We start from the raw sequence: 110,648 nt of genomic DNA, 5'->3' as shown, positions 1-110,648 counted from the left end.
GTGCCCTGCGCGGACCTGCTCGCGGACTGGCCCGACCCGACGTGGGGGCTGGTGGTGGACGCGGGCACCCCGCGCGCCCTCGCCCTCGGCGCGGCGTCGCTGGCCGCCCTGCTGGCGGCGAACCCGCCCACCGGCTGACCGTCGCCGCGCGCTACCTGCCGCGCCGCACGGTCCGTACGCCGAACGCGATCGCGCCGACGACGAGCACGACGCCCAGGAGCTGGAGGCCCGGCGAGTCGTCGGCCTCCCCGAGCACGACGCCGGCGACGCCGAGCGCGACGGCGACGAGGACGAGCAGGTACTTCAGGTACTTCATGACGTCCCCCTGGTGGCGGCCGGGCCGGTCGCGGAGCTGCCGGCGGGCGGTTCGTGGTCGTTGGCGCGCGGCGCGCCGTGCGGGCTCACTCCTCGACCCATTCGAGGAGGTCGCCGGGCTGGCAGTCGAGCACCCGGCACATGGCCTCCAGGGTGCTGAACCGGACGGCCTTGGCCCGGCCGTTCTTGAGCACCGCCACGTTCGCGGGCGTGAGCCCGACGCGCTCGGCGAACTCGCCGACGCTCATCTTGCGTTTGGCCAGCTCGACGTCGATGCGTACGACGATGGGCATCAGATCACCGCCTCCATGTCGGTCCGCAGCGTCGTGGCCTGCCGCAGCAGCGCGCGCATCACCACCATCAGCAGACCCAGCACGGCGACGCCCACCAGCAGCAGGAACAGCAGCAGCGGCAGCCCCGGGTCCGTGGCGTTGAAGCCGACGTAGAGGAAGACGCCCAGCAGCACGACCCAGGCGGCGACGATCGCCCACACGATCGCGTCCACCCACGCCAGCGCGGCGTCGCTGAAGATGCGGTCGTGCTTGACCAGGGTGAGCAGCTTCCAGGTGCAGACGACCACCACCTGCACGCACAGCACCCAGAACACCGCGACGGCGGTCATCGGCCACCTGAGGTAGGCGAGGTCCGGGGACTCCTGCGCCATGTGTGCGAACTGCCCGGGCAGCGAGAAGGTCTGGAGCATGACCAGGATCCCGAACAGCACCACGAGGAAGACTCGGAGCGGCGCTACCGCTCGATGCTCGTTCAACATACATCGACTATCACTTGCAACCTATCGAAAGTCAATCGGTTCGCCGTACGCCCGCCGCGCCGGGGCGCGACCGGTCGGGCCGCCGGCGCGCACCGCGCCCGGCGACGGCGGTGCGGGTCACCGGCGAGGGGGTGGCAAACGGCCGGCGGGCTGGGCAGCATAGGGCTCATGGACTACGAGTACGCGCCGCTGCGGCTGCCGCCGAACGTCGACCGGTTGACCGCCGCGGCGCAGTTGGCGATCCAGGCGGAGTTCTCCGGATGGGAGCTGGCGCGGGTGCGGCTCTACCGCGACGGCACGCGACAGGTGGTGCTGCGCCGCCGCCGGGTCAACCAGCCGCAGCCGGGGCTGTCGTACTGAGCCCGGCACGCGCAAGGCCCGGGGCCGACCGATCGGTCGGCCCCGGGCCTTCACCGCCGCGTCGGCGGGCCGTCAGCGCCTAGTGGGCGTGGTCGTGCTCCTCGTCGAGCTCCATGAACGGGTGCTCGTCGAGCCGGCCGACCAGCCGGTCGTCGGCGGCCGGCTGGAACGGGCCAGCCGGGTCGTCGTCGTCGAAGGACTCCAGGTCGACCGGGGTGCCGACCTCGCTGACCATGACCACGCCGTCGAGCGGCTCCAGCTCCGGCACGTCCAGCGCGCCGAGCGAGCCGTCGCCGCTCTGCAGCAGCTCCAGCACCGCCTCGCCGACGCCCTCCACGGGCTCCGGCTCGTCCTCGGCCGGGGTGCCCTCCCGCCGGGCCGCCTCGGCGACGCGGATCAGCGCCGAGACGCTCGGCACCCGGTAGTCGCGCCGCTGGCGCACCGAGATGACCCGCGGATGCGGGTCGGTGGGCTCCACGCCCTCCACGTCGCCGAAGCGCTGGTCGGCCTCCTCCGGGTCGATCGACTCGACGTCCCACGGGGTGACCTCGCCGAAGGCGTCCAGGAGTTGCTCGTCGTACGCGAAGGACGCGTTGTTCAGCGCGACGTACGCCTGCCAGACGTCGTCGTCGTCGATGCGGCCCTGCGCGGCACGGACGGCGGCCAGGTGGTGGCGGGCCGCATCGATCACGCGCTCGAGGGCGGCGTCCAGCTCACCGTGCTGGTCGGTCATGTGGGTCAGTCCCTTCACGATCAGAGGTTCCCGCCGGAACACCGGGTTCCTGGCGGGGGCTAGCAGGTGCGGAGGAACCGGTCGAGAACCCGCACGCCGAACTGTAGTCCGTCCACCGGAACCCGCTCGTCGATGCCGTGGAACAACGCGGAGAAGTTCAGGTCGGCGGGCAGCCGCAGCGGTGCGAAGCCGAAGCAGCGGATGCCGAGCTGCGAGAACGCCTTGGCGTCGGTGCCGCCGGAGAGCATGTACGGCACCGGCCGCGCCCCCGGGTCCTCCGCGCGCAGCGCGGCCGACATCGCGTCGACCAGGTCGCCGTCGAACGTCGTCTCGAGCGCCGGCTGGCGCTGCACGTACTCGATGACGATGTCCGGACCGACCAGCTCGCGCAGCTGCCGCTCCAGCAGCTCCGACTGCCCCGGCAGGCTGCGGCAGTCGATGGTGGCGGTGGCCCGGCCGGGAATGACGTTGTCCTTGTACCCGGCGGCGAGCCGCGTCGGGTTGGCGGTGTTGCGGATCGTCGCGCCGATGATGTTGGCGATCGGCCCGAGCTTGGCGATCGCGGTCTCCGGGTCCTCCGGGTCCAGCTCGATGCCGAGCAGGTCGGAGACCTCCTCCAGGAACGCCCGCACGGTGTCGGTGACCACCACCGGGAACCGGTGCCGGCCGACGCGGGCCACCGCCTCGGCGAGCGCGGTGACCGCGTTGTCGTCGTGGACCATCGAGCCGTGCCCGGGCCGGCCCTTCGCGTGCAGGCGCAGCCAGTCGATGCCCTTCTCGGCGGTCTCGATCAGGTAGAGCCGCTGGCTGTCGTTCACCGAGTACGAGAAACCGCCGACCTCGCCGATGGCCTCGGTGCAGCCGTCGAGCAGATCCCGGTGGCGCTCGACGAGGAAGTGCGCCCCGTAGTCGCTGCCCGCCTCCTCGTCGGCCGTGTACGCGAGGACGATGTCGCGGGGCGGGCGGACCCCGGTGCGCTGCCAGTGCCGCACCACGGCCAGCACCATCGCGTCGAAGTCCTTCATGTCGATGGCGCCCCTGCCCCACAGGTAGCCGTCGCGCAGCTCGCCCGAGAACGGGTGCACCGACCACTCGTCGGCGTCGGCGGGCACGACGTCGAGGTGGCCGTGCACGAGCAGCGCCCCGCGGCTCGGATCGGTGCCCGGGATGCGGGCGACGAGGTTGGCCCGGCCGGGCGCCGACTCGTGGATGACGGGCTCGACGCCCACCTCGGCGAGCTTCTCCGCCACGTACTCGGCGGCGAGGCGTTCCCCGGCGCTGGTGTCGTTGTCCCCGGTGTTGGTGGTGTCGATCCGCAGGAGGTCGCGGCAGAGGTCGACGACCTCGTCGGTGGGGTCGGGTCGGGCGGAGGCGGCGTCGCTCGTCATCGCTTCTTCATACCAGCCCGCCGGCCCGGTGCGGTCGTCCCGCCCCGCCGGCGCCGCCCGCCTCGGCACCGGGTGGGCCGGGCCGGCCGCGTACCCGCCGGGGTGCGGAAGCCGTCGGTGACCGGGCGCGGTTTCGCCGCCGGCGGGGCCGGGTACCGCCGCTCGCGACCGCTCCCCACCACATGCTTCGCCCGCCACCAGAGGAGGGCACCATGACCGTTCCCCTGCCACCGCTGCCGCCGACCGGAGAGGACAAGGACTTCCGTCCGGGCGGGCGCAGCATCGCCGACATCCTCGACGCCGAACACCGCCAGCTGCGGGAGTTGCTGCGGCGGCTCACCGCCGAAGGCCCGGAGCCCGCCCCGGGGCGCGGCCTGGAGGTGCTCACCGCGGCGCTGTCCCGGCACCTCTCAGCCGAGGAGCAGTACCTGCTGCCCGCCGTGCGCGCCGCCCTGCCCGATGCGGCCGGCCGCATCGACCGGGCCATCGCCGACGACCGCGCCCTGCTGACCGCCCTGCGGGGGCTCGCCGACGACGGGCTCGGCGACGTCGCCGCACGGGTGCACCGCCACGTCGAGGAGGCGGGCGCGCTGGTCGCGGCGCTGCGCGAGGTGGCCAGCGCCGAGGAGCTGATCCGGCTGGGCAACCGGCTGGAGATCGCCGAGGAGGCGGCCCCCACCCGCCCGCACCCGGGCACGCCGGCGACCCCGCCGTGGAACCGGGTCGTCGAGCCCGCGGTGGGGGTCGTCGACAAGGTCCGCGACGCCGTCACCGGCCGGCCCACCTACCTGGCCGACCTGACCGGGCCACCGCCGGCCTGAGCCGGCGGGGCCGCGTCGGACAGATCGGAGACCGTTGATCTGTCCAGGCCCTTCCGTCGGCCGCTACGGGGTCATACCGTCACGGTATGAATCTGGAGCTGCGACACCTGAGGGTGATCTGCGCGATCGCGGAGACGGGGAGCGTGACCAAGGCGGCATCGACGCTCGGCCTGGCCCAGCCGGCACTCACCGCCCAGCTCCAGCGCATCGAGCGGACCCTGGGCGGGCCGCTGTTCGAGCGGGACCGCCGCGGCGCCCGACCGACCGCCCTCGGCGAGCTGGTGCTCGCCCGGGCCCGGGTGCTGCTGCCGGCGATGAAGGGCCTGCAGGACGAGGCGGCGCGGCTGGCCGGCGCGGGGGACGCCCCGCGCCGGTACCGCTTCGGCGGGGTGAACAGCCCCATCCTCGGCCGCCTGGTGCACCGGCTCGCCGCCGAGCCCCCGCCCGCGCAGATCACCACCCACGCCTCCTGGTCGGCCGAGGAGCTGGCCCAGCTGGTCGCCGGCGGTCGGCTGGACTTCGCGCTGATCGGGGTGTGCGGCGACGCCGCCCCGCCGGCCGAGTTCGGGTTGAGCTGGCGCGAGGTGGCGGTCGACCCGGTGCTGGTGCTGCTGCCCGAGCAGCACCCGCTGGCAGGGCGGGCGGAGGTGAACCTGGTCGACCTGAGCCGCGAGCAGTGGGTCGCCGCGCCCGGCGACGGCTGCTTCGGCGACTGCTTCGCCGCCGCCTGCGCCCGCGCCGGCTTCACCCCGCGCAAGGTGTACGAGACCGACGTGCGCTGCTGCATCGACATGGTGGACTCGGGCGAGGCCATCGCGCTCTGCCAGGCCACCTTCCGCCCGGTCGCCGGGCTGGTGACCCGGATGCTGGCCGGGACGCCGCTGCGCTGGCGGCTGATGCTGGGCTGGCACCCGGACTCCCCCGCCGCCCGCGACGCCGAGCTGGTGCTGGAGCACGCGCTGGCCGCGTACACCGATTCCCTGGCGGCCCACCCGGAGTACCTGGCCTGGCTGATGCGCAACCCCGCGTACGGGGCACGGGGGCTGACGGCTGCCGGGGCCGACGGGGTGCGAACGGCGTGACGCCGGGTATCAGGCGGGCATGACCGATCTCTACCCCGCCGCCGACGACCGGGAGATCCTCCGGCAGGCCGCCGCCGCGCACACCGCCGCCGCCCGCGACGTGGAGGCGTTCCTGCGTCGCCTGCCGGAGGTGCCCGACCCGGCGGACGTCACGGAGTACGCCAACCTGCTGACCCGCGAGCAGCAGACGCGCGCCGACCGCGAGGCGGCGGCGGACGCCGCAGGCCTGACGATCGGAAGCCTGGAGAGCGACCAGGGTTGACCACGCCGGGCCGGCGACACCCCGGTGTCGCCGGCCCGGCGTTCGGCGAGGCGCCGTACGCCCCCGTCGCCGTTGCCCGAGGAGCGTCGTGCGCCCCGGTCAGCGCTCGACGAGGACGTCGTGGCCCAGGTCGAGCAGGGCGTGGCGCCACTCGTCGTCGGCGTTGCCGCGTGGCGGCTTCTCGTCCAGCAGGGACTGGATCTCGTCGATCGCGTCCCGCATCACCCGGATGTCCTCCGGGGTGAGGTCGACCTTGCGTTTGCTCAGCACCCGCAGGATCCGCCGGCCCAGCCCGGGCAGGTCGAGGTCCGGGTCGGGCCCGAACGACTCCTCCCCGGAGCCGCGGGTCAGCAGCCACTGCCGCAACTGTTCCGACGGGACGTTCACCTGGGCGTGGAAGTCGTCCCAGAGCACCTCCACCTCGGGTTCGAGCCGCTGCTCGCGTACCATCAGCCCTCCTCTCGACGGCGGCGGTCGGACTCCGCCGGCTCCGGGTCGTCGCCCTGCTGGCCCACGCCCTCCGGCGGTACCCGCACCCGGGCGGGGTTCGCGGTCGGCGGGGCCAGGATCGGATCGGTGCGCTCGCTCTCGTCCCGGGTCTCCTCGGGTTCGGTCATGTCCGTCCTCCGGTCAGCGGGGATGGGACGTCGTGGCCGGGGTGTAGCCGCGCTCGCCGGCCGCCACGTCGAAGGCGAGCCGCCCGTCACGGGCGTCCACGGTGACCTTCTGGCTCGGTGAGACGGCCGACTCCAGCAGCATCCGGGAGAGCTGGTTGTCCACCTCCCGCTGGATGACCCGGCGCAGCGGCCGGGCACCGAACTCCGGCTGGTAGCCGTGCTCGGCGATCCAGTCGATGGCGGGGGTGGTGAAGTGGACCTGGATGTCCTGCGCGTGCAGCCGGCGGCGGGTCTCCTCCAGCAGCAGGCCGGTGATCTGGCGCAGCTGCTCGGCCTCCAGCCGACGGAAGATGATCACCTCGTCGATGCGGTTGAGGAACTCCGGCCGGAAGTTCTCCTGGAGCCGGCGCATCAGCCGCTCGCGCAGCTCGTCGCGCTCCTGGTCGCCGCCCTCGGCGCCGGTGCCGAACCCGACGGCGCGCTGGGCGCCGGTGATCAGCTCCGAACCCAGGTTGCTCGTCATGATCAGCACGGTGTTCTTGAAGTTGACCGTGCGGCCCTGGCTGTCGGTGAGCCGCCCCTCGTCGAGCACCTGGAGCAGGATGTTGAACACGTCGGCGTGGGCCTTCTCGATCTCGTCGAGCAGCACCACCGCGTACGGGCGGCGACGGACGGCCTCGGTGAGCTGGCCGGCCTCCTCGTAGCCGACGTACCCGGGCGGGGCGCCGACGAGCCGGCTGACCGTGTGCCGCTCCTGGAACTCGCTCATGTCCACCCGGACCATCCGGTCGGCCTCGCCGAACAGCGCCTCCGCCAGGGCCCGCGCCAACTCGGTCTTGCCGACGCCCGTGGGCCCGAGGAAGAGGAAGCTGCCCATCGGGCGGTTCGGGTCGGCCAGCCCGGTACGCGAGCGGCGCACCGCCTCGGCGACCGCGGTGACCGCGTCCTCCTGGCCGACGACCTTCTCGTGCAGGTGGCCCTCCAGGCGCAGCAACCGGTCGCGTTCCTCCTCGGTGAGCTGGCTGATCGGGATGCCGGTGGCCCGGGAGACCACCTCGGCGATCTCCTGCGGCCCGACGGCCGGCACCTGCGACGAACCGCCCTCGTCGCCACGGGCCAGGCGGATCTGCTCCTCCAGCTCGGCGAGCCGGTCGCGCAGCGCGGACGCCTTCTCGTACTGCTCGTCGGCGACGGCCTGCTCCTTGTCGCGGCGTACCTCGTCGAGCTGCGTCTCCAGCTCCCGCACGTCGGAGGCGGGGGTACGGGTGCGCAGCCGCACCCGCGCGCCGGCCTGGTCGATCAGGTCGATCGCCTTGTCGGGCAGGAACCGGTCGGTGACGTACCGGTCGGACAGCTCGGCCGCGGCGATCAGCGCCTCGTCGGTGAAGCGCACCTGGTGGTGGGCCTCGTAGCGGTCGCGCAGCCCGCGCAGGATGGCCACGGTGTCGTCGACGGTGGGCTCTGGCACGAACACCGGCTGGAACCGGCGGGCCAGCGCCGCGTCCTTCTCGATGCTCTTGCGGTACTCGTCCAGCGTGGTCGCGCCGATCACCCGCAGCTCGCCGCGGGCGAGCGCCGGCTTGAGCATGTTCGAGGCGTCCATGCCGCCCTCGCTGCCCGCCCCGCCCGCGCCGACCAGGGTGTGGATCTCGTCCAGGAAGACGATCAGCTCCTCGCGGTGCGCCCGGATCTCGTCGATGACCTTCTTCAGCCGCTCCTCGAAGTCACCCCGGTACCGGGTTCCGGCCACCAACCCGGCCAGGTCGAGTTGGATCACCCGCTTGCCGAGCAGCGTCTGCGGTACGTCGCCGTCGCAGATCCGCTCCGCCAGGCCCTCCACGATCGCCGTCTTGCCGACGCCGGCCTCGCCGATCAGCACCGGGTTGTTCTTGGTCCGCCTCGACAGGATCTCGACGGCCTGCTCGATCTCCTCGGCCCGGCCGATCACCGGGTCGATCTGGTCGTTGCGGGCCAGGTCGGTGAGGTCCTGGCCGTACTGGTCCAGGGTGGGGGTGCCACGGTCGGGCCGGGGCCCGTTCGCCGGGCCGCGCTCGGCGCTGGCGGCCTGCAACGACTCGGGCTGGATCCGCCCGGCGGCGAGCATCCGGCCCGCCGGGGACTCGGGGTTGAGCGGCAGCGCCATCAGGATGTGCTCGGGGCCGATGTAGTTGGCGCCCATCGCCCGGGACAGCTGGTGGGCGTCGAGCAACGCCCGCTTGGCCGCCGGGGTGAGCGACAGGTTGGGCGGCACCTCGCCCTTGGGCGCGCCGTCGCCGCGCCCGCCGAGGGCGTTGAGCAGCGTGTCCGGGTCGGCGCCGGCGCGGCGGACGAGGTCGCGCAGCGGTTCGCGTTGCAGCGCGGCCCAGAGCAGGTGGTCGGTGTCGAGGTCGGTGCTCTGCCGCTGCGCGGCCCGCCGGGCCGCGTCGGCCAGCATCTCCCGGGCGTCGGCGGTCATCAGCCGGGTGATGTCGACCCGGTGCGCGGGTCGGCGTCCCCCCTCGCCCCGGCCGAAGTACCGGGCCAGGAACTCGTCCCAGGGGTCGGAGCCGAAGTCACCGGGTCCCATCATGTCTGTCCTCCGCAGTCGGGCGCGACGGTCGCCAGGGGCTACCCGGCGTCCGTCGCGACAAACGCCGCCGCCGTGCGGGCGGACCGGGGCGCCCCGCCGACGCTCGCGGCAGGTCAGGGGCACCTTGCGCGGTCGCGGGGCGGGCGGGTGGCAGGCTGACGGCATGGACGCGACGACGCCGCTGCTGATCGTGGACGCCGCCAACGTGGTGGGATCCCGCCCGGACGGCTGGTGGCGCGACCGCGCGGGCGCGACCGCCCGGCTGCGCGACTCGCTGGCCCCGGTCGCCGACGCCGGCCTGCCCCCGCAGCTGCCGCCCCCGGTGGAGGTGGTGCTGGTGGTGGAGGGCCGGGCGCGGGACGTGCCGGGCACCGCCGGGGTCCGGGTGGTCGCCGCGCCCGGCTCCGGCGACGACGCCGTCGTCGACCTGGTCGCCGCCGCGCCGCAGCGCCGGCGGCTGGTCGTCACCGCCGACCGTGAGCTGCGCGAACGCGTCACCGCGCAGGGCGCCGAGGTGTACGGGCCACGCTGGCTGCGCGACGGCACCACCCTGTCCGGCGGGTCCCGCTGATCGGACTGTCGGCGCTTCCGGTCGACAACCGGTCAGCGGGGCAGGAACACTGACAGGGCGGATGTTCTCTCACCGTGAGGGATAGGCTCTAATGGAGGCCTCCCCGCCCCCAGGAGGTTTCGCCGTGGCGAGCGTCGCCGAGCTCAAGGCAGCCATCGATGTCGCGCTGCAACAGATCGGCGACGGCCAGAGCGCCGTGCAGGCGGCCGGCGAGAAGCTGGCCGAGGCGCAGCAGACCCTGGCCGGCGCGCTGGAGGGCAGCGGGCACGAGACGGTCGAGGCGGCCCAGTCGTCGCTGACCCAGGCCAGCCAGGAGCTGGAGGAGTGCCTCGCCGCGACACTCGTCGCCGTCGAGCAGGCGCAACTCTACGTCGCGACGCTCTGAGGTCCGGCCGTGTCCATCGTCGAGGACGTCGGCGCACAGGTCCGCGCCGCCGCCGATGACCTGCCGCTGGCCCAGCTGGCCCTGGCGCTGGAGAAGTTCGGGCTGGCCGCCGAGCGGCTGCGCTGGGTGCGCCAGGAGTCGGCCGACCCGATGGGGGTGCCGGAGCTCTCCGCCGCCACCGAGCACGCCGAGACCGCCGGCTACGCGCTGCGCGTCGCGCAGGAGCAACTGTCGGCGTACCTCGCCGCGATCGGGCTGGCCGCCGACGGCTCCCCGCCCCCGAGGCCGCCGGAGCAGCAGCGCCGGCCGGTGCACGACGCACCGCGCGAGGCCATCCCGGGCGCGGCGGCCCCGGAACCGGCCGCCGACGTGACGCCCCGCCGCTGGTGGTCGGTGCGGGTGGCGGAGCTGACCGGCGGCCGGGAGGGTCCGCCGGAGCAGCCCGACGAGAAGGTCGACGACGCCCGGGAGCTGCTGCGCCGGGTCGTCGGCGGGGTCCGGGCCGGTGACCGCGACCGGCTGCACGCCGAGCTGCGTCGCGCGCACGCCGACGTCGGTCTCGGGATGGCCGCCGTGGCCCCGCCGCTGCTGCGCGAGCTGGCCGGGGAGCTGCTCGGGCACCCGCCGCGCGCCGACGACCTGGGCCGGCTGCACCGCGAGCTGGACGGCCGGGTCCGGGACCTGCTGCCCGGCCTGCCCCCGGCGGTGCTGGACACCCTGCTGACCCGGATCTGCCGGATGCCGCCGCCGCGTCGCGGCGAGGCCGAGCAGCCGCACGCCGCCGATCCGGCGGTCACCGCGGGGGTCGTCACCGGGGTGCTGCTGGCCCGGCTCGGCCGGGACCTGCCCACCGACGACGAGCGGGCCCGGCAGGCCGGGGCCGCCCGCGAGCGGCCTGCCGCCGACGAGCGGGAGCGGCAGGCCGAGGCCGCCCGGAACCGGGCCGACGACGCCGAGTGGCAGCGTCGCGCCGCCGCCGCGAAGGGCCGGGTGGCCGCCGCACGCGAGCGGGTCGCGGCGGCCCAGCAGCGCGCGTCGTCCGCCCACGACCAGGCCAGCGCGGCCCGGGAGCGGGCGGCGCGAACCGACGCGGCCGAGCGGGCAGCGCGAACCGACGCGGCCGAGCGGGCAGCGCGAACCGACGCGGCCGAGCGGGCAGCGCGAACCGACGCGGCCGAGCGGGCGGCACGAACCGGCCGGGCCGACTCGGCCGAGCGGGCCGGGACCCCCGAGCGGGCCGGGCCGGCGCGGGACCGGGCGGCGACGCACGAGCGTCCCGCCCCGACGAACGACCGGGCGGCGAGTGCCCGGCCCGGTGGATCGACGGGCGGCGCGGCGCCGCGACAGGGCACAGCGGTCGACGGCGCGACGGGCGCGCGACGGCCCGGCGGCGTCTGGTCGAGCCCGCCAACGGGCCGGCCGGCCCGGGGCGCCGGGACGGACCCGCGCGGGCGGGGCGTCGATGGCTGACCGGCGCAGCCAGCTGGTCATCCGGGTCCGGGGCATGTTGGGCGAGGCCCTCGGCGCGACCCGGACCCGGCTGTCCACCGCGCAGACCGAGCTGACCACGGCCCGGGAGCGGCTGGCGAAGGTCCGCCGCGCCGCGGCGGTCGTGCCCGAGCGGGTCGGTGCCCAGCGCGACCGACGGTTGGCCGAGATCGACGAGCGGCACGCCGAACGCATCGCGGAGCTGGCCCGGCGAGCGGCGGACGCGGCGCAGCGGGAGGCCCCCGGGGCGGCCTCCGCGGACTGGGCCCGGTGGCGCCCCACCCCGAGCCGGCGGGCCGAACCGCCGGGCGCGCTGCGCGTCGGCACGGTACGCATCCCCGGCGCCGAACCGGTGCCGGCGCTGGTGCCGCTGCTCGACGCCGGCCACGTCGAGCTGACCGGGGACGACCGGGTGGGCTGCGACGCGGTGGTGTCGGCGCTGCTGCTGCGCGGCGTCGGGCGGGCCGACCCGGGCGCCGTCCGGCTGGTCGGCTACGACCCCGAGCACCTGGGCGGCGGCCTGGCCGGGTTCGCCCCCCTCGGCACCGCCGGGCTGCTCACCTTCGTCGGCCCGGGCGGGCTGGCCCGGCTGCTCGACGACCTGGTCGAGCAGATCCGCCGGATCAACGAGACGGTGCTGGCCGGGGAGTACGTCTCGCTGCGCGAGCTGGCCGCCGCCACCGGACGCCGGCCCGAACCGTGGCGGGTGGCGGTGCTGCTGGGCGGCGACGAGCTGTCCCGGCACGAACGCGGCCAGCTCGACCGGGTGGTCCGCACCGGGGCGGCCTGCGGCGTGCACCTGGTGGTGCGGGGCGTGTCGCTGCCCGAGGACCCCACCGTGACCCGGGTCGGCGCGCACACCGACGGCGCCCGCATCGGCGGGCCGGGCGGCCTGCCCGTACGCCTCGACCCGCCGCCCCCGCCGGTGCTGGTCACCGAGACCTGCCGGGAGGTGGCGGCACGGGTCAACGCCGGGCCGGCGCCCACCCCGTTCACCGACCTGCTGCCGCCGCCCGAGCAGATGTGGCGGGAGGACTCCGCGACCGGGCTGACCGCCCCGATCGGTGAGGGGCCGCACGGACGGCCGGTGCTGCTCACCCTGGGCGACTATCCACCGCACGCGCTGATCGGCGGTCCGTCCGGCACCGGCAAGACGAACCTGATCTTCGCCTGGATCGGCGCGCTGGCCGCCCGCTACTCCCCCGCCGAGCTGGAGTTCTACCTGCTGGACTTCAAGGAGGGGGTGTCCTTCGCCCGGTTCGCCAAGGGCCGGCGGGACCCGAGCTGGCTGCCGCACATGCGCCTCGTCGGGATCAACGTCAACACCGACCGGGAGTTCGGCCTGGCGTTGCTGCGCTTCCTCGCCGAGGAGCTGCGCCGACGCGCCGACGCCGCGAAGAAGCACGAGGTCACCAAGCTCGCGGAGCTGCGCGCCGTCGACCCGACGGGGCACTGGCCGCGCATCGTCGCGGTGGTCGACGAGTTCCAGATGCTGCTGGCCGGGCGGGACGTGGTCGCCCGGGAGGCCGCCGACCTGCTGGAGGACCTGGCCCGGCGCGGCCGGTCGCAGGGCATCCACCTGGTGCTCGCCTCGCAGGACGTACGCGGCATCGAGGCGCTGTGGGGTCGTCCCGCGCTGGTCGCGCAGTTCACGTTGCGCATCGCCCTGCCGAAGGCCCTGCGGATCCTCGCCGAGCGCAACGACGCCGCCCAGTCCCTGCCGCGCCACCACGCGGTGGTCAACGCGGAGTCGGGCATGGCGGAGGGCAACCAGGTGGCCCGCATCCCGTCGGCCAGCGACTGGGAGACGTGGAGCGAGTTGCAGCACCGGCTGTGGCGGATGCGCCCGCAGGACGCCGCGCCGGCCCGGCTCTTCGACGGCGACGCGATCCCCCGGCTCGCCGACGCGCCGGACTTCCGGGCGTTGACCGCGCCGGAGACGGGGCACCCCCGTACGCCGGTGGCGCTGCTCGGGGAGATCATCGACGTGCAGTCCCGCTCGGCGGCGTTGCGGCTGCCCCGGGCGCCCGGCCGCAACCTGGCGGTGCTCGGCACCCGGGTGGACGAGGCGTGCGCGGTGCTCGACGCGGCGGCCCGCTCCCTGGCCCGCCAGCACCGCCCCGGCACGGCCCGGTTCTCGATCGCCTGCCTCGATCCGGACGCCGACCCGGCCGCCCGGTCCCTCTACGAGGATCTCGCCGACGACGCGGCCTGGTACGACGAGGAGACGGTGGGCGAGCTGATGGCCGAGACCGCCGAGGGGCTCGGGGCGCCGGGCATGCCGCACTACCTGCTGCTGTTCGCCGTCGACGCGGCGGCCGGGGCGTTGGCCACGCGGATCGGCCGGCGTACGGGGCTGGAGGAGCTGCGCCGGATCCTGCACGACGGGCCGGAGCGGCGCACCCACGTGCTGGCCTGGTGGCGCGGCGTCGCCCGGATGCGGGTCGACCTCGGCGGGCCGGCGGCCCGGACGGACCAGATCGGCGCCTGGGTGGCGCTGGACGCCCACGGCGGCGAGCTGGGCTCCTCGCTGTACCCGGGCACCGGCGGCCCGGACTGGTATCCCCGCCCCTGGCGGGGGCTGTTCTTCGACCGGGCGGTGCACCGTACCGGTCAGGTGATCATTCCCTACGGGCCGGCGCGATGAACGAACCGGTGACCAGCGAGTCGTACGCCGCCCAGATCCGTCGGCTGGCGGAGCTGAGCGCCCGGGTGCGCGCCCAGCGGGACGAGGCGCACACCTGGCACGCCCAGCAGTGTGCCGCCGCCGAGCGGGCCGTCGCCGAGGCGCAAGCCGCGCTCCGGCGCGCGGAGCAGGAGCTGGTGGACGCCCGGGAGGAGCAGGAACGGGTGGACGCCGAGGTCGCCGACCTGTGGCAGGCGCTGCGCGGTCGGCTCGGGGGTTCGGGCCGCCGGGCGGGCGGGCCACCGGCGCCGGTGCCCGGCGCGACGGGCGACCCGGCTCCGCTGCTGGCCGGGGTGCGCGACCTGCTCGTCCGCACCCGCCAGCCGGGTGACCTGCCCGGTTCGGTCAACCCCCTGCTGGCGTTGTGCGGGGTGGCCGGCGCGGTGCTCGCGTACGCCCTCGGCGGGGCGGCCCGGGCGGCGGGCGAGCGGTACGGCGGGGAGCTGGGGGTCGGGCTGCCGGTGCTGGCCCTGGTGGTGACGCTGCTGGGCCCGCTGGTCGGTCTGGTGCCGGCGAAGGTCCTGGCCGACCGCCGGCACGCCGTGCTCGGCCCACGGCCGATGACCGTCGTGCTCGTCGCCGGGCTGGTGACCACCGTCGCGTTGCTGGTCGCCGGCCGCTGATCCGCCGTCGCGGCGGCGTCCGGGCGAAGGTGGCGGTGCGGCGCGGGTCAGGTCGAGGATCCGGGCGGGGTTGCCGCAGCGCGTTGTCGGTGCGCCCGCCGACCGGTCGTGTAGATGTGGAGGCCGGACGACGACGGCCCCACCCGACGACAGGGAGCGTACGATGCCCAACTTCGTGCTCAACGTGATCCAGCCCGACAGGGACAGCCCGCCGCCGCCCGAGTTCCTCGAACCGATCCTGCGCGACGTCAAGGCCGTCAACGAGGAGATGCGCAGCGCGGGTGCCTGGGTCTTCCGCGCCGAGCTGGACCTGGCGCACACCGCCCGGGTGGTCCGGGTCGACGACGACGGCACGTCGCTGACGGACGGCCCGTACGCCGAGGGCAAGGAGCATCCCGGCGGCTTCACCGTGATCGCCGCGCCCGACCTGGACGCGGCGCTGGGCTGGGCGGAGAAGCTGTCCCGGGCGACCACCCTGCCGATCGAGGTCCGCCCGGTCACGGAGGTCAACCCCGCCTGAGGCGCCCTTCCGCGGCACGCCGCCGGGCCGGGCCGCGGACGGCCCGGCCCGGTTCGTGTGCTCAGGCGGGGACCAGCACCGCCTCGCGCAGGAGGCGGCGGGCCAGGGTGAGCCGGTCGGCGTCGTCGTCGAGACCCGGCAGGTCGCCGACGCGCACGGTGCCGTCGAGCAGGGCGCGCACGGCCGGCGCGCACGACGCGGGCAGGGTGATCGTGCGGTCGGGCAGCACCAGCGCGACCCGGTCACCACGCGGCGTGAGCTGCCACCGCAGGCCGGGTCGCAGGGCGAGCCGGGCGTCGGCGTCCAGCGCCGCGAGCGCGGCGGCCTGGGCCAGGGGCCGGATGGGCGCGGGCCGGGCGGCCGGCCAGGCCCGCTGCCGCAGCCGGGCGGCGACCGCCGCCGGATCGGCCCGCAGCAGCCAGTCCCGCAGCGCCTCCACCGTCTCGGTCAGCTCCGGTTCGATCGCGTCGGGGTCGGCGACGTCGGTGCCGAACGGCAGTGTGCCGCGCAGCCGCTGGTCCTCGGCGGCGAGAGCGAGCAACTCCTCCACCATGGCGTAGCGGGTCAGCGCCCGGACGCCGATGGTCAGGTGCAGCGAGCTGGACTCCTGTGCCTGTGCGCTGTGCAGCCAGCCGCGCGGCAGGTAGAGCGCGTCGCCGGGGGCGAGCACCACGTCCAGCGCGGCGGGCCCGTCGGCGGTGGCGGCCACCTCGTCGGCCCGGCCACCCCACGGCTGTTTCTCCAGCGGGTCGGGCAGCACCGGCGGGTGGATCCGCCAGTGCTTGCGGCCGTCGACCTGGAGGACGAAGACGTCGTGGGTGTCGTAGTGGGTGGCGAAGCCCTGGCTGCCGGCGGGGGTCAGGTAGGCGTTGACCTGCAACGGCTGCCCGACGGCGGTGCCGAGTTCGCGGGCGAAGTCGACCAGGGCCGGCCAGGTGCGGTGCAGGCCCTGTAGGACGAGGGTGGCGCCACCGGCATACAGCTCCAGCACCCGCTCGTCGAGCACCTGGTCGCCGATCTCGGCACCGGCACCGCCGCCGCCGGTGAAGCGGGCCGCCGGCACGAGCTGGCCGTCCTTGGCGATCCGCAGGAACGGGGTACGCAGGCCGCGGCGGCTGAGCAGCTCGTCGGCGTCGGCGGGGCTGAGCAGGTCGGTGAAGCCGGCCCGGTTGGGCAGCTCGTCGGCGCGCGAGAGCAGCGGCGTGCGTCCCCAGTGGGCGGCGGCGAACTTCGCCGGCTCGACCGACACGCAGCGGGCGAGCGCGGCGGCGGCCGCGGACGGAACCGCCGGGCGGCGGTCGCCGCCCGGCGGGTCGAGGTCGGTCATGGCGATCCGTCAGGCGCTGCCGTCGGCGCCACCGTCGTGCTGGCCCGGGGTCGCGCCGCCGTCGGCGGGGCCCTCCGCGCCACCGTCGGCGCCACCGTCCTGCTGGCCCGGGGTCGCGCCACCGTCGGCGGGGCCCTCCGCGCCACCGTCGGCGCCACCGTCCTGCTGGCCCGGGGTCGCACCGCCGTCGGCGGGGCCCTCCGCGCCACCGTCGGCGCCACCGTCCTGCTGGCCCGGGGTCGCGCCACCGTCCGCCGGGCCCTCGAGGCCGCCGCCGCTGGTGGTCTGCATGTCGTCGTCGTTGAGTGCCATCGGTGCTCCCTAGGGATGTGCCGCCCCGCCGTTACGCCGGGGTCCGTCGTGCAGCGGGTGGTACCCCACACGCGATCTTTTCTAACCCACCGTAGACGCCCGTTCCGGTTCACACCGGCGGTTCGCCGCGCCCGGCCCGGGCCGCCGGAAGGCGCGGCGACGGTGGCGCGCCGGCGCGTCGGGGAGCCGTCGGCGCCCGGCATCCCCGCCGGGACGCCGCCGCGCCGCGCGCCGGCGCGGACGGTGAAAGGATGGTCCTCGACCGGGAGGTGACGATGACCGACGAGACCGGGCCGGGCCCGCTGGAACCGGTGACGGAGCAGTGGCGGCGCGCGCTGGCTGTCGTGGCGCACCCCGACGACCTGGAGTTCGGCGCCGCCGCGGCGGTGGCCCGCTGGACGGGGCAGGGCAAGCAGGTCGTCTACTGCCTCGTCACCAGCGGCGAGGCCGGCATCGACGCGATGCCGCCGCCGCGGGCCAGGCAGGTGCGGGAGCGCGAGCAGCGCGAGTCCGCCGCCCTGGTCGGCGTACGGACCGTGGAGTTCCTCGGCCTGCCCGACGGTGTCCTCGAGTACGGTGTGCCGCTGCGTCGCGCCCTGGCCGGGGCGGTCCGCCGGCACCGCCCCGAGATCGTGATCACCAACAACTTCCGCGACACCTGGGACGGCGCGTACGCGCTGAACCAGGCCGACCACATCGCCACCGGCCGGGCGACGCTGGACGCCGTCCGCGACGCCGGCAACCGGTGGGTCTTCCCGGAACAGCTCGGCGACGGCGTCGAGCCGTGGAACGGGGTGCGCCAGGTCTGGGCCGCCTCCTCGCCCCTGGCCGCGCACGGGGTGGACGTCACCGACACCTTCGAGCGGGGCGTGGCCTCGCTGCGGGCGCACGACGCGTACCTGACCGGGCTGGGCGACGGCAGCTTCGACGCCGAGGAGTTCCTCGAAGGGCTGAGCCGCCCGGTCGGCACCCGGCTGGGCGTGCGCCACGGGGCGGCCTTCGAGGTCTTCCACGTCGACGCGTAGGGGCGGCGGATGATCCTGCCCGGCACCTCGCCGGTGGCTACACGGCAGCCAGCGTCTCCTTTGACGACGCCGGCCTGAACGGCACGCGGCCCGCCCCACCGCAGGGTGGCGCGGGCCGTCGCGGACGAGCGGCGGGTCAGGGAATGATCTTCGCCAGGTCCCGGGGCATCGTGGCCTTCACGTCGTCCCACTCGCCCTGGGTGACGTGCCGGCGCAGGGTGTCCAGCACCACCTGCACCACGCGCTCCGGGCCGCCCTCCACGTCGTACGGGAAGCCCTGCCGGACCTCCAGCAGGAAGTCGTCCCGGTTGAGCTTGATCGGCACGTCCGACGGCTTCCAACCGTCGAAGTAGATGCCGCGCACCAGCACCGGCAGCTGCGCGGCGAACTCCACGCTCTCCTGCACCGGCATCCGGTCGCGCAGCAGGTGCAGCACGGTGCGCAGCGCGCAGTAGGACTGGTTGCGTTGCTCCTTGGGCCAGCCGTAGGCCTGCTCGATGTCCTTGAGGATCAGGTTGGTCTTGTCCATCGAGGACTCGAACGCGGAATGAAGCTGCTCAGCCATCTGTCCACCCCCGTACGTCGGTCTCCCAGCGTCGGTCGTCGTCGCGTCGCGGCGGTCCCGCCGGGCCACGCGGCTGCCGGGTCGGGCCGCCCCGGCCGGGACGCGGTGCCCACCGGGTGCCGGCGGACCCGCCGACGACGTGCAGCACGGCGCCGGGCCGTCGACCCGGTACCACCCGAACCGTCATCTCCAGCCACCTCCCCGGTGTCGCCTTCTCGCGGCCACGGTGGACCGCACGCACCGTCCATGCTGCGCGGCGACGGGGTGAGCGGCCCTCACCCGGGCGGGGTGAAACGCCGGCCGGTGCGCGCCGCCGCCCCTCAGTCCGCGTCGAGGAGCCCGGCGAGAGTCGCGGCGTTGGTCTGCGCGAAGTCGCGGTAGCAGTTGTTCATGAGCACGTGGGTCTCGCCGGTGGAGTCGGCCAGCTCGCGCAGCTTCGGCGCCCAGTCGCGCAGCTCCCGGTCGGAGTAGCGGTAGCCGAACTTCTCGTGGATGTCCCGGCTCGTCCACTTGTCGCTGTGCCCGTGGAAGCGCACCACCGCCAGGTCCGCGGTGGCGGCCAGCACCGGGGGCACCGACGAGCGGTGCCCCTGCGGCATGTCCACGCAGACGTACGCGAGCCGGTGCTCGCGCAGGAAGGCGAGGGTCTCGTCGGCGTTGTCGCCGTCGAACCAGGAGGCGTGCCGGAACTCGTAGACGGGGCGCAGCGGGGCACACCGCTTCGCCACCTCCAGCAGGTACTGCTTGTTGTCCCGCCTGATGGTGAACCAGGGCGGGAACTGGAACAGCAGCGCGCCGAGCTTGCCCGCCGCCACGAGCGGGTCCAGGGCGGCCAGGAAGCGCGTCCAGACCTCCTCGTACGCCTGCGGGGCGAGGTCGTCCGGGTACAGGTTCTTCTTGTCCGTCTCCGGTCGCAGGTCCTTGTAGAGCGCGCCGGGTCGGGTGGGGTGCCCGGTGAGCAGGCTGAACGCCTTGACGTTGAAGGTGAAGCCGGCCGGGGTGCGCTCGGCCCACAGTCTCGCCGTGCGTTCGGCGGGCGGCGAGTAGTAGGTAGCGTCCACCTCGACCAGCGGGAACTGCCGGGCGTAGTAGGCCAGCCGCTTCTCGGGGTCGTCGGCCGCCTGCGGGTACCAGCCGGAGTCCAGCAGGGTCCGGTCGGTCCAGGAGGCGGTGCCCACCTTGATCGCACCCATGGCTCGATCTCACCGCGCTTCCGGACCGACCGTCGGCCGTGGGCAGTGTCAGGCCGCCCGGCGCTCCCGGTTCTGCTTGCACTGCACGCAGGTGGTGGCGGAGGGGAAGATCTCCAGCCGCTCGACCGGGATGGCCGAGGTGCAGCCCTCGCAGAAGCCGTAGGTGCCCTCCTCCAGCCGGGTGAGGGCGTGCTCGTACTGGGCGCGGCGGTCGAGGATGGTGCGCAGCAGGGACTGCGCGGTGTCCCGCTCGGCCGTCTTGGTGCCGCTGTCGGCCTGGTCGTCGCCGGCGGTGTCGCCGACCTCCACCAGCCGCAGCACCTGGCTCTGGAGCACCGCCTGCTCGTACTCCGCGGACAGCTCGTCGTAGCGGGCCTGCAGGGAGCGCCGGATCTGGTCGATCTCCGCCTGGGACCGGCCCGTACCGATCGTGTCGTGGACGAGCATCGCTGCCTGCCTTTCTGGCCTGAAATTCCGCCGGGGCACCGGTTCGTGCGCCCAGCGCCGTGGTGGTCTGCGCGCGGGCGGATCACCCGCGCTCTGTGAGCCGGGCGAATACCCCGGCGGGCCGACGGTCAAACCGACGATTTTTCGGTGGGGCACGGCGTCAGGGCGACACCGGGGACTCCACCAGCGCCGGGTGCCGTGGATCGTCGGCGCGGACCACCACGTCGGCGAACGTGGCCGGGGCGACCTCGTCGGCGTACCGGGCGAAGGCGGGCAGCGTCCACCGCTGCGCGGGGTCGGTGCGCCGGGCCAGGGCCGCCGGGGAGAGCACCAGGTGGACCGTGACGTCGAAGGGCAGGCCGCCGCCGAGCAGCAGCGCCCCGCTGACCAGCACGACGCCCCCGGGCGGCAGCTCGACGTACGCGGCGCGGCTCGACCGGTCGGCGGCGGCGTCCCACAGCGCGGGCAGCACCCTCCCCGAGCCCTCGGGCCCGGCCGGGTCGAGCACCTCCCGGCGCAGCCCCTGCTCGTCGACCCACCCCTCGTAGAACGCGTCGGGGTTGGTACGGCCGTACTCCAGCCGCACCGAGGCGGGGCGGAGGAAGTCGGCGGCGCGCACGTGCAGCGCCGGCCGGCCGAGCGCGCGCAGCGGGTCGACCAACGCGGCGGCGAGGTCGTCCGGGCGGGCCGCCGGGGCGCCGTCCACGGCCACCCGCAGCCGGCCGGGGACGTCGGTGCCGGCGAGGCGCTCGGTCAGCTCGGTGACGAGCCGCTGCGGGGTGATGGGGCGGATGCGCATCCGACCATGGTGCCCCGCCGGACGGGCGGGCAGGGTGGGAGACGGTCGCGCGGCGGGGCGGCGGTCAGCCGTTGCGGTCGATGGTCACGCGGGCGTCGTCGGCGAGGCGGTAGCCGACGCCGTAGACGGTCGTGACCAGCGGGACGTCGACACCGACCTTGCCGCGCAGCCGGCGGACGTGCACGTCGACGGTGCGCACGCCGGCGTGCTCGTAGCCCCAGACCGCGTTGAGCAGCTGCAACCGGGTGAACACCCGGCGGGGGTGGGCGACGAGGTGCAGCAGCAGGTCGAACTCCAGCCGGGTCAACGGCAACGGCTCGCCGTCGCGCAGCACCGACCGCGACGAGGCGAGGATGTGCAGGGTGGGGATCGTGGCGGCGACGGCGCGCGACGGCGCGCGGCCGGCGGGCACCGGGTCGGGGCGGCGTTCGACGGTGGCCGTGATGATGGTGCCCTCGCCGCGTTCCAGCATCTCCCGGGCGGCCTCCAGCAGCCGCCGGGCCGGCGGGGTCAGCGACTCCTCGGACGCCAGCGGAATGTTCAGGGTCACCGTGAGCATCGGGGCGGCGGTGTTGGCGGGGCGACGCTGGCCGCCCGGGGGGCGACCGGGAACAGCAGGCTGGGACGTATGCCATCCGGCGCGCGACGAGGCGGGGCTGACCGACATGGTCCTCCTTGGCTGGTCCGGGTATCTCCCCACGGCCCGGGACGCCGCTCCATCGATGCTTCCCGGCGCCCGGGCGAGGGTCAAGGGGCGGCTGCGTTGCATGAATGTGACAATTGACGAACGCATCGGAGCCGGATGCTCGCTCTGCGTACGAAGCCTGATGATTACAGCAGAGCCGCCGGGTTGACCCGATAGGGGGGTGCCCGCCCGGTTCATGGTGCTCGACGCGGGTGGCGCCGGGGCGGGCGGGTGCGCGTCACGTCGGCGCGGCGAGGCACCGCCGGCCGTCGGTGAGCCGGTAGCTGGCCATCCGTCGCCGCGCCCCTCCCCCAGCACCCCGGCCGAGCGACGCGCCGGGCCGGTGTCCGACTAACCTGGACCGGTGAGTGAGGAACTCGACGCCGAGACGCTGGCGTTCGCGCACCGGATGTTCGACCTGGCGCGCGACGGCGTCACCGCCGAACTGGCCGACTACGTCGACGCCGGGCTGCCGGTCGACATGACCAACGACAAGGGCGACACCCTGCTGATCCTGGCGGCGTACCACGCCCACCCCGAGACCGTCGCCGCGCTGCTCGCCCGCGGCGCCGACCACTCGCGGACCAACGACCGGGGCCAGACGGCGCTGGCCGCCGCCACCTTCCGCAGCAGCACCGGGGCCGTCCGGGCACTGCTCGCCGCCGGGGCCGACCCGCACCACGGCAACCCGTCGGCGGTGGAGACGGCCCGCTTCTTCGACCTGCCCGACATGCTCACGCTGCTGACGGCGCCGACCGGCTGACGGCACGGGCCGCCCGCGACGCCCGGCGCCGGGGCGGAAACGGCCGCGACGCCCGGCGGGTCCGGCGCGCGACCGGTATACAGGGTCGGTGGAGGATCCGCTGCCCGAACAGATGCGCACCGCCGCCACGGCGCTGCTGGCCGCGCTGGACGAACCCGCCCGCGACCGGGCCACCCACCGGTTCGACGACGAGGCGGCCCGCCGCTGGATCGAGTACCGGCCACGACCCCGGCCCGGGGTCTGCCTGGCCGACCTGGACCGCGCCGGGCGCAAGGCCGCGCACCGGCTGCTGGCCACCGCGCTGAGCCCACCGGCGTACGCCCAGGCGATGGCGATCGTCGCGCTGGAGGAGGTGCTCGACCGGGCGGAGGGATGGCGCCGGGGCCGGCACAGCGGCGACTACTGGGTGGCCGTCTTCGGCGACCCGGCCCGCGACGACGCCTGGGCGTGGCGCCTGGAGGGGCACCACCTCTCGGTGAACATGACCGTGGTGGCCGACCAGGTCTCCCCCGCGCCGATCTTCCTCGGCGCCAACCCGGCCACGGTCCGGTACGCCGGCCGCCCCGTCTCCCGCCCGCTGGGCGTGGAGGAGGACCTGGCCCGCGCCCTGCTCGACGCGATGGGCCCGGCCGGCCGGGCGGCGGCGATCGTCGCCGACGAGGCGCCCGGGGACATCATCAGCGCCACCCGCCCCCGCGTCGACGGCCCGCTGGAGCCGCTCGGGGTGCCCGCCGACCGGCTCGGGCCCACCGGCCGGGCCCTGCTGGACCAGCTCGTGGCGCTCTACCTGGACCGGCTCCCGCCGGAGCTGGCGGTCCGGGAGGCGCGCCGGCTGGATCCGGGGCGGCTGCACTTCGCCTGGGCCGGCCCCACCGTGCCCGGCCGGCGCCACTACTACCGGGTGCAGGGCGACGACCTGCTCATCGAGTACGACAACACGACCGACGACGGCAACCACGCCCACACGGTCCTGCGCCGCCCGGCCAGCGACTTCGGCACCGACGTCCTCGCCACCCACCACGCCGAGGCCCATCCCGCCCCGTGACGGTCAGGGGCGGTGGTGGGCCAGGTCCACGGTGGCGTCGGCGGCGCCGCTCAGCGCGTCGAAGGTGGTGGCCTCGGACCGGCGGCCGGCGTCGAAGCGGCGCACCAGGCGGGCGCCCAGCCAGACGCCGACCGCGCCGACGCCCAGGGCCACCAGCTCGGTGAGCAGCAGCACGACGGAGGCGCCCCGCTGCGGCGCGTCCGCGCGGACGAGGCAGGCGAGAAGGAACAGCGCGGCCATCGCCACGTTCACGAGGTTGAAGGTGATCGCCGTACGCCGGGTGCGGTCGACCGGCACGTCCCACAGGTCGATCATGCCGGCCACGGCGGCCAGCGCGGCGGCGACCAGGGCCGCCACGGACGTCCAGTAGCCCACCTCACCGAGGAATGCCGGCCCGCCGAGCACGTCGGTCAGGTCGAACACGGTCGCGCTCACGAAGAGCCCGAACGGGAACGTCACCAGCATCGGTTGGATCGGGTGTCCCTGCACCCGCAGCCGGCTCTGCATGGTTCCTCCCCAGGTCGGCACGCGTCACCAGTCCAGGGTGCTACCCGGGCGCCGGTACGCCGAAACGACACGCGGCCCACCGGCCCCGCTCATCCCACCGGTCACCTGGGTCCCTGCCCCGGCGACGGCTGCCCCCGGGGCGCCAGCGATACGTGGGCAGCCGACTGGCGCCCCGCGTCGAGGAGGTGTCGCGTGGCGGCCGGAGCGCCGGCGGGCGGGGCTCAGTTGTCCCGGGGGCGCGACACGGTGGCGACGAGCCGGTCGGCGACGTCCCGCAGCGGGATGTCCAGCGAGGACGCCGCGCTGCGCAGCACGTCGAGCGCCTCCTGGGCCGGGCAGCCGCGCTGCGTCATGATCACGCCGATGGCCTGCCCGATCACCCCGTCGCCGAGCAGCGAGGCGTCCAGCTCACCCGCCTGGGCGGCCCGGCGCGCCCGGTCGCGGACGGCCGCCAGGAGCAGCCCGGCGTGTTCGGCGAGCAGCATCGCGGTGAGCTGGTGCCCGGGGGTGAGCAGGTCGGCGGCATTGGCGTAGAGGTTGATCGACCCGATGACCTGCTCGTCGACGTCGACCGGGGCGGAGATCACCGACTGCACGCCCAACTCCCGGGCCCGTGGCGTCCAGGCCGGCCAGCGCTCCTCGCGGTCCAACCGGTCGGAGAGGACCAGCTCCCGCCGCCGGATGGCGTCCATCGCCGGCGAGTCCGGGCCGTGCCGCAGGTCGTCCAGGCCCGCCAGGCGCGCGTCGGAGGCCGCCACCCCGGCCGGTTCGCCGGCGCGCAGCGCCGTGAAGCCGCACCAGCTCACGCCGGCCACGGCGTCGCGGGCCGTACGCACCAGCGCGTCCAGCGCCTCGTCGAAGTCGTCGACGGCGATCAGCCCGGCCGTCAGCTCGCGCAGCAGGGCAGCGGTCTCCAGGACACCGAGCCGCTCCACCGCCAGGTCCCGCGTCTCCAGGTTCACCGCCGCGCCGCCCCCACCGTCCCGGCGCGTGCTGCCGCACGCCCGACCGGCGCCGTCACCTGTTCCATCGTCGTGGTCTCTCCTGACTCCTCGGACCCGGCCTACTACCCTCGCAAACCGGGGTCGAAACGGCGCAAAGGGGGCCCCTTCCCGGCGCCCGGAGGCGCGGGAAGGGGCCCCACGCGTCAGCGCGACGCGGAGCTCAGTCGCCGCCCCACCGAGGCGATCAACCGGTCCAGCTCCGAGCCGAACGGGTTGTCGTGCACCAGGTACGTCCAGGTCGCGGACGGCCGCACCAGCTTCGCCTCGTCCGGCTCCCAGTCGTCGCCGAACTCCGTCTCCTCGAAGGTCTCGATGGTGCGCCGCTCGATCTCCGGGATGAGGTTGTTGAACGCCGGCACGGCCGCCCGGTGGAACTCGTCCAGCGGGTCGAGCCGGCCCAGGGCACGCAGGTGCACGCCCTCGCGTACCTCGGAGAGCTCCGCGAGGTGCTCCGCCCAGAGCCGGTCGAGGTGGTAGAGGGCGATCGAGCGGGCGGCGCGGGCGAGCAGGTCCTCGTCCATCTCGCCGGCCTTCTCGGGCACCCGGTCCAGCAGCATCAGCGCCGCCACGTCGCTGGTCAGCAGGCGTTCCCGGCGTTCCGCGAGCGCCTTGCGCTGCTGCTCGATCACGACGCTGTAGCGCCAGGTGTTGCGGTGGATCTCGTGGTTGACGCCCTCGGCGACCCGCTGGGCGTGCTCGACGGCGTACTCGACCTGGTCGTCGGTGACCAGGCCGTCGGCGTTCATCCGGGGCGAGGCGGGCACGGCGTCGCCGGCGTGCCGGACGACCAGGTCGTCCTCCAGGCTGACGAAGAAGACCGAGCCGCCCGGGTCGCCCTGCCGCCCGGCCCGGCCGCGCAGCTGGTCGTCGACGCGCCGGCTGTCGTGCCGGCCGCTGCCGATAACGTAGAGGCCGCCCAGCTCGGCGACCCGGTCCCGGTCGGCCTGGTCGCTGCCGCCGAGCCGGATGTCGACGCCCCGGCCGGCCATCTGGGTGGAGACGGTCACCGCGCCGTACGCGCCGGCCTCGGCGATGATCGCCGCCTCCTCGTCGTCGTTCTTCGCGTTGAGCACCACGCACGGCACCCCGGCGGCGTTCAGGCCGGCGGCCAGCCCCTCGGACTCCTTCACGTCCAGGGTGCCGACGAGCACCGGCCGCCCCCGTTCGTGGTTGCGCTTGATCTCGTCGACCAGCGCCTCGTCCTTCTCCGCCCGGGTGGCGTAGATGCGGTCCGACTCGTCCTCGCGCACGCACGGGGTGTTCGGCGGGATAACCGCCACCTCGAGGCCGAAGAACTCGCGGAGCTGGTCGCCGACCAGCACCGCCGTCGCCGTCATGCCGCACACCTTCGGGTAGAGCGCGATGTACGCCTGCACGGCGATGGTGCCGAGCACCTCGCCCTCGGCGGTGGCGTCGAGGCCCTCCTTGGCCTCCACGGCCGCCTGTAGCCCGTCCGGCCAGCGGCGACGCTGGGCGACCCGGCCGCGCATCTCGTCGATCAGCTCGACGGAGCCGTCGCGGACGATGTAGTCGACGTCGCGGTGCAGCAGGGCGTGCGCGTGCAGCGCCACGTTCACGGCCGAGAGCTGCGCGACGTGCTCCTCGTCGTACAGGTCGATGCCGAGCTTGGCCTCGACGGCGGCCAGGCCGGCGGCGGTGAAGGCGACGCTGCGGCCGTCCTCGGCCACCGTGTAGTGCTTGCCCTTGCGCAGGCCGCGCACCTGGGCGGCGGCGGCGTGCACCGGGTCCTGCTCGCCGGCGACCGAGCCGGCGAGGACCATCGGCACCCGGGCCTCGTCGATGAGGATCGAGTCGGCCTCGTCGACGATCGCGGTGCGCAGCGGCGGCTGCACCCGGTCCTCCACGTCGGTGACGAGCTGGTCGCGCAGGTAGTCGAAACCGGCCTCGCTGACCGAGACGTACGTGACGTCGCAGGCGTACGCGTCGCGCCGCTCCTGCGGGGTGGAGGCCTCGTTGACCCAGCCGACCGTCAGGCCGAGCAGGGTGTAGACCGGCTCCATCCAGAGGGCGTCACGCCGGGCCAGGTAGTCGTTGACGGTGAGCACGTGCACCGGGCCGTTGCCCAGCCGGACGTGCCCGTACGCGGCGATGGTCGCGGTGAGCGTCTTGCCCTCACCGGTGGCCATCTCGGCGACCTTGCCGGAGAGCAGCGCCATCGCGCCCAGCAGCTGCACGTCGTACGGCCGCTGGTCGAGGCCCCGGCGGGCGGCCTCGCGGCCGATCGCGCAGATCTCCTCGTAGCCCGTGGCCTTGCCGGCGGCCTCGGTCAGCTCGGCGTCGTCGAGCGCCGACAGCTCGTCCTCGCGCGCCTCGACGGCCGGCAGCAGCTTCTCCAACGGCCCCAGGTCGACTGTCGTCCCCGGGCGCTGGAGGAACCGGCGGAACCTGGTCTTCAAGCGTTGCGACACACCCATGAGCGGCAACGGTACGCGACCGGAGCCGGTGTTGGCGGCCCGCCCGGCGCGCCGCCGCGCGGGTGTCGTCGGCGGGCGGATCGCGGGCGGTGGACGGCTCAGCTCACGAGGAGCTGGTGGGTGGCCAGCTCACGGTAGAGCGGGCTGGTCCCGGTCAGCTCGTCGTGCGTGCCGGTGGCCGCCACCCGACCGCCGTCGAGCACCACGATCTGGTCGGCGTCGACGACGGTGGAGAGGCGGTGCGCCACGATCAGCAGGGTGCGCCGGGCGGCCACCGCATCGATGGCCCGGCGCAGCGCGGCCTCGTTGCGGGCGTCGAGGTTGCTGGTCGGCTCGTCGAGCAGCAGCACCGGCGGCCCGGCCAGCAGGGCGCGGGCGATCGCCAGCCGCTGCCGCTCGCCGCCCGAGAGCAGCACCCCGCCCTCGCCCACCTGCACGTCCAGCCCCTCGGGGGCGCGCTCGGCGACGTGGCCGAGGTTGACCTCGTCGAGCACCGCGCGCAGCCGCTCCCCGGTGGCCTCCGGCGCGCTGATCAGGAGGTTCTCCCGCAGCGTGCCGGCCAGCACGGGCGCGGACTGCTCGACGTAGCCGATCCGGGCGCGCAGCGCGTCGCGGGGCAGGTCCCGCACGTCGACGCCGTCGAGGCGCAGCGCGCCCTCGGTGACCTCGTAGAAGCGCTCGACCAGCGCCAGCAGCGTCGACTTCCCGGCACCCGACGGGCCGACGAGGGCGGTGCGGGTGCCGGCCGGCACGGTGAAGCTCACCTCGCGCAGCACCGGCGGGCCGCCGGGGTAACCGAAGCCCACCCGGTCGAACTCGACGGACGCCGGGGCCCCGCCGGGCGCCGCCGTGGCCGGAGCGCGCGCCGGCCGGTCGGCCGCCCCCTCCACGGGCACGGCGAGCACCTCCTCGATCCGCTGGAGCGCGCCGAGGCCGGTCTGCAACTGGGTGTAGGCGTGCACCGCCTGCCCGAGCGGGAGGACCAGGAAGAACAGGAACATGATGAAGGCGACGAGGTCGCCGACGGTGATGGCGCCCGCTGCCACCCGCGCCCCGCCCACCCCGAGGACCAGCAGGAACGCCCCCTGGATGGTGACGCCGCTGGCCGGGCCGACGAACGCCTGCACGCGGGCCACCCGCAGCCCCGCCGCGTACGCCTGGGCGGCGCTCACGCCGATCGCGTCGGCCTCGCGCCGCTCGGCCCGGGCCGCGCGGATCGTGCGGGCGGCGGAGATGGCCCGCTCCACCGCCGAGGTCATCTCGCCGATGCGTTCCTGGGCGGCCCGGGCCAGCCCGCGCACCCGGTGGGCGAAGGCGACGGCGATGGCGATGCCGGCGGCCACCCCGAGCAGGGTCACCCCGAACAGCACCGGGTCGAGCAGGACCATCGCGCCGGCCGCGCCGAGCACCATCACGGCGCCGGTGACCACCTCGAACAGCCCGGAGGTGACCACGGCGCGCAGCAGGGTGGTGTCCGAGCCGACCCGGGAGAGCAGGTCGCCCGTGCGGCGGCGGTCGTACTCGGCGATCGGCAGTCGCAGCAGGTGCCCCGCCAGCCGCCGCCGGGTGCCGAGCACGACCCCCTCGGCGGTGCGTTGCAGCAGGTAGTCCCGCACGCCGCCGAGCGCCGCGCCCACCAGCACGAGGGCGACCAGCGCCGCGACCAGCCCGGCGACGGGCCGGCTGGCGGAGAGCCCGTCGAGCACCGAGCGGGTGAGCAGCGGCTGGGCCAGCGACGCGGCCGCGCCGGCCAGCGACAGCGCGCCCACCACGGCCAGGGTGCCGCGGTGGGCGCGCAGGTAGGGCAGGAGGGCGGCGAGACCGACCCGCCGGTCGGCCCCGCCCCCGCCGGGACCGGGGGCGGCCGGGACGGAGTCGTCGGCGGTCAGGACGGCGGCGTCGGCGGTCATGGCTGGAACGGTATCCGCCCGCGCCACCCGCCCGGACCGTACGCGCGCCTCAGGCGGTCAGCACCACCTGGAGCTCCTGGCGGCGCCGCTCGGCGAGGTCGGTCAGCAGCGTCGGTGCCTCCTCGAACGGCACCACCGCCGAGACCAGGTGCTTGCGGATCACGTCCCCGTAGGCGCGCAGCAGGTCGATCGTCTCGGCGGAGAGGCGCTCCCGGTCCCAGGTCGGGGTGAGCCCGCGCGGCACCCGGCCGATCTGTGCGCAGCGCAGCGACAGTCCGTTGTGGTGGAACTCCTCACCGAAGCGGACCGCGTCCGCGCCGGCCTGGTAGAAGGCCAGGTCGACCACCGTGCCCTGGGGACGCAGCAGGCGCAGCGCGAGCTGCAACGCCCAGGCCTGGCCCCGGCACTGGAACACCACGTCGGCGCCCCGGTCGCCGGGCCCGTGCGCCCAGCGGGTCTTGAGCACCACCGCCGGGTCGTCCGCCTCCGGGTCGAGGGTCTGCAGGCCCAGCGCCTCGGCGACGGCCCGCCGCTGCGGGGTCGGGTCGAGCACCACCACCGAGGCGGCCCCGTGCCGCTTGGCGAACAGGGCGGTGAGCAGGGCCACCACCCCGCTGCCGACGACCGCGACCCGCCGGCCCCGTACCCCGTCGCCCAGCGAGCGCACGTCCGCGCCGTGCAGGTCGGCGGCGGCGTGCAGCACGCCGTTGGCGCAGATCGGCCCCATGTGCGCGACGTAGACGCCGAGCAGCGGGTCGAGGTCCTCGGGCAGCGGCACGAACCGCTCGGCGACCGCGTCGGCGACCCAGCCGGTGCGGTGGCCGTACGTCATCGCGCCGACGGTGCCCACGGCGACGGCCGGCGTGCGGCTCTCCACCACCCGGCCGACCTGCATGTAGCCCAGCCGGGTCACCGGGTACGGCGTGCTGGCGGCACCCGGCTGGAAGAGCCCGAGGTCGGCGTTCCAGGTGACGTTCAGGTAGGGGTTGGTGCCCTTGACGTAGCTCAGTTCGGTGCCGGCCGACACGCCGCTGAACAGCGTCTCGACCCGGAACGTGCCGTCGGTCAGCTCGGCGGCGTCCTGCTCGACCAGCTCGACCCGGCCCGGGCCGCTGACCACCACCACGCGGTCACGCATCGACGGTCACCCCCGTGGCCAGCGGCGCGGCGGCGGGCGTGTCCAGGCGTACGGGCCGGCCGGTGCGGGCGGAGTCGGCGACCGCGAGGGCGAGCCGCTGGGTGCCGAGGGCCTCGGCGTACGGGACGCGCACGTCGTCGCCGACGCCCCGGACGGCGTCGACGAAGGCCCGGTCCACGGCCACCCGGGCGGCCTCCGGGTCGGCGTCGAAGCGGCGTTCCCCATCGGCGTCGCGCACGACCAGCCCGTCCTCGCTCAGCGACAGGGCCAGCCCGTCGGCGAGGATCTCCAGCCCGGCGCGGTGCTTCCAGCCGAGCACGCAGGCGGCGGTGAGCGTGCCGACCGCGCCGCCGGCGAAGCGCAGCGTCGCGGTGGTCACCGAGTCGATGTCGGCGCCGTCGACCGGCGGCGGGGTGCCGTCGCCGTACGCGGTGACCTCGGTGGCCTCGCCGACCAGGCACCGGATGAGGTCCAGCACGTGGGCGGCCTGCTCGACCACCGGGCCGCCGGAACGCTCGCGCGACGACCACCAGGCCACCGGGGGCACCTTGTCCCACCACGCGCCGGCGACCATCCGCACCGGACGGTCGCCGAGCAGCTCCCGGGCCTGCTGCACCACCGGCAGGTAGCGCCAGTGGTGCCCCACGCCGGTGAGCAGCCCGCGCCGGGCCACCAGGTCGGCGACGCGCTCGGCGGTGGCCAGGTCGACGGCGACCGGCTTCTCCACGAACATCGGCACCCCGGCCGCGACGACCGCCTCCTCGGCCGGCCCGTGGGCGAACGGCGGCACGCAGACGTAGACCGCGTCCGGGCCGGCGGCCAGCAGCTCGTCGACGTCGCCGAAGGTGCGGGCGTCGTGCGCCCGCGCCAGCTCCGCCGCCGCCTGCGGCACCACGTCGGTCACCCCGATCAGCTCCACGTCGGCGAAGCCGCCCAACACCCTGGCGTGGCGTTGCGCCACCCCGCCGGCCCCGACCAGTCCCACCCGGCACGTGCGCATGTAAAGCCCCTTCGCCACAGTTTCGCGTTCGACGACTGCACTCCCCCCGCGTGCGCGCAACCAAACGTTCACCAGGGCGGAACCCGGTCACGTCACCGTCGTGATCAAGCTGTTAGGCATGCTGCGGGTTAGCGCGAGTGCGGTAGTGGGAAAAACAGGGAAGGTTTTTCCGCCACGATCTGGGGGTGCCTGTGCGGAATACGGAAACTATGGTGTCGCCGGTGGTGGAGGCCTGGGCCACCTACCGCACGACGTCGGCGGGGGACTGGCCGGCGCGGCGCCTGGTGCGCGCCAAGGGCGACAGCCGGGTCAGCGTGGTGCTGCCGGCCCGCAACGAGGAGGCGACGGTCGGCGCGATCGTGTCGACCATCCGGGAGCACCTGATGGAGCGGGTGGCCCTGATCGACGAGCTGATCGTGGTGGACTCCCGGTCGACCGACCGCACCGCCAAGGTGGCGCGTGCCGCCGGCGCGGAGGTGGTCAGCCAGGACGCGATGACCCGGGGCCTGCCGCGGCTCACCGGCAAGGGGGACGCGCTCTGGGCGGGGCTGGCGGCGGCCGAGGGCGACGTGGTGGCGTTCATCGACGCCGACCTGCGTGAGTTCCGGCCGCACTTCGTGACGGGGCTGATCGGTCCCCTGCTGACCGATCCCTCGGTCGACTTCGTGAAGGGCTTCTACCACCGCCCCCTGGTCGGGGCGTCGAGCGTGGAGGCCGACGGCGGCGGGCGGGTGACGGAGCTGATGGCCCGGCCGATGCTGAACCTGTTCTGGCCCGAGCTGGCGGGCTTCGTGCAGCCCCTCGCCGGTGAGTACGCGGGCCGCCGGGAGGTCCTGGAGCGGGTGCCGTTCGTCTCCGGCTACGGGGTCGAGACGGCGATGCTCATCGACCTGCTCGAGCTGGTCGGGTTGGACGCGCTGGCCCAGGTGGACCTGGGCGAGCGCAAGCACCGCCACCAGGACACCGCCGCGCTGGGCCGGATGTCGGCCCAGATCATGCTCACCGCCTGGTCGCGGCTGCAGCGGCGCGGCTGGGCGGCGCCCGGGGCGATGCCCGCCGCCCTGCTGACCCAGTTCCGGCGCGGCGGCTCCGACGCCCTGCCGAACCTGGACCGGGAGATCGTCGTCAGCGACGTCTCCGTCGAGGAACGGCCGCCCCTGGCCGAGCTACGGCACCGCATCCCCCGCCGACGGGTCGCCGCGGCGTGAGCACGCGACCTCTTGTGACCCCGAACGACCGGGCGCGGACGGCCGAGGGCCCCGCCGAGGGAAGGAATCCCGCATGAGCCTCACCGTCCTGATGAACGCCGGTCCGTGGCTGTCCGTGCCGCCGCCCGGCTACGGCGGCATCGAGAACGTCATCGCGACGCTGGTGCCGGAGCTGCGCCGCCTCGGCGTACGGGTGGTGCTCGCGTCGGTCGACAGCAGCACGCTGCCGGTCGACGAGAAGTTCTCCGTCTTCGCCGACGGGCAGTTCCCCGCCCTGCAACGGCCGTACAACCAGGTCTGCGGCATCTCGCAGGCGCACCTGAACGGGGTGGTGCGCGCGTTGCACTCGCGTGACGACATCGACCTGGTGCACGACCACGTGGAGGCGGTCGGCCTGGCCACGCTCGCCGCGATGGGCCCGGACGCCCCGCCGGTGCTGCACACCCTGCACTGGGACCTGGCCAAGCACCCGGCGCTCTACGGCAACCTCGACGGCGGCGACCGGGTCCGGGTCAACGGGGTCTCCGCCTCGCAGCTGGCCCGCGCGCCCCGGGCGTTGCAGGAGCACTCGGTGGGCCACGTGCACCTGTCCACCCCGCTCGCCGTCGACGCGGACCGTCGGCCCCGGGCCGACAAGGGCGACTATCTGATCATCCTGGGCCGGATCAACCCGGGCAAGGGCCAGGACGTGGGCGCGCGTCTCGCCCGGCAGGTGGGGGTGCCGCTGGTGCTCGCCGGGCCCGTCGGCCCGTACCACCGGCCGGAGGACCTGGCTGCGGCCGGGGACGAGGCCCGGCAGAACCCGGACGTCCGGTTCTTCTACGACGAGGTGGCGCCGCACGTCGACGGCGACCTGGTCCGCTGGGTGGGCACGGTGGCCGGGCAGGAGCGCGACGACCTGCTGGCCGGCGCCCGGGCCTCGCTGTTCCCGCTGCGCTGGGAGGAGCCGGGCGGCACGGCGGTGGTCGAGTCCCTGGCCCTGGGCACGCCCGTGGTCGCCACCGCCCGGGGCTGCCTGCCCGAGCTGATCGAGCACGGCCGCACCGGCCTGCTCACCACCGACGAGGAGGAACTGGGCGACCTGCTGCTGGCCGCCAGCCTGCTCGACCCGGACGAGTGCCGGCGCGAGGCCGCCGTCCGCTTCACCCCCGCCGTGATGGCCGAGAAGTACGTCGGCCTCTACGAACTCCTCCGCCAGTCCGCCGCCGCCGGGCGCCTGCTGCCGGCCTGATCGTCCGTCCGCGCCCCGGGGCCGGGCCGCCGTCACGGTGGGCCGGCCCGTCGGCGTACGCGCCCACGCCCGGGACCGCCGTGCCGCCCGGCGTGGGCGGTCCCCGGCACACTGGGCGACGCCCGCGACGGCGTCCGGATGCCGCCCGTGCCGGGGCGGAAGGTTTGGCGGCGCGCGCGGCGGGAAGGCGCGGTCCGCTCAGCGTTCCCGCACAGTGAGGAGACGGCGGTGACCGGTCCCATGGCGCGCTCGCGCGCCCGGCACAACCCGGCCGACGGCAAGGCCCCCGTCCGGCGGGCCGCCGCCGCCGTGGCGGTGGTCTTCCTCCTGGTCGGCATCCTCGGCTTCGTACCGGGCATCACCAGCGACTTCGGCGACCTGCGCTTCGCCGGGCACGACTCCGACGCCAGGCTGCTCGGCCTGTTCCAGGTCTCCGTGCTGCACAACTTCGTCCACCTGCTCTTCGGGGTGGCCGGGCTGGTGCTGGCCCGCACCGTCGCGGGCGCGCGGACCTACCTGGTCGGCGGCGGCGCGATCTACCTGGTGCTCTGGCTCTACGGCCTGGTGATCGACCACGACAGCGGGGCCAACTTCATCCCGGTCAACAACGCCGACAACTGGCTGCACCTCTTCCTCGGCCTGGGCATGATCGCGCTGGGCGTCCTGACCACCCGGGGCCGCGCCACCCGGTGACGCAGCGTGAACGGCCGGGGCCACGCCGCTCCGGCCGGGCCGGTTTCGCCCGCCCGCGTCCGGGTACTTCGCAGATCCCCGACGACGCGAAACGAGGACGCACATGCCGCGGCGGATCACCTGCGAGGTGCAAGACAGGTCGCCGGTGACCGTCGTACGCCTGCATGGCGGCCTCGACCTCGGCACCATGCGCACGGTGCACACCGCGCTGGACGACTGCCTCGCCAGCCAGCCCGACGCGCTCGTGGTGGACCTCACCGACGTCACCGTCCGTGACCCGCTGGCCCTCTCGGTCTTCGCCGCCACCGCCCGCCGGGCGGCCGGCTGGCCGGCGGTGCCCGTCGTGCTGTGCGCCCCGCCGCCCGAAGCGGCGACCTGGCTGGCGCAGTCGACCGCCTGCCGGGTGGTGCCCGTGCGCCGCGACTGCGACGAGGCGACCCGGGCGGCGAACGCGGCGGCGGCGCCCCGGCTGCGCGCCCGGCTCGAACCGGTCGCGGAGGCCTGCCGGCGGGCGCGGGAGCTGGTCACCGACGCCTGCGGGCGGTGGAACCTGCCGGAGGCCGTCGGCCCGGCGTCGCTGGTGCTCAGCGAGCTGGTCGGCAACGTGGTCCGGCACGCCGGCACGCCGATGCGGGTGACGCTCACCCTGCGCCGGCCGTACCTGCACGTGGCGGTGACCGACGGCGACCGGACCCTGGTCCGGGCCGGCTGCCCCGACGGGCGGGCCGAGGGCGGCCGGGGGCTGATGCTGGTGCGCGAGCTGGCTCAGGTGTGGGGCAGCTCGCCAGCCGGCGACGGGAAGGTCGTCTGGGCCATACTGCCCGCGAATTGACCAGATTTACCACTCTCGCCTGAATAACCGCTGTCGCCTGGTTTCATGGGCTGTGGGGCGGGTAGCCGCGCCGTCCTATCTGTCGTCATGGCGGGGTGAGAGTCACATGCCCGAGCGGGTAACCACGGAACCACGCGACCGGGGGCCGGCGATCCTGGCGCCGGCACGCTTCGGCGGCTATCCCGGGCCGCTGCGCAAGGCGCTGCCCGGTGGGAAGCTCACCCGGTTCCTGGCCACCACCGACCACAAGCAGATCGGGCTGCTCTACCTGCTGACCTCGTTCGGGTTCTTCCTGGTCGCCGGGCTCCAGGCGATGCTGATGCGGGCCGAGCTGGCCCGGCCGGGCATGCAGTTCCTCTCGGCCGAGCAGTACAACCAGCTCTTCACCTCGCACGGCGCGGTCATGCTGCTGCTGTTCGCCACGCCGGCGGCGTTCGGGTTCGCCAACTACATCGTGCCGATCCAGATCGGCGCGCCGGACGTGTCGTTCCCCCGGCTCAACGCCCTCGCGTACTGGCTCTACCTCTTCGGCGGCCTGATGGTGCTCGGCGGCTTCCTCACCCCGGGCGGCTCCGCCGACTTCGGCTGGACCGCCTACCTGCCGCTGAGCAGCCAGGAGCACTCCCCCGGCGTCGGCGCCAACATGTGGGTGATCGGCCTGGTGATCTCGGGGCTGGGCACCATCCTCGGCGCGGTCAACCTGATCACCACGATCCTCACCCTGCGCGCGCCCGGCATGACGATGTTCCGGATGCCGATCTTCACCTGGAACATGCTCTTCACCAGCGTGCTGGTGATCCTGGTGTTCCCGCTGCTGGCCGCGGCCCTGATGGCGCTCGCCGCGGACCGGCTGCTCAACGCCCACGTGTACGACCCGACAACCGCCGGGCCGATGCTCTGGCAGCACCTGTTCTGGTTCTTCGGCCATCCAGAGGTCTACATCATCGCGATCCCGTTCTTCGGCATCATCACCGAGATCATCCCGGTCTTCTCCCGCAAGCCGATCTTCGGCTACACGGGGCTGGTGCTGGCCACCGCCGCGATCACGGTGCTGTCGATGACCGTGTGGGCGCACCACATGTTCGCCACCGGCCAGGTGCTGCTGCCGTTCTTCAGCATCCTGAGCTACCTGATCGCCGTTCCGACCGGGGTCAAGTTCTTCAACTGGATCGGCACCATGTGGAAGGGGCAGCTCACCTTCGAGACGCCGATGCTCTTCGCGATCGGTTTCCTGGTCACCTTCCTCTTCGGCGGCCTGACCGGGGTGCTGCTGGCCAGCCCGCCGGCGGACTGGCACACCCACGACACCTACTTCGTCGTCGGGCACTTCCACTACGTGCTGTTCGGCACCGTGGTCTTCGCGCTCTTCGGCGGCTTCTACTTCTGGTGGCCGAAGATGACCGGGCGGCTGCTCGACGAGCGCCTCGGCAAGGCCCACTTCTGGACGATGTTCATCGGGTTCCACGGCACCTTCCTGGTGCAGCACTGGCTGGGCAACGAGGGAATGCCCCGCCGCTACGCCGACTACCTGCCCAGCGACGGGTTCACCGCGCTGAACACGATCTCCAGCATCTTCGCCTTCGTGCTCGGCGCCTCCACCCTGTTCTTCATCTGGAACGCCTGGAAGTCCTGGCGCTTCGGGGCGCAGGTGACCGTCGACGACCCGTGGGGCTTCGGCAACTCGCTGGAGTGGGCCACCACCTGCCCGCCGCCGCTGCGCAACTTCGACCGGATGCCCCGCATCCGCTCCGAGCGGCCCGCCTTCGACGCCAAGTACGGCCCGCTCGTCGCCGACCTCGGCCGGGACCTGCCGCAGCGCACCACCAAGCCGCCGCAGGAGTTCCGCGACGAGTTGCACCGCGAGAAGCACGTGCCCGAGTCGCCGTCGCGCGAGGGGGCACACGGCGCGCGGGAGGCCACCGAGTACCAGCCGGCCCCGCAGTCCGGAGCCAGGCCGGTGGACGTACCCGAGCCGGGCGACATCCGCCGGCCCAGCTTCGAGCAGACCGACGAGCCGGAGGAGACCAACCTCGGCGCCCAGCGGGAGCAGCAGGAGAACGACCGCTGGCGGCACCCGCGCGGGCCCGGCGACTCGCCCGACCACTGAGCGTCCGTACGCGAAAGGGCCGGCACCGCCTGGTGCCGGCCCTTTCCGACGTGCTCAGCCCTCGCGGGCCGCCGCGAGTCCCGCCGCGGTGAGCGAGCGACGCACCGCCGGCTGCACCCGGGTCAGCCGCAGCGGCACCCCCGTGCGGGCCGCGGCCTCGCGGCCGGCCATCAGCGCGGCGATGCCGCCGGCGTCGAAGCCGCCCGCGCCGTCGAGGTCCACCACCACCTCGGCGGGCTGCCCGGTCACCGCCTCCAGCATCGCCCGGCGCAGCTGGTCCGCGCCGTCGCGGTCGACCTCCCCGCCGACCTCCACGACCACCCGGTCGCCGTTGTGCCGCACCGAGATCCTGGTCTTCGCCGGCTCCGACTCGGCGGCGCCGTTCTGCCACGGCGGCGGGGCGTCGGCGAGCATCGCCTGGCGCAGCCAGGTCAGCGCCCGCGACAGCAGCCGGGAGACGTGCATCTGGGAGATGCCGAAGCGGGCGGCGATCTCCGCCTGGGTCTGGTTGCCGTAGAAGCGCATGGCCAGGATGCGCCGCTCCCGCCAGGGCAGCCGGTGCAGCAGCCCACTGACCGTCACCCGGTCGTCGACCGATTCCAGCGCGTTGTCGGACTCGCCGACCAGGTCGCCGAACTCGGCCGAACTCTCCCCGCCGACGGGGGCGTTCAGCGAGGCCGGGCTGTAGCCGGCGGCCGACTCCAGCGCGGCGAGGATCTCCTCCTGCGGCGTCTCCAGCCGCTCCGCCAGCTCGGCGACCGTCGGGGCCCGGGACAGCTCGCTGGTGAGGGCCGACGTCGCCTGTCCCACCTCCAGGATCAGGTCGCGCAGCCGGCGCGGCACGTGCACGCCCCAGGTGCGGTCGCGGAAGTGCCGCTTGATCTCCCCGACGATCGTGATGGCCGCGTACGCGGTGAACGAGCCCCGCTCGGGGTCGTACCGGTCGACGGCGTTGACCAGGCCGAGGCGGGCCACCTGTTCCAGGTCCTCCAGCGGCTCACCGCGCCCCCGGTAGCGGCGGGCCAGCCGGCCCGCGAACGGCAGGGCGAAGCGGACCAGGTCGTCCCGCGCCTCCTGGCGCCGTTCGGGCGGTAGGCCCTCGATGCGGGCCGCGTACGCCAGTGCGGCCGCGTCGAGGTCCTCCAGGCCCCGCTCGGTCGGCGGTGGTGTGGTCGTGGTGGTCTGTCCGAACATCCGCGCCTCCCTCAGGAAGGTCCCCCGCCCGGATTCAGGAAACCGGTCGTGCGCGCGCGTGGTCGCACCACGCCCGGGCCGGAAAGTGGGTCACATGACTGGGATGTCAGCGGGCGACGACGCCACGCCGGACGGCGTGATCAGGCCGTCGCAGCCAGCGGTGTTCCCGCTCCGTAGGTACTCAATCACGGGACCCGGGGTTCGCGAGGATGTTTCGAAAGGGCCGGCTCAACAGACCAGCAACCCCTGGCCGGCGCCGCCGTCGCGCAGCGCCGCGAGGGCGTCGTCCACGGTCATCGGCGGCGGCGTCGGCAGGTCGTACGGCTGCGCCCGCAGCACCTCCGTGGCCCGGCGGGTGGGCACCGAGGTGACCGGGTAGCCGCGCGCCGAGGTGCGGTCCAGAGCCCGCCGGCGGCGGCCGAAGCCGGCGACGGCCAGCCACTGGGGCAGCCCGGCCAGTGCCGGCGAGCGCAGGCCGGGCGGTTCGGGCAGCACGTCCACCGAGCTGAACGGCTCGCTGCCGGCGAGCCACCACTCCACCCCCTCCACGCTGCGCCGGGTGGCGTTCTCGCACCAGTACGGCACCATCCCGGCCCGCACCACCTGCCACGGGTCCAGCAGCCGGCCGCACTCCACCACCAGCCGGTCGCCGGTCTTGCCGGCCGCGCGCAGCCAGCGCCGGTACAGGTCGGCGGTCGCGGCGCTGAGCGCCTCCGGCCGTGGCACGAGGACCCGGTGCAGCGGATGCCCGTGCCGGCCGGTCCAGTCCCGCACGGCGGCCTCGAAACCGGACTCCACGCCGTGTTCCGCCGGCTCGGGCGGCGAGGTGACCTCCGGCGGCTGCCAGTGCGCGCCGTCGCCGCCGGCCGAGCGGAGCACCTGGCGCAGGGCGTGGCTGTCCGGGTGGAAGTCGACCGGGTCGAGGCCGCTGCCGGGGCAGCCGACCTGGAAGCTGTGCCCGGGGGCGGAGTCGAAGACGGGCCAGGTGCGCGCGTCGCGCAGCAGCAGCACCGGGGCGCCGGGCTCCAGCCGGTCGGCCAGGAACCGCGCGTACGCGGCCGGCAGGGACCGCCACCGGGCCGCCAGGGACACCGTGGCGCCGGCCAGCGCGCCCCGGCTCGCGGGACAGTGCACCTGGCGTACGTGCAGGTCGGCGTTGCCGCCGAGGAGGCGGGCGGTGAGCGCGGCACCGTGGTCCAGGGCGGCCTGCGGCCGGTCGACGGCCCCCTGCGCCCAGTGCACGGTCATCTCGAAGCCCGCCGGCAGCCACGGCACCCCCAGCGCCGTCGCCAGGTGCGCGGCGGCGCCGTGCGGGGAGCCGATCAGGGCCCCCGGGTACCGTCGGCGCGGATACTGGTCGGCGAACCAGCGGGCGATCCGGCCGGCGTCGACCTCGGCCGTCTGCCCGGGGGTGAGTGCCACGCGGCCCGCCGCCCGGATCACCGCCGCCCGACGTACCGGCTCGGGCGCGCCGGTGAACCGCGACAGCGGCCCCGGGTGCCCCGGGTGTCCCAGGTCGGCGCAGTCGGTGCCGCGCAGCGCCCGCGCGGTGGCGGCCACCAGGACCCGCGCCGCGCTGCCCGCCGCCACGACCCGGTCGCCCGCCAGCCCGGCACCGTCGGCCGTGAGCCCCTCGCGCACCTTGTGCACCGGCCCCACCTTGCCTCGTTCGCTCACCACGCGGCCCGGCTTCCCGTCCCGATGGGGTTCAAACAGGGCATCCCCCACCGGGTGGGAGCAATCAGAAGATCCCGGGCGGGGCGGCGCCGGCCCGGCGAACGGGACCACGACGGCGTTCACCGCCGCCCCGGTACGCCGGTGAGCAGGGTTTCGTCGGCGCGGTAAGGGGCACATCTGCGCCCATGCGCAGCGACGACGAGGCCCCCGCGGCAGCGGCCACCATCACGCCCTACCAGGACGGGCCGCTGCTGGTCCGGGGCGACTTCGCCCTGGTCACCCCCGACGGGGAGACCATCGACGCGAGGCGGGGCACGGTGGCGCTGTGCCGCTGCGGCAAGTCGGCGCTCAAGCCGTTCTGCGACGGCACCCACAAGGCCGTCGGCTTCCGCGCCGGCACCACCCGCCCCGCCCCCTGACGCACCGCGCCCCGCGTGATCGACCGACCTGGTCCGCGCCCCGGGTCAGGCGACGGCGGCGGGGAGCTCGCCGGGGCGGGGGCGGTCGCGGAGGGCGATGCGGATCGGGGCGGTGGTACGCAGGGAGGTGCGGCCGGCGGTCCAGGCGTCCAGCAGGTGTGCGGCGAAGAGCCGGTCCACCGCCAGCGCGGCGGCGGCACCGAAGAGCACGTCGGGGGCGAGCCCCGGCTCCAGGCGGACCAGTCCCCCGCACATGTCGTGCGCGGCGATCTGCTCGTGCACCGCGTCGGCCTCGACGTGTTCGTCGTAGAAGCGCGTGGCCACCTCGTCCAGGCCCAGGCGGCGCAGCCCGTTGCCGTAGCGGCGGTTCGGCAGCGAGGAGGTCATCTCGTACGCGGCGAGGTGCCCCAGCAGCGCCCCGCGCAGCCGCCGGTGCAGCCCGAACAGCGACATGAGGTTGTTGGTGGCCAGGGTGATCGCCGGTACGGCGTCCAGGTGGGCGGCGTAGCCGGTGTCGAGCCCCAGCCGGCCGAGGGTGACCCGGAACAGCTCGGCGTGCATCCGGTCGAGGCGCCCGTTGCCGTACTCGTCCATCTGGATCTCGACCAGGGCGGCCTTCGCCGGCCCGCCGAGGCGCGGCAGGGCCCAGCTGTGCGGGTCGGCCTCGCGCAGGTGGTAGATCGAGCGGTGCGTGACGAACTCGCGGAACTGGGCCAGCGACGCGCGGCGTTGCAGGTACCCGGCGAGCGACGGCCCGTCGTCGGCGGCGACCACGTCGGCCAGGGCCGCCGGCACCCCGCCGGGCAGCGCCGCCGGCAGCGGCCCGGCCAGCGTCCGCACCGCCGCCTCGAAGTGGCGTTCGGCGTACGCGCGCAGCGCGAGCAGCGACGGCTGCCACTCCCAGCCCTCGTCGACGCCCCGCCAGCCGCGGTAGTGCAGCTCGTAGCAGCAGAAGAGCGTGAGCTGGAGGTCCTCGTCGGTGAGCGGGTCGGCCGGGTCGAGCCCGGCGCCGAGCCCCGCCGGAAGGTCGTGCGGCGTACGCCGCAGCGCGTCCAGCAGCGCCGCCGACACCGGTCCACGGGGCTGCGGCAGGGGCGCGGGTCCGTACCGGCGATCCGGGGACTCTGACAAGGTGACCTCCAGCGTCGTACTGCGCGTCCTCAGTGCCCGTCGCCCGGGTCGTTAAACGAGGTCGTCGACCTCGACGGCCACCCCGGCGGCGAGCATCCGGTCGCGCACCCGCCGGGCGGCGTCGCCCCCGGCGAACACCTCGCGCAGGTCGGCGAACGCGGGCTCGGGCGGCGCCAGCCGTACCGCCGGGTCGACGACGGTCTCCAGCACGCAGGGCCGGTCGGCCGCCAGCGCCTCGTCCCAGGCCGCCCCCACCAGCTCCGGCCGGTCGACCCGCACCCCGTGCAGGCCGAGCAGGCGTGCCCAGCCGGCGTACGGCACGTCGGGCCGGCGGCGCGTCGGGTCGGTGGGCGTACGGCCGCCACCCATGCCCGACTGGTCCCGGTTGTTGAGCACCAGCACCACCAGACGGGGATCGCGCCACTCCCGCCAGTGGTGCGCCACGGTGACCAGCTCGGCCAGCCCGTTGAGCTGCATGGCGCCGTCGCCGAGCAGCGCGATCACCGGCTGGTCCGGTGCGGCGAGCTTGGCCGACACCGCGTACGGCAGGGCACAGCCCATCGAGCCGAGCGTGCCGCAGAGCTGCGCGTTGACGCCCGGGGGCAGTTCGAGGTGCCGGGCGTACCAGTAGAGGACCGACCCGACGTCCACGGCGACCGCCCCGCGGCGGGGAAGCCGGGTGGAGAGCTCGTGCAGCACGAGCTGCGGATTCACCGGCTCGGCGGGGGCGGCGGCCCGCTCGGCCCGCTCGGCCCGCCAGCGGCCGACGGAGCCCTCCACGGTCTCCCGCCACCGGGCGTTCGGCCGGTCGGGCACCCGGGCCAGCAACGCCCGCAGCGTCTCCTGGGCGTCGCCGACGAGCGGAACGTCCACCGGGTAGCGGGTGCCGATGCGGCGCCCGTCGATGTCGATCTGCACCGTCCGGGTCTGTCCCGGCATCGGGAAGTAGTCGGTCCACGGGTCGTTCGTGCCGATCAGCAGCAGCGTGTCGCAGCCACCCATCAGCTCGGCGGCGGCCGGCGTGCCGACCTCGCCGAGCACGCCGGCGTGGAAGGGCAGCCGCTCGTCGAGCACCGGCTTGCCCAGCAGCGACGCCGCGACCCCCGCGCCGAGCCGGTCGGCGAGGGCGACGATCTCGGCGCCCGCGCCCCGCCCGCCCTGGCCGACCAGGATCGCGGTCCGCTGGCCGTTGGCGAACAGCTGGGCGGCCGCGTCCAGGTCGACGTCGTGCGGCAGGACCCGGGCCAGCGGCTCCCCCGGCGTCGCCGACAGCACCCCGGCCGCGTACGGCTGGAGGTCGGGCACGGCGGCCTCCTGCAACTGCCGCGGCAGCACCACGCAGACCGGGCTGCGGGTGGCGGCGGCGGTGCGGAACGCCTGGTCGAGCAGGGCCGGCACCCCGTCGGGGACGCGGCCGTAGCGGACGAACTGGTTGCAGGCGTCGGCGAACAGCCGGCTCAGCCCGATCTCCTGGTGGGCGGCGCCGAGCGGACCCGACACGTCCTCGCCGACGATCGCCACCACCGGCTTGCTGTCCAGCTTGGCGTCGTAGAGGCCGTTGAGCAGTTGCACGGCGCTCGGCCCCTGGGTGGCCAGGCAGACACCGATCCCGCCCGTGAACCTGGCGTGCCCGGTGGCCATGTACGAGGCGGTCTCCTCGTGCCGGGCCGGGATGAACGCCGGATCCCCGCCCGAGGCGTCCAACGCCTGGACCACCGGGGCGATGGCCTCCCCCGGGTAGCCGAAGACCCGCGGCACCCGCCAGGCGCGCAGTCGCTCGACCACGAGGTCGGCCACCCTGCGCTCAGCCATCACCACGCCCCGGCGTGCCGGCGTCGACGTAGCGCAGCACCGCCCCGACGCCGTCGGTCAGCTCCGGCGCCTCGTCGGGACCCAGCACGGTCAGCTCGGCGTCGATGCCGACCAGCGCGCGCACCAGCGCGGCGTCGGCGCGGACCTTCTCCGGGTCGCGTACGGACATGGCGGCGAGCTGCCCCGGCTCGGTGGCGATCTCCGTCGGGTCCGGCCCGATCCAGAGTTCCCCGTTCGCGGAAGGGTCGTCGACGATGAGCATCGTCTCGACCTGGTTGCGTTGCAGGGCCGACACCACGGCGTCCAGCCCGGCGCCGACGTCCTCCTGCATGCCGAAGCGGTCCAGCACGGCGGTGATCCGCTGGTCGGCCACCTCGGCGATGGTCTGCACGGTGAGGTCGTCGAGCAGGCTCTGGTCGGCGCCGCCGGCTCGGGACCCGGCGTCCGTGCGCACCACCACGTCCTGCCAGCGCGACGGCATCTGGGCGGCGATCACCCCCGTGGCGCGTACGTCGCCCGCGACCACCACCACCTCGGCGCCGACCTTCTCGGCCAGCTCCACCGTCGCGGCGGTGACGTCGCCCGCATTGTGGTGCCAGGCCTCCATGGCGGCGCGCTGGTACCGGGACTGCGACCAGCCGCCGGGCTGCACCCGACGCAGCGGGAAGTGCTCCCGGCCGCTCACGTGGGCTCGGCGCGGCACGCCGCCGGCGCTGATCGCCATGGCGTCGGCGCCGGTGCGGTCGGCCAGCACCCGCACCCAGCCCACCTGCTCGCCGCGCTGCGCCAGCATGGGCATCACGTGCGGCAGCGAGGTGTACGCGGCGAGGTCCCGCAGCGGCGGGGCGGAGAGGTACTCCGACAGTACCACCCGGCCCCGGGCGCCGAAGATCGCCAGCCCGTAGTCGCCCGGCATCGGGTCGTGCCCCCGCACGACCCGTTCGACGGCGTCGATGGTCTCCACGTCGGCGCGCTGCTGTTGAAGTTCTTGGCGCAGGGCCCGCCAGCGCAGATCGAGCGCCGGGTGGGCGTCCTCGGTGTTGGCGGAGGCGTCCAGGTACACCGAGACCCACGGCCCCGGCCGGTCGTAGAGCGGGCGCAGGAAGGACAGCTGCATGCTCGACCCCTTTCCAGCTCGGCCCCCCGCTTACCCGCGCCACCCCGGTTGTCACCTGGCCGCCGGGCGGCACGTGACCGGTGTTCATTCATGTCGTTCAACCCGGATGACCGATACCATCAGTGCACGCAACCGGACTCTGGGTGGTGGAAATGGACAGCGACCTGCACATCCGGCGCATCGTCCACCCGAGCGACCGCATCGTGACGGGGCGGATCGTGCGGCTGATGGAGGGCTATCCGCGCGAGGTACGCATCGGCCAGCCGGTGCTGGTCGCGGTGCTCGCGGCGGCCGGCGTCGCCGGCCTGCTGACAGCACTCGTCCGCTCCCTCTTCTCGGCCGGCGCCGGCGGGGCCCGCCGGCGCTTCAAGGACCTGAAGAAGGGCCCGGAATACCTGGTCACCCCCGTACGGCTGCGCGACGCCGCCGGGCAGCTCTGCGAGGTCGAGCTGCACGGGCACCTGCCGCAGAGCGCCCTGCACCCGGCCGACCACGTGCAGTTGACGCTGCGCCGCCAGGGCGACCCGGACCTGCCGCCGAAGATCGAGCGGATCGTCAACCTCACGACGGGTCAGCTGCTCACCCCGCGTACCGCCACCCTGTGGTCGCACCTCGGGCCGCCGCTGCTGCTCCAGGCGATGCTGGGCACGCTGCTGGTCGCCGTGCTGCTGACCTGGTCCACGCTGACCTGACGGCCGGCGCGGTTTCCGGCGTCGCGGCGGCGGGCACGGTGGGGACCATGTTCGAGGGGTTCACGCTGGAGCACGTCGACGTCGGCGAGGTCCGGCTGCGGGTACGCCATGGCGGCTCGGGCCCGCCCGTGGTGCTACTGCACGGGCATCCGCGTACCCACGCGACGTGGCACCGCGTCGCGCCGCTGCTCGCCCGGGAGCACACCGTCATCTGCCCGGACCTGCGCGGCTACGGCGGCTCGTCGAAGCCGCCGAGCGACCCCGGGCACACCGCATACGCCAAGCGGGCGATGGCCCGCGACGTGGTCGGCCTGCTCGACGCGCTCGGGCACGACCGCGCGGCCGTGGTGGGGCACGACCGGGGCTGCTACGTGGCGATGCGCACGGCCCTGGACCACCCTCGGCGGGTCAGCCGGCTGGGCGTGCTCGACGGGGTGCCGATCGGGGAGGCCCTCGCCCGCGCCGACGCGAGGTTCGCGGCCCGCTGGTGGCACTGGTTCTTCCTGGGCCAGTCCGACAAGCCGGCGGAGCGGGTGATCACCGCCGACCCGGACGCCTGGTACGGCGGGTCGCCGACCACCATGGGTGAGGAGGCGTACGCCGACTACCGCCGGGCCATCCACGACCCGGCGACGGTGCACGCGATGTGTGAGGACTACCGGGCCGGGCTCGGCCCGGACCGGGCGGCCGACGACGCCGACCGGGCCGCCGGGCGGCGGATCGCCTGCCCGGTGCTGTTCTGCTGGTCGGAGCGCGACGACATGGTCGACCTGTACGGCGACCCCGCGGCGATCTGGCGGGACTGGGCCGACGACGTGCGGGTGGCCGCCATCGACTCGGGGCACCACATGGCCGAGGAGGCCCCGGAGCAGCTCGCCGCCGCGCTCGCCGGCTTCCTCGTCGGCTGACGGTCCTCGACTCACCGGCTGGCCGCCGGCCGACTCGCCGGTCTGGCCACCCCTGCGCGACGGCGAGGCCAGCGACCGGGTCAGCCGACCGGGGTCAGCGGGCGGTCCGGCTCGCCCGCGGTGCGCAGCATGCCGCGCCGGGCGGCCCAGCGCTCGAAGACCAGGGTGGCGAACGGCGGCACGGCGCAGGCCAGCGCCACGAGGGTGGGCCAGGGCCGCCAGCGGTGCAGCCGGGCCATCGCGAGGACCAGCAGGCCGTACGCGACGAAGAGCGCGCCGTGGATCGGACCGAAGATCTGCACGCCGATCTCGTTGCCCGGTGGGCCGTACTTGACGGCCATGCCGACGAGCAGGGCCAGCCAGGAGCAGGCCTCGGCGATCGCCGCCGCCACGAAGAGCCTGGTGATCTTCTCGCGCATCGTCACTCCCCCACCGGTTGCCGCACATGCTAACCACCCGGCCGGGCGCGCCGACGGCACGATGGGCGGAGGCGACAGGGATCACGCGGGCCCGAGCCGGGTACGTACAAGAAGCTTCGGGTCTTCCCCGGCCCGCCCCGGGCGTGCGAGGTTAGGGGAACCAACGGTGACAGGGCGGTGACCATGGGCGAGGACGTCGGGGTGCGGACCTTCAGTCGTGAGGACCGGGCCCGCTATCGGGAGAAGGTACGGCGGTGCCTGGACGTCTTCGCCGAGATGCTCCGGGAGTCCCGGTTCGACGTCGAACGGCCGATGACCGGGCTGGAGATCGAGCTCAATCTCGTCGACGACGACTCGATGCCGACCATGCGCAACGCCGACGTGCTGGCCGCCGTCGCCGACCCGAGCTTCCAGACGGAGCTGGGCCAGTTCAACGTCGAGATCAACGTCGCGCCGCGCCGGCTGGCCGGCACCGGCACGCACGAGTTCGAGGAGAGCGTACGGGCCAGCCTCAACGCGGCCGAGACCAAGGCGCGGGGCGTCGGGGCGCACATGGTGATGATCGGCATCCTGCCGACGCTGCGCCCGGAGCACCTGACCGCCGAGACGCTGTCGGCCAACCCGCGCTACGCGCTGCTCAACGAGCAGATCTTCGCCGCCCGCGGCGAGGACCTGCGGATCGCGATCAACGGCGTGGAACGGCTGACGGTCACCGCCGACACCATCACGCCCGAGGCGGCCTGCACGAGCACCCAGTTCCACCTCCAGGTCAGTCCCGCCCAGTTCGCCGACTACTGGAACGCCGCGCAGGTGGTCGCCGGCATCCAGGTGGCCCTGGGCGCGAACTCGCCGCTGCTCTTCGGCCGGGAACTGTGGCGGGAGACCCGCATCCCGCTGTTCCAGCAGGCCACCGACACCCGGCCGGAGGAGATCAAGGCCCAGGGCGTACGCCCGAGGGTGTGGTTCGGCGAGCGCTGGATCACCACGGTGTTCGACCTGTTCGAGGAGAACGTCCGCTACTTCCCGGCGCTGCTGCCGGTCTGCGACGCGGAGGACCCGGCCGAGGCCCTCGCCCGGGGCGACGTGCCGAAGCTCGCCGAGCTGCGACTGCACAACGGCACCGTCTACCGCTGGAACCGCCCCGTGTACGACGTGCTGAAGGGCCGCCCGCACCTGCGGGTGGAGAACCGGGTGCTGCCGGCCGGGCCGACGGTGCTCGACACCGTGGCCAACGGTGCCTTCTACTTCGGCCTCGTCCGGGCCCTCGCGGAGGCCGACCGGCCGTTGTGGTCGCAGATGTCGTTCAGCGCGGCCGAGGAGAACTTCACCGCCTGCGCCCGGCACGGCATCGACGCCCAGGTCTTCTGGCCCGGCCTGGGCTATCTCCCGGTCACCGAGCTGGTGCTGCGCCGGCTGCTGCCGCTGGCCCACCACGGGCTGGACCGGTGGGGCCTGGACCCGGACGAGCGGGACCGGCTGCTCGGCATCATCGAGCAGCGCTGCCTGACGGGCCGCAACGGCGCGAGCTGGCAGGTGGAGACCCTGCACCGGCTGGAGTCCGCCGACCACCTCGACCGGCCGGAGGCGCTGCGCGAGGTGGTGCGCCACTACGTGGCGCTGATGCACAGCAACCGGCCGGTCCACGAGTGGCCCATCCCCTGATCCGCAGCCGGCGTGGTGGCCTGCACGCCCCCTCCCACCCCGGGCCGAGCCAGGCCGAGCCGGCTGGAGCGCGGCAGCTGGGACTGTTCCGGAGTTGACGGCGCCCTGACCGGGCCGGACGGCCGGGCAGATTGCGCACGATGGAAGAACCGGGCCGACGGCGGCCACCCCATGATGAAACGCGGACATCGACCGGCGCCAATCGGGCCCGGAGGGCCGCGCTGGCGCGTACGCGTCGATCGATGGTCGCCGGCGCGGCCGCAGGGGCGTCGGCGCGGCGTCCGGGTCGTCCTGCACCGGTCCCTCCCTCCCCCACCACACGAGGAGCGCACGTGACGCAGACCCAGAGGTCCTCCGCGCGGCCCGACGCGCCCGCCCGGCGCGGGCCCGGCACCACGCCGCTCGGCCCCGACGCCACGCGGAGCGGGACGTCCGCGTTCGTCAACGGGCACTTTCCCCGGCGGCGAGGGCTGATCATCCTCCTCAGCGTCCTCGGCGGATTCCTGCTGACCGTCATCTGGTCGGCGGAGTTCGTGGACCGCACCATCGGCGACAACGTCGCCAACACGCTGCTCGGCCACGACGCCAAGGAGACGCCCATCCAGGGCATCGCGGCCGGCGTCCTGTTCGCCTTCGTCTCGGGCATCGCGGGCACGTTCACCGCCTGCAACATCGCCGCCTTCGGCGCGCTGGCCCCGCTGACCGGCACGACGGGCAGTCGGTTCAGTCGGATCGTCGCGCCGCTGAAGCCGCTGGGCTGGATGTCGGTGGGCATGGTCGCCGTGTCGGCCGCCTACGGCGCGCTCGTCGGCCTGGTCGGCACCTCGATGCCGCAGTTCTCCACCGCGCCCAACGCCCCCGGCGGACTGTCGCCGAGGAGCATCCAGTCCATGGTGGTCTTCGGCGCGATCGGGCTCATCATGATCTACCTCGGTCTGGCCGCGCTGGGCGTCGTGCCGGATCCGTTCGCCCGGATCGCCCGACGGTTCCCCAACGCCCCGATGGTCTTCATGGGCGCGCTGATCGCCGGCTTCCTGATCGGCCGGCCCTTCGCGTTGTTCCGGCAGATGTTCCGCGACGCCGCCGAGAGCGGCAACCCGCTCTACGGGGCGGCGGCGTTCACGCTGCAGTCCCTCGGCAACATCGTCATCATGGCGGTGCTGTTCCTGCTGCTGGCCTGGCTCGCCGGCTCCCGCCTGCAACGCTGGTTCAGCGCCCGGCCGAGCCGCCTGGCGGTGCTGACCGCGGTCGCGTTCATCGTCGCCGGCGCGTTCACGTTCCTCTACTGGGACGTGCGGCTGCTCGCCCGCCGCGAGATCATCCCCTGGTATCCGACGGCCCCCTGGGCCTGAGCCGAGGCTGACGGGTCCCGGGGACGGCGCCGCCCGCCGTCCCCGGGGGTCAGGTCCCGGCGCCGCCCGCCCTCCCGCTCAGACCTTCAGGACGACCTTGCTGCATTCGTCCTGCTTCTTCTGGAAGATCTTGTATCCCTTGGCGGCGTCCTTCAGCGACATCCGGTGGCTGATGATGAAGCTGGGATCGATGTCCCCACGCTGGATGCGCTCGAGCAGCGGACGCGTGTAGCGCTGGACGTGACACTGACCCGTACGCATGATCAGCGACCGGTTCATGAACGCACCCATCGGGAACTTGTCGACGAAGCCCCCGTACGCGCCGATCACCGAGACGACGCCGCCGCTGCGGCACGCGAGGATCGCCTGCCGCAACGCGAACGGCCGCTCCGTCTCGACCCGGGCGGCCTGCTTGGCCCGGTCGTACGCGTAGACGGCGGTGTTGCCGTGGTGCCCCTCCAGACCGACGGCGTCGATGCAGGCGTCGGGCCCCCGGCCGGCGGTCATCTCGTTGAGCGCGTCGAGCACGTCGGTGTCGTCGTAGTTGATGGTCTCCGCGCCGGCGTGCTCCTCGGCCAGCCGCAGCCGGTAGGGGTACCGGTCGATGACGATCACCCGCTCCGCACCGAGCATCCGGGCGCTGGCCGCGGCGAGCAGCCCCACCGGGCCGGCACCCCACACTGCGATCACGTCGCCCGGCTTGATGTCGCACATCTCCGCGCCCATGTAGCCCGTGGGCAGGACGTCGGCGAGCATCACCGCCTGGTCGTCGGGCACCTCGTCGGGCACCTTGATCGGGCCGACGTCGGCGAACGGCACCCGGGCGTACTCGGCCTGGCCGCCCGCGTAGCCGCCGAGCAGGTGGGAGTAGCCGAAGATGCCGGCCGGCGAGTGACCCATGATCTTCTCGGCCACCCCGGCGTTGGGGTTGGAGTTCTCGCAGACCGAGAAGAGGCCGCGCTGGCAGGAGGAACAGTGGCCGCAGGCGATGGGGAACGGCACGACCACCCGGTCGCCGGGGCGCAGGTTGCGCACCTGCGGGCCGACCTCCACGATCTCCCCCATGAACTCGTGGCCGAGGATGTCGCCCTTGCGCATGGCGGGGATGTAGCCGTGGTAGAGGTGCAGGTCGGAGCCGCAGATCGCGGTCGAAGTGATCCGTACGATCGCGTCGCGGGCGTTCATGATGGTCGGGTCGGGCACGTCGACGACCTTGACGCTGTCCTTGCCCATCCAGGCGGTGGCCTTCATCGTTCGTCCTCTCGGGTCACGGGCGGTCAGCGGCGGGCGATGGGCAGCGGCTGGGCGGGGCGTTGCATGACCTGCTGGCGTACGGAGATGCCGTCGGGGCTGCCCTCGGAGCGGACCACCTCGCCGGTCTCCACCACCTGCTTGAACCGGCGCAGGTCGTCGCGGACCTGCTGCTCGGGCTCCTCGCCGAAGAGCTTCGCCACCGCCCGGCCGAGCGCGCCGGCGGGCGGGGCGTAGCGCAGTCGCACCCGGACCTCGGTCCCGCGGTCGCCCGGGGCGGGCACGAACCGCACCCGGCCGGCGTTGGGCACCCGGGTGCCGGGCAGCGAGCGCCAGGCGATCGACCGGTTGGGCTGGTCGTCGACGATCTCCGCGTCCCACTCGACGCGGCGGCCGGCCGGTCCGCGCGCGGTCCAGTGCGAGCGGCGCAGGTCCTCGGCGCGTACGGATTCCAGGTGGGTCATGAACCGGGGCAGGTTCTCCAGGTCCCGCCAGAACCGGTACGCCTCGGCCGGGGAGCGGTTGACGGTGACCGCGACCTCCATGTCGATCACCCGCCGCCGTGCGGCCTGGGCCCGCCCGGCGCGTACGGCGGCGAACAGGTCCACGGCGGCGATGCCGGCGATGGCGACGGTGGTGAGGGCGACCCGCCGGCGGCGCTCGCCGCACCGGTCCGCCCAGGCCCGGCCGAGCAGGGTGAGGTCCATGGCGTCGCCGGCCACCCGGGTCCACGTCCAGCCGGTCGGCCGGCGGCCGGCGAGCAGGCCGGCCGCGTGGGCCAACTCGCGGGCGCCCACGGCCGGGATGACCGTACGCGCCATGGGTGAGTCGTCCACGCCGGTCAGCCGGGCCACCGCGCGCGGGGCCAGCAGCCCGCCCGCGCCGAGGGCGAGGCTGACCACGCCCAGCACCCGGGGCAGCCCCGTACCCCGGACACGTCGGTTCCGCTGGTCCAGCATCATCGGATCGGTCTCGTCCACGTCGCACCACCGTCAGATCGTCCTGACCCGCCCCCGGGGTGGGCCCGGCGGCGGGAAGCCGCCACGCCTGACGCTATGCCCGGGAATCGCCCCACGAACCCCGAATCGGCACACAACCCACCCCCCTGGGCCGCCCCGCTCCCGCCTACCGGCCCGCGCCCGCTCGGGCCGCGCCCCGATTGAGGGGTATGGCGGTCGATCGATGGCTTGTAGCGTGGGTCCCTCCTCATCCCTAGGAGGGAAGTGATCATGCCCACGGTCACCGCTCGCGTCCTCGGCGCCCTCAGTGCGAGCGTGCTCGGCGCGACTCTCGGCGTCCTGGCGGTCGCCGCGCCGGCCCAGGCCGCGTCCCGCGACGGCACGTGCAACGCCGGCGAGTTCTGTTACTACTTCAACAGCGACCACGCGGGCTCGGTCTCCGACCACGCCGGCTCGCTGGCCGACTATGGCTCGACGCAGCCGGGCTGCTACGAGTTCAAGGGCGCCGGCAGCGGCAAGGGCCAGTGCATCAAGAACAACGCCGCCTCGGCGTGGAACCGCACCGGCAAGACCGTGCGCGTCTACTACAACACCGGCTACAACGGCTCGCACGCGTACCAGGACTTCGCGGCCGGGGCGAAGAAGAACCTCAACTCCACGCTGAAGAACAACAACGCCTCCCACCAGCTGATCTCCGCCGGGGCCAGCTACCCGGCCAGGGACGACTACCCGTACAAGGGGCAGACGTCGGGCATCGACCCGTGGAACTTCTACAAGGGGCAGTGCACCAGCTTCGTGGCCTGGGCGCTGCGCAGCCGCGTCGGCGTCGCCTTCCACAACCAGTACAAGGGCCAGGCGCGGTGGGGCAACGCCAAGGAGTGGGTGGCTGCCGCCGGACGCGCCGGCGTACCGGTGCACAACAGCCCGAAGGCCGGTGACGTCGCGGTGCGCCTGGGCGGCACCTACGGTCACGTCGCCTTCGTGACCAGGGTGAACGCGAACGGCACCTTCGAGATCGACGAGTACAACTACGTATCCGCCGACAGGTACAGCCATCGGACGGTGTCGGTGGGAACCGCCAACAACCAGTTCTCGAAGTTCATCCGCTTCAAGTGACCCGCCGCCTCGGATCGCCGGTCACACCGCGCGCCGAGGACGCAGCACCCGCGCGCAGAGCCCCGGCCGCACGGCCGGGGCTCTGCCGATCACGTGCCCTTACGCCGGGGAGAGACCCTCCGCGAAGTCGTAGAGGCTCTTGATGTCGTCGTCGAAGTACGGCCCGTCGAATTGGCCGTTGCCCGGGTTGTCGCCGTGGCTCACGACGCTGTTGATGAATCCGAGACCATTCTGGTCGTTGTATTCCTGAAGCCAGGGACCGCCGCTGGAGCCGTAGGTCATGTTGCACCACATCCGGATCTGCTGGCCGCCGGCGTGCCAGGTGCCGCTCTGGCAGTAGTACTGGCTCTCGCCGCCGCCGAGGTTGGACGGATAGCCCAGCGCCGTCATCAGCGAGATGTTGTAGCCCCAGTTCCAGCGCATGCCGTGGCCGCCGACCGTCTCGACGACCTTCAGGCCCCAGTTACCGCCGTTGTGCATGATGGCGATGGCCATGTCCTCGTCGTAGCTGCTGCCGTTGATCCACGCGGTGCGGGCGGTGAGCTGGTAGGCCACGAAGGTGCCGAACGGCCGCGCGCCGTCACGGTAGCGCGGCACGAACTGCCAGTTGCTGTACCACTGGCCGCCGGCGCCCTGGTGCACGCAGTGCCCGGCGGTCATGACCAGTCGCGCCTTGCCGCTGGCGACCGCGCTCGCCGAGCAGGAGGCGCCGCCGCCGTTGGGGGTGGTGAAGTAGACCTTGCCGACGACCGCCGACTCGTTGAGCTGGATGCCGACGTCGGCACCGCTGGCGACGCTCGGTCGCACCGGCGCGACCGAGCCCGCCGGCCCGTCGGGCTTCGGCGCCCGGCTCAGCGACTCGGTGGCGTTCGTGGACTTCGCGATGTCCAGGTCGACGGCGCTCGCCATCCGCTGCGGCGTCCAGTACGCGGCGACCTCCTCGGCGATCGCCTTGTTGGTGATCGCACGGCCGTCACTGGTGCGGGCGAGGGTGGTGGTGTTGCCGTTCTTCTCGACCGCGGTGGGCTTCGCCTGGGCGACCGCCGGGGCGGTCAGTACCAGCGCGAGCGCCAGGCTGGCCGATGCGGACCAGCGTAGGGTTGATCTCAACAGGGTGCCCCCTTTTCCGGGTACTCCAACTCGGACCAGCGAAACCTATCGATCGAATTGCTTTGATCACAACGTAATGGAATGACAGGTAATTGACACTGGCTCCCCGACGACCGGAAATGCCCATCGCCGGCGACAAACAAAGCGGGCCCACCCCGAACAGAACCCTCGAAATTGACCTCGCAAATCCCATTGCCGCCAATCCGCGCTCTCAATTTGAGGGCGTTTCCTACTGTCGACGGATGGGAATTGCGATTGCCTACCGTCAGCCTCAGGCGACTACGGTGGTGGCGCCAAGCGCACCGTCAGCTGTCGGACCAGCGAAGGATGTCCCGGTGAGCAACACCCCGCACCTCGGTCCCGCACCCCAACGCCGCACCGTCGACGCGGATCAGGTGCGTCGGCTCGTCGCTGACCAGTTCCCCCAGTGGGCCGGCCTCCCGGTCCGGCCCGTCGCCAACGGCGGCTGGGACAACTGGACCTTCCACCTCGGCACGCGGATGTCGGTGCGTCTGCCCAGCGCAGCCGAGTACGCCCTGGCGGTCGACAAGGAACACCGGTGGCTTCCGAGGCTCGCCCCCCGGCTCCCGCTGCCCATCCCCACCCCGCTGGCAAGAGGCGGACCCGGCGTGGGCTACCCCTACCCGTGGTCGGTGTACCCGTGGCTCGACGGCGAGCCGGCGAGCGCGGACAGCATCGCGGACCCGGTCCGGTTCGCGCTCGACCTGGCCGGGTTCCTGGCGGCCCTACAGAGCGTCGACACCACCGACGGTCCCCGCCCCGGCAAGCACAACTGGTTCCGGGGCGGCACACTGCGCACCTACGAGGGGGAAGCCCGGCGCGCGCTCACGGCACTCGACGGCCACGTCGACGTCGAGCTGGCTCGCGAGATCTGGCAGAACGCGTGCGACGCCCGTTGGGACGGTGTGGACAGCTGGTTCCACGGTGACGTCGCCCAGGGAAACCTCCTGCTCATCGACGGGAGGCTGGCGGCTGTCATCGACTTCGGCACCTGTGGCGTCGGCGACCCCGCCTGCGACCTGGCCGTCGCGTGGACACTGCTGACCGCCGACGGTCGGCAGGCGTTCCGGGAGCGGCTGTCGGTCGACGAGGCGACCTGGGCGCGGGGGCGCGGCTGGGCCCTCTGGAAGACCCTCGTCACCTGTGCCCACGCCCTGGGCGACGCCGACACGCAGGCGGCGGACGCGCTGCGCGTCCTCAGCGGGATCTTCGCCGACTACGCGGCCGGCGCCGGCGGCACAGCCAAGCAGTGAGCAGCCACCAGACCCGGCTGGCCAGCACCGTCATCGTCGCGAGCCCGGCCGGAGTACTAGGCTGGGCGTCAAGGCGCTCGACTAGGGCGGTCGGCCTCGGAAGGTGGAAACGTGGACCTGGAGAGGACCCGGCTGTTCGGCGTCGGAGAGTCGTACTCGTTCGCCACGGGGACGGGTCAGCGAGGCGCCGTCATCGTGCACTTCGACGGCCGACGCGACATCGTGCTCTACGACCCCGCTGACCCGGAGACCGTCCAGCACACGTTGACGCTGGAGAGCACGGAGGCGCGGACGATCGCCGACCTGCTCGGCCTTCCGCTGGTCATGGACAACCTGACGGAGCTGGTCCCGCCCCTGGAGGGCGTCGAGACCGTACGCATGCCGATCCCCGCCCGGTCGCCCTATCTGGGGCGCAACCTCGGTGACACGCGTGCGCGGACCCGCACCGGCGCGTCGATCGTCGCGGTGGTCCGCGACGGTCGCGTGATCCCGTCGCCGGGTCCCGACTTCACCCTCCAGTCCGGAGACTCGCTGGTGGCCGTCGGTGACGGCGCCAGCCTCGTCGCGATCCGCGAGCTCTTCACCAACGGCTAACCCCCGTCTACCTTGCCGACGCCGCCACCCCACACTGATCTTGTGCCGATCCGATCTTGCCGTTGGGTGTGGGTGCGGCGTGCGCGGAATCGATGAGGGAGAGGCCCCAGGTAAGGCTCAGTGGTATTCGCGCATGCCCAACGCGCGGACAGTACGCCACACGCCGCTGGCGCGCCTCGTGGCGACCGCCACCGCCCGATCGGCGTCGTTCGGAAGAGCCGTCACGATCGCCCTGCTGGCCAGGCCGACCAGCCCGCCCTCGCGCTTTGTCTCGGTCCCGGGCGCGACCACACCCAGGTACGGGCGGCGCAGCGTCCGGGGCGCGATGACGGACAGCATCCGGTGCAGGTGGTCGGCCTGGGCGACGATCGCCACCGGCCGGCCGTCGCCGAAGTGCCCTTCCGTTTCGGAACGGAGAAAGTTCGTCACCGTGTCGATGGAGTGCCGCTCGACCTGGATCACGTCCTCGGGTACGTTCCGGGCCAGCAGCTCGGCCTTCATGATGTCCGCCTCGGGCATGCCACAGAACCGCTCTCCTGGCGAGTCCGGCGGTGTCCACAGCAGGCCCTTCGAGTCGGCGGGCGACTTGTACCCGGAGCACACGATCCGGCCCTGCCGCGGCCTGGTCACCTGCTCGTACAGCTCACGCGCCACCTGCACGCGCAACAGGCCGTCCGGGCTGAGCCCGATTCCGTCGACGCTGCGACCCCGCCCGGGGATCAGGATGTGGGCGATGTCCTTGATGGTCAGGCCGGTGGTGCCCGGCGCGATGTCAAACACGGTGTCCGAACGCTTTTCGTCGAGTGCGGCCGCGGCCGGGGTACGACTCCGCCAGGCAGTCCTGCAGACGTTGGTGACGGAATTCGAAGTGGTTCCCGTTCTTGCGGAGGATCCCGCCGTCATGGCAGGTCTGCAGGAACTGCTCGAAGCGCCAGGGCAGCAGGTGGTGGGACAAAAGCCAAAGGTGAGCGACTTTGTAGCATGCCCACTCGTTCCAGAAGAACATGGCGACGCTCGCCCCCACGGGCACCAGGTATATCCCGTTGGGGAAACCGAGTGGCATGACTGCAACGTAGTAGACCAGGTATCCGACTGCCAGGATGACACACGCGAGGAGGAAGAGGCCGATCCCGGATCGCCGGTCGTTGTGGATGACCACGAGCGGGTCAGCCGTCCGGGCCCCCGTCTTCGCGTCCAGCCACGGCGCGGCCCGCAGCACGGCGGCCGCGATCCGGCCGCCGAGGATGCCGACACCGACGCCCACCGGGGTCGCCAGGGCTGCGCCCAGCAGGGCCTGGGCAGGTGACAGGCCGAGCAGCCAGCCGGCCGGCTCATCGAGCCCGAGCATGGTGATCCGGCACACCGCATAGCCGAGAGTGATCATCAATAGACCCTGCGCCAGACGAAGCGCGTGGGAGCGCATGTCGCCGTCCTGGTTGACGCCTCCCCGGGCATATCCGGCCCGGGCAGGATCCGCCGGCCCACGGGCCCGCCCGGCCGCGTAGCCCCGGGCCCATCCGAAGCCGAAGCACAGGCCGGCGAGCGACAGCAGAATCGCGGTGCCGGCGAACCTGGGGACAAGGTGGTTGAGGAGACCGACTGTGACACCCGCGAGAGCCGCCGCCGCAAGGGCCAGCCGGTACAGCGGCGCGTAGTATCTGATCTCCCAGAAGGCGATGATCCGTCTGACCGCGTGCTCGCTGAGAAAACTCAACCACCGCTTTGCATCCTGCGGAGGAAATTCGTTGACCGGGGCGAGGTCCCCGTCGGGACTTGCGACGCGAAGGCCGAAGACCGCGGTGACGAGGCTGCCGAGCAGGTGGTTCTCGATGGCAGCCGGGGTCGGGAACCTGTCCTCGTCCAGCAGTTCGGTTGCGTCGCGTGCCGTGGCGAGGGCAGCCGGCTCGGGGCCGGTCGCGTAGACGCTCTTGGTCAGCCAGGCGATCAGCGGGGACGACAGGGCTGCGGCTACGGACGATCTGGGTTCGGCCTCGACCTGCGCCGAGATGGCGCGCCACCGTGTTCGCTCGGGCTTGGGCACGTTCAGGAGGTAGCGCGCCACTTCGCTCGCCTCGACAGGAGCCAGTTCGATGATCTCGGCTCCGGGAAGGGCGGCGTAGAGTGCCCGGGAATGCGACGGCCGTGGGATGCCGGTGAGCACTGCGGGCCGGTCGTCGACGAAGAGGTTGATCGCCTGGGACGCCTTGCCGCAGAACGCCGCGTCGATTTCGTCGAAGCCATCGAACACCGGGATGATCTCGCCTGCCTCCAGCGCCGCCGCGAGGGCGGCGACCTGGCTGGTGCCGTTCTGTCGAGAAGTCGAGCGGAGTACGTCGAGCATCCATGCCTTTAGGCGGGTTGTGCGGGGATTCCAGGTGGCAAGCGTGAAGACGACGGGCTGTTTGTCCGTGCGGTCCGCGATGAGCTTGACCATCCGGGTGGCAAGGGTGGTCTTGCCGGACTGAGATTCCCCGACGACGATCAACTGACCGCCACCGGCCACCAGGTCACCGAGGCGGTCGTCGCCCATGGGCGACATGTCAGCAGCCGGTTCGAGCCCGTCCGCCCCGCTGGTCTGCAGCGACCACGGCACGACGAGGAAGCCACGGTTCGTGAGCAGCCTGACCTGCTCGGAGACCGCCTTGTTGACGCTCGCGCGCAACACCTCGAGCGCCCCTGGCGAGGAAGGGGCCAGCGTACCGTCGGATACCGACCGCTCCGGCGGCGCGCTGAAGAGATTGACCTGGATGTTGTGGTCACCGGCCATTCCTCCGCGGGCCTTCGGGAGATTGAACCGGCGGGAGTCCTGCTGATCGCGTTGGTCTGCCACCACGCATCCGTGCCGGTCGGCTAGTGGAAGGTGTTGGTCTGGACGTTGTCGTTCCCGACCTGCACCCCGCGGCTGTGCCGCAGGTCGATCCGGGACCCTTGTCGATCGATAAGCTCGAGGATCCGTCGGGCCAGCGCGATCGCCTGTTCGTCATCGGCGGCGCCGGCAGCGCGCAGGTCCCTGCCGAGGACGGCCTCCCACGCCGTCGGCTCGGTCAGATCCTGGTCCAGCGCGTCCCGGGCCTGCCGGCGGTCCTGCAGCCGGCCAACCAGCACCGCCTTCAGTTGGGTGTACGAATCCTGGATGGCGGCACTGGCGGTGTTGCTGACTCCCGCACCCGCTCCCGCAGCCAACGCGGCCACGATCAGTTCGACCCCGGACACGAGCACCACCGTCCTTCGCAGACCGGAACGACCTTCATTATGACAGTAGGTCGTGCTGCGACCACACTGGGAAATCACCCTGGTGCGGTCACCCGGTGGCGCGTCAATGAGCCAGCCCTTTTCGTCGGCCTCCTGGGTCAGGACGGTCGTCCGCCGAACGCCCACGCGTGGACCTCGATGTCGGCGTACCGGTCCGGGGTCAGCAGGGAACGCGCCTCGTCCGGGTCCTCCGCCCGGACCAGCGCCGCCGTGCCCAGCCACATGACACCGTCGTCCGACAGCAGCGGCCCGTACGCGATCAGCTCGTCCCGGTTCCCGCTCACGTCCAGGTCGGCGGCCTCCCCCGCCCCGAGGCCGAGCACCAGGTACCGGTCACCACCCGTCGGGCCGCCCGGGAAGTCCCACATGGTGCGCCCCAGCGTGTTGTGCCACCGGCGCAGCAGCACGTCCCGGTACGCGCCGGCCTGGTAGTTGGGCTCGTCGAAGGCGAACGCCCGGGCGGCGGCGGGATCGGGCAGGTCGACGATGTGCACGCTGCCGATCGGCGTCCTCCCGTCGGTGGCGAACGTCGGCCCACGGGCGATCATCCGCTCCGCGTACCGGTCCATGTAGGACCAGTGCTCCTCGCGCAGCTCCTCGCGCAGAGTTAGGGAGTCGCGCCGGTCGCGGTGGTAGCAGAAGTACTCCATACCGCGGATCCTGACGCCGGTGCCGGGAACCGCGGCGGGTGGGTACCGCTTCCCGCGTGTGGCGTCCGTTCTGTCACCCGTCGGTCGTACGCTCCCCGTCATGACGACGATGGAGACCCACACCCTCGCCGCGCCCGGCGTCGACCTTGTCTACGACGTGCGCAGTCCACTGTCGGCCTCCGACGGGCACCGCACGCTGCTCATGATCGGTCAGCCGATGACGGCGGAGGGCTTCAACGCGCTGGCGCCCCACTTCACCGACCGGACGGTCGTCACCTACGACCCGCGCGGGCTCGGCCGCAGCGTCCGCAGCGACGGGCGGTCGGACCACACGCCGCAGCAGCAGGCGGCCGACCTGCACCTGCTGATCGAGACGCTCGGCTCCGGCCCGGTCGACGTGTTCGCCAGCAGCGGCGGGGCGGTGACCGCGCTGGAGCTGGTCGCGTCCCACCCCGGTGACGTGGCCACGCTGGTGGCACACGAGCCGCCGATCAACTCCGTGCTTCCCGACGCGGCGGCGGCCGAGCGCGCCCAGGCCGCCGTCCACGAGGCATACCAGGCGAAGGGCATGGGCGCGGGCATGGCCGCCTTCATGGCGTTGGTCTCCTGGCAGGGCGAGTTCACCGACGCCTACTTCGCCCAGCCCGCGCCCGACCCGGCGGCGTTCGGCCTGCCGACCGAGGACGACGGCTCCCGCGACGACCCGCTGCTGTCGAAGGCCTCGGGGACGGTCACCGACTTCCGGCCCGACGCGGCGGCGCTCACGGCGGCGCCGACCCGGATCGTGATCGCGGTCGGCGAGGAGACGGAAGGGACCTACACGGCGCGTACGGCCGTCGCCACGGCGAAGCTGCTCGGCCAGGAGGCCGTGGTGTTCCCGAGTCACCACGGCGGCTTCATGGACGGCGAGTTCGGCTACGCGGGCAAGCCCGCCGAGTTCGCGGCCAAGCTGCGCGAGGTGCTGGACGCCGGCTGACCGCCGGCGGCGAGGGCGGGCCGATCGCCGTCGGCAGCCGCAACACCACTGCCGACGGCGAAGCGGCGTCGAGCGCCGCTCAGAGGGCCACGATCGCCGCCGTCTCCGCCGGCAACTCGATGCGGTCACGCATCACCGTGACCCCCTCCCCCGTCGCGAGCAGCACCCGGCGCGCCACCCCCGGCAGGGTGACCCGCTGCGGCTTGGCGGCCAGGTTCGCCGCCACCAGCGTCTCGCCCCGGCGCATCACCAGGAACTGGTCGCCGTGCCGGACGTCGACCCGGTCCAGCCGAGGATCGGTCAGGTCGGCCCGGCTCTTGCGCAGCGCGATGAGCCGCTTGTGGAACTCGTACATCTCGCGGTGTTCGGGTTTGTCCAGCTCGGCCCAGTCGAGCCGGGAGCGGACGAAGGTCTGCGGGTCCTGCGGGTCCGGCACGTCGCCCTCCGGCCAGCCGTGGGCGGCGAACTCCCGCTTGCGGCCGGTGGCGACGGCGGTCGCCAGCTCCGGCTCGGGGTGGCTGGTGAAGAACTGCCACGGGGTGCTGGCGGCCCACTCCTCCCCCATGAAGAGCATCGGGGTGAACGGGGCGGTGAACAGCAGCGTCGCGCCGACGCGCAGCAGCCCCGGGGAGAGGGTGGCGGAGATCCGGTCGCCGGTGGCCCGGTTGCCGATCTGGTCGTGGTTCTGGAGGTACGCGACGAACCGGTGGCCCGGGGTGCGCTGCCGGTCGACGGGCCGGCCGTGGTGGCGGTTGCGGAAGCTGGACCAGGTGCCGGCGTGGAAGAACCCGCCGGTCAGCACGTCGGTGAGGCATTCCAGCGAGCCGAAGTCGCCGTAGTAGCCCTGCCGCTCGCCGGTGAGCAGGGTGTGCAGGGCGTGGTGGGCGTCGTCGTTCCACTGGGCGTGCAGGCCGAAGCCGCCGGCCTCGCGCGGCGTGATCAGGGTGGGGTCGTTGAGGTCGGACTCGGCGATCAGCGACAGCGGCCGGCCGAGGTGGGTGGCGAGCGCCTCCACCTCGATCGCCACCTCCTCGAGCCAGGGCGTGGCGCGGGAGTCGGGCATGGCGTGCACGGCGTCGAGCCGCAGGCCGTCGACGTGGTAGTCGCGCAGCCACATCAGGATGCTGTCGACGATGTAGCGGCGCACGCCGTCGGAGTGCGGGCCGTCGAGGTTGACGGTGCGACCCCAGGTGTTGCTCTGCTCGGTGAGGTACGGCGCGAACATCGGCGCGTAGGCCCCGGAGGGCCCGAAATGGTTGTAGACGACGTCGAGGATCACCCCCAGGCCCTTGGCGTGGGCGGCGTCGACCAGTCGTTTCAGGCCGTCCGGCCCGCCGTAGGGCTGGTGCGGGGCATACCAGCAGACCCCGTCGTAGCCCCAGTTGTGCTCGCCGTTGAAGGCGTTGACGGGCAGCAGCTCGATCATGTCGACGCCGAGGTCGACGAGGTGGTCGAGGCGGCCGATGGCGGCGTCGAAGGTGCCCTCGGGGGTGAAGGTGCCGACGTGCAGCTCGTAGAGGACGGCGCCGGGCAGCTGCCGGCCGGTCCAGGCCTGGTCGGTCCACTCGAACGCCGCGTGGTCGTAGCGCCGGCTGGGCCCGTGCACGCCGTGCGGCTGCCAGGGCGAGCGGGGGTCGGGCAGCGCCCGCTCGTCGTCGTCGAGCAGGAAGGCGTAGTCGGTGCCGGGGCCGGCGGCGGGCACCTCGACCCGCCACCAGCCGTCGGGGCCGGAGCGCATCTCGTGGTCGGCGACGCCCGGCAGGCGCAGCCGGACGCGGGCGGCCTGCGGCGCCCACACCGTGAACTCGGTCATGAAGCCTCCACGGACTCGGTGGTGGGAGCCAGCAGCGCGACGGGGTAGGTGGCCAGCAGGTCGGCCAGCAGGGTCTGCCCGCCACTGTAGGACCGGCCCGTGAACAGGTCGGTCACCTCGTGAACGGGAAGTGACAGGGTGGTGTCGCCCCAGCCGCCGGTGCGGGCCAGCCCGAGCGGCAGCCGGGTGGCGACGGCGACCGCGCCGCCCCGGTCGAAGGCCAGCGCGTGCCGCCCGGCACGCCCTTGGGCCGGCACCGGCCGGTAGCCGGTGAACAGCTCCGGGCGGTCGCGACGCAGCCGCAGGGCGCGCGACACCACGAGCAGCTTCGCCGCGCCGCCGGCGTCCACCGGCGGGGGCGGGCCGGCGTCGAGGCGGGCCAGCAGCTCCCGGCGTACGGCGAAGTCGACCGGGCGGCGGTTGTCGGGGTCGACCAGCGAGTTGTCCCACAGCTCGGTGCCCTGGTAGGTGTCGGGCACCCCGGGCATGGCGAGCTGCACGAGCTTCTGCCCGAGCGAGTTGGACCAGCCGGCGGGGGCGATCTCGTCGGCGAAGGCGGTCAGCTCGGCGTGCAGCTGCGCATCGTCGTACATCGCGTCGACCACGTCGTGCATGGCCCGCTCGAAGACCGGGTCGGGGTCGGCCCAGCTCGTGGCGGCCGACGCCTCGCGGGCGGCCTTCTCGACGTACGCGTGCAGCCGCTCCCGCTCGATCGGCCAGGCGCCCACGGCGGTCTGCCAGAGCAGGTGCGCGAAGGCGGGGTCGGGCAGCGGCGCGCGGGCCGTCCACCGGCCGACGAGGTCGGCCCAGCGCCCGGGCAGCTCGCTGAGTACGGCGAGGCGGGCCCGGACGTCCTCGGAGCGCTTGGTGTCGTGGGTGGAGAGGGTGGTCATGCTCGCCGGCCAGCGCACCTGCCGGGCGGCGGCGAAGCGGTGGAACTCGGCCGGCGGCACGCCGAAGTGCGCGGGGCTGCCGCCGACCTCGTTGAGCGCGACGAAGCGGCTCCACCGGTAGAAGGCGGTGTCCTCCACCCCCTTGGCCATGACCGCGCCGGTGAACTGCGGGAAGCGCTTCGCCAGTTCGTCGTCGGGGTCGCGCAGCCGGCGGGTGAGCGCGTCCAGCGCGGCGGTCAGGTCGGGGCGGCGGCGGCCGGCCTCGGCGCGGGCGGCGGCCAGGTGGCGTGCCCCGTGCGGCGGGTAGCCCCGGTAGACCGGGAACGCGGCGGCCAGCTCGGCCAGCCCCGCCCGGGCCGCGTCGCGCTCGACGTCGCCGGCGAGCGCGGCGAGGCGGTTCAGCTCGGTCGCCAGCAGCCGGGTGGCCGCGGCGAGCTTGGTGTCGTGGGTGAGGTCCTGCCAGGAGGTGTGCCGCCCGACGAGGTGGGTGTCGAGGGCGGTGAAGTCGCCCTGGGCGTCGGGGTCGACGAACAGCCCGCAGACGGCGGCGAGGGCGTCGTAGCCGGTGGTGCCGTCGACCGGCCAGTCCGGCAGTTCCTCCCCGTACTCCAGGATCTTCTCCACCACCAGCCACGCGTCCGGCGCGGCGGCGCGCAGCCGCGCCAGGTAGGCCGAGGGGTCGCGCAGCCCGTCCGGGTGGTCGACGCGGATGCCGTCGACCTCGCCGGCCGCCGCCCAGCGCAGGACCAGCTCGTGGGTGGCGGCGAAGACCTCCGGGTCCTCCACCCGCAGCCCGGCCAGGTCCGAGACGGCGAAGAACCGGCGGTACGTCAGCTCGGCGTCGCCGCGCCGCCAGGAGACCAGCTCGTAGTGCTGCCGGTCGTGCACCTGCCGGGGATCGCCGTCGCCGGTGCCGGCGGCGATCGGGAAGCGGTGCTCGTGGTAGCGCAGTTCCCCGTCGGCGAGCTTGAGGTCGTCGAGGGCGTCCGGGGAGTCGGCGAGCACCGGCAGCAGCAGCCGGCCCCGGTCCCAGTCGATGTCGAACCAGCCCGCGTACGCCGAGTCGCGGCCCCGGCGCAGCACGTCCCACCAGGAGGGGTTGGCGGCCGGCACGGCCACCCCCGCGTGGTTGGGCACGATGTCGACGACCAGGCCGAGACCGGCGGCGCGCAGCGCGCGCAGCAGCCGCTGCCGGGCCGCCTCGCCGCCCAGTTCCGGGTTGACGGCGCGGTGGTCGACCACGTCGTAGCCGTGTGCGGAGCCGGGGGTGGCGGTGAGCAGGGGCGCGCTGTAGAGGTGGGTGACGCCGAGGCCGGCCAGGTAGTCGGCCAGCTCGGCGGTGGCGTCCAGGTCGAAGCCGGGGCGCACCTGCACCCGGTAGGTGGCGCCCGCCTGGGGCGCGTCGGGTCGAGGGGTGGTCGACATGTCAGGCATTCCTCTCCAGCACCACGACGCACCGGTCGGGTACGCAGAGGTTGCCCCCCGCCTCGACCACCGTGGTCTTCTCCGGTTCCGGTTCCGCGGTGCTGATCACCACCTCCCAGCGCTGCCCGAACTCGGGGCCGGGGACGGTGAAGTCCAGCGGCGCGTCGTGGGCGTTGAAGCAGAGCAGGAAGGAGGCGTCCACGTGCCGCTGGCCGTACGGGCCGCGCTCGCGGATGCCCTCGCCGTTGACGAAGAGCGCGACGGAGCGGCCGAAGTCGTTGCCCCAGTCCTCGCCGGTCATCTCCCGCCCGTCGGGGGTGTACCAGGCCAGGTCCGGCAGGGGCTCGTCGACCAGCCGGGAGCGCACCGGCAGGCCGGTGAAGAAGCGCCGCCGGCGGAACACCTGGTGGCGGCGGCGGAAGTCGACCAGCTTGCGGGCGAACTCCAGCAGCTCGGTGTCGGCGTCGTCCCAGTCGATCCAGGCCAGCTCGCTGTCCTGGCAGTAGGCGTTGTTGTTGCCGCGCTGGGTGCGGCCCAGTTCGTCGCCGTGGCCGATCATCGGCACGCCCTGCGACAGCACCAGGGTGGCCAGGAAGTTGCGCCGCTGCCGGGCCCGCAGGGCGCGTACGGCCTCGTCGTCGCTGTCGCCCTCGACGCCGCAGTTCCAGGACCGGTTGTGGCTCTCGCCGTCGCGGTTGTCCTCGCCGTTGGCCTCGTTGTGCTTGTCGTTGTACGACACCAGGTCGCGCAGCGTGAACCCGTCGTGGCAGGTGACGAAGTTGATGCTGTGGAAGGGGCGGCGCCCGTCGTCCTGGTAGAGGTCGGCGGAGCCGGAGATGCGGGAGGCGAACTCGGCGAGGGTGGCCGGCTCCCCGCGCCAGAAGTCGCGCACGGTGTCGCGGTACTTGCCGTTCCACTCGGTCCACACCGGCGGGAAGTTGCCCACCTGGTAGCCGCCCGGCCCGACGTCCCACGGCTCGGCGATCAGCTTGACCTGACTGACCACCGGGTCCTGCTGCACCACCTCGAAGAAGGTGGAGAGGCGGTCGACCTCGTAGAACTCGCGGGCGAGGGTGGCGGCGAGGTCGAAGCGGAACCCGTCGACGTGCATCTCGGTCACCCAGTAGCGCAGCGAATCCATGATCAGCTGGAGCGAGTGGGGGCTGCGCACGTTGAGGCTGTTGCCGGTGCCGGTGTAGTCGACGTAGTAGCGGCGGTCGTCCTCGCTGAGCCGGTAGTAGCTGGCGTTGTCGACGCCCTTGAAGCTCAGCGTCGGGCCGAGGTGGTTGCCCTCGGCGGTGTGGTTGTAGACCACGTCGAGGATGACCTCGATGCCGGCGGCGTGCAGCGCCTTGACCATGCCCCGGAACTCCTGCACCTGCTGGCCGAGGTGCCCGAGCGCCGAGTAGCCGTGGTGCGGGGCGAAGAAACCGATGGTGTTGTAGCCCCAGTAGTTGCGCAGCCCCATGTCGACCAGCCGGTGGTCGTGCACGAACTGGTGCACCGGCATCAGCTCGACGGCGGTCACGCCGAGCTGCGTCAGGTATTCGATCATCGGCGGCGAGGCGAGGCCCGCGTACGTGCCGCGCAGCTCGTCGGGGATGTCCGGGTGGCGCATCGTCAGGCCGCGCACGTGCGCCTCGTAGATCACCGAGTGGTGGTAGGGGATGCGCGGCGGCGAGTCGTTGCCCCAGTCGAAGTAGGGGTTCACCACCACCGACTTCGGCATGAACGGCGCCGAGTCGGTCGTGTTCATCCGCTCCGGGTCGCCGTGCTCGTAGTCGTAGACGGCCGGGTCCCACCGCACGTCGCCGTCGACCGCCTTGGCGTACGGGTCGAGCAGCAGCTTGGCCGGGTTGCAGCGCAGCCCGTTCGCCGGGTCGTACGGCCCGTGCACCCGGTAGCCGTAGCGCTGCCCCGGCTCGATGCCGGGGATGTACGCGTGCCAGACGTAGGCGTCGACCTCGCGCAGCTCGACGCGCCGCTCCGCCCCGGTGTCCCACTCGTCGAACAGGCACAGCTCGACCCGCTCGGCCACCTCGGAGAAGATGGCGAAGTTGGTGCCCATCCCGTCGTAGGTGGCCCCGAGGGGGTACCGCTCACCCGGCCAGACCTGCATGTCGCTCCTTCGCGAGATCATGAGCGCGCACCGCACCATGAGCGCACCACACGGCGGGGGCCGGCGGCGCGCGTGCGCGGGTATTGCCCCGCGCGTTCCGCCGCCAATCCACCCGATCGGCCGATGACCGGAATCCACCCGACTGACACGACCCGGGACTTTCAGGTGTCCTCCGTCACCTTGGCCCCTTTCGAGATGCGGGATCGGCCCGGATGCCTTTTGCTTGTCGCGGGGCGCGCCCGCGCGTCTCCAGTCGGCCCTTCGGCCATCCCCACCACTCTTTCGCCGCCACCGCCGTCGGCGCGTTCCACCATGCATGGACGGAGATTGATGTGACGACCCTGCGGGTCGAGCAGTCCACCACCACCCCGGGTCGGGTCCACCGACCCACCCTCACCTCCCGGCCCCAACTCCCGACGGCGGCCGGACCGGGCACGCCCCCGCAGACGCGCCGCATCCTCATGCTCTCCTGGGAGTACCCGCCGGTCCTGGTCGGCGGCCTCGGCCGGCACGTGCACGCCCTGTCGGTCGCCCTGGCCGCCGCCGGCCACGAGGTCACCGTCGTCACCCGCCACACCGAGGGCGCACCCCTGGAGGAGTACGCCGACGGCGTACGCATCGTCCGTGCCGCCGAGGACCCGGTCACCTTCCCGCTGGCCACCTCCTCCCTGCTGGCCTGGACCATGGCGTTCAACCACACCCTCACCCGCGCCGCCCTGCGCGCCACCGAGGCCGGCTCCTACGACGTCATCCACGCCCACGACTGGCTCGTCGCGCACACCGCGATGACCCTGCGCGAGCACCTGGACATTCCGCTGGTCAGCACGATCCACGCCACCGAGGCCGGCCGGCACCAGGGCTGGCTGCCGGAGGAGATGAACCGCACCATCCACGGCGTCGAGCACTGGCTGGCCGGCGAGTCGGGTCGGGTCATCGTCTGCTCCGGCTACATGCGCGACGAGGTCACCGGGCTGTTCGGCGTACCGGCCGGCCGGGTCGACGTGGTGCCCAACGGCGTGGAGCCGCACCGCTGGCGCGTCCCCGCCGCCGCCGTGGCGAGCGCCCGCGCCCGCTTCGCCGGGGACGGGCCGCTGGTCACCTTCGCCGGCCGGCTGGTCTACGAGAAGGGCGTGCAGCACCTGATCGCCGGGCTGCCCCGGCTACGCGAGCGGCACCCCGGGCTGCGCGCGGTCATCGTCGGCGACGGGCCGTACCGTGGGGAACTGGAAGCCGAGGTGCACCGCCTGGGCCTCGGTGGCACGGTCAGCCTCCCCGGCTTCCTCGGCGGCACCGACCTGCCCGCCGTGATGGCCGCGTCGGACTGCTTCGCCGTGCCGAGCATCTACGAGCCGTTCGGCATGGTGGCCCTCGAGGGCGCCGCCGCCGGCGCGCCCCTGGCCGTCGCCGCGACCGGTGGGCTCGCCGAGATCGTCGAGCCCGGGGTGACCGGAATGACCTTCAAGCCGCACGACCCGGACGGGCTGACCGACGCCGTCGACGCGCTGCTGTCGGACCGGGACCGGGCCCGCCAGCTCGCCCGCCGGGCCCGCGTCATGGTGCACGAGCGCTACGGCTGGTCGGCCATCGCGCAGCGCACGGCCGCGGCCTACGCGGCGGCGATCGCCACCTGCGGGTCGTTCGCCGCCGAGCGGGTCACCCGTGGCCGCGCCGTGCCGTCGGTCGCCGAGGGCAACCTGCTGGCCGCCGCCGGCCTGCGCTGACGACCGACGCGGGCCCTGTCGATCCGGGGGTCCGCGCCGCCGGGGCCGACAACACGACGAAGGCCGCCGAACCCGTACGGGTTCGGCGGCCTTCGTCGTCGGTACGGTCGGGGCTCAGCGCTCCGAGAACGGGGCGTACGCCCGCTCGGGGGCGCCGGTGTAGATCTGCCGCGGGCGGCCGATCTTGGTCTCCGGGTCGTTGATCATCTCGCGCCACTGCGCGATCCAGCCGGGGAGCCGGCCCAGCGCGAAGAGCACCGTGAACATCTTGGTCGGGAAGCCCATGGCCTTGTAGATCAGGCCGGTGTAGAAGTCCACGTTCGGGTAGAGCTTGCGGGAGACGAAGAACTCGTCGGCGAGGGCGATCTCCTCCAGCTGCATGGCGATGTCCAGCAGCGGGTCCGGCTTCGCCATCCGGCCGAGCACGTCCTGGGCCGCCTTCTTCACGATGGCCGCGCGCGGGTCGTAGTTCTTGTAGACCCGGTGGCCGAAGCCCATCAGCTTCACGCCGTCCTGCTTGTCCTTGACCTTGCGGACGAAGGACGCGACGTCGCCGCCGTCGGCCTGGATCTTCTCCAGCATCTCCAGCACGGCCTGGTTGGCGCCGCCGTGCAGCGGGCCGAAGAGCGCGTTCACGCCGGCCGAGACCGAGGCGAAGAGGTTGGCGTTGCTGGAGCCGACCAGCCGCACGGTCGAGGTGGAGCAGTTCTGCTCGTGGTCGGCGTGCAGGATGAACAGCATGTCCAGCACCTTGGCCATCACCGGGTCGACCTCGTACGGCTCCGCCGGCACGCCGAAGGTCATCCGCAGGAAGTTCTCCACGTAGCCCAGCGAGTTGTCCGGGTACAGCAGCGGCTGCCCGATCGACTTCTTGTAGGCGTACGAGGCGATGGTGGGCACCTTCGCCATCAGCCGCACCGTGGACATCTCGACGTGCGAGGAGTCGAAGGGGTCCAGGCTGTCCTGGTAGAAGGTGGAGATGGCGCTGACGGCCGAGGAGAGCACGGCCATCGGGTGCGCGTCGCGCGGGAAGCCGTCGAAGAAGCGGCGCATCTCCTCGTGCAGCAGCGAGTGCCGGCGGATGCGCTCGGTGAAGTCGGTCAGCTGCTGCTGGGTCGGCAGGTCACCGTAGATCAGCAGGTAGGAGACCTCCAGGAAGGAGGACTTCTCCGCGAGCTGCTCGATCGGGTAACCCCGGTACCGCAGGATCCCCGCGTCACCGTCGATGTAGGTGATGGCGGACGAGCAGGCCGCGGTGTTGACGAAACCGGGGTCGTACGTCGTCATCCCGGTTTCCTTCAGCAGCTTGCCCACCCCGATGCCGGCGGGGCCCTCGACCGCGGATTGCACCGGCATCGAAAGCTGCCCACCGGGGTGATCGAGCTTGACTTCCGTCATGTTTCCCTCGCTTCGCCGGCAGATCTGCGTTGAATTGCCTTCGCTTTTACCGTAATCACGGTCGAGGTGACACCGCCCGTCGTGGTTCGGCGGTGAGGCATGCGTCACCCGTTTCCCGACCAGCGAGCCGAGAAACCCGCGCAATCCGGACGCGCAACCGCCAATCAGCCCCACCCCACCGCACCCCGCTGCCCCGCGCCACACCGCGCCGCCCAGCGCCGCCCAGCGCCGCGCACGTCGCCGCGCACGTCGATCATGAGGTTTGCGGCTGCGGAAAGCGCATTCCAGGGCAGTAACCTCATGATCGACCCTGGGGAGGGTGCGGGAGGACTGCGCGGGGGCGCCGGAGCGCGGGGCGCGGGGCGCGGCAGCGCGGGGCGCGGCAGCGCGGGGCGCGGCAGCGCGGGGGCGCGGGGGCGCGGGCCGGGTCGGGCAGCGCCCGGGCGCGGGCCGGGTGGGGCAGGTGGGGCGGGGTGGGTGGGTGGGGGTGGGTGGAGTCAGGTGAGGGTCAGGCGGAGGAGGGTGTTGTCGCCGGTGACGCGGTAGACGGCGAGGCGGTTGGCGCCCGCGTGGAAGAGGCGGTCGTCGGCGAGCAGGGCGGCGAACCGGCGTCCGCCGGCGTCGCGGGGGACCACGGGGACGACCGCGCCGATCCGGCCGTTGACGGCGATCGCCAGGAGCGTGCCGTCGGGTACCTCGTCCGGCACGTCGCCCCAGACGGCGGCCGGCAGCCGCCCCGTGTCCGGGTCCACCGCGTCGTACGCGGCCAGGTCGGCGACCTCAGCGGTGCCGCCCGCCGGGCGGTCGCCGACGGCGGTGCCCACCAGCGGGTGGGGCGCGGGTGGCGGGAGCGGGGCCGGTACGCCGCCGGCGACGGGGGTCGGCTGGCCGGGACGGTCGTAGAAGACCTTGCCCGCCTCCGTACGCGGGGCCTGCCGGGCGGAGCGGCCGTCGACCGGCCACGGGAGCCGGATGGCCGCCTCGTCGGCGATGGTGGGCAGCAGGTCGACGTGCTGCCAGTTCCGGTCGTCGACGCGCCCGGCACGCTGGCCGGGGGTCTTGACGAAGGTCGGCACCCAGGCGACCTCGGCGGGGGCGGTGCGGATGGCGTCCATGCCCCGGCCCTGGGCGCCCGGGGTGAAGCTGACGCCGTGATCCGCGGTCACCACCAGCAGGGCCTGGTCGTAGAGGCCGGTGGAGCGCAGGGTACGCAGGGTCTGGCCGATCAACCGGTCGGTGTAGCCGAGCTGCGCCAGGTGCCGCCCACGGGCCAGCTCCACCCAGCCGGCGCCGTCGTTCGGCAGGTCCTCCGGGGCGTCGTAGCGCGCCCCCGACGGCAGGTACGCCCACGGCGAGTGCGGCATCAGCAGGTGCAGGAAGTGCAGGGTGGGCCGGGCCGCCGGCCGCAGCCCGGCGAGGAAGCTGGTGAAGCGGGCCGGCTGGTTGTCGTCCAGGCTGTCCCAGCGGAACTTCGGATCCGCCGGCACCGGCTCGGCGGCGTCGATGCCCGCCTCCTCGGCGGTGGGTTCGCGGTACGAGTCCTCCGGGTCGACGCGGCTGTCGACCGGCGCGGTGAGCTGGCGCAGCAGCCCGCCGGCCTGCCGGACGAGCACGCCCATGCCCTGTTCCGGGGCGACCGGCTGCTCGCAGCGGCTGGGCGGGCAGAGCCGGGTGATGCTCTCCTCGGCGCGCACGTCGTACAGGCCGCCGAAGGCGGTGAAGAGGTTGTCCGGGTGCTGCGAGTAGTGCGGCGCCACCGCGCGCTGCGGGTAGCGGCCGGTGAGCATCGCCGGCAGCGCGTAGGGCGTCCAGCCGCTGACGCCGGTGGCGTTGCGGTACCAGGTGGAGCCGCCGGCCAGCTCCGCGAAGTGCGGGAACCGGGCGGCGTCGATCCGCCCGTCGGGACCGAGCAGGGACACCAGGGGCAGCTCGTCGAGGACCAGCACGACCACCGGCGGGTGGTTGCCGGGCCCGGCCACCCCGGCGGCGCCACCCTCGCTCCGGGGCAGCACCACGGTGGAGGTGGGCGAGACGAACACGAACAGCCCCACGAACAGCAGCGGCCCGGCCGCGGCCAGCCGCAGCGCCCGGCCGGGCGCGCGCCACCGCCGGTGCGCGGCGGCCCCGGCGGCGCCCGCGACCGCGGCGAGCAACAGCAGCGGTACGCCCCGCAGCGGCGTGCCGTGCCGGCCGACCTGCACGGCCAGCGCGGCGAGCAGCAGGCCGACCAGCAGGGTGTGGGTCGCCGAGCGGGCGGCGTGCCCGGCCAGCCGGGACAGCGCGCCGAGCAGCGCCAGGGCGGCGGTGGGCACCAGCGCGACCAGTGCCACCAGCAGGAGGATCTCCCGGCGCCCGGCGCGGTGGAACAGGAAGAAGTCGGGGCTGCGCCCGAGGACGTCCAGCAGCGGCTGGGTGACCACGAGCCCGACCAGCCCCGCCACCTCGGCCAGCCGGCCCAGCTCAGCCCGCCACCCGACCCGGCTGGCTCGGCCGGCCCGCGCAGCCGGGTCGCTGCGGCCACTGTGGCCGGCCGGGGCGGCGGGACCGGGCTCGCCTGCCCGGTCGCCGGGATCGCACTGGCCGGCCGGGGCGGCGGGACCGGGCTGGCGTGCCGGGCCGGGTGTCGGCGGCGAAGCGGGCGGGTCGGGGATCGGCTCAGCCACCCACGACCGCCGCGTAGAGCGTCCGGGTGCCGGAGGGCAGGTCGAGTCGCCGCGTGATCCGGCAGCGCGCGGCGAGCAGCCGCTCGAACTCGGCCGGCCGGTAGTCGGGGAAGAGCCCCTCGGGCTTGTTGGCCAGCAGCCGCCGGGCCATCGGGTCCCCGGGGTGGACGAACTCCACCACCAGGCGGGCGCCGGGGGCGGCGAGCCCGACCAGCCAGTCCAGCACCTCGGGCAGCGGCACGTTGCGCCCGATCGCCAGGTGGTGCACGACGGCCAGGGCGAGGATCGCGTCGGCGTCGGCCCGGTCGGCGAACGAGGCCCGTTCGACGCCGCGCCAGCCGCCGCCGGGCGACGGGTCGGCGAGGTCCATCACCAGGGGCAGGATCCGCCGCTCCCCCGCCGCGCGCAGGTCCCGGTAGAGCCCGTCCACCACGCCCGGGTCCTGCTCGACGGCGACGACGTAGTCGGCGTGCCGGGCGGCGAGGCGGGCGTACCGGCCGTCGTTGGCGCCCAGGTCCAGCGCCAGTCGGGGCCGGGGCCCGTCGGCCAGCGCCCCGGTGACGAAGCGTTCCTTCGCGGCCCGGTCGTCGGCCGTGTACGCGCAGGTGCGCTGGTAGTCCACCCAGTGGCTGGCCGCCTGGCGGGGCTCCAGCCGCCGGACGAGCTTCTCGATCCCCCGTACGGTGGCCAGCGCCAGCTCACGGGAGTAGCCGGCCGCCCGTAGCTGGGAGCGGACGTCGGTGGTGCTGGCCCGGGCGTTGCGCCGCTGCATCGCGTCGTGCAGGTGCACGTGGGTGGGCACGCCGGGCAGCAGCCGCCGGGCGCCGCCGAACAGCCGGCGCATCTGGTCGGGCTCGATGCCGTCGACCCGGGCGCGCAGCCACGGCTGGAAGTCCAGCCCGAGGTGGGCGCCGAGCAGCAGCGGGTAGAGCAGCGTCTGGCAGAACTGCCGGTACCCGGCCCAGGGCTCGCCCTCGCGCGCCGGGGTGAACGAGCCGACGTCGATGAACACCGGTTCGGCGCCCCGCCACTGGAGGTTGTAGGCCGAGCCGTCCTTCGTCGTGAAGCCGGCCGGCAGGGCGGCGCGCAGGATCTCCAGGTGCAGCAGCGCGGCGTCGCGCAGCATGGCGAAGGACCACTCGTACGGGTGGGAGACGAACGGGATGCGCTCGTGGCGCAGGACGGCGGCCCACCGGTCGACCGACGGCACGGCCGGCGACTCGACCGCCTCGGTGCCGCACACCTTGCCGGCGGCGAGCAGCGGCGGGAAGAACGCGCTGGCGCTCAGCGCGCGCCACTCGCCGGCGGCCTGCTCGTCGAGCCCGCGCAGCACGTCGCCATCGAGGTGGAAGACCCGGTTGGCGGGGTCGCGGAAGGAACCTGGCTCGGCGCGCAGGCCGGTGCGGGAGTTCGCCATGGGCCGGGGTCAGCGCTGGTCGGTGGGCTGACGGCGGAACCGGTCGACCAGTCGCCGCCAGTAGAGCTTGGCCGCCACCGCGGCGCCGGCCACCCCGCCGACCACCGCCTGCACGATCAGGCTGCCGGACCCCGCGTCCAGGTAGGCCAGGTGTTCCACCGACCGCTCCTTCCCTCGCGTCTCGAGATCGGCGTACGCGGACAGGACCCCCTTGGGGGATTTGCCCGGAAAGCCGGAGTTGTCTGACACGCTACGCCGATCGTCCGGCTCGTGCGGCCACACCCCGGCACTCCGGCCCAGTGTCCGTTTCGTTCAAGACCACCGCCGCCGACGGCCCTACCGTGGGGGCCATGACACCGACGCTCGATCTCATCGGCCTGGTCAGCACCGACCTGCCCCGCTCGCTCGCCTTCTACCGGCGGCTGGGCCTCGACGTCCCGGCCGACGCTGGCGCCGCGCCGCACGTGGAGGTCGCCCTGCCCGGCGGCCTGCGGCTGGCATGGGACACCGTCGAGACCATCCGCGCGTTCGACCCGGACTTCACGCCTAGAAGCGGCGGCGGGGCCAGCCTCGCCTTCCGCTGCGCCGACCCGGCGGAGGTCGACCGGCTCTACGCGGACCTGGTCGCCGAGGGCCACGAGGGTCACCTGCCCCCGTGGGACGCCTACTGGGGCCAGCGGTACGCGGTGGTGCGTGACCCCGACGGCAACGGCGTGGACCTGTTCGCCCCGCTCCCCCGGAGCTGAACACGCGCCGGCGTCGTCGGACATCGCAGTCGCCGGAGCAACGTCGGTCAGGCGATGAACCGCACCTCCGGGAAGGCCGGATCCGGGTTGGCGAGCAGGCGCTGCCGACGACGGCGCAGGTGCAGGTCGAAGAAGGCGAGTGGGTACGCCTGCTGGATGCGTACCGCCCGGGTCGGGTCGAGGGTGCCGATCCAGCCCCGCAGCCGCTCCTCGCTCATCCCGATGATCGTCGCCAGTTGCGGGATCAGCCACTGGTGGTCGCAGTACGACCCGTGGGCCGCGCCTTCGGCGTGCACGTTGAGGCGCCACCCACGCAGGTGCGACCAGAACTCCTCGACGCTCGGCTCGGTGGCCCGGCTGAAGTCGGCGGTCATCAGCATGAACGGCGGTCGAGGTCGGTGACCGGCGGGGCCGATTCCATCGGGCCGTCGAGGCTGAGCCCGGCCCGCACACGCTGGTCGGCGTTCATGACGAGGGCGGTCGCGGTCGCGCCCTTCGACCAGCCGAACATGCCGATGCGCCGTAGGTCGAGCGCGGCACCCAGGCCGGCCGGCAGTGGACGGCACTCGGCGTCGGGGTTACGGCCGGCGGCGAGGTCCTCGATGCGGTCGATGACGAACCGGACGTCGTGGGCGGAGTCCCATGGCGTGAACGACATGTCGTTGTCGGGGACGGTGAGTCGGCCATCGGGGAACTCGCCGTACGAGTCGTACGTGTGATCCACCGTGACGACGGCGTAGCCGTGGCTGGCGAGTTCCTGGACCACGATGGTGGTCTCCGATCGGTGACCATTGTTGCCGTGGGAGAACACGACCACGGGCAGCCGGCCGGGTGCCCGCAGTGCCGGAGCTCCCTCGTGACCGACCGTGAGGGGCGCCGCCGCGACGTCGGCGTCGAAGTCGCTGGACACGAGCAGCGCGCGCGTCGGCGCGTCAGGCAGCCACTGCGCCAGGGGGTGACGCCGGGCGTCCCCGGTGGCGGGGTACCAGACACCGGCCATCAGTTCGCGGTGGCGCCCCGGGCCGGCGACCGGGTCCGGGCGGGACCTGTCCACGAGGTGCAGCGCCACGGTGCCCACCGCGTGCGGCCCGGTGGGTCGGGGCAGCGTGAGCCGCGGCTGGCCGGGCGTTGCGCCTGCCGGGGCGGCCCACCCTCGGCCGGTGCCGGCGAACGGGACGGCCGCACCGGTGGCGAGCGTGGCTGCGAGCAGCTGTCGGCGGGTCAGTGCGGTGGTCATCGTTCCTCCGGGGTGTCGGTGTCCTCGACTCGCGCGATGAGGGCCTTCAGAGGCGGCCCTTGGTGCACCTCGTCGTCGTGGTCGGCGACCGGCGCGAAGCCGCGTCCGCCCACCAGGTGCCAGCGGGATCGCCGACGACGGGAATCGCCCCTGAAGTCATGCCAACAGGTTTCCATAACAAACCTGTTGGCGATAGCCCTCCACATGCTCGTATCGATGCACGATTCGGCGCCGCTCGGGAGCCGGGACGGCGACGCTGTGCCGTGGCCACCGGTCGAGATGTTCCGACACGATCGCCGGGCGTTCAGGAAACGACCCCGCTCAGCGAGGCAGCAGGGCGGTCGGCGGCACCCCGGCCAGGTCCCGCACGTCCCGGGTGAGATGGGCCTGGTCGGCATAGCCACAGCGGGCCGCCACCTCGGCCAGCGGCGTGCCGGCGCGGGCCAGCGCCAGCGCCCGCCCCATCCGCAGGATCCGGGCCAGCGTCTTCGGGCCGTACCCGAACAGGTCCCGGCAGCGGCGGTGCAGCCCGCGCGGGTCGAGGCCGGTGGCGGCGGCGGTCGCGGTCACGGTGGCGCCGGCGGCCAGCGCGGCGGCGACCCGGGCCCCGAGCGGATCGGGCCCGCCGGCGGCGCCCAGCCGCCGTACGGCGATCTCCGTCAGCGCGGCGGCCGGGGCGGCCTCCACCCGCCGGGCCAGCCGGGCGGCCTCCCGCTCGCCCCACAGGTCGGCCAGGGCGACCCTGCGGTCGCGCAGCTCGACGGCCGGTACGCCGAGCACGGCGGGCCCGGTGCCCGGCGGGAACCGCAGCCCCACCCAGCGCTCCGCCGGACCGCCGCCGCTGAGGTGCGCCCTGCGGTCCGGCCCGGCCACCAGCAGCCCGACGCGGCTCGACCAGAGCAGGTCGACGCAGCCGTCGGGGAGCACCCGGGTCGGGGCGGCGCCCGCCGTCGTGGCGCTGGTCCAGAGCACCGCGCCGGCGAACCCGGCCGGACGTTCCCGGTACATGCCGCCCAGCCTGCCACGGCCGGGCTAGCCTCCGGGTGTGCGATGGTCGGTGCTGGACGCTCCCCTCGACTCCTCCGGACGCGGCCGGGGCGAGCACCGGGCACCCGCCGCGCTGCGGTCCGCCGGGCTGCTGGGCCGGCTGGGCGTGGCCGACGCCGGCGCGGTGGACGCCCTGATCACCGACCCGGTACGGGATCCGGAGACCGGGGTGATCGGCGTCGACCAGCTGCGCCGCGCCGCCCGGGCGATCGCCGTACGGGTGACGACGCTGGTCGGCACCGGGCGCCACCCGCTGGTGCTCGGCGGCGACTGCGCGATTCTGCCGGGCATCCTCCAGGGGCTTCCCGCCAGCTTCGACCTGTGGTTCCTCGACGCCCACCTCGACTTCGAGGACGGCCGCACCTCGCCCACGGGCGAGGCGGCCGACATGGACCTGTCGATCGTCACCGACCACGGCCCGGCGGGGGTCCTCGACCGGGAGGGACCGCTGGTCGACCCCGACCAGGTGCACGTGCTCGGCCACCGGCCGCTCGACCGGGCCGTGGACGGCCGGGAGGCCTCCCGGCTCGACCCGGCCGTGCACCTGGTGCCGGCCACCCGGCTGCGGGGCACCGACGCGGCGGAGCAGGGCCGGGACCTCGCGGTCGGTACGACGCCGGCCTGGCTGCATCTCGACCTCGACGTGCTCGACCCGCTCGTGCTCCCGGCGGTCAGCTACCCGGAGCCCGACGGACTGGACTGGGCCGACCTGATCGCGCTGGCCCGGCCCCTGGTGCGCTCGGGCCGGCTGATCGGGATGAGCGTCACCGACTTCAACGCCGACGAGGACCCGGACGGGCGGCACGCGGAACGCGTCGGGCAGGCCCTCGCCGAACTGCTGGCCGACTGAACGCGCCCGTCGGTCGCCGCGGTGACGGCCGGCTGCGGCGCCCCGGACGCGACCGACACGGAACTCCGGGACGCGGGCGAGCGGCGCGCCGGCGGTCCCGGGGACGGGCGTGCGGGCTCAGGCGTCGGTGGTGGCGCCCGGCAGCCGGACGGTGAACACCGTACGCCCCGGCCGGCTGTCCAGCCCGACCGAGCCGTGGTGGGCCTCCACCACGGCGGCCACGATCGCCAGCCCCAGGCCCGTACTGCCGTGCGCCCGGGACCGGGAGCTGTCGCCCCGGGAGAAGCGTTCGAACACCTCGGCCCGCAGCGCCGGCGGCACCCCGGGCCCGTCGTCGGCGACGGCGAGCACGGCGGCGGCGGCGGTCACCCGCAGGGTGGTGGTGACCGTGGTGCCGGGCGGGGTGTGCACGCGGGCGTTGGCCAGCAGGTTCGCCAGCACCTGGTGCAGCCGGGCCGGGTCGCCGGGGACCCGGACGAGCACGTCCGGCAGGTCGAGGCGCCAGCGGTGCTCCGGCCCCGCCACGTGGGCGTCGTCGACCGCGTCCACCGTCAGGGCGGACAGGTCCACCGGCTCGACCGCGAGGGGGCGGCCCGAGTCGAGCCGGGCGAGCAGCAGCAGGTCGTCCACGAGGCTGGTCATCCGGGCGCTCTCGGACTCGACCCGGCGCAGCGCGTGGGCCACGTCGGGCGGCACCTCGTCCCGGCCCCGCCGGGCGACCTCGGCGTACCCCCGGATGGCCGCCAGCGGGGTGCGCAGCTCGTGGCTGGCGTCGGCGACGAACTGGCGTACCCGGGTCTCGCTGGCCTGGCGGGCGGCGAGCGCGGCGCCGACGTGCCCCAGCATCCGGTTGAGCGCCGCGCCCACCTGCCCGACCTCGGTGCGCGGGTCGGTGTCGGCTTGCGGGACCCGCACCGACAGCGCCACCTCGCCGCGGTCCAGGGGCAGCTCGCTGACCCGGCCGGCGGTGGCGGCGACCCGGCGCAGCGGGCGCAGGGTCGCCCGCACGATCAGGGCACCCGCCCCACCGGCGACCAGCAGCCCCGCGGCGGCCACGCCGACCTGCGCGGCGACCAGCCACCACACGGTCTCCGACACTCCCGACAGCGGCAGACCCAGCACCCGCACGGTCCCGCCCGGAAGCTGGCGTGCCACCACCCGGTAGTCGCCGCGCCCGCCCAGCTCCCGGGTGCGGGGCCGGCCGTCCGTGGGCAGGTCCGCGAGCTCGGCCAGGTCCTCGGCGGGGACGGCCTGTTCCGCCCTGCCCGCCAGGATCCAGGCCCGTACGACCCGGCCGTCGACCACCTCGGCGGCGACGGTCCCCGGCGGCAGGCCCCGGGGGATCCGCGCGTCCGGCCCGCCGGTGCCGCCGCGCGGCCACTCGACGGGCGCTGGCCCGCCCCACCCGGGGGCGGCGCGCATCGGCGCCAACTGCTCGTCGACCCGGTCGATCAGGAAATGTCGCAACGCGACCGTGGTGATCCCGCCGATGGCGACGCTGACCAGGGCCAGCAGGGCGACCAGGATGAGCACCAGGCGGGTCCGCAGCGACAGCCCGGCCAGCCGGCGGCGCAGCCGGCCGGCGGGGCGCTCACTCCGCCGGTCGAAGGACATACCCCGCGCCGCGCAGCGTGTGGATCATCGGCTTGCGGCCCGCGTCGATCTTCTTCCGCAGGTACGAGATGTACAGCTCCACCACGTTGGCCTGACCGCCGAAGTCGTAGTGCCAGACCCGGTCGAGGATCTGCGCCTTGCTGAGCACCCGGCGCGGGTTGCGCATGAGGTAACGCAGCAGCTCGAACTCGGTGGCGGTGAGCGTGATGGGGCAGCCGTCGCGGGACACCTCGTGGCTGTCCTCGTCGAGGCTGAGGTCGCCGACGGTGAGCACGGCGTCCGGGCGGGTGGCGACGGCGAACCCCGAGCGGCGCAGCAGCGCGCGCAGGCGGGCGACGACCTCCTCCAGGCTGAACGGCTTGGTGACGTAGTCGTCGCCGCCGGCGGTCAGCCCGGCGATCCGTTCCTCCACCGCGTCCCGGGCGGTCAGGAAGAGCACCGGCACCGTGGGATCCTGCTCGCGCAGCCGGCGCAGCACCTGGAAGCCGTCCAGGTCGGGCAGCATCACGTCGAGCACCACGGCGTCCGGCTGGAACTGCCGCGCCGCGTTCAGCGCCGACGTGCCGTCGCCCGCCGTGCGCACCTGCCAACCCTCGTAGCGCAGCGCCATCGACAGCAGGTCGGCCAGGGTCGGCTCGTCGTCGACCACCAGCACCCGCACCGGTTCCCCGCCGGGGCGGCGCAGCTCCACGCGGCCCGCTCCGGTGCGCCCGTCCGTCACCATGGCCCCCATCGTGCGCCGGCCCGCTGGGCCCGACTTGTGCGCCACCTGTGCCCCACCTGTGCGTCGCCCCGACCCGCTCACCGTCGGGCGGCCAGGTGCCCGACGCGCGTACTCACTCGGTCATGCCGACCGGGTAGGTGTGCACGAAACGCATAGTCCAGGTGCCGTCGGCAGCGGGATGCTCGCGCCGGTAGAGGTGGTCCGGCCCGCCGGCCGGGGCCGGACCCGCGCCGTCGGGGTGACGCAGGATCCAGTGCGCCGGCGGGGCGCCGTCGGGCTCGGCGGGCACCGGCCGCACCAGGTCGTGGGCCGGGCCACCGACGAAGCGTACGGTCACCTCGCTCATCCGCGCGCCCGCCCTCCCGCGTACCGCCCGACATCCGGCCCTGGCTCGCAAGCTACCGCAGCGGGAGGCGGCCCGCCCCGAACCGGCAGCGGTTTGCCCTGATCGGAGCCCGGGTACCGCAGCGTTGGCGCGCCGTCGCGGGACGGGCCACGAGGCACAGGGAGCAGTCGATGAGAACGCTGGACGGGCGATACCGGCTCGAACAGCGCATCGGCATCGGCGGCATGTCGGAGGTCTGGCGGGCCCACGACGCGGTGCTGGACCGGCCGGTCGCGGTGAAGGTCATGTCCCCCGGGCAGGAGGGCCAGGACACCTCGGTGGAGCGCATCCGCGCGGAGGCCCGCTCCGCCGCCCGGCTGGTGCACCCGAACGTGGCGTCCGTGCACGACTTCGGCACCTGCGGGACCGGCCCCGACGGCCAGGTGCCCTACATCGTCATGGAACTGGCCGAGGGCGAGACGCTGGCGGCGCACCTGCGGGCCGGGCCGCTGGACTGGCGCATCGCCGTACGGGTCTGCGCGGAGGTGAGCGCCGCGCTGGCCGCCGCGCACGCGCACGGCATCGTGCACCGCGACGTCAAGCCGGCCAACGTGATCCTGACCCCGGCCGGCGTGAAGGTGCTCGACTTCGGCATCGCCACCCCCTCCGGCACCCCCGACCGGTCCCCGGAGGGGATGGTGGTCGGGACGCCGGCCTACCTCGCCCCGGAGCAGCTGGAACGGGCGCCCGCCACACCCGCCGCCGACATGTACGCCCTCGGCGTCCTGCTCTACTACTGCCTGACCGGTCGGCTGCCGTACCAGGCGGGCACCACGACCCAGCTGCTCGGCGCCCGGCGGCGGCAACCGCCGCAGCCGCTGCCGGAGATCGAGGGGTTGCCGCCGGAGGTGGCCGACCTGTGCGCGTCCTGCCTGGCCGACGACCCGGCGCAGCGACCGTCGAGCCTGATGGCGGCGCTGCTGCTGGCCGAGGCGGTGGACGCCCGGGTGTACGTGCCGCTGCTCCAGTCGGCCGTACCGCGCCAGCGTGTCGGGACGATGTCGCCGTGGACGGAGCGGGCGGCGGCCGAGGTGACCGAGGCGGCCCCCCTGCCCGACTGGTCCACCCAGGCCGGCTGAGCCTCCCCGGCCTTCCCGCCGGGCGCCTGCGGTTTCACGGCCCGGGGGCCGGGTAGCCGGGCGGCTGAGCGACGGGAGGAACGCGATGCCGGAATCGAGCTCCTGGCTGAACGAGACGGCCACCGCGACCGCCGAGGGCGGCCACGTACGCACCGACGACGGGAGCCTCTCCACGGCCCTGGCGTCCCCGCTGGCGCCACACTGCTCGGGGCTGACCCCGGAGCAGCTGCTCGCCGCCGCCTTCGCGTCCTGCCTGCACCACGCGGCGGTGGAGGCGGCGGGCGAGATCACCGACGAGGCGCACACCGTGCAGGTACGCGCGGAGGCGAAGCTCGGACGCGACGACGACGGCCGGTACCGGGCCGACGTGCACGCCTCCATCTCCTCGGCGGGACTGAGCCGGCAGCAGCTCGCCGAGCTGGTGGAGCACGCCGACCGCCTGTGGCCCTTCTCCAGCGGCGACGGCAGCCGGCACCGGTTGACGGTGACCCCGGCGGAGAACGGCCGGCACTGACCGGCGCGCGCGGCGGGACGACGCCGGAGGGCACGGCGCCGGCCCGGACGGCAGCTGCCTCCCGTCGTGCGCGGTCGCGCGAGGTCACGGGGTCCGCGTGGGGCCGCGCGGGGTCGTCCGAGGGCGCGCGGGGTCGCAGGGTCGCCACGGGGACGACCGGTGGTCGTCCGGGCGGCCTGAGGCGACCTCCACCGTTCGGTGGAGGTCCGACCGCGCCCGCGCTTTCCCGACCATGATCGACTCATGACGTGATTAGGCACTCCTTAACGGATATGTACGGAGGATCAGACAAGGGTGGATGGCGGCGTTGCTGCTCTGTCGGGCGTAATCGCCTCGCAGATCGGCGCAAATTGTGGCGCATGCCACCAAGCAGGCCGATGGCAAGACGCGCTCGCCTTTCTAGCCTCGGCGGGTGCACCCCGACGCCCCCATCGACAAGACGCCGACCCAGGATGGACCGTCCGCCCGTACGGACGATCCCGCCTCGACCGAACGGACGATCGGCCGGCATCGCGCCGCGCAGCGGCAGCGGCGCGGTGGCCGTGCCCTGCTCGCCTCGACCCCCGTGCGGGTCGCCCTCGCCACCGGCGTGACCTGCTGCCTCGGCGTGGCCGCGTTCGCCGGCACGCGCGAGGACGCCGACGCCGCCCGGGAACCTGTGGCCGAGGCCCTGGCCGAACGGGCCGTCGACGACGATCGCGCCTCGCGGTCCCTGGACCGGGCCGTCTCCCCCTCGCCCACGCTCAGCCCCAGTCCGACCCCGAAGCCGACCCCCTCGGCCACCCGCAAGGCCCCGCGTAAGCCGGCCCCGCCGCCCCGGCCGCGCCCGGTCGCCGGGCTCACCCAGGCGCAGATGGACAACGCCAAGACCATCGTCGACGTGGGCGTCGAGCTGAAGATGCCCCGCCGCGCGCTGGTCGTCGCCGTGGCGACCGCGATGCAGGAGAGCCGGCTCTACAACCTCGCCAGCGACGTGCTCCCGGAGTCCAGCCGGTACCCGCACCAGGGCAGCGGCGCCGACCACGACTCGGTGGGCCTGTTCCAGCAGCGCCCGAGCAGCGGCTGGGGCACGGTACGCGAGCTGATGCGTCCGACGTACGCCGCGCAGGCCTTCTACGAGGCGCTGCGGAAGGTGCCGGGCTGGCAGCAGATGAGCGTTGCCGGTGCCGCCCAGGCCGTGCAGGTCTCGGCCTTCCCCGACGCGTACGCCCAGCACGAGGAACTGGCCACCACGGTGGTCGCGGCGCTGACCTGACGGCTCCGCGAACCCCACGCGGGCCGGACGGGCGCGGAGGGTCAGCGGATCCCGGCGCGGCCGCCCGGCGGCTCGCTGGGGGCGTCCGCGCCGTTACGGTCCGCGATCCGGGTCGCCGGGACACCGGCCGCGGCGGTCGGCGTCTCGGCGGGGACCGGTTCGACGGTCAGCCCGTCGAGGATCCGGTCGACCCGGGCCTCGCGCCGGCGCCGGGCGAGCAGCGCCTCCTCGAACTCCCGGCGGGCCTGCACCGCCTCGGCGTAGACGCGCTCGCGCAACTGGCGGGCCTCCTCCCGGGCCGCGTCGAGCTCGACCCGCGCCCGCGCCAGCAGGTCCACCGCCTCGCGATCGGCGTCGTACGCGCCGCGCGGGGCCCGGTCGGCGCCGCCCAGGTCCAGTCGCTGGAGCAGCCCGCTCAGCGCCGTCGCCTCGTCACGGATCTCGTCCCACTCCCGCCCCGCCCTCGCGGCGCCCTCCGCGCGGGCGGCGAGCCGGGCCAGCCGGATGCCGATCTCGTCGAGGCAGGAGTCGACCTGCCGCTGGTCGTAGCCGTTCTCAACGACGGAGAACCTCATGCTGTCGCCCCCCAGGCAGCTGGTGTTTCCTTCCCCACCCTGGATCCTCGGCGCTGGGGGCGGCGCCGGAGGGGGATCGGGAAAATTGTTCACCATGCGGACACGCCGAGGGACCGGGCGAGCCGTGCAAGGGCCGGCGGGAACGGCCGCCCGGGTTTCACCGAGGCGGCTCGGGAACGCTCGGGCGCCTCAGGAGCGCTTCGGAAGCACGACCACCCGGCCGAAGAACTCGTCGATCCGGCGCACCACGTCGTTGAAGTCGTCCAGGTCGATCGGCTTGGTCACGTAGGCGTTGGCCTGGAGCGTGTAGCTGCCCACGATGTCCGTGTCGGCGTTGGAGGTGGTCAGCACGACGATCGGGATCGTACGCAGGTCCTCGTCGCCCTTGACCTCGCCGAGCACCTGCCGCCCGTCCATCCGCGGCATGTTCAGGTCGAGCAGGATGACGTCCGGCCGCCGGGCGTCGGTGTGCCGTCCCTCGCGGCGCAGGAACTCCATCGCCTCCTGGCCGTCGCTGACGACGTCGATGACCTTGTCGACGTCGGAGTCCGCGAGTGCCTCCTCGATCATCAGAACGTCACCCGGGTCGTCGTCCACCACCAGGATGCGAACCGGACTCGGGGCGTCTACACCCATCACTACCTGCTTCGGGTCGGTGGAACGGAGAACCGCGGGGCGCTCTGCGCCGGCGGAAATCTAGCCCATCAGCCGGCGGAGCGCGTCGTCGGGTCCGCCCTGCCGGGGTCGTACCGGAGCACCTCCGCCAGCCCGGTCACCTGGAGCACGCGGTCGACCCGGCCGGTGGCGCCCGTAAGCCGCAGCCACCCGCCGTCGGCGGCGACCCGGTTGTCGCCCCGGACGAAGGCGGCGATGCCGGTGGAGTCGCAGAAGGTCAGCTCGGCGAGGTCCACCAGCAGGCGCCGCTCGCCGGCGTCGATCAGCCGGTCGATGGCGGCGTTGAGCTCGGGCGCGGTGCTCAGGTCGAGCTCGCCGGCCAGCCGCAGGCATGTCGCCCCGCCGTCGCGGTCGGCGCACGTGACGGTGAACGTCACCCCTGGTCCCCCTCGCTCCACCGCAGGCGGATGCTTGCAGTGAGGCAAGTATAAGCAGGGGTGCCGGCGGCGACCGCACCGGCGCTCAGCGCACCCCGGCGCCGCCGAGCCTGGCCAGGGACGACCCGGCCGCCCCGAGGAAGCGCGCGGCCCGGGGGAAGTCGCGCAGGACCCGGCCGTAGTGTTCCAGAGTCGACCCCAGCGTGGGAGCCGGCACACCGCGGCTGGTGAGGATCTCCACCAGCCAGTCGACGAACTCGGTGAACAACGTGGCGTCGTCGACGTAGAGCGCGGCGGCCAGGAAGTCCACGATGTAGCCGAGGTCGCTGACCGTCGAGTCCATCTGGCTGGGCGTGTAGTCGCGCGCCCCCGGGTCGCGTTCCCGCAGTTCCGCCAGCGCCCCGTCGATCAGCTCGCCGCGCCGCTTGAGCAGGCTGGTGTACTCGTCGTCGGCCAGGTGGCTCAGCTCCGCCGGCGGGACGCGGCGCAGCGTGCGCTCGTCGGCGATCAGGTCGGCCGCGCTCGGGGCACCGGGTGCCCAGGCGACGCCGAGCTTGCGGGCCCAGCGCCCGTCCGCGCCGAAACCCCGGCCCCCCACCACCACGGGGACGTCCACGCGACGGCACGCCTCGATCATGCGGTGCGCGTGCGGCAGGCGCATCGGCAGCGCGCAGGCGAGCGCGACCGCGTGAGCGTCGTGCCGGTGCAGGTAGGACACCAGGTGCGGGGCGGGAACGCTCGCGCCCAGGAAGGTGACCTGCCAGCCCCGCAGGCGCAGCACCTCGGCGACCAGCCGGGGCGGCAGGGCGTGCCACTCGCCGTCCATGCAGGCCACCACGACCCGCCCGCGCGTCGGGCGCGGGTTCGCGTACGCCGCGACCGCCGCCACCACCCGCTCGCTGATGTGCGTCGCGGCGTGTTCCTGGGCGACGCTCCACTCGTTGCGGGCCCACCGCTCCCCCACCTCGGCCTGTGCCGGCGCGACCAGGTCCAGCAGGACCCGCTCGGCGGGCACGCCCGCCTCGAGCAGACCGACGGCCACCTCGATGGCGGCGTACTCGTCGGCCTCCTGGAGGCAGTCCAGGTATGCCGGCCAGACGCCGGCCGGGAGGATCCCGGCGGTCGGGGCGGCGGTCACGGGTGGGTCCCCCTCAGCTCGGCGGTTCCGCTCGCGTCGGGCACCGCGTGCAGGTGCCGGGGCGTACGCTCACCCGGGCCGGTCGCGCGCAGCGCCAGCACGGCGATGTCGTCGTGGTCGCCGTGGGCCAGCCAGTCGCAGGTCACCTGCTCGACGCGTTCGGCCAGGGCGGGGGCGGGCATCCGCTGGCAGCCGCCCACCGCGTGGATCAGCCGTTCCGTGCCGAACTGCTCGTGGCCACGGCGACCACCGCGCGCCTCGGTCACCCCGTCGCTGTAGAGCAGGCAGGTCTCCCCCGGCTCCAGCCGGACGGTGACCTCGCCGATGCGGGGATCGGGGACCACGCCGACCAGCATGCCCGACAGCGGGACCGGCTCGACCTCGCCGGAGCCGCGCAGCACCAGCGGCGGCAGGTGCCCGCCGCCGGCCATGGTCAGGGTGAGCCCACCCTCGCGGTGCGGGCGGACCACGCCCAGCACCATCGTCGCGAACCGCCCCTGGCCCTGCGCCTGGCTGGTCTCCAGCAGCGCGTCGTTGAGCAGCTTGAGCAGCCGCCCCGGCTGCGACTCGACCCGGTGCAACGCCTGGAGGCACTGCCGGAGCTGGCCGGTGAAGACCGCCGCCTCGACGCCCTTGCCCGAAACGTCGCCGAGGAAGAACACCGAGCCGCCGTCGGCCAGCCGGTGCGAGCCGTAGAAGTCGCCGCCGATGCGCAGGCCCGCCTGGGCCGGCCGGTAGGCGGTGCCCCACTGCACCCCGGTCGCCTCCGCCGGCTCCACGGGCACCAGGCTCGCCTGGAGCGTGTCGGCGACCTCGGCCTGGTCGCGGTAGAGCAGCGCCGTGGTCAGCGCCGCCCCGGCCCGGGCCGCGAAGGCGCGGACCAGGTCCACGTCGGCCTCGTCGTACCAGCGGTCGAGGCGCCGCGCGACCAGCAGCACACCAGCCGGGGCGTCGCGACCGGGCAGCGGCACCACCCGCGCGCAGGACTGCGCCGCGGTCAGCCCCGGCAGCCAGCCGGCCTCCACGGCCTGCTCCACCAGCCAGTCGAGGGTGTGCGGTTCCGCGCCGTCCAGGCCCTCGGTGATCGCTGCCGGCAGGTCGACGGCGGGCAGGACACCGCTGTCGACCATCGGGGCGTCGTCGTCGGTGCGGGCGGCCCGCCACCAGCGTGCCCGCCCGGAACGGGGTGCCAGCACCAGCACCGCCACCTCCGCCAGCGTCGGCACGGCCAGCCGGACGACCGCCGCGGCCGCCCGGTCCGGGTGCAGCGGGTTGCCGAGCTTCTCGCCGACGACCGCCAGGAAGGCCGAGCGGGCCCGCTCGGCGAGCAGCGCGTCGGCGCGGGTGACGCTCTCGGTGACGTCCTCGACGTACCAGCAGCAGCGGGCGGCCGACAGCGGCACCTGGCGCGCGCGCAGCCGACGGCCGTGGTGGGTGAACTCGGCGTCGTCGGCCAGCCCCGCGATGCCGGCCGCCGCGAGCAGCTCACCGGAGGCGACCTCGGGCAGCAGCCGCTCGGCCACCGGGCTGACGTGCCGGACGACGCCCTGTGCGTCACAGACGACGAGGCCCTCGCGGAAGTGTTCGACGATCTCGGACCAGTCGGGTGCCGCGTGCTCCCGGTCGGCCGCGAGCGTGGGCAGGGCGGATGCCGGGCGTGCCGGGGCGCCGGCTCTCCACGCCGTGGCCCGTGCGGCACCCGGTGCGGAGATCCGTCCGTCGCCGGGATCTGAGTCCCGGACGTCGGCAGCAGTCACCAGCTGAGCCCCACTCCTCGTCGACACCCGTCCACCGTGAGGCGGCGCATGTGGTCAAATCTCTGCACCCACCCTACGCCCGTGGGCCGCGAGCGCCACCCGACGCCCGTCGCGTGGGCGGCGTGCGCGTGCCGGGCGGGACCTGCCGGGGGTTGTTACGATCCCCTCACCCTCTGCCCCTCGCAGCCTGCGGAAAGGCGTGATCGTGCTGTCCCGTCGGAGCCAGACCGAGGCGACTCCGTTGAGCATGACCGTCGACCGGTCGGATCCGGCCACCACACATATCCGGGTCGGGGGCGACCTCGCCTACACCACCGCCGGGCCGCTGCGCGCCGAGGTCGACCGGGTGCTCGCGGACGCTCCGGCGACCCTCGTCCTCGACTTCTCCGACCTGCTCTTCATCGACAGCACCGGCCTCGGGGTGATCGTGCACGCGTGGCGCGAGGGGCAGCAGTGCGGCACCGCCCTGCGGCTGCACGCCGTGCCCCGCTTCCTGGGGACGATCCTGGACATGACCGGCGTCACGGGCCTGCTCGACCGGCCGCTCGGCGAGGGCCTGACAGCCCCGGCGGAGGGTGCCGCCGGCACCGCCTGACGCGACCCACCGGCCCCCGGCTTTGCGCGCGGGCCCTCGGCTGAGACCATGGGGACATGCCCGCCCAGCTGTTGACCATCGAGGTGACCCGGCTCGACGCCGGGCGTGCCCGGCTCCGGCTGTCCGGCGAGCTGGACTTCGACACCGCCCCGGAACTCGTCGCCGCCGCCGCGGACCTGCGCCGCGACGGCTACCAGGAGCTTCTGTTCGACCTGAGCGCGGTCAGCCTGTGCGACTCGTCCGGGCTCAGCGCGTTCCTGACCGCCCACCGTGGCGGCACGGGCGCCATCCGGCTCCACGGGGTCGGTCCCCAGCTCCAGCAGCTGCTCGACCGCACCGGCCTGACCGAACTGCTCGCCGTGGAAGGCGCCGCCGACGGCGACGTCCGCCGGGCGGGCTGAGGCCGGGCCTCCCGCCGAGGGGTGGCCCCCGACCCTGGGACCAGGGGCCGGGGGCCGGAGTGAGGATCAGGGCGTGGTGAGCGGTTGCAGCCGGGGCCCGGTCGTCCGCAGCGGTCGCGTCGACGGCGGCTCGGCGTCCTCCGGTGGGCCGGAGTCGGGAGTCTGGAAGAGATAGCGGACGAACACCCCACCCGCCTCGTTGTCGTCCGCTCCGGGCCACTGCCCGATGCAGTCCACCCCGACCACCTCGCGGCCCGAGCCGTCGCCCTCCTCCAACAGCGCCCACAGGCTCACCGGGTAGCAGCGGGTGTCCTCGGGCGAGAGGCGCCAGCGGGCGTACCAGCCGGGTCGGGCGGGAACGATCTCGACGATCCTCTTCATCACGACCTGTCCTTCCGCGTTCTCGGAAGTTCTCCGGTCCGCTGCGATCGTCGGATCCCGTCGGGTGAGCACCCCTCACCCCCGCCGGATGAACCTCCGTCAGGGCCTCCCCGGGCCGAGGGGCGGCGTCCGTTTCGGTGCCGGCGACGACGGGAAGGCGTCGGGCGGAAGCGAGGGAACACCAGCGGAAGCGAGGTGTCACCATGCGCAAGCAGATGGAGGGCGACAACCAGCGCCGCCGCGCGCTGGCCCGCCAGGCCCGCGAGCGCGGCATGCAGGCCAGCGAGACCGGCGCCAGCCTGAGCGCCTCCAAGCAGTTGACCCACCTGGAGCAGGGCAAGCGTGCCGGCCCGCCGCCGGCCGGCAGCCGCCACAAGCCGGACAGCACGCGGGGCGGGCCGGCCCCGCCACCGGCGGGCATGCCGGAGTCCCCCCGCCCGCTGCCCGAGCGGGGGCCGGGCCCGCCGGACGGCACCGCGCTGGGCTACCACGCGCTGGTCGACGACGTCGTCCGCCGTACCGGGGCCGACTTCCGCACCGCCAAGGTGGGCGTCGAGTCGACCGTGCTGGTCCTCGCGTTCGCCCTCGGCGAGGCGGAGCGGCAGCGGCTGCTGGCGGCCGTGCCGAGCAAGCTGCACGACGTCGTACCGGTGGACGGCATCCGGCGCCGGCAGGACCTGGCCGGCTTCCTGGCCGAGGTGGGCCGGATCAGCGGCCGTACGCCGGAACAGGCCCGCTACCACGCCGAGGCGACCGTGGCGGCGCTGGCCGACCACGACGGCGACCTGATCGAGTCGCTGCACGTGCCCGACGGCCTGCGTGACCTGCTGGAGCCGCCGTCCGTCGGCGGCGGGGTGGTCGGCGCGGTCGGTGCGACGCCCCCGCTGAGCGAGGCGGAGCTGCGCGAGGCGCTCGACGGGCTGCCGTACTGGTCCGGCGACGGCGACGCGCTGACCCGGACGGTGGAGCTGCCGGCGGACAACCTGGACCGGGTGCTGGACCGGATCGACCGGCTGCGGCAGGAGACCGGTCGCGGCCCGCGGATCGGCCGCCCGGACCCGGGCACCGCCGTGCTGACCGTACGGTCCCGGCAGGCCGACGCCGTGACCGCGATGGACGTCGACCTCGCCCACGCCGTGGACGACGCGATCGACGAGGCGGGCGCCGGCATGGCGTCCGGCTGACCGGGGCGCGGGCCGGCGGACGACAACCCGCCGGCCCGCCCGGCTCGGCTAGCCTGCCGGGATGGAGCCCTCCGACGCGCCCCGACTGGAGCTGGTCGTCGACCCGGCGCGCCCCACCGGGCGTACGCTCCTCGCCGCCGGCGTCGAGCAGTCCTACGTCGACGTGTCCGACCCCCGCCACCTGCACTTCGAGTACGTACGGCGGATGGCCGCCGTGGTCGACCTGGCGGCCCCGCCCGGCCGTCCATTGGACGTGCTGCACCTCGGTGGCGGCGCGCTGACCCTGCCCCGCTACGTGGCCGCCACCCGGCCCGGCTCGGCGCAACTGGTCGTGGAACGCGATCCGGCCGTGGTCGACCTGGTGGCGCGGGAGCTGCCGGCGTCGCCCGCCGGCGTCGACGTACGGGTGGCCGACGCCCGGGACGCCCTGCGGGGGGCGCCCGCGGCCGGCTACGACCTGGTGCTGGCCGACATCTACCGGGCGGCGCGGATGCCCGCCCACGTACGCAGCGTCGAGTTCGTCACCGAGGTGGCGCGGACGCTGCGTCCCGACGGCGTGCTGGTGGTCAACGTGACCGACCTGCCGCCGCTGGTCCTCGCCCGGGTCCACGCGGCCACCCTGCGGGCCGTGCTCGCCGACGTCTGCCTGGTCGCCGACCGCCGGATGCTGCGCGGGCGACGCTACGGCAACCTGGTCCTCGCCGCGGCGGCGCTCCCCGGGCGGCTGCCGGTGGCCCGGCTGTCCGCCCGGGTCGCCCGGGATCCGGTGCCCGGCGGGGTGCTGCACGGGGCGACCCTGGACGCGTTCGTCGCGGGCGCCCGTCCCGCCACCGACGCCGCCCTCGCCGCGCGCTGAAGCCCCCCGGCCCACCGCCCTCGTCGCGCTGAAGCCCCCGGCCCGGCCGCCCTGTCCGGCGGGAGCGTCAGTCCCGGCGTGCGCGACGGTCCCGCCGCCCGCCCGTGCGCTGCCCGCACCGCAGTCGGCGGCGCGACGAGCGGCACGGCCTGGCCGGGCGACCCCGGCCGGTGCGGGTCAGCGCGCCCGGACGGCCACCTCCGGCGAGGAGCTCTCCAGCGGTACGGCGTTGGCCGGCACCAGGCCGAGCTGCACGGCCGGGCGCGGCAGGGCGGCGTCGAGCATCCAGTCCGCGCCCACCCGGACACGGTTGCCCGGCATCGCCAGCAGGTGGTAGCCGCGGGTGACCGCCTTGGCGGGCAGCCCGGACAGCGACACCTTCAGCGGGTTCGCCGCGGCGTCCTTGCCGCCCAGGTCGACCACCCAGCCCAGGTCGTGGTGCTTGTACGGCCTGCGCCGCCCCTGCCCGTAGGAAGCGGCGATGTTGTGCGCGGCCAGCTTGCCCTGCCGCTGCGCGTGCTGCGCCGTCATGGTGCAGATCTGCCCGGGCCGGGCCAGGTCCGGCACGGCGGCGGCGTCGCCGCACGCGTACACCTCGGGGAAGCCGGGGACGTTGAGGTACTCGTCGACGACGAGGCGGCCCCGCTCGGTGCGCAGTCCCAGCTCGGCGACGAACGGGTCGGGACGCACGCCGACGCACCAGACCAGGGTGCAGGTGGGCACGTAGTCGCCGTCGGTGAGCGTGACCCCGTCGGCGGTGGCCACGGCGACCGAGGTGCCCATCCGCACGTCCACGCCCCGGCGGCGCAGCACCCGGTCGGCGGTGTCCGACATCCGCTTGTCCAGCTCGGGCAGCACCCGGGGCGCGACGTCGAGCAGCATCCACTTCGGACGGATCTTGAGTCGGGGGCGTTGGGAGACCAGTTCGTCGGTGAAGAGCTGCCCGTGCGCGGCCACCTCGGTCCCGGTGTAGCCGGCGCCGACGACCACGAAGGTGGCGCGCGCCTGCTGCTCGGCCGGGTCCTCGGTCTGCTCGGCCAGCTCGATCTGACGGATGACGTGGTCGTGCAGGTAGAGTGCCTCGGGCAGGCCACGGAAGCCGTGGGCGTACTCGGTGACGCCGGGGATCGGCAGCAGCTTGTTGACGCTGCCGACGGCCAGCACCAGCCGGTCGTACGCGATCCGGTTGCGGTCGCCCTCCGGCTGCGTGAAGCCGACCCAGCGGTTCTGCAGGTCGACGTGGTCGGCCTCGCCGATCAGCACCCGCACCCCGTCGAGCGTCCCGGTCAGCGGCACGGAGATCCGCCGGGGCTCCACCACGCCGGCGGCCACCTCGGGCAGCAGCGGCAGGTAGAGGAAGTAGTCGGTGGAGTTCAGCACCACGATCTCGGCCCGGCCCCGGGCCAGCCGGCTCAACGTCTTCGCCGCGTGGTAACCGGCGAACCCGGCCCCCACGATCACCACACGAGGTTTCGTCATTGCGGCCCCGTTCCCACCCGGCAGCGGGACAAACGTGGCGACACGGACGAATCAACACTCGGCCAGTCGGACATGCCCGCTCCGCCCGACGGCCTCGACCTCCCAGCAGCGCCCGAAGGCCCGCACCCGCTCGGCCGCGATCCGCCCCGATCTCGGGTGGGATGTCGGGGTCGAGGACCAGCCGACCGGCCACCGGGTTCACGCCGAGCATCGCCCGGGCCAGGGCCGCAGGAGAGGGTGCGGATCCCCCAGCCGGTGAACATGTCGTCGGCCATCAGCTGCCGCACCACCGTACCGGCGCGCTCCGGCGGCACGATGCCGCTCCACAGCAGGTGGCCCATGTTGGAGGTCTTCGCCCCCGTCGCCGACGTACCGCAGCCGGGTGTCCAGGTGCACCAGGGCCGCCGATGCTGCCGAGGGGGCACGTCCCCACAGGGGTCGGAGTACATGAAGGTCGGGCTGCTGAGCACGGCGATGGAGTCCGGGCCGAGAGCCGACAGCGGCGGACTTGCGACACGCGGCTGTGCGGTTGCCGACAGTGACGCCCCCGGCGGCGGCGCACGCTGCTTGCCGACCCGACCCTCGTCACCAGGAGGAAAGATGCGACTCCGTTCGCTCGCCGCCGCCGCGCTGACCGCCGTGCTGGCCGCCGGCGCACTCGCCGCGGCCGGCCCGGCCGCGGCGGCCACCGCCGACCGGTGGGGCTTCGCCTACGTCAAGGACCCGACCGTGCCGGCCTGGACGGTGCTCGACACGACCCGCCAGTGGGGCAGCTGGAAGACCGCCTTTCCCGCCGCCTGGGCGCAGGGCGGCAAGCTCGCCCCGGGCCGGTTCCAGGTGCGCTTCCCGCAGATCGGCGCCGGAGCGCGGGGGGTGCCGCACGTGACGCCGGTCAACCGCACCGGCCACTACTGCGAGGTCGTCCGCTGGTTCTCCTCCGGCGCCGACCAGATCGTCGACGTGCAGTGCCACAAGCCGGGCGGGGACCGCGACGACACCCCGTTCACCGTCCTGTGGACCACCAGCAGCGGGGTGCTGCCGGCGGGCACCTCCCACGCATACGTGCAGCAGGCCGGTGGGGCGCTGGTCCAGTCGTACAACTCGACGGGGGCGGCCAACGGCCTCGGTCCGCTGGGGGTCGGGCAGTGGGCGGTGAAGCTCCCGGGCGTCGGGCTCGCCGGCGCGCTGGCCGGCGACGTGCAGGTCACCGCCGTGCAGCCGAACGCGGCGCCGCGCCGTTGCAAGATCGACAGCTGGTCCGCCGCCGGGACCGACGTGGCCGCGAACGTGGCCTGCTTCGACCAGGCGGGCGCGCCTGCGGCCACCGACTTCGTCCTGTCCTACCACCGTCGGCGGGCGGTGGTCGGCTCGCTCGCCCCGCCGTCGCGCTTCGGCTACCTGGGCACCGCGGTCGGCGGGCCGACCAACGACAACTCGGTGCTCGGCGTCGGCGCCAACACGGTGGCCGCGATCGCCCCCGCCGGCCGCTACCTGGCGAAGTTCCCGCAGCTCGGGGTCAGCCAGACGCACGCGCAGGTCGTGGCGCAGGGTGCCGGGTCGAACTACTGTCATCTGACCCAGCCCTGGTCCACCGGCCTCGACGTGGAGGTGGACGTGCTCTGCTTCGACAACGCCGGGGTGACCACCCCGCACCGGTTCCTGGCCACCTTCACCTCCCGCGTCTGAGGCGGCCACGCCGACCGGCCGCGGCGGGCGCCTCACCCGGGGCGGGTGGGTCCGACCCACCCGCCCCGGCGGTCGGTGGCGGTCACGACGGGCCGCCACCGGCGGGCGCCGGGGCGGTGATCGCCCACCGTTCGTGGTCGCGCCACGCCCCGTCGACGAACAGGTAGTCCGGCGAGTAGCCCTCCAGCCGGAATCCGAGCTTGCGCGCCACCCGGCGCGACGGCTCGTTGCCCGGCTGGATGTTCGCCTCCAGCCGGTGCAGGCCGAGCGCGTCGAAGGCGTGCCGGACCACCAGGCCGATGCCGGCGGAGGCGTGCCCGGTGCCGTTGAAGGGCAGGAAGGCGGCGTAGCCGAGGTACCCGCCGCGCAGCGCGCCCATCAGGATCCCGCTGATGTTCACGTAGCCGGCCAACGCGCCCGAGTCCCGGTCGCAGATCAGGTATCCGGCATGGTCCCGGCGGCGGATCTTGCGCAGGTACGCGGCGTACCGCGCCGGGTCGTCGGGCGCGGCCAGCCAGGGGTGGTGCAGGTCGCGGCTGCGCCGAGCCGCCGCGACGAACTCGGCCTCGTCGCCCGGGCGGGGCGGGCGGATGCCGACCGGCCCCGCCGTACGCAGATATCTCACGGCGAACCACTGTCGCGGCGGGCACCGCCGTTGTCCAGCGCGTTGCGGGCGCGACCCGGCACTCACTGTCCCGCGGGCCGGTCCGCCTCGCCGTCGACCGGCTCCAGCGTGTAGTGGATGGTCTGGGCGACGATCCAGCCCTGCTCGATGAGGAACAAGTCCGCCCCGTCGCAGACCCGTACGCCCTCGATCCGCGCCGTCCACTCCAGGAACGCCATCCGGCCCTCGACCATCCGGTTCGTGTACACGTACCGGGCGCCGGGCAGCTCGTCCTCCAGCCACCGGGCCAGCTCGCGCACCCCCTCGTGCCCGCGGAACACGCCCCGGCGTTCCAGGACCACGCACGACGGCGACACGTTGCGCGCCACGTCCTCCGCGAACCGGTGCTCGCCGGCCAGCCGCAGGTGGTCCTCGAACACCTCCCGCGCCGACCGCGACCGCAGGGCCTCGTCCGTCACGTCGCCTCCATCCGGTCCGAGAGTCGGTGTCACGTCCCCGTCCCCCGCCCTCACAGCGGGCCCGGGTACGGCTGCTCGGCCGGCATCGGCACCCGCAGGAAGGTGGCCCCGCGCAGGTCCAGCCAGGCGTACTCGGGCGAGCGGACCAGCCGCAGCATCACCTCGGCGCAGTTCGGACAGCGGGCGACGAGGCCGGGCGCGTGCGGGTAAACCCGCAGGCCGGCCAGCGGGCCCGTCATGCCGCAGTGCGCGCACCGCCCGGCGGCGGTGCTCAGGTCGACGGCGAACAGCTCCCGTAGCGGGCCGTCGAGCATGTTGCCGTCCAGGTACGACGTGTCGGTCATCGGGCGTTCCTCCTCGACGCTCAGCCGGTGGGGCCGAACCGTTCGGTCCTCACCCGGCGGCTCTGGTGGCCCAGCCCGACGAGCAGGTCCGCCGCCGTCTCCACGAACCCGGTCGGGCCGCAGACGTAGCAGAGGGGTTCCAGCTCCGGCGGCCAGCCGTGGCTGTCGACGTCGGCCAGCCCGATCCGGTGCGGCTCGCCCCGCCAGCCCGGCGGGGCCTCGCGGGTGTACACGTAGGCGACGTCGAGGCCCCGGTCGTCGCGGACCCGGCGGCGCAGCTCGTCGGCGTAGATCACGTCGGCCGGGGTGCGCACCGAGTAGAGCAGCCGGAACGGCACCCGGCTGCCGGCGACGTGGCGGGCGCGGACCATCGCCATCAGCGGCACCACGCCCGAGCCGCCGGCGACAAGCAGCACCGGTGCGGTCTCCTCCGGATGCCAGACGAACCAGCCGCCGACCGGGCCGCGCACCTCCACCGGGTCGCCCTCGGCGTAGACGTCGACCAGGTACGGCGACACCTCGCCGTCGGGCACCCGCTGCACGGTCAGCGCGATCCGGTCGGCCTCGGCCGGGCCGGCCAACGAGTACGACCGGGCCGCCTGGTAGCCGTCGGGGGCGGTCAGCCGCACGTCGACGTGCTGCCCGGGCAGGTGCCCCGGCCAGCCGGGCGCCTCCAGCACCAGGGTGTGCGCGGTCGGCGTCTGCGCCCGGCGCTCGCGCAGCCGGGCCACCCGCCAGCGCAGGGGGGCGGTCAATCGCCCTGGTACCGCTGCTCACGCCACGGGTCCCCGTAGTCGTGGTAGCCGGCGGTCTCCCAGAATCCGGGCTGGTCCTGCGTGGTGAGGCGGATGCCGCGCACCCACTTGGCGGACTTCCAGAAGTAGAGGTGCGGCACGAGCAGCCGGGCCGGGCCGCCGTGCTCGGCCGGCAGCGGTCCGCCGTCGTAGCGGTGCGCGATCCAGGCCCGCCCGCCGCGCAGGTCGGCCAGCGGCAGGTTCGTGGTGTAGCCGCCGTACGAGTGGGCCTGCGCGTACCGGGCGCCGGTGTCGACGCCCTCCAGCAGCGTGTCCAGGGAGACCCCCTGCCAGTCGGTGTTCCGCTTCGACCAGCGGGTCACGCAGTGGATGTCGACCGTCGCGGTCTCCTGGGGCAGCGCCATCAGCTCGTCCCAGCTCCAGCGGAACTCGACGCCGGACTCGGTGGAGATGACGAACTCCCACGTCTCCAGCGGCACCCTCGGCGTCGGGCCGGCGGAGAGCACCGGGAAGTCCTGCGTCAGGTACTGCCCCGGCGGCAGGGCCGGCTCCGCTGAGCGGGGCCGGCCCTGGAAGCCCGGTGACACGATTCCCACCCGTCAGTCGTACCACCCGGGGTGGGTGGCACGGCGCGGTCGGACGGATCCGCACCGCGACGGGTGACGCCTCAGCGCCGCTCGACCACGATCTCCTTCTCGCCCCCGCCGGCCTTGCTGGTGGCCCGCAGGCTGGTGAGGGTGACGATCACCAGTACGCCGATGATGACGCCCAGGGAGGCGAGGGTCGGGATCTCCGGCACGCCCGGCCAGATGCCGTGCGCCCAGTGCAGGCCGAGCTTGACGCCGATGAACGCCAGGATGATCGCCAGGCCGTAGCTGAGGTGCACCAGCCGGCTGAGCGCGGCGTGCAGCACGAAGTACAGCGCCCGCAGCCCCAGCAGGGCGAACGCGTTGGTGGCGAAGACCAGGTACGGGTCCTCGGTGATGCCGTAGACGGCGGGCACCGAGTCGACGGCGAAGACGATGTCCGTGGCGAGCAGCGCCGTCACCACGAGGGCGAACGGGGTGAGCGTACGCCGGCCGGCGATCCGCACGACCATCCTCGGACCGTGGTAGTCCTCGGTGACCGGCATGAACTTGCGCAGCAGCCGCACCGAACGCATCTTGCTGATGTCGACTTCCTGCTCGTGCCCGGTGACGGCGTCGCGCAGCAGCTTCGCCGCCGTGAGCAGCAGGATGATCGCGAAGAGCAGGAAGGCGAAGTCCAAGGTCTGCAGGGCCGCCGCGCCGATGGCGATGAACACCGCGCGCAGCAGGAGCGCGCCGGTGATGCCGTAGAGCAGGGCCCGCTGGGCCAGCTCGGCCGGCACCGCGAACGCCGCCAGCAGCAGCATGAAGACGAAGAGGTTGTCGACCGAGAGGGACTTCTCCACCAGGTAACCGGTGAGGTACTCCACGCCCTGGTTGGAGCCGAAACGGGCCCAGATCCAGGCGCCGAAGGCCAGCGGCAGGGCGATGTAGAAGGCGGACCAGCCCAGCGCCTCCCGCATCGACACCTCGTGTGGTTTACGGGTGACCAGGAAGTCCAGCACGAGCAGGGCGATCACGGCAGCGATGGTGACGCCCCACAGCGTGGGAGTACCCACCGACTGGAGACCGGTGGCGGCAAGATACGGCAAATCGGACATGGAGCCTCCTCGAACACCCTGTCATGTTCGAGGTCTCCTTCACCCACTTTTCGTGGGCAGCCACCCGAGGCGTGCTCCGGGCACGCCGTACTGACCGGGATGGCTCGTGGGAAGTACTCCCCTCGTCGCGACAAGGTTAGGGCAGGCCCGTGGGCTCGGCAAACGGGGCACGCCAGATCACACCCGCGACCTGTGGCGCGGGCTTGCGTCCCAGCTCAGCGGGCAGTTACGGCGGCGAGCACGGCCGCCACGTCGAGGTCGGCCATGCACGCGGGGCCGGCCGCGTCGAGCGGGCAGCGCGCCTCCCACCAGCAGGGCTGCTCGGTGATGGCGGTGGGACGCCGGTACGCGCACCCGGGCAGGCCCTGCAGGTCGGTGCCGCCCATGCCGTACCGCCGGGCATCGGTGGGGCCGAACAGCGCCACCGTCGCGGCGCCGGCTGCGGCGGCCAGGCGCACGGGCCCGGTGTCCGGCCCGACCACCACCCCGCCGCGCCGCCCCACCGCGGCGAACTGCCCGGCGAGGGTCGGCAGGTCGGCCCGGGGAAGCGGCACCCCGAGCGGCGCGGCGGGATCGACCGGCCCGACGGTGAGCACCGGGTGCCCACCCCGGGTCAGGGCGCGGGCCAGCCCCCGCCAGTGCCCCCGCGGCCAGCGCTTGACCGCCATTCCGGCATCGGTGACGAGCACCACCGGCGACGCCAGCGGCTCCCCCACCAGCCGGGCCACGGCGCGCTCCCCCGCCCGCCGGGCCGCACCGTCCAGGTACACCCGGGGCCGCGCGCTCCGGTCGGCCGCGCCGAGCAGCCCCTCGGCGCAGAGGACCTCCAGGTAGCGGTCGCCGACCGGCTGCTGCGGCGGCGGGTCGCGCCACAGGTTCGTCACGGCCCGCCCGGCCCCGGCCCCGAGCAGGTCGGGGATGCCGTCGTAGCGGGTGGTGCTGACCGCGAGGTCGGGTCGGGTGGCCGCGAGGGCCGCGACGACCGCCTCCCGCTCGGCGCCGGGCCGGCCGTGCAGGGGTGTGCGCACCTCGGCGACCGCCGGGTCGGCGCGCACCAGGTCCGCCCCGGGGTCGTGGGTGAGCAGCCGCAGCCGCGCGCCCGGGTTGCGGCGGGCCAGCCCGTGCACCGCCGGCAGCAGCATCAGCAGGTCGCCGATCCCGCCGAGCAGGTCGACCACCAGGATGTCCGCGTACCGCTCAGGCATCCGCGCGGCCCAGGGTCCGGGCGTAGAGGTCGCGGTGCGCGGCGGCCACCCTCGGCCAGGAGTACGCGGCGGCGAAGGCCCGCCCGCGCTCGGCGAGCCGGCGGCGCAGCACCGGATCGGCGAGCAGCCTGCCGACGGTACGCACGATCGCGGCGCTGTCCCGGCGGGCCCCGATCACCGCGACCGCCCCGCTGCGGTGCGGCCCGTCGGCGTCGGCGTCGGACCCCGTCACGGCGGTCGGTACGCCATGCGCGAGCGCGGCGAGCAGGGCGCCGCTCTTCGTGCTCACCCCCGTGGTGAACGGCAGCACCGCGACGTCGGCGGCGTGCAGCGCGGCGGAGACCCGCTCGGCGGGCACGTGCCCGGTGAACGTCACCGCGTCGGCCACCCCGCAGCGGTCGGCCAGCCCGGTCAGCTCGGCGCGGAACGCCTGCGCCTCCCGCTCGGGCAGCGCCTGGGAGGTGAACCCGCCGACCACCAGCAGCCGCAGGTCGGGGTGGTCGCGCCGCAGCTCGGGCAGGGCCTCGATGAGGTACCGCAGTCCCTTCACGGGGTGCACGAAGCCGAAGAAGGCCAGCAGCGGCGCCCCCTCGGGCAGGCCCAGCTCCGCCCGCAGGCGGGTCCCCGCCGTCGCCGCCCCCACGTGGTCGACGACGTTCGGGGCGATCGGGATGTGGGTGGCCGCCCGGCCGGTACGGGCGCGCACCACGGCCCGGTGGCCGGGGTTCGTGACGATCACGGCCGCGCTGGCGGGCACCAGCCGGCCGGACTCCCGGTCCCAGCAGCGGGTCCGCTCCACCGCCGACCAGAGCCGTCCCGGCAGCCAGCCGGGGCAGGCCCACCAGCCGTACTCGTGCAGGGTGGTGACGAGCGGCACCCGCCGGGGCAGCCGCCACGGCAGCAGCCCGGGCTGCCCCGAGAACCGGTACGCCGACGGGGCGAACTGCACGTGCACCACGTCGGGGGTCAGCTCTCGCACCCGGCGGGCGGCCCGGCCGGTGGCGGCCCGCCAGCGTCCCCGGTCGCCGTCGGGGCGCACCGGCACCGGGGTCACCTCGACGCCGACGCCGTCGAGCGCCTCGACCAGGTGCGTCACGTAGTCGCTGACGCCGTCGGCGTCGGGGCGACCGGGACCGTGCAGCATGGCCACCCTGATCCGGTCGTCGACCACGCCACCTCCCACGTCTCGGCGGGCGGGTTCCCGGCCCCTTACGGGGCAAACGCGCCTCGCCTATGGTGTGCCGATGACCGAGGACCTCCCGGCCGGCCCGCTGGCCGGCGTGCGGGTGATCGAGCTGGCCGGCATCGGGCCCGGTCCGTTCGCCGCGATGATGCTGGCCGACCTGGGCGCGGACGTGGTCCGGTTGGACCGGTCCACGGACGTGGACCCGGCGGCGTTCGGCACCGCGCACCCGGACCTGCTCAACCGGGGACGCCGCTCGGTCGGGGTGGACCTGAAGTCCCCCGGCGGCCGGGAGGTGGTGCTGGCCCTGGTCGCCGGCGCCGACGCGCTGATCGAGGGGTTCCGTCCGGGGGTCACCGAGCGGCTCGGCGTCGGCCCGGCGGACTGCCTCGCGGTGAACCCCCGGCTGGTCTACGGCCGGATGACGGGCTGGGGTCAGGACGGCCCGGCCGCACCGTACGCGGGGCACGACATCGGCTACGTCGCGCTGACGGGCGCGCTGCACGGCATCGGGCGGGCCGGCGAACGCCCGGTGCCGCCCATGAACCTGCTCGGCGACTTCGGCGGGGGCGGGATGATGCTCGCCCTCGGCCTGGTCTCCGCCCTGTACGCGGTGCGCGGCGGCGCCCGGGGACAGGTGGTCGACGCGGCCATCGTCGACGGCGTGGCGGTGCTCAGCACCCAGATCCACGCGCTGCGCCGGCTCGGCATGTGGCGGGACGAGCGCGGCGTGAACCTGCTCGACGGCGGCGCCCCGTTCTACGACACGTACGAGTGCGCCGACGGCCGCCACCTGGCCGTCGGCGCCCTGGAGCCGCGCTTCTACGACGAGCTCGTCCGGCGTACCGGCTTCCCGCTGCCCCCGGACGAGGCGCTGGACCGCGACCCGGCGAACTGGCCGGCGCTGCGCCGGTCGTGGGCACGGCTGTTCCGCACCCGGACCAGGGACGAGTGGACGGCGCTGCTGGGCTCCTCGGACGCTTGCGTGGCGCCGGTGCTCGACTGGCGGGAGGCACCGGAGCACCCGCACCTGGCGGCGCGGGGCACCTTCGTCCAGCGGGACGGGGTCACCCAGCCGGCCCCGGCGCCCCGCTTCTCGGGCACCCCCACCGCGCTGCGCCGCCCGCCGCCGCAGCCGGGCGAACACACCGACGAGGTGCTGGCCGAGGCGGGCTTCGACGCGGGGCGGGTGGCCGCCCTGCGCGCCGCCGGCGCCGTCGCCTGACCGCCCCGCACCGCCGGGACGGCGCCGCCACGACCGGGTTCCCGGGGCGGGCGTGGCGACGCCTCGGTCGGGCCCGCCACGAATCCGCGACGGACGCGGGGCACCGGCGGCGTCAGGAACGGCGCAGGGTGGCGCCCGGCGCCATGGCGGGCTCGACCATGTCCCGGAAGTCGCGTGGCAGCTGGACCACCACGTCGTCGAACTCGCCGCCGCTGATCGCCTCGCGCAGGGTCACGAAGACCGCCCGGGCGGCGTCGCGGGCGGCGGGCTCGGTCACGTCGGCCCGCACGGCGACGCGGGCGACGAACTCGGCCGCGCCGAACCGCTCCGCCGACTCGGTGCGTGGGCTCGGCTTCAACACGAGTTGCAACGGCTTGGGCAACTGGGCGGCCAGGTCCAGCACCTCCCCGCCGGTCAACCGCTCGGCGAGGGTCTCCAGCGTCGCCCGGGTCAGCGCCACCGCCTGCTCCGAGGAGGTACGGGTGCGCTGGGCGACCTGGTCGACGAAGGTGTCGTAGTTCATCCGGGCTCCTTCGGGCTGGTCGGGGCCTGCGCGTACCCGCCGCCGGGGCGGGGAAACGGCGGGGATTTCCGCGCCGGGCGGCGCGTGACGGTCGCCCGGGCGGGTAACCGCCGCCGGTCGTGACCCGAACGATGCCCCGGAGGAGCCGACACCATGGCGAGTTACGCCGACGTGCTGCAGTACCTGTCGGGCCTGGACTACCCGGCCGAGAAGGACGACGTGGTACGCGAGGCTGAACGGGAGGGTGCCCCGCCGGACGTGCTGCGCGCGTTGCGGGCCCTGCCGCCGGTCGACTACGCCAACGGCAACGAGGTGGCCCGCTCGGCGGGCATCGAGGCGGCCCCCGAGGTCGGCCCCGCTCAACGGGCGGCGCAGGCCCGGGACAAGCGGCACCAGCGCGTGTCGCAGCACCTGCGCGGCATCTGAGCCTTGCTGTCGCGGGCCAGCGGCTCGTCAGGGCGGTCGCCCGCGGCGAGCGCGTCCCCGACACGGTCCAGCGCGCCCTCGCCCGGGCCGGAGCGCGGCTGGTCACCACCGCGACCGTCCGGGCGGCCCGAGCGCGGCTGGTCACCGCCGCGGCGCGTACGGGAGCCGGCGCGGCGGGTCCGCACCGGTGCCGGATGACGGCGCGTCGGCCGGTCGGGCACACCCCGGCCGCGGTCCAGCTCACCGTGATGGGCGTGGTCGGCCTGGTGGTCGGCGGGCTCGCCGCGTTGGCCGCCACGCCGGTGCTGGCGCCGCTGGCCGGCTGGGACGCCGCCGCGCTGAGCTGGCTGGTGCTGGTCTGGCACAAGCTGTGGCCGATGGACGCGCGGCGCACGGCCCAGGTGGCGGTGCACGAGGACCCGAACCGGGCGGCGCGTGACGCGCTGTTGCTCGCCGCCTGCCTGGCCAGCCTGCTGGCCGTCGGCGTCGTGGTGACCCGCACGCACGGGGCGCCCGCCACACCCGCCCGCCACGTCTACGGCGGGCTGACCGTGCTGAGCGTGCTGCTGTCCTGGCTGGTGGTGCACACCGTCTTCGCCGCCCGGTACGCGAGGATCTACTACACGGGCCCGGACGGCGGGATCGACTTCAACCAGGCCGAGCCGCCCCGCTACTCGGACTTCGCCTACCTGGCGTTCACCGTCGGCGCGACCTTCCAGGTCTCCGACACGGCGCTGACCAGCAACGAGATGCGCCGCACGGCGCTGCGACACTCGATGGTGTCGTACCTGTTCGGGGCGTTCATCATCGCGGTCACGGTGAACCTGCTGGCCGGCCTCGCGAGGTGAGCCGGTGCCCCGGCGGCGCGGTCGGCAGCCGGCGGGACGCGAAGGTGCCGGACAGGCGGGCGCCCCCGTCGCGAACCGCGACCGGGGCGCCACACAGAACCTGTCCGGTGGCCGGTCGGGCCCGAACCGGGCCGCGACCACCAGGCGGTCGATGTACGCCCGAACCGGGCGGGCATCAGTGCCGCGACCATCATACGATGAAACATCATCCGTTCGGCTGATTACGGGGCAAGTGTGGGCCAGCCCACCCGCGCGTCAGGCGGCCAACTCCGCGTACCGCTTCTCCAGGTCGACCCGGGCCAACGCCCCCACCAGCCAGGCCAGGCGCTCGGACTCGCCGCTGCCCGCGAGGCTCGCCAGGTCGTCGGCGGAGCGGCCCAGCCCCAGCCGGCGGGCCGCGACCAGCGCCCTGCGGTCGGCCACCGGCGCGACCTCCCGCCACAGCGCCTGGGCCTCACGCAGGAAGAGGTCGGCCACCGTGGCGTCGACCCCGGGCAGCTCGGTGAGCAGTTCCCGCTCCCGGGCCGGGTCGTGGTGGGCCACCGCGCGCAGCCGGCGCAGGTCGCCCCGGTAGCGCTCCACGACGGCCCGGGCCAGATCGCCCAGGGTGTCGGCGAGCGCGTCGACGTCGCCGCGTTGGCCGCTGTCGCGCAGCACGCGTACCCGGTCGGCGTGCAGGGAACGGGCCAGCCGGGCGGCGCTGTCCCAGCCCTCGGCGGGCAGGGCGTGCGCGCTGTCCACGGCGCGCCGGAAGTCGCCCCGGCGGGCCAGCAGCACGGCGAGGCAGAGCACCTGGAACAGGCTCGACGGGTTGTTGATCACCCGGAAGCCGTACTGCTCGGCGAAGCCGCGCCCGCTGCCGGCGAGCCGGCGCACCAGACGTTTCCTGTCCTCGACGTGGGAGGTGGCTGTGGTCGGCATGCCGGCGACTACCCGCACCGCGCCGGGCCACGCCTGCCCGGCTCAGCCGCGCAGGCCGCCGCTGCGGTCGCGCGCCTTGAGCCGGGTGGTGGGCAACGCCGGGGCGGGCAACGGTGGGGCGGGATCGTCGGCGACGGCGCCGAAGCGCCGCCCGGCCATCCAGTCCTCCCGGGCGGCTGCCACCTCCTCGTGCGAACGGCCCACGAAGTTCCACCACATCACCAGCGGCTCCTCGAACGGGGCCCCGCCGAGCAGCAGCAGGCGGCTCCCCGGCTCGCCCGTCAGGGTGAGCCGCTCCCGACCGGTGCCCAGGTAGAGCAGCGCCCCGGGCGCGAAGCGCACCCCGTCGACCTCGGCGGCGCCGGACATGGCCAGCAGCCCGTACTCGAAGTCGGGGCGCAGCGGCAACGTGGCCGGCGCGGGCCCGCGCAGCTCCACCTGGGCGCCGAGCAGCGGGGTGTACGTCCGCGCCGGGGACCGCTCGCCCGCCAGCTCACCGACCAGCAGGGTCACGTCCAGCTCGCCGTCGCGCCAGCGCGGCAGGTCGGCGTGGTGGGCGAAGTCGGCGACACCGGCGCGGGCCGGGTCCGGCAGCGCCACCCAGAGCTGTACGCCGTGCATCAGCGGCGGATGCCGCTCGGGCGACCGCTCCGAGTGGGCGATGCCGTGCCCCGAGGTCATCACGTTGAGCTGGCCGGGGCGGATGGGCTGGACGTTGCCCAGGCTGTCGCGGTGCAGGATCTCCCCGTCGAGCAGCCAGGTCACGGTCTGCAGGCCGGTGTGCGGGTGCGGCGGCACCTCCATGCCGGGCCGCTCGGCCACGTCGTCCGGGCCGAAGTGGTCCACGAAGCACCAGGCCCCGACCATCCGCCGCTGCCGCTGCGGGAGCAGCCGGCGAACGGTGGTGTAGCGGCCCAGCGGCACGTCGTGCCCCGGCAGCAGGACGCTGCCGGGATCGGCCGTGGCCACACCAGGTGGCCGGGTCTCCGCGGGCATCTTCTCGGTGCGCTCCACCGCCCGACTGTACGCCCGGCCACGACACCGAGCCGCCGCTCGCCCACCGCTGGCGGGCGACCCCGGCACTGGCGGGCAACCCCGGCATCCGCCGACACCCGGCATCTGCGGGGCTCCCGGCTACTGCCGGCCGCCGGGCATGCGTCTGGCCGGCACCCCGGGTGGGGTGCCGGCCAGCGGCAGTCGTTCACACTGCTCAGGTCAGCTGTTCCAGTGCTCGGCGACCAGGTCGGCGGCCATCTGCTCCCACTGCGCGTAGTGGTCCGGGTACGCCGACACCTGCACGGTCTGCGCGGCCTTCGTCAGGGGCATGTCCTGCCACCCGTCGACCTGCTTGAGGCCCTTCAGGAACGCCATCGTCGAGTACTCGGGGTCGGTGATCTGCTCGACCGTGCCCCAACCACTGGACGGACGCTGCTGGAACAGACCCTGCGAGTCGTGGTCGTTGCGGTCACCCAGGTGACCCAGGTTCTCCAGCTTCGACTCCTGCAACGCCGTCGCGATCGACACGACCGCGGCACGCTCGTCCATGCCGGCCTTCTTCGTCGCCGCGATGATCGCCTTCACGTTGCCCACCTGCTCATCGGACAGGTCGATGCGCGACTGCGCGCCCTGCACACCGTGCGGCACCAGCTTGCCCTTGTCCACCGACGGCTTGTCGGCCTGCACCGCCACCGCCACCGGCACCGACTCCACCGACGGGGCGGCATGCGCGGCAGCCGGACCAGCGAACACACCACCGGCAAACGCCAGACCCGCAACACCGAGAACGCTCTTACGCAGAATCGTGTTCATCACAGATGCTCCATTCGGGGGTCGGCACCCACGCACCGAGGGGGATCGGCTTTCACGCGGGTGCAAGCACCGTCCGGCGCCCAAGGAACTCAGCGGAGACTGCTGTCATCTCCGGCGACCACGAAAGCAACCGGAGGAAAGATCAGATCGGCCACACCGGCCGACTACCGGGCCGTGCAGGCGCAAGGACCGGGGCTGTACCGCGAGGCGGGGGGACGCCCTCACGTCGACCGCGACCATGTGTAACCACGACCGGCCCACCACCATTCCCCAGCGGCCCGGGGCCCGGTGGGGCGGCGCGCCCTGCTCGGTCGTACGCATGGTGTAACGCCCCCACCCCCGCCACGATTCCGCCCCCACGATGCCCCCGGCCACACCCCCAAACCGGACACCTCCACCCACCCCGGAGCCGCCCGCGCACAGCCCAGCCGCACTCCCCGCACGCCACCACCGAAACCGGACACGCGTAGCGGATGAGCATGAATCGTGATCGGCGGGGATCTTGGTAGTTTCGCGCCCCTGGAGAGGCACTTTTCCTACCAAGATCTCGCCGAACCCGAACCCGAACCCGAACGCGCACCCGGACGCGGCACGCGGCACGCGGCCGGGGCTCAGCGGGACAGGTCGCGGTCCGGGGCCTGCGCGTCGGAGTAGACGCTGCGGTAGATCGTGCCCCGCCCCGTCGGGTCCGGCGCGTACGGCAGCGGAGCGGGCTCGACGGGCGGGGCAAGATCGACGGGCGGGGCAAGGTCGACGGGCGCGGCGGGGTCGACGGGCGGGGCAAGGTCGACGGGCGCGGCGCCGCGCCGGGCCCGGATGATCCGGGAGACCACGAACCAGCCGGCGGCCGCCACGCAGGCCACGATGACCACCTTCTGCAGCACGCCGGCGTAGCCCTCGACCAGGTGCCAGTTGTCGCCGAGCAGGTAGCCGGCCATCACGAAGGTGGTGTTCCAGATGAGACTGCCGAGCGTCGTGTAGACCGCGAACGTCAACACCGGCATCCGCTCCACGCCGGCCGGGATGGAGATCAGGCTACGGAAGATCGGAATCATCCGGCCGAAGAAGACGGCCTTCACCCCGTGCCGCAGGAACCACTCCTCGGTGCGGTCCACGTCGCTGAGCTTGACCAGCGGTAGCCGCTGCGCGATCGCCCGGACCCGTTCCCGGCCGAGCACGGCGCCGATCCAGTAGAGGGCCAGGGCCCCGAGCAGCGAGCCGAGGGTGGTCCAGAAGATCGCGCTGACCACGCTCATCCGGCCCTGACCCGCGACGAATCCGGCCAGCGGGAGAATCACCTCGCTGGGGATCGGCGGGAAGAGGTTCTCCAGGGCCACGGCCAGACCCGCGCCGGGACCGCCGAGCCGCTCGACCAGACCGATGACGAAGCCGATCAGTCCGTCCTCGGGTGGCGCGGCCTCCGCCGTGTCGGTGCCGGAGGCGAGCAGGGCGTGCGCGGTACGAATCATGGCCCCCACGCTACGAACCGTTCCTGAGAGTCCGCCACGGGGCCGGCCCTCCCCGGGCGGCGAGGCCCGTGACGGCGGGGCGCGGGAGGCCGGGAGGCACCTGGCGGGCGGCCCGGGCGGCGACCGCACGGGCGGTCCGGCGATGCGCGGCTGCCTCGTCGGCGCGGCCCAACGCGGCGGCGAGATCCGCGAGGTGCCGGGCCACCGGGCCGAGGGTCAGCACGCCGCTGCCGGCGCCGGCCAGTTCGTCGGCGGCCGGGACGAGCGCCGCGTACGCCTGCCGCATCGTGGCGTGGTCGTCGAGGGCGAGGGCGGCGCGGGCGGCGAGGCAGATCCGGGCCTCGCGCAGCAGGTCGTGCGGCGAGTCCGGGACGGCGCGCAGCGCGGCGGCGGCCTCGCCGCGCCGACCGGCGGCGAGCAGGACCAGGGGGCGCGCCCAGGGTTCGTACGGCCCGAAGTCGGCCGCGCCCCCGGCGGCGCCCTCCGGCTGCGGCGCGGTCGGCCGCAAACACAGCAGCGCCAACGCGAGCAGCCCCTGCTCCATGCCGGGCATCCCGCCGCCGGTGAGCCGGGCCTGCGCCGCCCGGTAGGCGGCCTCCGCCTCGTCGGGCTGCCCGGCGATCGCCAGTCGCAGGGCGGCGTACCAGCTGGTGAAGACGCCGACCAGCGGCAGGTCGTAGCGTTGCGCGAGGCGTTCGGCGGCGCGGGCGTGCGCGTCCGCGGCCCCGAGGTCGGCCAGCGCGCAGCGCGCCTGGAGCAGGACGAGGTGGCCGAGCACCTCGAAGCTCACCAGCCCGTGCCGACCGGCCAGCTCGACCAGTTCGGCGCCGATGCGGGCGCGCTCGCCGGCGAGGCCGGCCCGGCCGAACGTGTGCAGGAAGCGGGCGTTGAGCGCGTGGGCGAGCAGCGCCGGACGCGACAGCCGCCGGGCGATCGCCTCCGCCTCGCGCGCGGCCCGGTGACCGTCGTCGGTGGTGGTGCCGCGCAGTTCGAGGGCCAGGGTGCTCAGCAGCCGGCTGCGGCGTTGCGGATCGCCGTCGCCGAGCGCGGCCAGCGCCCGCTCGGCGGCCCGGGCGACCTGGCGGGAGAGGTGTTCGTCGTCGTTGCGGGTCCAGACGGCCGGGACGTCGAAGGCCGCGAGGACATCGCCGGTCAGGGTGGCGTCGTCGAGTTCGACGGCGGTGGCGAGCGCCGTGGAGCGCAGTCGCCGCGCCTCGTCGAGGTGGCCGGTGACGGCGAGCGCGCGGCCCAGCCCCATGACCGCGTCCAGCCGCCCCCGTACGTCGCCGTCGCCCGCCCGGTCGTGGGCGGACAGCGCCTGACGCCACAGCCGGGCCGCCTCGTGCGGCTGGAAGCGCCGTTCGGCACGCTCGGCAGCCGCCCGGGCGTAGCGCGCGGCGCGGGGTGCGGTGGCGCGGGTCGCCGCGCGGGCGAAGTGGTGGGCGAGGGCGGTGACGTCGTGCGGGTCCAGCCGCTCGATCGCCTCGCCGGCAGCGGCGTGCCAGCGGGCCCGGCGCGGCGCGGACAGGTCGCCGTAGAGGGTGTCGCGCACCAGGATGTGGGTGAACCGCAGCCGCCCGTCGGCGCCGTGCTCGGTGAGGAATCCGGCGGCCAGGGCGAGGTCGAGACCGTCGAGGACCGACGGGGTGTCGCCGGCGACGGCGGCCAGCAGGTCCGGGTCGAGGTCCCGGCCAAGCACGGCAGCCTGCCGCAGCAGCGTACGGACCTCGTCCGGCAGCCGGGTCAGCCGGTGGCGGATGACGTCGCGTACGCCCGTCGGCACCTCGTGCAGGGCCGCGCCGCCCCCGGTGGCGAGCAGCCGGGCCAACTCCCGTACGAAGAACGGGTTCCCGCCGCTGCGGCGGTGGATCAGGCGCACCACGGACGGGTCCAGCTCCTGCCGGGCGACCGCCCGGGCCAGGTCCCCGGTCGCGGGCTCGGCCAGGCCGCCCAGGTGCACCCGGACCGGTTCGACGCGGGCGAAGCGGGCCAGCGCGGCGGTCAACTCGGGGGTGATCTCGGCGGTGCGGTACGTGCCGACGATCAGCACCGGTCCGGTCACCGGCTCCGGCTCGCCGACCAGGGCGGTCAGCAGGTCCAGGGTGTCGGCGTCGGCGCGGTGCAGGTCGTCGACGACGAGCAGCACCGGTCCCCGCCCGGCGGCCGCCGAGACCAGCGAGGCG

Annotated in this window: 109 protein-coding genes and 1 pseudogene (2 of these 110 only partly in view); 42 read left to right on the top strand and 68 right to left on the bottom strand. The window is 74.3% G+C overall.

What is annotated here, in order from left to right; translation table 11 throughout:
- Nucleotides 1-138, top strand: partial view of an SseB family protein gene (locus tag CLT72_RS04010; RefSeq protein ID WP_101409564.1) — the 3' portion only. 717 nt of this gene lie to the left of the window's left edge; 138 of the gene's 855 nt are visible here — the last part of the coding sequence; its start codon lies beyond the left edge, outside the window; its stop codon occupies nucleotides 136-138.
- 13 nt (nucleotides 139-151) lie between these two features.
- Here the strand turns inward: CLT72_RS04010 and CLT72_RS32135 are convergent, their stop codons facing one another.
- The 3 genes from CLT72_RS32135 to CLT72_RS04000 form a co-directional block, all read right to left on the bottom strand.
- Entirely contained in the window at nucleotides 152-316 is a 165-nt protein-coding gene (locus CLT72_RS32135) for a hypothetical protein (RefSeq protein WP_199184467.1), read from the bottom strand.
- Between the two features lie 85 nt (nucleotides 317-401).
- The gene (locus CLT72_RS04005) at nucleotides 402-608 is read right to left on the bottom strand and encodes a helix-turn-helix domain-containing protein (protein ID WP_091094605.1); all 207 of its coding nucleotides are present in this window, start codon (nucleotides 606-608) and stop codon (nucleotides 402-404) included.
- Nucleotides 608-1,087 (bottom strand): DUF2975 domain-containing protein, encoded by a 480-nt coding sequence (locus tag CLT72_RS04000; RefSeq protein ID WP_101409563.1) that lies wholly within the window; start codon nucleotides 1,085-1,087, stop codon nucleotides 608-610. The genes CLT72_RS04005 and CLT72_RS04000 overlap by 1 nt, the downstream gene beginning before the upstream one ends.
- A gap of 168 nt (nucleotides 1,088-1,255) precedes the next feature.
- Between CLT72_RS04000 and CLT72_RS03995 the strand changes: the two genes are divergently transcribed.
- Entirely contained in the window at nucleotides 1,256-1,447 is a 192-nt protein-coding gene (locus CLT72_RS03995) for a DUF5703 family protein (RefSeq protein ID WP_013734349.1), read from the top strand.
- Nucleotides 1,448-1,526: 79 nt separating this feature from the next.
- Here CLT72_RS03995 and CLT72_RS03990 read toward each other — a convergent pair whose 3' ends face one another.
- Together CLT72_RS03990 and CLT72_RS03985 are read right to left on the bottom strand one after the other, a co-directional pair.
- On the bottom strand, nucleotides 1,527-2,180 hold the full coding sequence (locus CLT72_RS03990; protein WP_101409562.1) for a hypothetical protein: 654 nt from the start codon (nucleotides 2,178-2,180) through the stop codon (nucleotides 1,527-1,529).
- Nucleotides 2,181-2,239: 59 nt separating this feature from the next.
- Entirely contained in the window at nucleotides 2,240-3,568 is a 1,329-nt protein-coding gene (locus CLT72_RS03985) for a M20/M25/M40 family metallo-hydrolase (RefSeq protein WP_101409561.1), read from the bottom strand.
- A gap of 212 nt (nucleotides 3,569-3,780) precedes the next feature.
- Here CLT72_RS03985 and CLT72_RS03980 point away from each other — a divergent pair, with 212 nt between their 5' ends.
- The 3 genes from CLT72_RS03980 (at nucleotide 3,781) to CLT72_RS03970 (ending at nucleotide 5,733) form a co-directional block, all read left to right on the top strand.
- Entirely contained in the window at nucleotides 3,781-4,389 is a 609-nt protein-coding gene (locus tag CLT72_RS03980) for a hemerythrin domain-containing protein (RefSeq protein ID WP_101409560.1), read from the top strand.
- Between the two features lie 86 nt (nucleotides 4,390-4,475).
- The gene (locus CLT72_RS03975; protein WP_101409559.1) at nucleotides 4,476-5,471 is read left to right on the top strand and encodes a LysR family transcriptional regulator; all 996 of its coding nucleotides are present in this window, start codon (nucleotides 4,476-4,478) and stop codon (nucleotides 5,469-5,471) included.
- Between the two features lie 19 nt (nucleotides 5,472-5,490).
- On the top strand, nucleotides 5,491-5,733 hold the full coding sequence (locus CLT72_RS03970) for a hypothetical protein (protein ID WP_089000632.1): 243 nt from the start codon (nucleotides 5,491-5,493) through the stop codon (nucleotides 5,731-5,733).
- Nucleotides 5,734-5,832: 99 nt separating this feature from the next.
- Here the strand turns inward: CLT72_RS03970 and CLT72_RS03965 are convergent, their stop codons facing one another.
- The 3 genes from CLT72_RS03965 to CLT72_RS03960 are packed head-to-tail and all read right to left on the bottom strand — an operon-like array spanning nucleotide 5,833 to nucleotide 8,919.
- Nucleotides 5,833-6,183, bottom strand: coding sequence for a DUF3140 domain-containing protein (locus CLT72_RS03965; RefSeq protein WP_089000633.1), 351 nt, complete (start codon nucleotides 6,181-6,183; stop codon nucleotides 5,833-5,835).
- Nucleotides 6,183-6,350, bottom strand: coding sequence for a hypothetical protein (locus tag CLT72_RS32130; protein WP_199184466.1), 168 nt, complete (start codon nucleotides 6,348-6,350; stop codon nucleotides 6,183-6,185). The genes CLT72_RS03965 and CLT72_RS32130 overlap by 1 nt, the downstream gene beginning before the upstream one ends.
- 13 nt (nucleotides 6,351-6,363) lie before the next feature.
- Nucleotides 6,364-8,919, bottom strand: a complete 2,556-nt coding sequence (locus CLT72_RS03960; RefSeq protein ID WP_101409558.1) for an ATP-dependent Clp protease ATP-binding subunit — start codon at nucleotides 8,917-8,919, stop codon at nucleotides 6,364-6,366.
- A gap of 163 nt (nucleotides 8,920-9,082) precedes the next feature.
- Here CLT72_RS03960 and CLT72_RS03955 point away from each other — a divergent pair, with 163 nt between their 5' ends.
- The 6 genes and pseudogenes from CLT72_RS03955 (at nucleotide 9,083) to CLT72_RS03930 (ending at nucleotide 15,192) form a co-directional block, all read left to right on the top strand.
- Complete coding sequence (locus CLT72_RS03955) at nucleotides 9,083-9,490, top strand: PIN domain-containing protein (RefSeq protein WP_101409557.1); 408 nt, start codon at nucleotides 9,083-9,085, stop codon at nucleotides 9,488-9,490.
- Between the two features lie 124 nt (nucleotides 9,491-9,614).
- Nucleotides 9,615-9,875, top strand: a complete 261-nt coding sequence (locus CLT72_RS03950) for a hypothetical protein (RefSeq protein WP_089000636.1) — start codon at nucleotides 9,615-9,617, stop codon at nucleotides 9,873-9,875.
- Nucleotides 9,876-9,884: 9 nt separating this feature from the next.
- Nucleotides 9,885-10,907 (top strand): annotated as a pseudogene (locus CLT72_RS03945) (hypothetical protein); the annotation flags it as partial.
- A 430-nt stretch (nucleotides 10,908-11,337) separates the two neighbouring features.
- The gene (locus CLT72_RS03940) at nucleotides 11,338-14,010 is read left to right on the top strand and encodes an FtsK/SpoIIIE domain-containing protein (RefSeq protein WP_101414922.1); all 2,673 of its coding nucleotides are present in this window, start codon (nucleotides 11,338-11,340) and stop codon (nucleotides 14,008-14,010) included.
- Nucleotides 14,007-14,672, top strand: a complete 666-nt coding sequence (locus CLT72_RS03935) for a hypothetical protein (protein ID WP_101409556.1) — start codon at nucleotides 14,007-14,009, stop codon at nucleotides 14,670-14,672. The genes CLT72_RS03940 and CLT72_RS03935 overlap by 4 nt, the downstream gene beginning before the upstream one ends.
- A 163-nt stretch (nucleotides 14,673-14,835) precedes the next feature.
- A complete protein-coding gene (locus CLT72_RS03930) occupies nucleotides 14,836-15,192 on the top strand; it encodes a YciI family protein (RefSeq protein WP_101409555.1) in 357 nt (118 codons plus the stop codon).
- Nucleotides 15,193-15,253: 61 nt separating this feature from the next.
- Here the strand turns inward: CLT72_RS03930 and CLT72_RS03925 are convergent, their stop codons facing one another.
- On the bottom strand, nucleotides 15,254-16,519 hold the full coding sequence (locus tag CLT72_RS03925; protein WP_101409554.1) for a cupin domain-containing protein: 1,266 nt from the start codon (nucleotides 16,517-16,519) through the stop codon (nucleotides 15,254-15,256).
- 9 nt (nucleotides 16,520-16,528) lie between these two features.
- Nucleotides 16,529-16,831: a hypothetical protein gene (locus CLT72_RS03920; RefSeq protein WP_089000640.1), complete on the bottom strand. Its 303-nt coding sequence runs from the start codon at nucleotides 16,829-16,831 to the stop codon at nucleotides 16,529-16,531.
- A 251-nt stretch (nucleotides 16,832-17,082) separates the two neighbouring features.
- Here CLT72_RS03920 and CLT72_RS03915 point away from each other — a divergent pair, with 251 nt between their 5' ends.
- Nucleotides 17,083-17,856 carry a PIG-L deacetylase family protein gene (locus CLT72_RS03915; protein ID WP_250100168.1) on the top strand — a complete coding sequence of 258 codons (774 nt, stop codon included), beginning with the start codon at nucleotides 17,083-17,085 and terminating at the stop codon, nucleotides 17,854-17,856.
- A gap of 136 nt (nucleotides 17,857-17,992) precedes the next feature.
- On the opposite strand, the gene CLT72_RS03910 is transcribed toward CLT72_RS03915, so the two are convergent.
- The 5 genes from CLT72_RS03910 to CLT72_RS03885 all read right to left on the bottom strand — a co-directional run bounded on the left by CLT72_RS03910 (nucleotide 17,993) and on the right by CLT72_RS03885 (nucleotide 21,527).
- Nucleotides 17,993-18,421, bottom strand: a complete 429-nt coding sequence (locus CLT72_RS03910; protein WP_101409553.1) for a DUF2267 domain-containing protein — start codon at nucleotides 18,419-18,421, stop codon at nucleotides 17,993-17,995.
- A 320-nt stretch (nucleotides 18,422-18,741) separates the two neighbouring features.
- The gene (locus CLT72_RS03900) at nucleotides 18,742-19,614 is read right to left on the bottom strand and encodes a DUF72 domain-containing protein (protein ID WP_101409551.1); all 873 of its coding nucleotides are present in this window, start codon (nucleotides 19,612-19,614) and stop codon (nucleotides 18,742-18,744) included.
- 48 nt (nucleotides 19,615-19,662) lie between these two features.
- A complete protein-coding gene (locus tag CLT72_RS03895; RefSeq protein WP_089000644.1) occupies nucleotides 19,663-20,061 on the bottom strand; it encodes a TraR/DksA family transcriptional regulator in 399 nt (132 codons plus the stop codon).
- Nucleotides 20,062-20,221: 160 nt separating this feature from the next.
- Nucleotides 20,222-20,860, bottom strand: a complete 639-nt coding sequence (locus CLT72_RS03890; protein ID WP_101409550.1) for a nucleoside/nucleotide kinase family protein — start codon at nucleotides 20,858-20,860, stop codon at nucleotides 20,222-20,224.
- Nucleotides 20,861-20,924: 64 nt separating this feature from the next.
- Nucleotides 20,925-21,527 carry a winged helix-turn-helix domain-containing protein gene (locus CLT72_RS03885; protein ID WP_101409549.1) on the bottom strand — a complete coding sequence of 201 codons (603 nt, stop codon included), beginning with the start codon at nucleotides 21,525-21,527 and terminating at the stop codon, nucleotides 20,925-20,927.
- 427 nt (nucleotides 21,528-21,954) lie between these two features.
- Here CLT72_RS03885 and CLT72_RS03880 point away from each other — a divergent pair, with 427 nt between their 5' ends.
- Both CLT72_RS03880 and CLT72_RS03875 read left to right on the top strand, forming a co-directional pair.
- Entirely contained in the window at nucleotides 21,955-22,308 is a 354-nt protein-coding gene (locus tag CLT72_RS03880) for an ankyrin repeat domain-containing protein (RefSeq protein ID WP_284039176.1), read from the top strand.
- A gap of 88 nt (nucleotides 22,309-22,396) precedes the next feature.
- Complete coding sequence (locus CLT72_RS03875) at nucleotides 22,397-23,353, top strand: DUF3500 domain-containing protein (RefSeq protein WP_199184465.1); 957 nt, start codon at nucleotides 22,397-22,399, stop codon at nucleotides 23,351-23,353.
- A gap of 3 nt (nucleotides 23,354-23,356) precedes the next feature.
- Here CLT72_RS03875 and CLT72_RS03870 read toward each other — a convergent pair whose 3' ends face one another.
- The 6 genes from CLT72_RS03870 to CLT72_RS03845 all read right to left on the bottom strand — a co-directional run bounded on the left by CLT72_RS03870 (nucleotide 23,357) and on the right by CLT72_RS03845 (nucleotide 31,347).
- Complete coding sequence (locus CLT72_RS03870) at nucleotides 23,357-23,860, bottom strand: DUF2231 domain-containing protein (protein WP_101409546.1); 504 nt, start codon at nucleotides 23,858-23,860, stop codon at nucleotides 23,357-23,359.
- Nucleotides 23,861-24,081: 221 nt separating this feature from the next.
- Nucleotides 24,082-24,822, bottom strand: a complete 741-nt coding sequence (locus tag CLT72_RS03865; RefSeq protein ID WP_101409545.1) for a GAF and ANTAR domain-containing protein — start codon at nucleotides 24,820-24,822, stop codon at nucleotides 24,082-24,084.
- 185 nt (nucleotides 24,823-25,007) lie between these two features.
- Entirely contained in the window at nucleotides 25,008-27,299 is a 2,292-nt protein-coding gene (gene secA2 / locus CLT72_RS03860; protein WP_101409544.1) for an accessory Sec system translocase SecA2, read from the bottom strand.
- Nucleotides 27,300-27,397: 98 nt separating this feature from the next.
- Entirely contained in the window at nucleotides 27,398-29,209 is a 1,812-nt protein-coding gene (locus tag CLT72_RS03855) for an ABC transporter ATP-binding protein (protein WP_101409543.1), read from the bottom strand.
- A 49-nt stretch (nucleotides 29,210-29,258) separates the two neighbouring features.
- Entirely contained in the window at nucleotides 29,259-30,347 is a 1,089-nt protein-coding gene (locus tag CLT72_RS03850; protein ID WP_101409542.1) for a zinc-dependent alcohol dehydrogenase, read from the bottom strand.
- A complete protein-coding gene (locus tag CLT72_RS03845; protein WP_089000654.1) occupies nucleotides 30,340-31,347 on the bottom strand; it encodes a Gfo/Idh/MocA family protein in 1,008 nt (335 codons plus the stop codon). Before CLT72_RS03845 ends, CLT72_RS03850 begins: the two co-directional genes overlap by 8 nt.
- Before the next feature lie 209 nt (nucleotides 31,348-31,556).
- Here CLT72_RS03845 and CLT72_RS03840 point away from each other — a divergent pair, with 209 nt between their 5' ends.
- From CLT72_RS03840 to ctaD, 5 genes are all read left to right on the top strand, one after another.
- A complete protein-coding gene (locus tag CLT72_RS03840; RefSeq protein ID WP_172896535.1) occupies nucleotides 31,557-32,555 on the top strand; it encodes a glucosyl-3-phosphoglycerate synthase in 999 nt (332 codons plus the stop codon).
- Nucleotides 32,556-32,628: 73 nt separating this feature from the next.
- Entirely contained in the window at nucleotides 32,629-33,786 is a 1,158-nt protein-coding gene (locus CLT72_RS03835; protein ID WP_089000656.1) for a glycosyltransferase, read from the top strand.
- A 240-nt stretch (nucleotides 33,787-34,026) separates the two neighbouring features.
- Nucleotides 34,027-34,479 (top strand): DUF4383 domain-containing protein, encoded by a 453-nt coding sequence (locus tag CLT72_RS03830; RefSeq protein ID WP_101414920.1) that lies wholly within the window; start codon nucleotides 34,027-34,029, stop codon nucleotides 34,477-34,479.
- A gap of 103 nt (nucleotides 34,480-34,582) precedes the next feature.
- A complete protein-coding gene (locus tag CLT72_RS03825; RefSeq protein ID WP_101409541.1) occupies nucleotides 34,583-35,311 on the top strand; it encodes an ATP-binding protein in 729 nt (242 codons plus the stop codon).
- Between the two features lie 106 nt (nucleotides 35,312-35,417).
- The gene (ctaD, locus tag CLT72_RS03820) at nucleotides 35,418-37,418 is read left to right on the top strand and encodes an aa3-type cytochrome oxidase subunit I (protein ID WP_101409540.1); all 2,001 of its coding nucleotides are present in this window, start codon (nucleotides 35,418-35,420) and stop codon (nucleotides 37,416-37,418) included.
- A gap of 54 nt (nucleotides 37,419-37,472) precedes the next feature.
- Here the strand turns inward: ctaD and CLT72_RS03815 are convergent, their stop codons facing one another.
- The gene (locus CLT72_RS03815; protein WP_089000659.1) at nucleotides 37,473-38,612 is read right to left on the bottom strand and encodes a SigB/SigF/SigG family RNA polymerase sigma factor; all 1,140 of its coding nucleotides are present in this window, start codon (nucleotides 38,610-38,612) and stop codon (nucleotides 37,473-37,475) included.
- 228 nt (nucleotides 38,613-38,840) lie between these two features.
- Nucleotides 38,841-40,262, bottom strand: a complete 1,422-nt coding sequence (locus CLT72_RS03810; protein WP_435823523.1) for a hypothetical protein — start codon at nucleotides 40,260-40,262, stop codon at nucleotides 38,841-38,843.
- 212 nt (nucleotides 40,263-40,474) lie between these two features.
- On the opposite strand from CLT72_RS03810, the gene CLT72_RS03805 reads away from it, so the two are divergent.
- A complete protein-coding gene (locus CLT72_RS03805; protein WP_089000660.1) occupies nucleotides 40,475-40,708 on the top strand; it encodes a CDGSH iron-sulfur domain-containing protein in 234 nt (77 codons plus the stop codon).
- A 45-nt stretch (nucleotides 40,709-40,753) separates the two neighbouring features.
- Here CLT72_RS03805 and CLT72_RS03800 read toward each other — a convergent pair whose 3' ends face one another.
- From CLT72_RS03800 to CLT72_RS03790, 3 genes are read right to left on the bottom strand one after another with little or no spacing between them, the layout of a single operon-like run.
- A complete protein-coding gene (locus CLT72_RS03800) occupies nucleotides 40,754-41,839 on the bottom strand; it encodes an iron-containing redox enzyme family protein (protein WP_101409539.1) in 1,086 nt (361 codons plus the stop codon).
- A gap of 51 nt (nucleotides 41,840-41,890) precedes the next feature.
- Nucleotides 41,891-43,651: a thiamine pyrophosphate-binding protein gene (locus CLT72_RS03795; protein WP_101409538.1), complete on the bottom strand. Its 1,761-nt coding sequence runs from the start codon at nucleotides 43,649-43,651 to the stop codon at nucleotides 41,891-41,893.
- Nucleotides 43,644-44,768 carry a baeRF2 domain-containing protein gene (locus tag CLT72_RS03790; RefSeq protein ID WP_101409537.1) on the bottom strand — a complete coding sequence of 375 codons (1,125 nt, stop codon included), beginning with the start codon at nucleotides 44,766-44,768 and terminating at the stop codon, nucleotides 43,644-43,646. The genes CLT72_RS03795 and CLT72_RS03790 overlap by 8 nt, the downstream gene beginning before the upstream one ends.
- Before the next feature lie 143 nt (nucleotides 44,769-44,911).
- Here CLT72_RS03790 and CLT72_RS03785 point away from each other — a divergent pair, with 143 nt between their 5' ends.
- On the top strand, nucleotides 44,912-45,460 hold the full coding sequence (locus CLT72_RS03785; RefSeq protein WP_101409536.1) for a hypothetical protein: 549 nt from the start codon (nucleotides 44,912-44,914) through the stop codon (nucleotides 45,458-45,460).
- Between the two features lie 47 nt (nucleotides 45,461-45,507).
- Nucleotides 45,508-46,368, top strand: a complete 861-nt coding sequence (locus CLT72_RS03780; RefSeq protein ID WP_101409535.1) for an alpha/beta fold hydrolase — start codon at nucleotides 45,508-45,510, stop codon at nucleotides 46,366-46,368.
- 80 nt (nucleotides 46,369-46,448) lie between these two features.
- On the opposite strand, the gene CLT72_RS03775 is transcribed toward CLT72_RS03780, so the two are convergent.
- A complete protein-coding gene (locus tag CLT72_RS03775; RefSeq protein WP_089000664.1) occupies nucleotides 46,449-46,787 on the bottom strand; it encodes a DUF3817 domain-containing protein in 339 nt (112 codons plus the stop codon).
- 183 nt (nucleotides 46,788-46,970) lie between these two features.
- Between CLT72_RS03775 and CLT72_RS03770 the strand changes: the two genes are divergently transcribed.
- Both CLT72_RS03770 and CLT72_RS03765 read left to right on the top strand, forming a co-directional pair.
- Nucleotides 46,971-48,449 carry a glutamate-cysteine ligase family protein gene (locus CLT72_RS03770; protein WP_101409534.1) on the top strand — a complete coding sequence of 493 codons (1,479 nt, stop codon included), beginning with the start codon at nucleotides 46,971-46,973 and terminating at the stop codon, nucleotides 48,447-48,449.
- 332 nt (nucleotides 48,450-48,781) lie between these two features.
- A complete protein-coding gene (locus tag CLT72_RS03765) occupies nucleotides 48,782-49,801 on the top strand; it encodes a hypothetical protein (RefSeq protein WP_101409533.1) in 1,020 nt (339 codons plus the stop codon).
- Between the two features lie 78 nt (nucleotides 49,802-49,879).
- Here the strand turns inward: CLT72_RS03765 and CLT72_RS03760 are convergent, their stop codons facing one another.
- Both CLT72_RS03760 and CLT72_RS03755 read right to left on the bottom strand, forming a co-directional pair.
- Nucleotides 49,880-51,052, bottom strand: coding sequence for a zinc-dependent alcohol dehydrogenase (locus tag CLT72_RS03760; RefSeq protein WP_101409532.1), 1,173 nt, complete (start codon nucleotides 51,050-51,052; stop codon nucleotides 49,880-49,882).
- A gap of 26 nt (nucleotides 51,053-51,078) precedes the next feature.
- Complete coding sequence (locus CLT72_RS03755; protein WP_101409531.1) at nucleotides 51,079-52,032, bottom strand: SRPBCC family protein; 954 nt, start codon at nucleotides 52,030-52,032, stop codon at nucleotides 51,079-51,081.
- Nucleotides 52,033-52,281: 249 nt separating this feature from the next.
- Between CLT72_RS03755 and CLT72_RS03750 the strand changes: the two genes are divergently transcribed.
- Nucleotides 52,282-53,127 (top strand): CHAP domain-containing protein, encoded by an 846-nt coding sequence (locus CLT72_RS03750; protein ID WP_144082173.1) that lies wholly within the window; start codon nucleotides 52,282-52,284, stop codon nucleotides 53,125-53,127.
- Nucleotides 53,128-53,226: 99 nt separating this feature from the next.
- Here CLT72_RS03750 and CLT72_RS03745 read toward each other — a convergent pair whose 3' ends face one another.
- Nucleotides 53,227-54,237, bottom strand: a complete 1,011-nt coding sequence (locus tag CLT72_RS03745; RefSeq protein ID WP_101409529.1) for a trypsin-like serine peptidase — start codon at nucleotides 54,235-54,237, stop codon at nucleotides 53,227-53,229.
- 335 nt (nucleotides 54,238-54,572) lie between these two features.
- Between CLT72_RS03745 and CLT72_RS03740 the strand changes: the two genes are divergently transcribed.
- A complete protein-coding gene (locus tag CLT72_RS03740; protein WP_101409528.1) occupies nucleotides 54,573-55,511 on the top strand; it encodes an aminoglycoside phosphotransferase family protein in 939 nt (312 codons plus the stop codon).
- Between the two features lie 111 nt (nucleotides 55,512-55,622).
- Nucleotides 55,623-56,105, top strand: coding sequence for a cation:proton antiporter regulatory subunit (locus tag CLT72_RS03735; RefSeq protein ID WP_101409527.1), 483 nt, complete (start codon nucleotides 55,623-55,625; stop codon nucleotides 56,103-56,105).
- A 117-nt stretch (nucleotides 56,106-56,222) separates the two neighbouring features.
- Here the strand turns inward: CLT72_RS03735 and CLT72_RS31805 are convergent, their stop codons facing one another.
- From CLT72_RS31805 to CLT72_RS03720, 4 genes are read right to left on the bottom strand one after another with little or no spacing between them, the layout of a single operon-like run.
- The gene (locus CLT72_RS31805; RefSeq protein ID WP_158241958.1) at nucleotides 56,223-56,885 is read right to left on the bottom strand and encodes an ElyC/SanA/YdcF family protein; all 663 of its coding nucleotides are present in this window, start codon (nucleotides 56,883-56,885) and stop codon (nucleotides 56,223-56,225) included.
- Nucleotides 56,878-58,935, bottom strand: coding sequence for an NACHT domain-containing protein (locus CLT72_RS31800; RefSeq protein WP_158241957.1), 2,058 nt, complete (start codon nucleotides 58,933-58,935; stop codon nucleotides 56,878-56,880). Before CLT72_RS31800 ends, CLT72_RS31805 begins: the two co-directional genes overlap by 8 nt.
- Before the next feature lie 20 nt (nucleotides 58,936-58,955).
- Nucleotides 58,956-59,483: a hypothetical protein gene (locus CLT72_RS03725; RefSeq protein WP_144082172.1), complete on the bottom strand. Its 528-nt coding sequence runs from the start codon at nucleotides 59,481-59,483 to the stop codon at nucleotides 58,956-58,958.
- Nucleotides 59,456-60,007: a YciI family protein gene (locus CLT72_RS03720; protein ID WP_101409525.1), complete on the bottom strand. Its 552-nt coding sequence runs from the start codon at nucleotides 60,005-60,007 to the stop codon at nucleotides 59,456-59,458. Before CLT72_RS03720 ends, CLT72_RS03725 begins: the two co-directional genes overlap by 28 nt.
- 100 nt (nucleotides 60,008-60,107) lie before the next feature.
- Here CLT72_RS03720 and CLT72_RS03715 point away from each other — a divergent pair, with 100 nt between their 5' ends.
- Nucleotides 60,108-60,983, top strand: a complete 876-nt coding sequence (locus tag CLT72_RS03715; protein ID WP_250100159.1) for an alpha/beta fold hydrolase — start codon at nucleotides 60,108-60,110, stop codon at nucleotides 60,981-60,983.
- A gap of 79 nt (nucleotides 60,984-61,062) precedes the next feature.
- Here CLT72_RS03715 and treZ read toward each other — a convergent pair whose 3' ends face one another.
- Genes treZ through glgX form a run of 3 tightly spaced genes read right to left on the bottom strand, consistent with a single transcriptional unit; the run spans nucleotide 61,063 to nucleotide 67,233 of the window.
- Complete coding sequence (treZ, locus tag CLT72_RS03710; RefSeq protein WP_101409524.1) at nucleotides 61,063-62,796, bottom strand: malto-oligosyltrehalose trehalohydrolase; 1,734 nt, start codon at nucleotides 62,794-62,796, stop codon at nucleotides 61,063-61,065.
- A complete protein-coding gene (gene treY / locus CLT72_RS03705) occupies nucleotides 62,793-65,114 on the bottom strand; it encodes a malto-oligosyltrehalose synthase (RefSeq protein ID WP_101409523.1) in 2,322 nt (773 codons plus the stop codon). Before treY ends, treZ begins: the two co-directional genes overlap by 4 nt.
- A 1-nt stretch (nucleotide 65,115) precedes the next feature.
- Nucleotides 65,116-67,233 carry a glycogen debranching protein GlgX gene (gene glgX / locus CLT72_RS03700; RefSeq protein WP_101409522.1) on the bottom strand — a complete coding sequence of 706 codons (2,118 nt, stop codon included), beginning with the start codon at nucleotides 67,231-67,233 and terminating at the stop codon, nucleotides 65,116-65,118.
- Between the two features lie 332 nt (nucleotides 67,234-67,565).
- Here glgX and CLT72_RS03695 point away from each other — a divergent pair, with 332 nt between their 5' ends.
- Entirely contained in the window at nucleotides 67,566-68,954 is a 1,389-nt protein-coding gene (locus CLT72_RS03695; protein ID WP_101409521.1) for a glycosyltransferase family 4 protein, read from the top strand.
- Between the two features lie 114 nt (nucleotides 68,955-69,068).
- Here CLT72_RS03695 and CLT72_RS03690 read toward each other — a convergent pair whose 3' ends face one another.
- The 4 genes from CLT72_RS03690 to CLT72_RS32125 all read right to left on the bottom strand — a co-directional run bounded on the left by CLT72_RS03690 (nucleotide 69,069) and on the right by CLT72_RS32125 (nucleotide 74,591).
- Nucleotides 69,069-70,352, bottom strand: a complete 1,284-nt coding sequence (locus CLT72_RS03690) for a citrate synthase (RefSeq protein ID WP_101409520.1) — start codon at nucleotides 70,350-70,352, stop codon at nucleotides 69,069-69,071.
- 497 nt (nucleotides 70,353-70,849) lie between these two features.
- Entirely contained in the window at nucleotides 70,850-73,015 is a 2,166-nt protein-coding gene (locus CLT72_RS03685) for a sulfatase-like hydrolase/transferase (protein WP_358168343.1), read from the bottom strand.
- Nucleotides 73,008-74,432, bottom strand: coding sequence for a methyltransferase (locus CLT72_RS03680; protein WP_101409519.1), 1,425 nt, complete (start codon nucleotides 74,430-74,432; stop codon nucleotides 73,008-73,010). Before CLT72_RS03680 ends, CLT72_RS03685 begins: the two co-directional genes overlap by 8 nt.
- Before the next feature lie 9 nt (nucleotides 74,433-74,441).
- Entirely contained in the window at nucleotides 74,442-74,591 is a 150-nt protein-coding gene (locus CLT72_RS32125) for a hypothetical protein (protein WP_165947858.1), read from the bottom strand.
- A 140-nt stretch (nucleotides 74,592-74,731) separates the two neighbouring features.
- Here CLT72_RS32125 and CLT72_RS03675 point away from each other — a divergent pair, with 140 nt between their 5' ends.
- Nucleotides 74,732-75,178: a VOC family protein gene (locus tag CLT72_RS03675; RefSeq protein WP_199184464.1), complete on the top strand. Its 447-nt coding sequence runs from the start codon at nucleotides 74,732-74,734 to the stop codon at nucleotides 75,176-75,178.
- A 47-nt stretch (nucleotides 75,179-75,225) separates the two neighbouring features.
- Here the strand turns inward: CLT72_RS03675 and CLT72_RS32510 are convergent, their stop codons facing one another.
- The 3 genes from CLT72_RS32510 to CLT72_RS03665 all read right to left on the bottom strand — a co-directional run bounded on the left by CLT72_RS32510 (nucleotide 75,226) and on the right by CLT72_RS03665 (nucleotide 77,423).
- Nucleotides 75,226-75,552 (bottom strand): hypothetical protein, encoded by a 327-nt coding sequence (locus CLT72_RS32510; RefSeq protein ID WP_486484178.1) that lies wholly within the window; start codon nucleotides 75,550-75,552, stop codon nucleotides 75,226-75,228.
- On the bottom strand, nucleotides 75,552-76,415 hold the full coding sequence (locus tag CLT72_RS03670; RefSeq protein WP_486484177.1) for an alpha/beta hydrolase family protein: 864 nt from the start codon (nucleotides 76,413-76,415) through the stop codon (nucleotides 75,552-75,554). Before CLT72_RS03670 ends, CLT72_RS32510 begins: the two co-directional genes overlap by 1 nt.
- Nucleotides 76,416-76,736: 321 nt before the next feature.
- Nucleotides 76,737-77,423: a helix-turn-helix domain-containing protein gene (locus CLT72_RS03665; protein WP_101409518.1), complete on the bottom strand. Its 687-nt coding sequence runs from the start codon at nucleotides 77,421-77,423 to the stop codon at nucleotides 76,737-76,739.
- A 37-nt stretch (nucleotides 77,424-77,460) separates the two neighbouring features.
- On the opposite strand from CLT72_RS03665, the gene CLT72_RS03660 reads away from it, so the two are divergent.
- Nucleotides 77,461-78,312 (top strand): arginase family protein, encoded by an 852-nt coding sequence (locus tag CLT72_RS03660; protein WP_101409517.1) that lies wholly within the window; start codon nucleotides 77,461-77,463, stop codon nucleotides 78,310-78,312.
- 117 nt (nucleotides 78,313-78,429) lie between these two features.
- On the opposite strand, the gene CLT72_RS03655 is transcribed toward CLT72_RS03660, so the two are convergent.
- From CLT72_RS03655 to CLT72_RS03645, 3 genes are all read right to left on the bottom strand, one after another.
- Entirely contained in the window at nucleotides 78,430-79,926 is a 1,497-nt protein-coding gene (locus CLT72_RS03655) for a sensor histidine kinase (protein WP_101409516.1), read from the bottom strand.
- Complete coding sequence (locus tag CLT72_RS03650) at nucleotides 79,904-80,650, bottom strand: response regulator transcription factor (protein WP_101409515.1); 747 nt, start codon at nucleotides 80,648-80,650, stop codon at nucleotides 79,904-79,906. The genes CLT72_RS03655 and CLT72_RS03650 overlap by 23 nt, the downstream gene beginning before the upstream one ends.
- A gap of 112 nt (nucleotides 80,651-80,762) precedes the next feature.
- Nucleotides 80,763-80,996 (bottom strand): hypothetical protein, encoded by a 234-nt coding sequence (locus tag CLT72_RS03645; RefSeq protein ID WP_101409514.1) that lies wholly within the window; start codon nucleotides 80,994-80,996, stop codon nucleotides 80,763-80,765.
- 170 nt (nucleotides 80,997-81,166) lie between these two features.
- Here CLT72_RS03645 and CLT72_RS03640 point away from each other — a divergent pair, with 170 nt between their 5' ends.
- The 3 genes from CLT72_RS03640 (at nucleotide 81,167) to CLT72_RS03630 (ending at nucleotide 83,883) form a co-directional block, all read left to right on the top strand.
- Nucleotides 81,167-82,114 (top strand): serine/threonine-protein kinase, encoded by a 948-nt coding sequence (locus tag CLT72_RS03640; RefSeq protein ID WP_101409513.1) that lies wholly within the window; start codon nucleotides 81,167-81,169, stop codon nucleotides 82,112-82,114.
- 85 nt (nucleotides 82,115-82,199) lie between these two features.
- On the top strand, nucleotides 82,200-82,628 hold the full coding sequence (locus CLT72_RS03635; RefSeq protein WP_089000686.1) for an OsmC family protein: 429 nt from the start codon (nucleotides 82,200-82,202) through the stop codon (nucleotides 82,626-82,628).
- A gap of 412 nt (nucleotides 82,629-83,040) precedes the next feature.
- Nucleotides 83,041-83,883, top strand: coding sequence for a hypothetical protein (locus CLT72_RS03630; RefSeq protein ID WP_199184463.1), 843 nt, complete (start codon nucleotides 83,041-83,043; stop codon nucleotides 83,881-83,883).
- 41 nt (nucleotides 83,884-83,924) lie between these two features.
- On the opposite strand, the gene CLT72_RS03625 is transcribed toward CLT72_RS03630, so the two are convergent.
- The 5 genes from CLT72_RS03625 to CLT72_RS03605 form a co-directional block, all read right to left on the bottom strand.
- A complete protein-coding gene (locus CLT72_RS03625; protein WP_101409512.1) occupies nucleotides 83,925-84,458 on the bottom strand; it encodes an ATPase in 534 nt (177 codons plus the stop codon).
- Between the two features lie 189 nt (nucleotides 84,459-84,647).
- The gene (locus CLT72_RS03620; protein WP_101409511.1) at nucleotides 84,648-85,094 is read right to left on the bottom strand and encodes a response regulator; all 447 of its coding nucleotides are present in this window, start codon (nucleotides 85,092-85,094) and stop codon (nucleotides 84,648-84,650) included.
- A gap of 68 nt (nucleotides 85,095-85,162) precedes the next feature.
- Nucleotides 85,163-85,510 (bottom strand): STAS domain-containing protein, encoded by a 348-nt coding sequence (locus CLT72_RS03615; protein ID WP_101409510.1) that lies wholly within the window; start codon nucleotides 85,508-85,510, stop codon nucleotides 85,163-85,165.
- 85 nt (nucleotides 85,511-85,595) lie between these two features.
- The gene (locus CLT72_RS03610; RefSeq protein WP_199184462.1) at nucleotides 85,596-86,648 is read right to left on the bottom strand and encodes a cobalamin B12-binding domain-containing protein; all 1,053 of its coding nucleotides are present in this window, start codon (nucleotides 86,646-86,648) and stop codon (nucleotides 85,596-85,598) included.
- Entirely contained in the window at nucleotides 86,645-88,405 is a 1,761-nt protein-coding gene (locus CLT72_RS03605) for a PP2C family protein-serine/threonine phosphatase (RefSeq protein ID WP_101409509.1), read from the bottom strand. Before CLT72_RS03605 ends, CLT72_RS03610 begins: the two co-directional genes overlap by 4 nt.
- A 205-nt stretch (nucleotides 88,406-88,610) precedes the next feature.
- Between CLT72_RS03605 and CLT72_RS03600 the strand changes: the two genes are divergently transcribed.
- Entirely contained in the window at nucleotides 88,611-89,000 is a 390-nt protein-coding gene (locus CLT72_RS03600) for an STAS domain-containing protein (RefSeq protein ID WP_486484176.1), read from the top strand.
- 56 nt (nucleotides 89,001-89,056) lie between these two features.
- A complete protein-coding gene (locus CLT72_RS03595) occupies nucleotides 89,057-89,401 on the top strand; it encodes an STAS domain-containing protein (RefSeq protein ID WP_101409507.1) in 345 nt (114 codons plus the stop codon).
- A gap of 66 nt (nucleotides 89,402-89,467) precedes the next feature.
- Here the strand turns inward: CLT72_RS03595 and CLT72_RS03590 are convergent, their stop codons facing one another.
- Nucleotides 89,468-89,782, bottom strand: a complete 315-nt coding sequence (locus CLT72_RS03590) for a hypothetical protein (protein WP_101409506.1) — start codon at nucleotides 89,780-89,782, stop codon at nucleotides 89,468-89,470.
- A gap of 203 nt (nucleotides 89,783-89,985) precedes the next feature.
- On the opposite strand from CLT72_RS03590, the gene CLT72_RS03585 reads away from it, so the two are divergent.
- Together CLT72_RS03585 and CLT72_RS03580 are read left to right on the top strand one after the other, a co-directional pair.
- A complete protein-coding gene (locus CLT72_RS03585; protein ID WP_101409505.1) occupies nucleotides 89,986-90,966 on the top strand; it encodes a DUF2267 domain-containing protein in 981 nt (326 codons plus the stop codon).
- A 61-nt stretch (nucleotides 90,967-91,027) separates the two neighbouring features.
- A complete protein-coding gene (locus CLT72_RS03580; protein ID WP_101409504.1) occupies nucleotides 91,028-91,822 on the top strand; it encodes a spermidine synthase in 795 nt (264 codons plus the stop codon).
- A gap of 177 nt (nucleotides 91,823-91,999) precedes the next feature.
- On the opposite strand, the gene CLT72_RS03575 is transcribed toward CLT72_RS03580, so the two are convergent.
- Nucleotides 92,000-93,301, bottom strand: coding sequence for an NAD(P)/FAD-dependent oxidoreductase (locus CLT72_RS03575; protein WP_101409503.1), 1,302 nt, complete (start codon nucleotides 93,299-93,301; stop codon nucleotides 92,000-92,002).
- 600 nt (nucleotides 93,302-93,901) lie between these two features.
- Between CLT72_RS03575 and CLT72_RS03565 the strand changes: the two genes are divergently transcribed.
- Complete coding sequence (locus CLT72_RS03565) at nucleotides 93,902-94,987, top strand: hypothetical protein (RefSeq protein WP_101409501.1); 1,086 nt, start codon at nucleotides 93,902-93,904, stop codon at nucleotides 94,985-94,987.
- Between the two features lie 82 nt (nucleotides 94,988-95,069).
- Here CLT72_RS03565 and CLT72_RS03560 read toward each other — a convergent pair whose 3' ends face one another.
- The 8 genes from CLT72_RS03560 to CLT72_RS03525 form a co-directional block, all read right to left on the bottom strand.
- A complete protein-coding gene (locus CLT72_RS03560; RefSeq protein ID WP_101409500.1) occupies nucleotides 95,070-95,612 on the bottom strand; it encodes a GNAT family N-acetyltransferase in 543 nt (180 codons plus the stop codon).
- Between the two features lie 62 nt (nucleotides 95,613-95,674).
- Nucleotides 95,675-96,070, bottom strand: a complete 396-nt coding sequence (locus CLT72_RS03555) for a nuclear transport factor 2 family protein (protein ID WP_101409499.1) — start codon at nucleotides 96,068-96,070, stop codon at nucleotides 95,675-95,677.
- Nucleotides 96,071-96,120: 50 nt separating this feature from the next.
- The gene (locus CLT72_RS03550; RefSeq protein ID WP_101409498.1) at nucleotides 96,121-96,414 is read right to left on the bottom strand and encodes a DUF6510 family protein; all 294 of its coding nucleotides are present in this window, start codon (nucleotides 96,412-96,414) and stop codon (nucleotides 96,121-96,123) included.
- Between the two features lie 20 nt (nucleotides 96,415-96,434).
- Nucleotides 96,435-97,169 carry a ferredoxin reductase gene (locus CLT72_RS03545; protein WP_101409497.1) on the bottom strand — a complete coding sequence of 245 codons (735 nt, stop codon included), beginning with the start codon at nucleotides 97,167-97,169 and terminating at the stop codon, nucleotides 96,435-96,437.
- Nucleotides 97,166-97,756 (bottom strand): sulfite oxidase-like oxidoreductase, encoded by a 591-nt coding sequence (locus tag CLT72_RS03540; protein ID WP_199184698.1) that lies wholly within the window; start codon nucleotides 97,754-97,756, stop codon nucleotides 97,166-97,168. Before CLT72_RS03540 ends, CLT72_RS03545 begins: the two co-directional genes overlap by 4 nt.
- Before the next feature lie 80 nt (nucleotides 97,757-97,836).
- Nucleotides 97,837-98,856, bottom strand: a complete 1,020-nt coding sequence (locus CLT72_RS03535) for a TerC/Alx family metal homeostasis membrane protein (RefSeq protein ID WP_101409495.1) — start codon at nucleotides 98,854-98,856, stop codon at nucleotides 97,837-97,839.
- A gap of 215 nt (nucleotides 98,857-99,071) precedes the next feature.
- Nucleotides 99,072-100,061 (bottom strand): glycosyltransferase family 9 protein, encoded by a 990-nt coding sequence (locus CLT72_RS03530; protein ID WP_101409494.1) that lies wholly within the window; start codon nucleotides 100,059-100,061, stop codon nucleotides 99,072-99,074.
- Entirely contained in the window at nucleotides 100,054-101,232 is a 1,179-nt protein-coding gene (locus tag CLT72_RS03525; RefSeq protein ID WP_101409493.1) for a glycosyltransferase, read from the bottom strand. The genes CLT72_RS03530 and CLT72_RS03525 overlap by 8 nt, the downstream gene beginning before the upstream one ends.
- Before the next feature lie 73 nt (nucleotides 101,233-101,305).
- Between CLT72_RS03525 and CLT72_RS03520 the strand changes: the two genes are divergently transcribed.
- Nucleotides 101,306-102,469, top strand: coding sequence for a CaiB/BaiF CoA transferase family protein (locus CLT72_RS03520; protein ID WP_101409492.1), 1,164 nt, complete (start codon nucleotides 101,306-101,308; stop codon nucleotides 102,467-102,469).
- 112 nt (nucleotides 102,470-102,581) lie between these two features.
- Here the strand turns inward: CLT72_RS03520 and CLT72_RS03515 are convergent, their stop codons facing one another.
- The gene (locus CLT72_RS03515) at nucleotides 102,582-102,992 is read right to left on the bottom strand and encodes a DUF2267 domain-containing protein (RefSeq protein ID WP_089000707.1); all 411 of its coding nucleotides are present in this window, start codon (nucleotides 102,990-102,992) and stop codon (nucleotides 102,582-102,584) included.
- Between the two features lie 153 nt (nucleotides 102,993-103,145).
- Between CLT72_RS03515 and CLT72_RS03510 the strand changes: the two genes are divergently transcribed.
- Nucleotides 103,146-103,418, top strand: a complete 273-nt coding sequence (locus CLT72_RS03510; protein ID WP_101409491.1) for a DUF2795 domain-containing protein — start codon at nucleotides 103,146-103,148, stop codon at nucleotides 103,416-103,418.
- A gap of 194 nt (nucleotides 103,419-103,612) precedes the next feature.
- Nucleotides 103,613-104,266 carry a DUF1345 domain-containing protein gene (locus CLT72_RS03505; RefSeq protein ID WP_199184460.1) on the top strand — a complete coding sequence of 218 codons (654 nt, stop codon included), beginning with the start codon at nucleotides 103,613-103,615 and terminating at the stop codon, nucleotides 104,264-104,266.
- Nucleotides 104,267-104,521: 255 nt separating this feature from the next.
- On the opposite strand, the gene CLT72_RS03500 is transcribed toward CLT72_RS03505, so the two are convergent.
- From CLT72_RS03500 to CLT72_RS03480, 5 genes are all read right to left on the bottom strand, one after another.
- A complete protein-coding gene (locus CLT72_RS03500; RefSeq protein ID WP_101409490.1) occupies nucleotides 104,522-105,187 on the bottom strand; it encodes a hypothetical protein in 666 nt (221 codons plus the stop codon).
- A 42-nt stretch (nucleotides 105,188-105,229) separates the two neighbouring features.
- On the bottom strand, nucleotides 105,230-106,201 hold the full coding sequence (locus CLT72_RS03495) for a pirin family protein (RefSeq protein ID WP_101409489.1): 972 nt from the start codon (nucleotides 106,199-106,201) through the stop codon (nucleotides 105,230-105,232).
- Between the two features lie 201 nt (nucleotides 106,202-106,402).
- Nucleotides 106,403-106,996, bottom strand: coding sequence for a hypothetical protein (locus CLT72_RS03490; RefSeq protein ID WP_101409488.1), 594 nt, complete (start codon nucleotides 106,994-106,996; stop codon nucleotides 106,403-106,405).
- A 611-nt stretch (nucleotides 106,997-107,607) separates the two neighbouring features.
- On the bottom strand, nucleotides 107,608-108,465 hold the full coding sequence (locus tag CLT72_RS03485; protein ID WP_101414911.1) for a DedA family protein: 858 nt from the start codon (nucleotides 108,463-108,465) through the stop codon (nucleotides 107,608-107,610).
- Between the two features lie 10 nt (nucleotides 108,466-108,475).
- Nucleotides 108,476-110,648, bottom strand: the 3' portion of a protein-coding gene (locus CLT72_RS03480) for an AfsR/SARP family transcriptional regulator (RefSeq protein ID WP_101409487.1). Its footprint extends 1,262 nt past the window's final position; the window shows 2,173 of its 3,435 coding nt (coding positions 1,263-3,435); its start codon lies off the right edge, out of view; it ends in the stop codon at nucleotides 108,476-108,478.

This window comes from Micromonospora sp. CNZ309 (assembly GCF_002846525.1).
Note: the sequence above shows the minus strand (reverse complement) of the source record. Positions and strands in the feature narration are given on the sequence as shown.

Bases quoted from the DNA above. Each gene is read 5' to 3' on its own strand.
- CLT72_RS32135 (WP_199184467.1), bottom strand. From the start codon at position 316: ATGAAGTACCTGAAGTACCTGCTCGTCCTCGTCGCCGTCGCGCTCGGC.
- CLT72_RS04005 (WP_091094605.1), bottom strand. From the start codon at position 608: ATGCCCATCGTCGTACGCATCGACGTCGAGCTGGCCAAACGCAAGATG.
- CLT72_RS04000 (WP_101409563.1), bottom strand. From the start codon at position 1,087: ATGTTGAACGAGCATCGAGCGGTAGCGCCGCTCCGAGTCTTCCTCGTG.
- CLT72_RS03995 (WP_013734349.1), top strand. From the start codon at position 1,256: ATGGACTACGAGTACGCGCCGCTGCGGCTGCCGCCGAACGTCGACCGG.
- CLT72_RS03990 (WP_101409562.1), bottom strand. From the start codon at position 2,180: ATGACCGACCAGCACGGTGAGCTGGACGCCGCCCTCGAGCGCGTGATC.
- CLT72_RS03985 (WP_101409561.1), bottom strand. From the start codon at position 3,568: ATGACGAGCGACGCCGCCTCCGCCCGACCCGACCCCACCGACGAGGTC.
- CLT72_RS03980 (WP_101409560.1), top strand. From the start codon at position 3,781: ATGACCGTTCCCCTGCCACCGCTGCCGCCGACCGGAGAGGACAAGGAC.
- CLT72_RS03975 (WP_101409559.1), top strand. From the start codon at position 4,476: ATGAATCTGGAGCTGCGACACCTGAGGGTGATCTGCGCGATCGCGGAG.
- CLT72_RS03970 (WP_089000632.1), top strand. From the start codon at position 5,491: ATGACCGATCTCTACCCCGCCGCCGACGACCGGGAGATCCTCCGGCAG.
- CLT72_RS03965 (WP_089000633.1), bottom strand. From the start codon at position 6,183: ATGGTACGCGAGCAGCGGCTCGAACCCGAGGTGGAGGTGCTCTGGGAC.
- CLT72_RS32130 (WP_199184466.1), bottom strand. From the start codon at position 6,350: ATGACCGAACCCGAGGAGACCCGGGACGAGAGCGAGCGCACCGATCCG.
- CLT72_RS03960 (WP_101409558.1), bottom strand. From the start codon at position 8,919: ATGATGGGACCCGGTGACTTCGGCTCCGACCCCTGGGACGAGTTCCTG.
- CLT72_RS03955 (WP_101409557.1), top strand. From the start codon at position 9,083: ATGGACGCGACGACGCCGCTGCTGATCGTGGACGCCGCCAACGTGGTG.
- CLT72_RS03940 (WP_101414922.1), top strand. From the start codon at position 11,338: ATGGCTGACCGGCGCAGCCAGCTGGTCATCCGGGTCCGGGGCATGTTG.
- CLT72_RS03935 (WP_101409556.1), top strand. From the start codon at position 14,007: ATGAACGAACCGGTGACCAGCGAGTCGTACGCCGCCCAGATCCGTCGG.
- CLT72_RS03930 (WP_101409555.1), top strand. From the start codon at position 14,836: ATGCCCAACTTCGTGCTCAACGTGATCCAGCCCGACAGGGACAGCCCG.
- CLT72_RS03925 (WP_101409554.1), bottom strand. From the start codon at position 16,519: ATGACCGACCTCGACCCGCCGGGCGGCGACCGCCGCCCGGCGGTTCCG.
- CLT72_RS03920 (WP_089000640.1), bottom strand. From the start codon at position 16,831: ATGGCACTCAACGACGACGACATGCAGACCACCAGCGGCGGCGGCCTC.
- CLT72_RS03915 (WP_250100168.1), top strand. From the start codon at position 17,083: ATGGTCCTCGACCGGGAGGTGACGATGACCGACGAGACCGGGCCGGGC.
- CLT72_RS03910 (WP_101409553.1), bottom strand. From the start codon at position 18,421: ATGGCTGAGCAGCTTCATTCCGCGTTCGAGTCCTCGATGGACAAGACC.
- CLT72_RS03900 (WP_101409551.1), bottom strand. From the start codon at position 19,614: ATGGGTGCGATCAAGGTGGGCACCGCCTCCTGGACCGACCGGACCCTG.
- CLT72_RS03895 (WP_089000644.1), bottom strand. From the start codon at position 20,061: ATGCTCGTCCACGACACGATCGGTACGGGCCGGTCCCAGGCGGAGATC.
- CLT72_RS03890 (WP_101409550.1), bottom strand. From the start codon at position 20,860: ATGCGCATCCGCCCCATCACCCCGCAGCGGCTCGTCACCGAGCTGACC.
- CLT72_RS03885 (WP_101409549.1), bottom strand. From the start codon at position 21,527: ATGTCGGTCAGCCCCGCCTCGTCGCGCGCCGGATGGCATACGTCCCAG.
- CLT72_RS03880 (WP_284039176.1), top strand. From the start codon at position 21,955: ATGTTCGACCTGGCGCGCGACGGCGTCACCGCCGAACTGGCCGACTAC.
- CLT72_RS03870 (WP_101409546.1), bottom strand. From the start codon at position 23,860: ATGCAGAGCCGGCTGCGGGTGCAGGGACACCCGATCCAACCGATGCTG.
- secA2 (WP_101409544.1), bottom strand. From the start codon at position 27,299: ATGGGTGTGTCGCAACGCTTGAAGACCAGGTTCCGCCGGTTCCTCCAG.
- CLT72_RS03855 (WP_101409543.1), bottom strand. From the start codon at position 29,209: ATGACCGCCGACGCCGCCGTCCTGACCGCCGACGACTCCGTCCCGGCC.
- CLT72_RS03850 (WP_101409542.1), bottom strand. From the start codon at position 30,347: ATGCGTGACCGCGTGGTGGTGGTCAGCGGCCCGGGCCGGGTCGAGCTG.
- CLT72_RS03845 (WP_089000654.1), bottom strand. From the start codon at position 31,347: ATGCGCACGTGCCGGGTGGGACTGGTCGGGGCCGGCGGGGTGGCGCAA.
- CLT72_RS03840 (WP_172896535.1), top strand. From the start codon at position 31,557: ATGGTGTCGCCGGTGGTGGAGGCCTGGGCCACCTACCGCACGACGTCG.
- CLT72_RS03835 (WP_089000656.1), top strand. From the start codon at position 32,629: ATGAGCCTCACCGTCCTGATGAACGCCGGTCCGTGGCTGTCCGTGCCG.
- CLT72_RS03830 (WP_101414920.1), top strand. From the start codon at position 34,027: ATGGCGCGCTCGCGCGCCCGGCACAACCCGGCCGACGGCAAGGCCCCC.
- CLT72_RS03825 (WP_101409541.1), top strand. From the start codon at position 34,583: ATGCCGCGGCGGATCACCTGCGAGGTGCAAGACAGGTCGCCGGTGACC.
- ctaD (WP_101409540.1), top strand. From the start codon at position 35,418: ATGCCCGAGCGGGTAACCACGGAACCACGCGACCGGGGGCCGGCGATC.
- CLT72_RS03815 (WP_089000659.1), bottom strand. From the start codon at position 38,612: ATGTTCGGACAGACCACCACGACCACACCACCGCCGACCGAGCGGGGC.
- CLT72_RS03805 (WP_089000660.1), top strand. From the start codon at position 40,475: ATGCGCAGCGACGACGAGGCCCCCGCGGCAGCGGCCACCATCACGCCC.
- CLT72_RS03795 (WP_101409538.1), bottom strand. From the start codon at position 43,651: ATGGCTGAGCGCAGGGTGGCCGACCTCGTGGTCGAGCGACTGCGCGCC.
- CLT72_RS03790 (WP_101409537.1), bottom strand. From the start codon at position 44,768: ATGCAGCTGTCCTTCCTGCGCCCGCTCTACGACCGGCCGGGGCCGTGG.
- CLT72_RS03780 (WP_101409535.1), top strand. From the start codon at position 45,508: ATGTTCGAGGGGTTCACGCTGGAGCACGTCGACGTCGGCGAGGTCCGG.
- CLT72_RS03775 (WP_089000664.1), bottom strand. From the start codon at position 46,787: ATGCGCGAGAAGATCACCAGGCTCTTCGTGGCGGCGGCGATCGCCGAG.
- CLT72_RS03770 (WP_101409534.1), top strand. From the start codon at position 46,971: ATGGGCGAGGACGTCGGGGTGCGGACCTTCAGTCGTGAGGACCGGGCC.
- CLT72_RS03760 (WP_101409532.1), bottom strand. From the start codon at position 51,052: ATGAAGGCCACCGCCTGGATGGGCAAGGACAGCGTCAAGGTCGTCGAC.
- CLT72_RS03750 (WP_144082173.1), top strand. From the start codon at position 52,282: ATGCCCACGGTCACCGCTCGCGTCCTCGGCGCCCTCAGTGCGAGCGTG.
- CLT72_RS03720 (WP_101409525.1), bottom strand. From the start codon at position 60,007: ATGGAGTACTTCTGCTACCACCGCGACCGGCGCGACTCCCTAACTCTG.
- CLT72_RS03715 (WP_250100159.1), top strand. From the start codon at position 60,108: ATGACGACGATGGAGACCCACACCCTCGCCGCGCCCGGCGTCGACCTT.
- treZ (WP_101409524.1), bottom strand. From the start codon at position 62,796: ATGACCGAGTTCACGGTGTGGGCGCCGCAGGCCGCCCGCGTCCGGCTG.
- treY (WP_101409523.1), bottom strand. From the start codon at position 65,114: ATGTCGACCACCCCTCGACCCGACGCGCCCCAGGCGGGCGCCACCTAC.
- glgX (WP_101409522.1), bottom strand. From the start codon at position 67,233: ATGCAGGTCTGGCCGGGTGAGCGGTACCCCCTCGGGGCCACCTACGAC.
- CLT72_RS03690 (WP_101409520.1), bottom strand. From the start codon at position 70,352: ATGACGGAAGTCAAGCTCGATCACCCCGGTGGGCAGCTTTCGATGCCG.
- CLT72_RS03680 (WP_101409519.1), bottom strand. From the start codon at position 74,432: ATGGCGAACTCCCGCACCGGCCTGCGCGCCGAGCCAGGTTCCTTCCGC.
- CLT72_RS32510 (WP_486484178.1), bottom strand. From the start codon at position 75,552: ATGACCGCCGACTTCAGCCGGGCCACCGAGCCGAGCGTCGAGGAGTTC.
- CLT72_RS03670 (WP_486484177.1), bottom strand. From the start codon at position 76,415: ATGACCACCGCACTGACCCGCCGACAGCTGCTCGCAGCCACGCTCGCC.
- CLT72_RS03665 (WP_101409518.1), bottom strand. From the start codon at position 77,423: ATGTACCGGGAACGTCCGGCCGGGTTCGCCGGCGCGGTGCTCTGGACC.
- CLT72_RS03655 (WP_101409516.1), bottom strand. From the start codon at position 79,926: ATGTCCTTCGACCGGCGGAGTGAGCGCCCCGCCGGCCGGCTGCGCCGC.
- CLT72_RS03650 (WP_101409515.1), bottom strand. From the start codon at position 80,650: ATGGTGACGGACGGGCGCACCGGAGCGGGCCGCGTGGAGCTGCGCCGC.
- CLT72_RS03645 (WP_101409514.1), bottom strand. From the start codon at position 80,996: ATGAGCGAGGTGACCGTACGCTTCGTCGGTGGCCCGGCCCACGACCTG.
- CLT72_RS03640 (WP_101409513.1), top strand. From the start codon at position 81,167: ATGAGAACGCTGGACGGGCGATACCGGCTCGAACAGCGCATCGGCATC.
- CLT72_RS03635 (WP_089000686.1), top strand. From the start codon at position 82,200: ATGCCGGAATCGAGCTCCTGGCTGAACGAGACGGCCACCGCGACCGCC.
- CLT72_RS03625 (WP_101409512.1), bottom strand. From the start codon at position 84,458: ATGAGGTTCTCCGTCGTTGAGAACGGCTACGACCAGCGGCAGGTCGAC.
- CLT72_RS03620 (WP_101409511.1), bottom strand. From the start codon at position 85,094: ATGGGTGTAGACGCCCCGAGTCCGGTTCGCATCCTGGTGGTGGACGAC.
- CLT72_RS03595 (WP_101409507.1), top strand. From the start codon at position 89,057: ATGCCCGCCCAGCTGTTGACCATCGAGGTGACCCGGCTCGACGCCGGG.
- CLT72_RS03590 (WP_101409506.1), bottom strand. From the start codon at position 89,782: ATGAAGAGGATCGTCGAGATCGTTCCCGCCCGACCCGGCTGGTACGCC.
- CLT72_RS03585 (WP_101409505.1), top strand. From the start codon at position 89,986: ATGCGCAAGCAGATGGAGGGCGACAACCAGCGCCGCCGCGCGCTGGCC.
- CLT72_RS03580 (WP_101409504.1), top strand. From the start codon at position 91,028: ATGGAGCCCTCCGACGCGCCCCGACTGGAGCTGGTCGTCGACCCGGCG.
- CLT72_RS03575 (WP_101409503.1), bottom strand. From the start codon at position 93,301: ATGACGAAACCTCGTGTGGTGATCGTGGGGGCCGGGTTCGCCGGTTAC.
- CLT72_RS03565 (WP_101409501.1), top strand. From the start codon at position 93,902: ATGCGACTCCGTTCGCTCGCCGCCGCCGCGCTGACCGCCGTGCTGGCC.
- CLT72_RS03550 (WP_101409498.1), bottom strand. From the start codon at position 96,414: ATGACCGACACGTCGTACCTGGACGGCAACATGCTCGACGGCCCGCTA.
- CLT72_RS03535 (WP_101409495.1), bottom strand. From the start codon at position 98,856: ATGTCCGATTTGCCGTATCTTGCCGCCACCGGTCTCCAGTCGGTGGGT.
- CLT72_RS03530 (WP_101409494.1), bottom strand. From the start codon at position 100,061: ATGCCTGAGCGGTACGCGGACATCCTGGTGGTCGACCTGCTCGGCGGG.
- CLT72_RS03520 (WP_101409492.1), top strand. From the start codon at position 101,306: ATGACCGAGGACCTCCCGGCCGGCCCGCTGGCCGGCGTGCGGGTGATC.
- CLT72_RS03515 (WP_089000707.1), bottom strand. From the start codon at position 102,992: ATGAACTACGACACCTTCGTCGACCAGGTCGCCCAGCGCACCCGTACC.
- CLT72_RS03510 (WP_101409491.1), top strand. From the start codon at position 103,146: ATGGCGAGTTACGCCGACGTGCTGCAGTACCTGTCGGGCCTGGACTAC.
- CLT72_RS03505 (WP_199184460.1), top strand. From the start codon at position 103,613: ATGACGGCGCGTCGGCCGGTCGGGCACACCCCGGCCGCGGTCCAGCTC.
- CLT72_RS03500 (WP_101409490.1), bottom strand. From the start codon at position 105,187: ATGCCGACCACAGCCACCTCCCACGTCGAGGACAGGAAACGTCTGGTG.
- CLT72_RS03490 (WP_101409488.1), bottom strand. From the start codon at position 106,996: ATGAACACGATTCTGCGTAAGAGCGTTCTCGGTGTTGCGGGTCTGGCG.
- CLT72_RS03485 (WP_101414911.1), bottom strand. From the start codon at position 108,465: ATGATTCGTACCGCGCACGCCCTGCTCGCCTCCGGCACCGACACGGCG.